We start from the raw sequence: 113,262 nt of genomic DNA, 5'->3' as shown, positions 1-113,262 counted from the left end.
CAGCGCACGGGGCGCCTTCACAATGGGTTCAATCATGAAACATGCATACCTTTCCGCGACGGCCGTGGCCGCGCTCAGCCTTTCCGGGCAATTGTCCGCTCACGCACAGGAATCGGGAGCCGAACAGACTCGCCACCTACAGGTCGTCACCGTCACCACACAAAAGCAGCAGCAATCCTTGATTGATGTGCCAATTAACGTCTCGGTCGCCGACCAGGACTTGATCGACCTGCTGGCCGCAGACGACTTCGAAGATCTCGGAAACTTTGTTCCGGGCTTGCAGGTTCAGGCCCAGAGCCTCAACGCGCCGAGCTATTCCTTGCGCGGCGTCGTCTCAGATGGCGGCACGCCTCGCGTTGCCATGTTCCAGAACGGTGTTGCCATCGGTAATGTGTCGTTCGCCACCAACCTTGCCATTTATGACATGGAACGGGTCGAAATCGTCAAAGGCCCACAAGCGACCCTGTTCGGCCAGGGCGCCCTGGTCGGCGGTGTGAACTTCATCCAGAACCGCGCCTCTCTTGACGGAAATTCCGGCAAGGTCAGCCTCGAAGGTGGCGATTACAGCTCGGTGCGCGCGGAAGGCCACTACAACTACGTGCTCAGCGACACACTGGCGCTGCGCGTAGCTGGACAGGTCAAGAATATGGACGGCTATGTGCCGAACACAGCCAACTCACCCGACCTGATGGGTCAGGACACGCTGGCCTTGCGCTCCGCATTGCACTGGGAGCCGACCGAAAAGCTCCGCGCCGACCTGTTCGTCAACTATCAGGATGACGACTCCACCGGCACGCAGTTCACCTCCGGCTTCTTTGAGGTAAACGGGAAAGTCGACCCGTTCGGCGCCACCGCCATGAACGTCAATGACGATCAGGTCCGCGGCAAGCTCGGCAATGACCGCGAGCTGTTTTATGTCACCGCCAATGTGGAATACGATCTCAATGATGCCTGGTCGCTGACCTCGCTCACTGACTATCGCAACCTGTTCTCGAACGAAGCCTGGGATTCCGACGGCGCAGCCTTCAATCTTCTGCAATTCTACCAGGGGCGCCAAGCGAATACGTTCAGCCAGGAACTGCGCCTGAACTATGATGATGGTGGCAAACTGTCCGCCTTCTTCGGTGGCAATTACTTTACGGTCAGCGGCAAGGACGAATTGATCTTCTCAACCGACGAAGCCTACGCGCAGTCCCTGTTTGCGCCGTCTCTCGCTGCCGCTGTGGCCCCCGGCGCGTCTGTCGAGCAACTGGGTGCGCAACTGGCCTTTCTTGGCCTGCCCGGCGGTGAAAACCTCGGCAGCTTTGATACGCCGCTTCAGTATTCCATGCTCGCCTTCCTGCTGGGGGGCAGCATTGTTCCGCTCTATGACGAACACCTCGAGCAACAGGTCGCGACCTATGGACGTGACACGTATGATCTCTTCGGCGACGTGACCTATCAATTGACCGACCGGCTCGAAGTCACCGGTGGTCTTCGCTACACGCAAGAGGAATTGTCGGCCAGTACGCGCGCAGCGATCCTGAAGTCCAACCCATATCTTGGTGGCCTGAACGGCGTGACGATGGGCCCGAGCATGCTGCTCAGCGCAGCGACGTTGAATAACGAAGCCTTCGGGTCCGCTGATACGGATGGCGCTTTCACCTGGCGCCTGAACGCGGCCTACCGTGTCTCTGAAAACGTGAACGCCTGGGTTGCCTATGGTCGTGGCCGCCGCCCGGAAGTGCTGTCGGCCTCTGGCGCGGACTATAATGTCATAGACGCGGAAACGCTGGACAATATCGAGGCTGGCTTCTTTGGTCGCTTCTGGGACAACCGCTTCCAGATGACCAGCTCGGTCTATTATGGTGAGTACAAGGACTTCCAGACCACACGCTTCGACCCGATCCAGGGTATCTTCATCACCGAGAATTCGGGCAATGCCACCCAGTATGGCCTCGAATTCGATGGTCAGGCCCTGGTCACCGACAATATCCGCCTGCTCGGCACCTATGCCTACACGCATTCGGAATATGACGACGAAGATGACAATGGAAACCCGCTGCAGTTTGCCGGCAACAGCTTCCGCATCAGCCCGGAGCACAGCTTCTCCCTCGCAGCCGACATCACCATCCCGGCTGGCGAGCGCGGCGACTTCTCGATCGTACCGAGCTATGTCTGGAAAGATCATCACTATTTCGAAGATGACAATGGCTACGACTATGCGGCGGACGGCGCGGGCGGCTTTGCTCGTGTGCGTGAATCCTATCCGGACGGAACCTTTGTGGAAGAAGAGCAGGACGCCTATGGCGTCGCCAATCTCCGTCTCGGTTTTGACAGCGCAGATGACGCATGGGGCGTCTATGTTCTCGGCGAGAACATCTTCGATGAGGAATACCTGATCGACGTTGGCAATACCGGCGGTGCGTTCGGCCTGCACACGATCATCCGTGGCAAGCCGCAAATGTTGAAAGCTGGCGCCTACATCAAGTTCTAGGCGATTGACCCACCGGGGCGGACCCGTGTTCGCCCCGGATTTCCCACACAGGAATCATTCCATGAGAAAATACCTGATCCTTGCCAGCCTGTTTCTGGCCGCCTGCAACCAGGCGGCAGATACGATCGCACCTGCCGGATCTCCGGCGGAGACAGACACAAATGGCGCCGCAGAGACTGAAGCGTCCGCTGCTTACAAGACGCTCGACGGTACGCCGCCGATCATTATTGCGCATCGCGGGGCCAGCGGCCTCTATCCCGAACACACGCTGAAAGCCTATCAAACGGCCATTGATCAGGGAGCTGACTTCATAGAGCCGGATCTGGTGATGACAAAGGACGGCGTGCTTGTTGCCAATCATGATGGGTATCTGTCTGACACGACGAATATCTCAGAGCATGCGGAGTTCGCCGACCGCAAGACCGTTCGCAAGACTCCGATGGGGGATCTTGATGACTGGTGGTCGGATGATTTCACACTGGCAGAACTGAAAACGCTGAAAGCCATCCAGCGCGTCGAAGGCCGCTCGCATGAGCATGACGGCCAGTATGACATCGCGACCTTTGACGAAATCATTGATCTGGTTCTCGAAAATGCTGAAGCAGGCCGCCCGGTCGGCCTGCACATCGAAGCCAAATGGCCCGCGAACTTCTCCGCTGCCGGGCTCGACATGGTCGACCCAATCCTCAACACGATCAGGGAACGCGGCCTGGTCGAAGCAGGCATTCCGATCTTCATACAATGCTTCGAGCCGACCTTCCTCGCCCAAGTCGCTGCCAAGAGTGACCTGCCTTTGATCCAGAACCTTGTCGGCCCGCCCTATGCCGCACTGCTGGGCCTCGACATGAAGCTGGAAGATATCCCCACAATGGGCGTCGGCGCTCACAAGGCGATGATTCTCACGCCGGAGGGCGGCACGACCGATTATGTCGCCCGTGCCCATGAACTCGGTAAAATCGTGCACGTCTACACCGTCCGCGACGATGAACCCGCTGAAGGCTTCGACTCTGCGGAACAGGAACTGAAAGTCCTGATCGAGGCGGGTGTCGACGGCATCTGGACTGACTATCCCGAGACAGCAATCAATGTTCGCGACGAGGCTGAGTAGTCGCTGAAGAAACAAGCACGGCAGAAGCCGGGCCTACTCCCTGACGGGGCTGGCGATCCAGAAGGGTCGTCAGCCTCCGCCTACGGATAAGTACGCACTTGCCAGGTTCCGCAAGATTCGGTATCCCGCCCGCATGCACAAGACCGCGACACGCTTCCAACAGCAGATTCAGCTTTCCAAGCTGGCGCATGCTTGTGCCTGGCGAATGCCCTGCTGACGACCTATCGTTACAGGGTGATCGACCGACAAGCCCCGCCACCCGGCGGGGCTTTCGTTTGGGTCCCGCCAGACTTTGAAGGAACTGGACCATGAGTTTTGAAACCGATGCCCATATCAAGGCGCTGACCAAGGCGTTCCGCGCCTGCACGCTGCCCAAGGAAAGATGGACCCACGCCGCCCATTGGGCCGGCGCGCTCTGCCTGCTGTCCGAGGATGAACACGCCGCTTTCCGTGACATGCCGGGAATGATCCGCGCCTTCAACGAATCTGTCGGCGGCCAGAACACCGACTGTGAAGGCTATCACGAGACCATTACCATCGCCTCACTGCGCGTGGCGGCCCATGCCCTGACGAGCGCGCCTGACGGCATGCCTTTGCATGAAATCCTGTCGCGCCTTCTGGCCGGTCCCTATGGAAAGCCTGACTGGCTGCTGGAATACTGGCGAAAGGATACGTTGTTCAACAAAAAGGCCCGGCGCGAATGGATCGAGCCGGACCTCAAGGATTTGCCATTCCCAAAGGCACCCGCATAGCGCGGGTGCCGTCAGGGGCATTTATTTAATGTCTTCTTCCAGCACCGTCATCTGGAACTGGTAAGAGGTCTCGCCCTCGTCCACATCCTTGTAAACAACGGCCAGAAATTCGGCGCCGAGATAGCATTCGACGGAATCATCGGTCTTGTCGCGGGCGACCAGGCGCAGGCCCGGATGCAGTTTTTCCTTGAGATAGGCTTCAAGGCGCAGCGTTTCTTCGCGCTCCATAATCGGGCTCCTTCAGGTCTTTTGGTTCGCGGCGCAACGTAGAGGTTTTCGATACGGTTGCAACCGCCATGCCTGTAAATCAGCTGCGCTCTGCTTCCAGCGCGCAATGGGCCGAAAGGCTTTCCAGCACAGTCTCAAACCGGCTCGGAAGCAAGCGCTGAAGTTCCGGCTTGTCGATCTGGTTGCACTCCATCAGGGACAGCACCATCGCGGTCTCATCCTGGATCATTTCCATATTTTCCAGAGCTTCCCGGCTCGCACCGGCCTGACGCAGGGCGATACCATTCTCGCGCGCAGCAATATGGCGAACCGTCAAATTCCAGGCGAGCGGAAGGATGTCGTCGATCCGCTTGGTATGGTCCAGCGCCGCAGGCCAATCCTCATCCAGAATGTGAATGAAACCGATATTCTCTTCAGTATAGGCAACGCCAACTTGTGTCGCGCCCCGCTCGGCCCGGATACGCGCGGCGATGCGAAGTTCCGACAAGGCTTCCTGCAGGGCTTCTTCATAGAGGCGCCCTTCCGGCAGCTGGCGTTGGGCAGCAAGGGCCACCAGAGTTGTCCCGACGCCGTGATGCGCCATCTGTTCCTGTTCCAGCGTGATGTCTTCAGGATCGGCCAGGATCAAATGCGCCGCCTCGCTGAAGGCCCGATAGGCCAGCAACGCATCCCCCCGCTTGCGCAGGCACTGGCCTTTCCAGAGCAGCAGCATCGGCTCATCCAGATCACGGGCACTCGCCTGGTTCACATAGTCCACAACGGTGGAGCAGCCACCATTCCAGACAAGGGACGCATCATTGGCATCGCGGTATTCCAGCATGGCGAGCCCCGCTGCCCCGATCGCCTGATCGGATAATTGCTCGGCATCCATGAGTTGCTGAAAGGCTGCGCGAACATCGCTCGACTCGACCTCGCCGCCCCAGTCGTTCAATGCCGCTTGCAGCAGCAGGTGCTCTTCATCCTTCAGCAGGCGAACTTCCCCATCATCGGCGCGCAGCACCATGCTGACCACTTGGGACGTCACATCATTCATCGTCTTCCCAAGCACATGGCTGCGCGCGATAGAGATGGCGCGGTCCTTGTAAGCCGCAATCTGGCGGGCAGATCCGGCCTGTTGGAGTTCGCGGGAAAGCTCGCCCTGACGACGGGCAGACTCATTCTCTTCGCGGATAGCCACCAGCTGAGCCTGCGTCGATTCCCGCTGGCGGCTGGCTTCCCCTGCCACAATGCGCAGGTTTATCTCGTTGAGGCGCGCTTGATAGGCATATTCGGATTTCAGCCCCTGTAGCGCCATATAGAAATAGATCACGCTGCCGACCGCGATCACCGCCGCCGTCACCAGCAGAACCGCCAGTGCCCGAATCAGGAAGCGAAAGGCTTTCTGCTCGCCTTGCAACTCACGAAGCAGGTCCAGTGACGTAACCGGAGTCTTGCCGATATCTGATTGCGGGCTCATGCCGGGCTCCTGTGAGCGAGAATGGGCGTGTCGGCTCCGTCCCAGACAGTTGGTCCGAATACGGGCTCCAGCAACAGACGAAGGCCGGTGTCTGCATCATCCTCCCGAATGAACGCCTCGGCGATCAGGAGTTTGATCCGCATCTGCCGTTTGCGCCACATGCGCAGCGCCGCGCCAATGGCGGTCGCCACGAAAAAATTGGACGCGCCGATCATGCGTTCCGGATTCTCCGCAAACAAATCCTCACCGAATGGCAGGGGATAATGCCCGAGCAGAGTGGAGATGAAGACACTGAAAGATACGAGTGCCATGAAGATCGCCCCGAGCAAGAGATAGCGGTTGAGCCGCGCCTCTGCCTTCAATTCAGCCCGGTGGTGGCTGATCAGGGGGCTGATCGTTTTCATCCGCTAGTCCCTGTCCCTCGCCACTCGGAAGCCGATCCCGTCATCGCGCCCAGTGTCCGGAAACCCGTCACGAAACGCTGAGCGCACATAGGAGGGCACCTTCTCCCAACTGCCACCCCGTACCGCTCGGGTGCGGCATCCCGGTTCGTCATAAATGGTCGCCGTGCCGAACCGCCCCAGATACGACCGCACGCTGCAATCGGCGATCCATTCGGCGACATTGCCATGCATCTCGTGCAGGCCGAAAGCATTCGGGGGATAATAGCCCGCAGGCATCGGACGGCGTGGCCATGTGCCTTTGGGGCTGCCATTATAGACCCGTGATGCGTTGAAATTTGCTTGTGAGTCCCTGAGCGTCTCGCCGGTATGGAAAGGCGTGGTTGTGCCCGCCCGCGCCGCATATTCCCACTCGGCCTCGCTCAACAGGCGATAAGGCTCGCCCTCCACGCGAGTGTTCAGCCAGTCGATATAGGCCATCGCCTCAACCCAGGTGATATTGATCACCGGGATTGCTGGTTGCTGCCACTGATCGCTGCGTGTTTCGTCGCTCGCTTCATTGCCAACGCACCCTCCGGCCGCGATGCACGTATTGATCTGCCCCCAGGTGATCTCGGTTGCGGAAGCCGCAAAGGGTTCAATCGTGGCGCGCCATTGCGGGCCTTCATTATCCTTGCGCTCTTTCTCTCCGTCAGGTGAGCCCATCAGGAATTCGCCACCCGGAATGGCCACCATTTCCGGGCAATCGGGGCAGTCCCGGAACTTGCGTTCGGAAATGTCCCCGCCCAGTGTGGCCGCATTGAAAGCCGCTGCGCGAAGCAGGCTGGAAACTTCCGTGAAGGCGGGCGTTGAAGCGCCGCCGCCTGTCTCTGCCGTGGCACCGCCTGCGCTACGCGCGGACGAGTTGCGCGCGCCATGCGGTGGCAGGCGGGGCGAGTTGCTGATCGGCGCCGGCTCGGGCGCTGCGCCGCCATCACATCCAGCAAAGCAGAAATCAGCGCCTGTAAGGCCGGAATTGTAGAAAGGAGTCTGCAGGCCGTTGGTGGACTGGTTCACGCGATCCGCAACGCGTTTGAAAACCTGTTCAGCGATCAGATTCTGCTGACCAATCGTCTCGGCCAGCGCCAGGGCAAAGGTCGAATTTCCGCCCTCGCCATCATAGGCGACAAAGCCGGGCGCCGTGGAATAGGAAATGAGCAGGCCGCGCGCAGGCTTCACCTCGGCCAGTCCGCCGGCAGCGCTGCGCGTTGCGCTGGGCAACGGATTGTCGCGACAGGCATCGAGAATGACAAAATTCACCGCATTGCCGGCGTGTTCGACGTAGCGCAACGCATCGCCGAGACGCGGGGCCTGACGCCATATGTCCTGCTCTGAACGGGCATTGGCGTCCACCGGGACGAGATAGTTCAGCCCCTGCGACTGCACGCCATGCCCGGCATAATAGATCAGGCCGACGGAGGCCGGTCCGCCAGCTTTGAGCCGCGCGCCATGACTGGCAAAGGCCTGCTCCATTTTTTCTTCAGTGCCATCCAGCACCAGATCGACGGAAAAGCCGACCTTGCCGAGCGTGTCCGCCATGAGCCAGGCGTCTCTTGCCGGATTGGCGAGCTGCCACCCGGTCTGCTGGTAGCCTGAATTCCCTATGATCAGGGCGTATCGAGGGGGATCGCCGCTTTCGGCCAAGGCAAATGGGCCCAGTATCAGGCATAGGAAAGCTGTCAGTACGGTCCGAAGCATTGCGGGCGTCCCCTTCCGCTGGTCGCTACATCGTCCCCCGAGCGCGCAGTGTTAACTAACCCCAATTCCCGGTTTGAGAAAAGGGGTCAGCTGGACCGATTTGCCAAAAGCCGGATCAGGCCTTGCCGGGACGTTGGGCAGCTTCCGGCTGTACCGCCAGCAATTTTGCCTGTCCGACCCAGTCATCGCGCTGGATACGGCCCTTGAAATGCTCGAGCTTGTCATCGACCCACTTGATCTCGTCCGGGCCCCATTCGGCAATCTGCCAGAAATAGAACACGCCGATTTCATTGAGCAATTCGGCCAGCATCGGGCCAATCCCGTTGATGCGCTCAAGATCGTCATCCTGACCGAAAGCGGCGCTGACCAGCAAGTTCGCCTTGTCATCCGGCCGACGGGCCGCCGCGATGGGATCGACGCCTCGGCGAACCTCAACTGTGCGGACGGTTTCAGCTGCAGCCGGAGGAGGAGGGGGTGGAGGCGGCGGTGGTGGCGCAGCCGGAGGCGTTTCGGCTTTTGGCGTGAAATGCGCCTGAGACAGCGGCACGCGCTGGCTATAGTCGATTTCGGTGCGGGAATAGGCCGTTTCCTGCAGGGTGCGCACCATATGGTGCATCGCGGCCATGCCATATTCGATGGAGGTCAACCGATCCTCGACGGCGCCCATGTTCAAGCGGGCCTCCATCTTGCGCAGTGAATTGGTGACGCTGGACAGGTCAGGATCCTGCAAGTTGAGGACAGATTCCTGAAGCGCAGCGAGACGACGTTCCAGCGGCGCAACATCGGGAAGCGACTGCATGTCGATGCGGAGCGCTGCCATCGACGATTCGAAGTTGGCGAGACGCGCCTGGATTGGCGTCAGGTCCACGGGCGTACGGTCCATCACCGACACATGGGCTTCGAGCGCCGCCAGTTTCGAATGCAGAGCTGCGGTGCCCCCCTCAAGATCGGCAAGTTTGTTATGGGTGATCCGCACATGGTCAGGTGCGCTCTTCATATCACGCTCGATCTGGCGAAGCGTTTCAGTAACCGGACCCAGATCAATTTCGGTCTGGAACAGCTCACCAATGGCGGTTTCAAGACGGGCCAACCGGTCACGCAGGCTGTCGACATCCGGCACGCGCAGCGACGCGAGCGACGACGACAAGGTCTGCAGACGGATGGTCATGCTTTCATTGTCTGCCTTGCGCTGGGCATCCAGCCCTTCCGCAAATTCGGCGAGGCGCGCCTCCATCTGGCCAAAATCACTGCGGATCGGCTCAATATCCGTCATCGGCACGTCGAGATTTTCGAGTGCCAGTTCAAGCCGGGCAAGACCACTATGGATAGGCCCCAGATCAACTTCCGGCACTTCAGGAAATGCCGGCATTTCCTGTGGCTCTGAATTGACCAGAACGTTCACATTGTCCTCGATCCTCGACAGGCGTGCCTCCAGGCTTTCGAGGTCAGTGTTCTTCAACTGCCCCACGGCCATGTCGAGATCCGCCAGCCGCGAAATGACGGGGTCAAAGCTGGACCCGCTATCGGTGAGCCGGGTCTCAATAGATTCAAGGCGGGAATTGATCGGAGATACGTCAGGGATGGGCAAAGCCGTCAGACGGTCGCCAAGACTGTGAATATTGGCGTGAAACTCATCTCGCGTGACAGGCGCGGGCAAACTTGAAAGGCGCTCCTCTATAGCCGCAAAATGCGCGAGCAGGTCATCGCGGGTCACACCGGACCGCATTTCCGAAAGCGCGCTGGTCTCCATCAGCTCTTCATAGCTCTCGGTGACATCCTCATAGCGATTGCGCATCCACCAATAGGCCAGCATTGCGCCCGCCAATGCGGCGAACAACATGAGCAGCAAGATCTGGATGAGAAGAAACCACATGATGTTTACTTTCGACGTATCAGGAGGAAATCATTCGGAAACACGGATCACCCGTATCTCTATTCGGCGGTTCAGGGCGCGACCCTGAGCGGTCGTGTTCGGCGCGACGGGGCTGGCATCGCCATAGCCGGTCGCGACCAGCCGGTTCTGCGGTACTCCCCGCGCGATCAGCGCGTTGCGGACTGCCTCGGCACGCGCCTGGCTCAACTGGCGGTTGGTTTCAGCCAGACCCGTGCTGTCCGTGTAGCCCGCAATGCGGAGCGAACCGGGACATGCTCGAACGGCTTCCGCCACATCATCCAGCAGACTGGCGCTTCCGGCTCCGATGACTGCGCTGGAGGACTGAAACTCGATCCGCGCATCACCCAACAGGTCGGACAGCGAGGACTCGCAGGAATCCACGGCCTCACGTGAAATGATATCGACCGCCCCGACTTCGCCCATGGGGACGGGCGCCAGCGCAATGTCGCGGACCGTCGCCGCATCCGCGGCAGGCAGTTCACAGCTGAGCGAGAAGCGGTTTGTGTTGAAGCCCGACACGCCGCGATCACAACGCGAAACCGTGTCCACGCCGCGCAGGGCAATTTCGAGGAAGCCGTCGGGTGACGGGTCATTGGTGATAGACAAGCTGTCCTGCACGGACACGATACGCGGCGGATCGATTTCCGTACGGGCCGCCGCGACTACCTGCTCCCGAACCGTATTGTTTGGCATGTCGCCGTCCAGCGTCAGCACTCCATTCGCGACCCGGAACGACCAGTTGATGCTGCTGGCGGAGGCCGTCTCGCCCAAACCAGCCCAGTCGAATCCGTCGCGCACGCGTGTGACGGGCCTTGCCATTCCGAGCAGGGTCGAAGCACGCGCCTCGCGCACAGCGGCGAGGGCTCCTTCGGCGGCCTGCCGACTTGGCGGGCGGCCTTCCAATGTCACCCACTGGCCGGACACACGCGGCCGGGCCCAGGCCGCATCAATATCTGCAAGTGCCTGAGCAGCAGCGCGTTCGGTTGAAAGCTGAATGACACCAAACGCAAATGGCCAGAGTGCAAACGCCATGAGCAAGCCCAACGCGATGATTGGCGCGCCACCATACGGGACAAATGGCAGCCGGTCGCTCTGTGCCCGACGCACCTTGCGCGTGCGCAGAAGCCGGCCTTCGGTGCTGGTGTTCTCACTCAAACTGCCGCCCTCGATTCACATGCAATCAACGCCCCACCCGATACCGGGCATTGCGCTAAACATTATCTGAAACAGAGGCGTGCAACAACATTCCGATCCCGAAATGAAACGCTGGTAGAGACAATAAAGCTGCCAAAACTTGCTACAATTCAGCCGTGACGAGAGTTGTATTCACCGCGAACGCCTGTCAGGCGAAACTTGGGATTACTTGCCCATCTCGTCGGGAATCGTCTGGTCCATGGTCTGGGCCGGATGACAGCAGGATGGACCGCTGACAATCCGGGCCGGAACGCCCGCAACGGTGCACTTGGCGGGCACATCTTTCAGCACGACACTGCCGGCCGCAACCTTGGCTTCGTCACCGATATGGATGTTGCCCAGAACCTTGGCGCCGACCGAAAGCAAGACACCCTTGCCGATCTTCGGATGGCGGTCGCCGACTTCCTTGCCTGTACCGCCCAATGTCACACCGTGCAGGAGCGAACAGTCGTCGCCAACAATCGCTGTTTCACCAATCGTGATGCCGGACGCATGGTCCAGCATGACGCCGGTACCGATGCGGGCGGCGGGGTGAATGTCGACGCCGAACAGTTCCGAAGCGCGGCTCTGGAAATGGAAGGCCAGCGTTTCACGGCCTTCGCGCCAAAGATGATTGGCGACGCGATAGGTCTGAAGCGCGAGGAACCCCTTGAAGTAGAGGAAGGGTTGAAGCATGCCCCGGCAAGCCGGATCACGCTCGAGAACGGCCTGCATGTCGGCTTCCGCCGCAGTCACCAGAGAGCGGTGGGTATCATAGGTATCGCTGAGGATATGGCGCACCTGCTGGGTGCTCATGACCGGGCTCTTGAGCTTTTCAGCCAGATGAAATGACAGCGCCTGACACAAGGTTGAATGCGCCAGGATCGCGGAGTTCAGATAGCTCGACAGGGTCGGCTCATCCGCAGCAGCAGCGCGCGCTTCAAAACGCAGGCGGTTCCAGGCGGGCGCCGGGGCGCCGATATCCGGGTTCTCTGGCATGTCTCTTCCTTCCAGTCCCTGACTAAACGAGATGGGCGATTTTTGCCCGAGTGCAAGTGTTGGCAGCCAATTACTCAGCCGGCATTTCCGAGCGGTTAAACACATGACGCATCGCGGTGCGAACGGGTTTTGCTGTCGTGATGCGGAATATTGCGGGCGTGAAATACAGCGCCAGCAGCGCCGACCCACCAACTCCGCCTGAAATTCCCGCTGCCAGCGGCATCCAGAAAGAGTCCCCAGTCAGCAGGATCGGCACAAAACCACCCATGGTCGTCAGCGTCGTTGCCACGATGTGCCGGGTGGCATCCACGACCACTTCGCGCTGGGCAATCACATCGTCGGCCATCGCTGCGGGATTGGCTCTCAACAGGGACAAGACCACAATCGAGCCGTTGATCGCGATCCCGAACAAGCCAAGCCCGCCAATGATGGCGTTGAAACCAAATGGCAGATTGAACAGCCAGACGCCGAAGAAGGCGAAACCGAGCGACAAGAAACCGGAGGCAAGCACAAGCAGCATCATGCGGAACGAGTTGAACACAAGCATGATCGCGCCCGCCATCACCATGACAAGCGGCACACCTACGGCGGCAAGATTGCCAACCGCATCCCTGGAGTTTTCTGCCTCGCCACCGACGACGACTTCATACCCTGCTGGCACATGAAAGCCGGTTTCCGCGAAACGGGCCTGATAGTCTTCCAGCACCGGTGCCGGCAGTGTGTAGGGGTCCAGATAGGCCAGGATCTGATTCATCCGCTGGCCGTTCCGGCGCGTGATGACCGCTGTCTCCGGAACGAGCGTAACCTCGCCCAATGCGGAGATCGGTGTGCCTGAACCATTGCCAACCGTTGCCGAGCGCAAATCTGACATGCCGGACCGGCGCGACATCGGCGCGATGACTTTCACGGGCAATTCCTCGGTGCCTTCAAGGACCGATCCAGCCCGGACACCTTCGAGTTCTGCGCTAAGGTCTGCCGCAATATCAGTCAGGCGCTCGCCCGCCATTGCAGAGGCGGCTTCATCGGCCTGCAAGCGCATGGTCGGCGCGCCAAGCTCCAGCGAAGCCACGGTGTAGGTAACTCCGGGGGTTTGTCCGAGCACGGCGCGTGTCTGGTCCCCAATCATATTCAGCGTGTCAAAGTCATTCCCCATGATGCGGAACTCAATCGGCGCATCCGCAGGCGGGCCCTGTTCGAATGGCAGCGCCAGGAAACGGGCGCTCGGAAATTCTTCGCGCACCCTGCGCTGGACTTCTCCGACGATTTCATGCGTCCGCTCATTCGAATCCAGCTGGACCCAGCCAGACGCAAAGCCTTCGACGCCTTCGGTATTGTTGATGATATTGTAATAGACGCGCGGAGAGGGCTGGCCGAGCACCCATGTCACATCCTCGACCCCCTCGATGCCACTGATCATCTCGGTCGCGCGATGGACCAAATCAACCGTATCGTGGATGTCGGCCTCGGGCGAGAGTTGCAGCGACACTTGAAACTGGTCACGTTCCGTTTGCGGAAAGAATTGTGATGGCAATTGACCAACGAGCCAGAAGCCGAACACCGCAGGGGCGACACCGGCCAGAATACCAAGCGGCGGATAGCGCAGCACCATCTCAATAGAGGCGCGATAACCATCGGAAATGAAATCATTGGTGAAGCCGTCGCGCCACCATCGACGCGGCCGCTTTGCATGCCCCGTCTCCAAGCCCCGCTTGCGGTCAAACCAACCGGCCATGGCCGGGATGACGGTAATGGATACCACGAAGGAGGCTGTAATCGAGAACACGACTGACAGGCCGATCATGCCGACGAACTCTCCTGCCCCGCCGGGCAGCATGGCGATGGGCGCGAAAGCAAGCGCCGTTGTCAGGGTGGAGGCCGCGAGCGGTGCTGCCAGATGATTCAGGCTCTTGCGGATCGCTTCGAAACGGTTCTGCCCCTTGGCGCGCAACTGGTCGAATTCGTCCACCACAACGATCGCATTGTCGATCAACAGGCCAAGTGAAATGACAAGCCCCGTCACCGACATCTGGTGCAGCGGGTGACCAAAAAGACTGAACAGGATCAGCACGAGGCTAACCGTCAACGGGATGGCCATGCCGACCACGATGGCCGAACGCCACCCCATCGTGACGAACAGGACGAGGACGACGATGAAGGCGGAAAACAACAGGCTCTGCGCAAGACCGTTAAGGCGGTCATTGGTGTAGAGACTCTGGTCGAAGATTGTCTCGACCTTGAGTCCTGGCGGCGCGGATGCCGCAAAATTTTCAGATATCTCACGCGCACCTTCAGCCCATTTATCGACGCGCTGGCCTGGCGAAATATAGACCCCGACCATGACCGTGCGGAGATTGTTCTCATAGGCCTGCTGAGTGGACGGATCGGCAAAGCCCTTCTCAACCCGGGCCACATCGGCCACGCGAACAGCCGATCCGTCGGCACGTTGCAAGAGCGGAACCTGGCGAACACGGGATATGCCATCGAATTCACCCCCGACCTCAAAGCCGATCGTGCCGCCTTCACCGCGCAAGCGGCCCGCTGGTGTCTTGCTGTCAGCCGAGGCGATCAATGCCGCGGCCTGCCGGAAAGACAGGCCGGATGCCGAAAGCGCTTGTGGGTCGACGACAACGCGCACTTCCTCGACGGGCATGCCATAGGTTTCGGTTTCTTCTGTTCCGGGCAGGCGTTGAAACTGGTCTTCGAGATCAAGCGCGAGACGCCGCATGACGGTCAGCGGCGGATCTCCCTCGCCGGTCCATGTCAGGCCCACCACAAGCGTCGCGGCGCCGACATAGAGGCGTTCGACTTCGGGCGTGCCGACGCCTGAGGGGAACTGCGCACGGGCCTCCTCAACCTGCCCTCGGATCAGAGTCCAGGTATCATCGACTTCGGCTTCGGACAGGTCTTCCCGAATTTCGACCCGGACCTGCGAGAAGCCCGACCTGCTGGTCGAGGTTACATCTTCGATTTCGGGCAATTCCATCAGCGCCGCTTCAACCGGTTCTGTTATCAGCGCCTCGATCCGCTCAGCGTCTGCGCCGGGGAATGGCGTCAGCACATAGCCATAGCGTTCAATCAGGGTCGGGTCTTCCTGACGCCCCAAAGTCAGCATCGCGCCCAGTCCGCCAATCAGGACTACGAGAATGGCAAGGATCGCCAGGCGCGGCAATTTGAAGAAGAGTGTCGACATCGGGTCTAGCCACCATTCACGGTGGAGGCGCGGTGAACATCCCGCGGCTCAACCGGCAAGCCAGGCACAATACGCTGCAGGCCATTGGTGATGACGCGCTCGCCATCCGTCACCGCGCCGCGCACGAAAGCGCGGTCACCATCAGTATGCACCATTTCGACCGGGCGCGTTGCAACCTGCCAGCCTGAGCCGACCGGCTCCGCCACATAGATAGTCCAGAGGCCGCGAGAGGCCGTCGACAATGCTTTCACCGGAACCCAGAAGCCCGGCTCGTCTATATTCCGCTCCATGGTCAGACGGACCACAGCGCCGGAAGCGACGATTTCGGCATCATTGATCTCGAACACAGCTGCGACCGTGCGCTGCGCCGGGTCGATCACGCCGGTCACGCTACGCAAGACGGCCTCAACCGCCCCTGTATCGGCCTGCAAAGTATACGCATCTCCAGGTATCAGACGCGCCGCGCTGTTGGCGGGTAGCCCGATGCGCGCTTCAAGATGCGCCGCTTCGACCAAGTCCAGAATCGGCTGGCCCGCGCCGGCAATCGCGCCTTCATCCGACCTGCGCGCCGTGACCACGCCATCGAACGGCGCCGGGATGCGGGACAGGTCAATCTGGACACGGAAAATATCGGCTTGCGCCTTGGCCGCTTCGACTCGGGCCAGCGCAGTATTCGCCTGGGCTTCGGCTTCATCGACCGCCTGCTGGGATACATGGCCTTGCATCTTGAGGGTACGTTGTCGCTCGACCGTGCTCAGGGCGAGAGAGTGCGCAGCGCGCGCCTCTTCGACCACAGCGGTGGCAGACGCGAGCTGGGCGCGCAGGCCGCGCGTGTCGAGGCTTGCCAGAATGCTGCCCCGCTTGACGCGGTCGCCCACATCAACGGCAATGGTCTCGATACGGCCACCAGTGGAAAAGCCCAGCGCAGAATTGCGTCGCGCTTCGGCAAGGCCGGAATAGGTTTCGTTCAGCGTGAAGGCCGTGGTCAACTCGACTGGCGCGACCTGCACCGCCATTGGCTCAGGCGCGACCGTAGCCACTTTGGGCCCCTCCTTGCTGCGCAACTGCGTCGCAGCCAGCACAAGGCCGCCGCAAACGAGCAACAGGATAATGAAGAAGAACAGCCCCTTCAGGGCCGTCGGCCGTTTGTCACGTGCGGTATCTCCGGCGGTGTGATCAATGTCGGTCATGGGTTTTGTCCTGACAGGCGGCCACTTCCAGTCCCGGCAGCAGGCTTTAGCAGCCCACGGATCTGAAGATCGGCATGGAATTCAATGAAGTCTGTTGCGGTCATCGGCTGTTGGTTCGGGACGAGCTGATGGAATTGCGGCATGTGGATGAGCAATTGCGCGAGCCCGTGAGAGGCGGCCCAGATTGATTTGGCCGCCATGACGGGATCAAGCGAGGGATCAAAAACCTCAAGCTCCTGCCCTTCAGTGACCATACTGATCAGCACACCAAAGGCCTGTCCTTTCTGAGACGCCACAAATCCGTCCCAGGATAATGGTGCGGCACAGCCTTCCGGGACGGTGCTCTGGATACTGGAAAAGGCTGCGGCGTAGTGGAAGGGGCGAGTTACTGCCGTCTCCACATAAGTTGCCACGCACGCCTTGGCGCGTTGCAGGAAAGGACGGTCTGCACTGGAGCTGCGATCAACCTTCTGAAGGAGCCGCTCGAAAAACGCCTCCTTCAACTCATCAATCAATTCGTCCTTCGAGCCGAAATACTTGTAGATTGCGGAGGGTGAGTAATCGATCTCATCGGCGAGCCGTCGAATTGACAAGCCGTTTTCGCCTTCCCTGGCGAAAACGCGCTCTGCAGCGGAAATAATTGATTCCCGCACGCGCAAGCGACGACGATCGGCTGGCGTCGCTTCGGAAGCGTTATCTGTCTGCATATGGCACATTACTCGCGCAAACCGTTCAGAAAGTGAACACTGTTCACTCTTGTACGCCTCCCCACGCAAATGCTCAAGCCTGCAATCGTTAAAGACCGCCTTTAAGAACGAGTCTCACCCTCCTATGTTGCCGCAATGACAAAGCGATTCCCTCCCGCCCCAGCCATTGCGACACCCATGCTGGCAACACGTCCAAGCGCCGAGGCGCGGCAGCTGCTCGCCTTGCGGCGCTCTGCCGGAAAACATTTCATTGGTGAGCCGGGGCCGTCTCCTGAGGCGCTGGATGAATTGCTCGAAATTGCCGCGCGGGTACCAGACCACCGCCGGATGACCCCTTGGCGGTTCATCGTATTTGAAGGAAAATCCCGCGAAGATTTCGGACAGGAGCTGGCGCGCATTCGGGGGGAAACGCTTGAAGGCGCTGAATCCCGGGATTTACTGGAAGCCGCCGGTCTTTTTCTGCGCGCGCCCGTGGTTGTCGCAGTGATATCTGCTCCAACGGATGACGGTCGCACGCCCGTCTGGGAACAGGAACTCTCCGCCGGAGCGGTTTGCTACAATCTGCTGCTCGCTGCGAATGCGAGCGGATGGGCCGGGGCCTGGCTAAGCGAATGGCCAGCCTTCGATAAGCAGGTTGCGGGACGTCTTGGCCTGTCCGAGACCGAACGGGTCGCCGGCTTCATCTATCTCGGAACCTCAAAAATATCCCCACCAGAACGCGGACGGGCGGATATGTCCAAACTCGTGACCCGCTGGACGCGCTAACCGCGACCACGATAGGACGCAACGCCTGTATCCGGAACGTGAAGTCCGGCAGGCACCTCGCCGGACTGCCAGAACACGTCGATCGGGATGCCACCGCGCGGGTACCAATATCCCGAAATACGCAACCAGGTCGCTTCCGTGAAATCGAAGATCTTCTTGCCGATGGAGACGGTGCAATCCTCATGGAAAGCGCCATGATTGCGGAAACTGGTAAGGTAGAGCTTCAGGCTCTTGGATTCCACCAGCCATTCGCCGGGCGCATAGTCGATTACAAGATGTGCGAAATCCGGCTGACCTGTCACCGGGCAAAGCGAGGTGAATTCGGGGGCCACGAAGCGTGTCAGATAGAGCGTGCCAGCATGCGGGTTGGGCACGCGCTCCAGCTGGGCGTCTTCCGGGTTTTGCGGTTGGAGGGTCTGCTGGCCGAGTTGGTCCAGGCCCTGATAGATCGGATTGTCAGCCATATTATAGGATCGCCGGTACGGGAATGAGATTGAAGGTCAATCCCATATAGAGCGCATAGCCCAAAAGGAGAACTGCTCCTTCCCAGCGGGCGATCAGCTTGCCCGTGATGGCAAACAGCGCCATCAACGCAACCGACAGGACGAGCGCTGACATGTCGCCGACACTGATCAGGCTGTGGCCCGCGCCAGAGGCCAATGCATCCGTTGTCACATCTCCACTCGGCATACTGCGCACGCTGAACGGGTGGACGAGAGCCGTCAGGCCGAGAATACCCAATATATTGAATATGTTGGAACCAATGATGTTGCCGAGCGCGACATCGGCCTTGCCGCGGAAAGCCGCAATGGCAGACGTGGCCAGCTCTGGCAGACTGGTCCCGACCGCCACGATAGAGAGCCCGATGACCGTCTCGCTGATGCCAAACTCTCGTGCAATGACTACGCCGCCGTCGACAAGCAGCTTCGCGCCGAACACCACGCCCACCAGGCCCGCCAGGGCAATGAATACCCCCTTCACCACGCCGTAATTGGCCTCAACCGTTTCGCCTTCCCCGGCGTGCATTTCAGCCACTTCGTCGCCAGCTGCCTGGTCGGCAAACACGGAGAAGGCAATATAGCCCAGCAAACATGCGACCAGCACAAATCCTGCAAGGCGTGAAAACAGGTCGAACCAGATCAACACGCACAGAAGGGCGGTAACAATGACCATGATCGATGTATCGCGCATCAGGGCGCGTGGATTGGTAATGATGGGATGGATCAGGGCCGCCACACCGAGCACGAGAAGGATATTGGCGATGTTGGAACCAACGACATTGCCAACCGCTATGCCGACGGCGCCTTCATTTATCGCGCGCAGACTGGTCACGAGTTCAGGAACCGACGTACCGAAACCGACCAGAGTGAGGCCTATGACCAGTTCGGAAATGTTGAGCTTACGCGCAACACTGACCGATCCGCGAACCAGCCCCTCCCCTCCAATAAACAGGAGGACGAGGCCGCCCAGAACCATCAGATATGTCATGAAAATCCCCACGGGAAAGATTGAAGTTGTAAATATGGGGGACAGCCAGACATCGCGCAATCAGGCCAGTGAAGACTATTTTTGCGAGCTCGGGACGTATCGCCCATATGCAAAAAAACAGCTATCGGCTTGGAAGTGACAAATTTCAGCAAACTTGTTCACCGTACACTCAGCCAGAAGGCCCACATAACTCAATGAATAGGCAAGGATCGAGCACAGGATGGTAAACCGGGCAGAACGCCCAGCGGAGAGTCGTGCCCTGCCCTTTGGCAGGACTGCTGTCTGCTGTCTTGCGCTCAGCCTGATACCCGCCTGTGCCTATCTTCCTTTTACGGGCAACGACGAAACTCAAGCGTCCGACACGACCACAATTCCCGTCACGATCGAGGGGTTGCCGAGGAATCTGGAATCCGGTGCGCGCGACGCGGTGGAAATTCGTGCCGGAGCGCCGACCAGCCTTCTGGATGTGCGCCGCCGCGCCACGCAGGCCGCTGGCGCCCTTGAGGAATACCTCGCTTCCGAAGGCTATTTCACCGCCATTGTCAGCCCGGATCTCGTGGAAGACATGGACACGCGCCCGCGTCTTGATGTGGATTTGGGCGATCGGTTCACGATCGCATCGGTGGCCCTTTCCGGCGTGGATGACTTGCCCGCAGATGTCAGCAATCAGATCGACGCCGTTACAGATGAGCTGGGCATCGGCACATGGGCGGTCACCGAAGACATAGAGACGCTGGAGAAGCAGCTCGTCAGTCAGCTCCGCAATTTCGGCTACGCGTTTGCAGAAAGCGAGGGCATCGATGCGCTCGCATCCCGCGCCGACAAGACCCTGGAGCTATCCTACAAGCTGGTTCCAGGCCCTCGCGTGAAACTTGGCGAACTCGTTGTTCCAGACTCGCTGAAAACCAAAGACAGCGCCATCAACATCCTCCGCAACTGGCAGTCTGGCGACTATTATGCCCCGGAGAAGATGGAAACCTTGCGAACGCGCGTAAGGGGAACAGATCTCTTCGACGGCATCGGCGTGAACATCCAGAAGACAGCCGACAGCGATGGGCTGCATCCCGTCGAACTCCAGCTTTCTGAAGGCAAGCGTCGCTCCGTTGGCGCCGGTGTCAGCGTCTCGACATCTGATGGTGTTGGCACGACCGCCAGCTGGGAGAGACGCAATCTGACCGGCATTGGCGACACACTCGGTGTCGATGCCCAGATCGCAACGCGCACAAGCGAGCTGACGCTGAGTTATGAGCGGCCGAATATCGGTCGCTATGGGCGTGACTTCTCCGCTGAGACAGGCGTGCGCGCAGAAGAAACCGACGCCTACGATCTACAAGGCGCGAGCGTCTCGGCCAGCCTGTCCCAGCCTTTCAACGAACAATTTACGCTGTCCGCTGGGACGACGCTGGACGCGACCCGCTCCACCGACTACGAGCTGCGGGCGCAGGGCGAGGACGACTATGTCGAGCAGGTTACCCTCTCGTTTCCGCTCGGCGCGACTTACAATACGGTGAAGGCACCGCTGGACCCACAGGCTGGTAACCGCGTTTCTCTTGGTGTTGAGCCGGGTATTTCGTTCGGGGACGGAGAAGCGTCGTATACGCGGATTACCAGTTCCGCCTCGACCTATCGAAAAATCTCCGACCGTCTGGTCGCGGCTGTGCGTGCCGAAGCTGGCACGTTCCTGGGCGACGAAGGCGTGCCGGTCGACCGGAAATTCTTTGCGGGCGGTGGTGGGTCCGTACGAGGTTTCGAGTACCAGTCTCTTTCACCGACAGATTCCGACGGCAACATCATTGGCGGCGACGCCATGTTCGCCGCCTCGCTTGAACTGCGCTGGCGAAAGTCCGAGCGGTGGGGCTACGTCGCCTTTGTCGACTCCGGCTATGCAGCTGACTCCATCGACGAAGCCTTCGGCGAGATGCGGTCATCGTTCGGACTTGGTGTGCGCTTTTACCCTGGCTTCGGACCAGTCCGGTTTGACATTGCCACCCCACTCGACCGCCGCGATGGGGAAGACCCGCTTCAAATCTATGTTTCCATCGGACAATCTTTCTGATGGCGGCGCTCACATCTCTCCTGGGCATGATCCGCAGACGGAAATGGTTGATGGCCATCCTGTCGGCACTCATTGCGCTGGTCGTCTTGCTCATTGCTGCACGCCTCTGGATTGCCTCAGACGGCGGGCGGGCTTTTGTGGAGTCTCAGATCGATGGCCGTGAAGCGGGGCCATTGGGCACAATCCAGATCAATGGCCTCAGCGGCGACCCTTTGGACCGGCTCGGCGCATCACGCGTCACGCTGACCGATTCTGAAGGCGTGTGGCTGACCATGGAAAATGTCGCCATCGCATGGTCACCTGCGCGGCTGATGTCGAAGACCGTGAAACTTGACCTTGTCAGCGCCGAGAAAATCGATGTGCGCCGCCGCCCCGCCCTGGAACGGGATGAGAATGAGAATTCGGAATCTTCCAGCAATTGGGCCGTGTCCCTCGATCAACTCAGTATCGCGGAGCTTTTGTTGCAGGAAGGCGTGGCCGGTCCACGCGCTGCTTTTGATATTGATGGCCAATTCCGTTTGCCGAAATCGCGTACGTTCGATCTATCCCTGACAGCGCTTCCGCTCGAAGGTGTCGGCGACCGGGTGGATGCCACATTGAAGCGCACAGCCTCAGGTGCCTACCGGCTAGACGCAGAAGTCGACGCTCCCGCTGGAGGCACCCTGGCCACACTCTCAAATCTCCCCGACGGCGATAGTGCGTCGCTTAGCGCCCGCGCCAGCGGAACGCTTGATGATGGCGATGGCTTTGCTCAGCTGAAGATCTCAGGAGCGACCGTCGCCGAATTGACGGGCAAGATCACGGCTGGTGGCTTGTTGGCCAGCGCGGACATCAACGCATCGCGCCTGCCGATCTCCGAACAGCTGCGAACACTAATAGGTCCCTCCGCCGCCCTGAAACTTGATGGAGATATTGAGAAGGCGAGCATTCCTTTCGAATTTTCCGGCACACTTGCATCCGGGTCCATATCCGCAAACGGTGTATATCGCAGCCGCCAGCGCGACTTCGACGGTCCGATCAATCTAGATGTGACGTTTTCCGGCCTCAAGGAACTGGCCAACCTCGATGCCGATCTGGTCTTTTCAGGCTCTCTGACTGATCCCCGCGAGGCTCCCGGACTGACTGGCAATGCTGCACTACGCGCCAATGCGGGTGCGGACCTGCCTTTCAAGAAAGTCGAAGGACCAGTGGAGATCGTATCTACCGGACGATATGTTAACTTCAAAGGGTCGCTGACGGGCACCGGCATCATGGCATCGAATGCGACGGGTCGCCGGATCGCAGGCCAATCACCGAGGGTGGATGTCGCAGGCGACTACAACCGGAACACCGGGGTCGTCACCCTTGACCCTTCGACTGCACGTCTTGCCAAAGGACGCATAGCAGCAAGCGGTGCGATCAGTATACGCGAGAAGACACTTGACGTTCAGGCGCGGCTTCAACAGGTGTCTGGCCTCCTGTCATCCGCACCCGACTTATCCACCACCGGAAGCCTCGCGGTGACGGGTCCGTTTGCCGCCCCATCAATCGTCGCAGACGTCAACGCGCATGGCATGAACGAGATGAATGCGACGGCCGCCAAAGCTTTCGGAAATATCGCGCGGCTGCGCGCCACAGTTCAAAAGACAGACTCCTCTTATCGTGTACGGACCGCCAGAATAGATGGCGACAATATGAACCTGTCCCTATCGGGCACTTACGCACCTGGCGGGGCCGCGAACCTGTCGGGCCAGTTTACACAGTCCGATGCCATCCCTATCTCGGGTTCGGCAATCGACCTCAGCTCCGGCATCTTCCAACTCTCCGGCCCAAGAGGCGTGGATGCTATAAGCCTAGCATCCTCAGGCGGCGCGTTTAGCCGTGGCTCCATTGCTATCTCTGATTTGCAAACGTCCGTAGATTTCAGACGGTCGGGCGATGGCTGGGCGGGTCCGGTCGCCTTGCAAGGTATTGCCGGCGACCACCCTGTCGAGATCACCTCCATGGCATTCTGGTCTGACGGTGTATTCGCACTGCGGGACATCCAATCCGACTATGAGACGGCCCAGCTTTCAGGGTCTCTCTTGTATGGCGGCGAGCGCGGGCTCGACCTCAAACTCAATATAGTCGGAGACCGATTTGATCTCGGGTCGCGGCATGTCGGTGCATTTGATGTCGAACTGAGCGTGGACCGGACCCCGGATGAAGACATGTCGATCACCGCCTCTGGCCAGGTTCAGAATGTTTGGCTCTCGCCGTCGCTTCGCTTCGACTCAGTAGACGGACAAATTCGCAATGCCCCGGAAGGCTACAATTTCGCAATACAGGTCGAACGCGAACATACTGCCCGACCCACTTCGCTGAACATATTGGGTGAGGCGGATTTCGGGGCTGAGTATCCTAGCGGCCAGATAGAACTGGATGGCTCCTTGCTTGGTGAGGCTGTCCGCTCCGTTCAGCCCGTCAGTTGGCGGTTGGGCGAAACTCCTTCGGTCGAGGCAAACATCGCCATCTTCGGCGGGAATATCGAAGCGCGCATTGCTGAGCGAACCCGTACGCCCCGCATGACCCTGACGGTCGACAGTGTTGACCTGGCTCCGGTCCTGGCTTCAGCGGGTATAGCGACGCGCCGTGTGATGGTGAATGGCAATGGAGACTTCCTGTTATTCGGAGCAAATCCGGAAGGCCAGTTTGACATGAATGTCGAGGGCCCGTTACCCGGGCTCGAGCGCGCCCTGGCCATTGATCTGGCAGGTCGACTGAGGAACGGCGCGCTGATCGTGGATGGCGCGGGCGATTATGGCGACTTGCGACTTGCGGGGTCGGCGACCCTGCCGGTCGCTGCCGATCCAGACGGTATCGCGCACCTGGACATGGAGCGCCCCGTGCAGGGAACGGCCAATCTTCAGGGCGACTTGTCGGATTTGAGATCGCTCGCCCTGGCATATGGACATGATATTGGCGGCGTCATAGACGCATCGGCCGACCTGACCGGAACACTCACAACACCCGCATTCAGCGCTGAAGCAAAGCTGACGGATGGCATTTATGAGTTCGGGGCAACAAGCCTCAGGCTCGTGAATTTGAATCTGGACACAGATTATGTCGACCAGGCCCTAACCTTGCGCGGAAGGGGCAAAGGGGCTGATGGCGGTACGGTGAGCGTGTCCGGTACACTCTCGGCAGACGACACCAAACTCACGACCGATTTTGCTGACCTGTTGGTCTATAATCGGGATGGCGACTCACTTCGCGTGGATGGCAAGGTCAATCTCGCTGGTGGCGCAGACAAGCGGACCGTTTCCGGAAATGTCGACGTACGATCGGCTCGGTTCAATCTCGACAACCTGCCATCATCCAAAGCACAGGCCATCGACGTGCGCTGGAAAGAGGATGGCGACGCAAGTGACGGCCAAAGCGCACTCAGGCATTCACTCGCGCTGGATATGCAGATCACAGCGGATCGCCGGGTCTTCATTGATGGTCGCGGACTGGAAAGCGAATGGGGAGCAGACCTGAAATTGACCGGGACGGCTGCCGATCCTCGCCTCAACGGCATAGCGACGATGCGCCGGGGAACACTGGACCTGGCCGGGCGCCCCTTCATATTCGACAGCGGTAACGTCTATTTTGACGGTCCTCTGCGGCGGGCCCGCCTGGAGGTAGAGGCAGACCGGACGGTGAACGGGTTTGAAGCGAATGTCGCCCTGACAGGCACACCCACGAGCCCCACGATTGAGCTAACAAGTTCTCCCGACTTGCCAGAGGATGAAATTCTGTCACGCCTGCTATTCGGGCGGTCCTCGGTGGACCTGTCAGCGCTGGAAGCAGCCCAACTGGCCAATTCAATTGCGCGACTCAGCGGTAACAGTTCCGGATTCGACCCCACATCCGGGCTTCAAGCCGCCCTTGGTGTGGACCGGCTATCATTCGGAACCAATGATGAAGGCTCGGCGCAAGTAGGAGTCGGACAATACATCGCAGACGATGTATATCTCGAGTTAAACTCGGCGGGCGCGGCAGGCAGCTCCGTTGAAGTTGAGTGGGAGCCAAGACCACAGGTCTCTGTTACTTCAGAAACTACTACAGATGGCGATGCCACGCTCTCAATAAAGTGGAAAAAAGATTATTAAAAATTGCAGAGGTTTAATCCATCTGAGGTAGGATCGGGGGCGATTTAACCTGGGTTAAGCAATAGCAGATGACGCTGCTTTTTATGGGTTTTTCAGTGTTTCAAACGGGTCCAATATTGGGGCAGCAATCAGGATGAAACGCAAAATTCAGTGTGCATTCCATTTTCTTGGGTAGTGGCATCCTTGCCATAACACCCTTTGCGGGAAAATTGGTTACCTCTGATGGATATATGGAGCGAGCAGGTCATGAAGCAATCTACTTCCAGAGCCCCTACGGCAGTCGATCAGATGGTTGGCGAAAAAATCCGAAAACTTCGTCTGGATCGCAACCTGACCCTCGCTGAACTTGGCTCTGAACTCGGCATCAGCCATCAACAGCTTCAGAAGTATGAGACCGGCACCAATCGATTGAGCGCCGGAATGCTTGCCAATGTCGCGGAAGTCCTGCGCGTCTCAATCGCCAGCCTTTTCGAAGACGAGAACGCTGACGATGACAAGGACGCTGATCCGTCCGCAAAGGTTCGCGCAGAATGCCATTCTTGGATCGACCGTACGCCCTCCAAAGAGCGCCTTTCGATGATGGCAAAAGTCTTGCGGGTCATGTCGAGCGACTGATCCCAAAAGGATCTACGTGCCGGTGACTCTTGGCACCGACACGCTTTCGTGAAATTCGGCTTCAGCTTCGATCCGCTGCTTTGGGTGATAGAACTCGTCCGTGAACCAGGGCGAGACCTGCTTGTCAAATAGCGACTTGATCCATTCGATCATGAGGTTGCCAAGCGGTGACCGCCGCGTCTGCTCCGTATACGCTATCCAGAACTGGATCGGCGCCACTTCCGACATGTCCAATGCGACGAGATCCGGGTAGACATCCTGGTGGTATGTCGGCAGCAGCGCGATCCCTCCACCTCTCCGGCACAACGTGATCATGGCGCTTGCCGAATTCGTGACGAACGCAAAATCGATCATTTTCTTCAGCTCATGCGCCTTGGGGGCCCATCGCTCAACTTGCTGAACATATGATTCGTGCAAAATGCACCTGTACTGATGATACTCGAACATGCTGGAAGGCTGACTCGTTTGCGCGTCGAGGTACTCTCTGGATGCGAAACCAATATAATGAAGTGTGCCCAGTTTGTGCGAGATAATCTCCGGGTCCCGAGGTTCGGTAAACTGGATCGAGATGTCCGCCTCGTCGTTCAGCAGGTCCGGCTCCTCTGCCTTAACGTGCATTCGAACTTGCGCCCTTGGATGCGCTGTCTGGAACTCGGCCAGGCGCGGGGCGATCCAGTACGGTCCGACACCGTCACCCGATCCAATCGTGATCCGGCCTTCGGTGCCATCGGTCTTGCCGATCGCCTTGCTGAGCACTTCATTGGCGGACTCTTCCATCTGCCGCGCATAGCGCAGCACCGTCTTCCCGGTCTCCGTCAGCTCCATGCCGCGAGTTGACCGGGTAAACAGTTTACTGCTCAGAAATTCTTCGAGCTCATCAATCTTCCGACTTACTGTCGGAGGCGACTCCCTCAACCGCGCCGCGGCCGATGTCATGCTGCCCAATTCAGCAACTACCTTGAAGACACGCAGTTTGTCCCAGTCGATCCGTTGGTTGGTCATACAGTTTCCAGAAGCCTCGAAGCTACTTGTTCAATCAATATGTTCGTCAGTCAAACGACTAGCCTGAACACAGATAGCTTCATGAATACTGAGAGAAATACTATCCTCAATACCAAGAAATACAACGGCGTGGCGTGACTTTAACTAGATTATGATCCGAGTTTGCTTATTTGACCGAGCCAGAATGCTATCAGGCAATCTGGAGGCCAAACGGATGCGCACCCTCGTCCACATGGAATTGGGAAATGCAATTCAGGGCCTACCCCCCGTTCGCTTCATTCGGGCCGGGCCGAAGACCTACTTGGCAAGCCCATGCTGCAGCACATGGTTTTTCACGTTTGAGCGACCCCATGCAGGATTGCGGAATCAACGATCAAGCACCTATTTGCATTTCCACGTCACCTGAAATTGATGTGCTACACAACCAGATTCACAGGGCATGTCTCCAGGCCGTAATTGAGCAGACCGCCTCTTTGGCGCACACGTTCACCTGCTGATTCCAGGCGGCTGTAGCGGTTGAGCAGGCTGTTGATCATCTGGGCAGCTTCATTGCGAGCAATCCCTGCCCCCATGCAATGATGGATACCATGCCCGAATGTGGCCTGCTTGATCATGTTCGGTCGCTTCAGAATAAACTCATCCGGCCTTTCAAAGACAGCCGGGTCCCGATTGGCAGAGGCGTGGAAGATCGCCACCCAATCTCCTTCTCTGATCTGCGCTCCCCCAAGTTCGTAGTCCTGCGTGCATACCCGGTGGAGACGCTGAACCGGCCCGTCCCGGCGCAGGCTTTCTTCGATGAAGGCCCGCACGAGTGAACGATCGGTCCGGAGCGTCGCATACATCTCGGGATCATCGGCCAGCACATCAATCAGATTTCCCAGGAGATAGCCCGTGGTCTCTGCGCCAGCCACGACCAGCGTCAGGCAAAATCGCACCACTTCCTCACGCGTCAGGCGGCTTCCGTTCGACTCAGTCTGGATGAAGCCAGACATCAAGTCGTCGGGAACCGGTTTGCCTGTCTCGATATCGGCGTAGCGCTGGTCGACCGCTGACTGATAGTAATTCCAGAGCTCGATATTGCATTGCTGGCGCTCCGCCAGGGTGAAGTCAGAGGTCACCATGAAGGCATTGGCCCAGCGACGCAAAAGGACATAGTCCTCCTCCGGCGTACCGATCAGTTTGGTCATTACGAGCGCGGGCAAATTCGGCGCCAGGTCTTGCATGAAATCTACCGTCCCGCCGCCGACCATGTCGAGCTGCGCTTCAACCGTTGTCTCCATCCATGGCGCCACGTCGCTCATGACCCGTTTGGGCGAAAACGCCATTTGGGCAATCTTGCGAAGCTCCGCGTGGCGAGGATCGTCATGATTGACCAGCATCAGGGTCGGCGCTTCGGATTCTTCCTGCATGATATCGCGCGACGAGAAGACATCTGCGCGCCGGCAGACTTCCTGGACATCGGCATGCTTCAGCACGACCCACGCGGGATACGGCTTGTCCAAGCCGGGTATGGTGCCCGGCGGATAATCTTCAAGGCCAAACTGGATCGGCTCGTCGCGCAGATGCGCGTAATACGGATAGGGATTCGCCATTACGTCCGGGTGATAAAGATCCCGCACGTGAAATTCATCAGGAATGTGAGGCTTGGTGGAGGCATGTGTCATCTGGTGTTCTCCCGGGTGCAGCGGCCCAGCGCGGTGCTGGCAACCGGCATGATTGTTGAGGGTATGGATCGCGCTCGAATTTGCGTGCGCTGGTTTATTGTGTCCTTAGGACCTTTTTGTTACATGGCGCAGTTCCTTCTTGTCGGGCATTCTGGAGACTCGCTATTTGAAGGGAGATTCGACTTCGCTTATCGGCGAGGGCGCAGCAATGAACCGGAGACTGGATGGACCTTTCGAAGCGCAAACAATCGAGCAAGGATTTCCTCGACCTGTTTTTCCCGATCCACTATCTGGTCGGAATGCAGATTGAGGACGCCCTCAAATGCGGCGTGCTGACACGCCAGCAAGCCTGTCTCCTCTGGACCATCCATACGCGCGGCACTGATGGGAAGAAGATGCGTCGCAAGGACATCGCGCATGCGCTGGCGTCTTGGTACGAAGTAACGAGTTCGGCGATCTCGAAATCCCTCCGTGCGCTGTCCAAGCCGCCCCTCAACCTGATCACAATGGTCGAAGACCCCGAAAACGGACGCGAGAAGTTTGTCGTGTTGACGCCCCGCGGCGTTCAGTTTGTCGAAAGCATGATGCGCAACGGCACCGCCTTTGTGGAAACAATGGTCGAACGTCTCAGCGACGATGAAATCAGGTCCGGCATTCACTTTCTGTCCAGAGTAACCGAAATCCATCATGAGCTGGCCTCGGAGGCGACCGCAAAGCGAAAACCGAAAGGGGGCGGCGCGGCAAAGCCCAAAGAGCTGAGCTGATAATCGAGGGCGGGACGCGCGTTCATTCCTAGCGTTCCGGCGTCGTCAGGTCGAACGCGACATGCACAGCCTGAGCGCTATCCTGAAAATCCCGGAAGCGGATGACTTGTCCATCCCGAATGGTAAGGATGTGCGCATAATCAGCCGCGTAAAGGCGCCCCGTCGCCTTCAGCACCATGCGTAGATGCCCGGTCACCGCCACCTTGTCGCGTTCCGCTATGAACTCGTCCTGACGAAACGTCTCGATGTCTACATCATTGCCAACATGGCCGAAAAAGATCTTGCACTTCTCCTTGCCGCGAAAAATTCCTGCGAAGGGGATTACACTCGGACCGTAGAATTCAATCGTACAATCCTCGGCCATGACTCCGAACAATTTGTCGAAGTCACCTTCATGCACGCCGGCATACCAGGTCTGGGCGGTTTCCAATGGGGTCATCATCTTGTGAGGTTTCCTCTGACTGAGCCTCTAGAACTGGGTGGAGAGTTCGATTCCGAACGTACACGGCGCACCGAGGGAACCGACGAATTCGGCGCCATAGGTTGTGCCCGTAAGAATCTGGTTGGTGAAATAGGTCTCGTCTGTCAGGTTTTCCCCAAACAACGCGACCTTGTATTGTCCATGTCCCGGCGCATATGTCGCCCGCGCGCGCAGGACACCATAGCTATCCTGTGACGCCGCATTGATATTGAACACGGTAAAGAAGACCTGATCCTGCCAAGCATAGTCCGCCCGAAGGGTCAGATCGCCGCCAAATGCCGCAAAGTCTGCCTGAGCGCCGATATTCATTTTCCATTCCGGAGCCCGAGGCAGCCTCAAACCATCAAGATTGCGCAGAGTTGATCCCGGCTCATCCGTCAGCGGTGCGGGACGCAAGGGTTCAGTCAGCTCGCCTTCGGTAAAAACCGCGTCGAGATAGGTTACCGACCCATCGAGTTGAAACACATTGCCGAGCAAGGCCGCAAACTCGACTTCAGCCCCTCTGACTTCCGCCTTGCCGACGTTCCGGATGATGGGCTGGTTGGCGATCGAGTCCTGCGCCTGCAGGTTCGTGTAATCATATATGAATGTCGCCGCATTGAGACGCAGTCGCTTGTCGAGCAGTCCAGCTTTGAGGCCGGCTTCATAGGCCCAGATTTCCTCGGGCTCGTATGGGGTTCGCTGGCTGGATCCAATATTGTATCCGCCACTCTTGAAGCCACGCTGGGCGCTCGCATAAAGAAGCAGGTCATCCGTAGCCGTCCATTCAAGGGCGAACTTCGGCGTGGTCGCATCAAAGGTCGCAGGGCCCTCGACTGGTGCAACCACGAACCCAAACGGGTCTGGCTGGACACCATCACGGCTTTCACTTACGGCGTTGGGGAAAAATAGAACTTCCGGTGCAAACCTAACAAGAGACCCGCCCGGTGCTGACGGGAGAAAGGCGAGGTCGAAATTCTGGAAGCCGTCACGCTCTTCCTCGGAATATCGTAGACCGGCCTTCAATGTCAGCCTGTCGGTCAGATCGAAACTCGTATCAATGAAGATATTGAATGCTTCGGTTTCCTGACGCCCGTTCAGGTGCAGCTCGCAACATAGCGTGCTTTCCGGAATGCTGACCGGAAAGGGTGGCAGGACACCCGCAGTCTGCAGATCAAGCAGGCCTTGCGTAAGGATCGGCTCCCAGAAGTCGCCAAAGATGTTGTTCTGGATATCATTCTCTTCAGAAAAGTATCCGCCCCCGGCAATCCAGCTGAAACGTCCTCCGGACGGGGAGGATAGCTGGAAATCGGCGTTCCATTGCTCATGATCTTCGGCGCGATGGATGTAGGTATTGAACGTGTCTCCGAGATCAAACGAGTTCTGGAAGTCAGGATTTGAATTCTTGTAGCCGGTGATGACCTGAACATCATAGTCGCCGAGGGCCCAGTCGAGCCGCCCTGTGAGACCCCACACGCTTGTTTCGTTGAAATAGTCGACTGCCGAAAAGATGTCGCGAGAGGCGGGTGCCGAGATACGGCCACTATTCTTGATGCCGAAATAGGGCAGCGTCTGAGAGCCCTCGCGAGTCCCGAGCCAGCCCGACACTTCATCCTGGTACCCCAGGCTCGCAAAATGGAAGACGTTGGCGCGATCGTCCGCTTTGTAATAGTCCCCCGTCAGGGTGAGCATGGCGGTGGGCGTCAAATCGACCTCCACCGTGGCGCGGGCGGTGATGTCGTGCTTGTCCTCCGCATCGAATGTGCGATCGGGCTGGGATGCGGGGAGTGTCCCACGTGGCAGATGAACCGTCGTGTACCCGTCGCGATCCTCCTTCTGGACCGCCAGACGGGCCCGCACACGGTCATTGAGAGGGCCGCTCAGGGCGGCGAATGCGTGCGTGCGATCATAATTGCCAAGGATCAGTCGCGCTTCGCCGGCGAATTCATCGGTGGGGCGCTTGGTGATGATGTTGACGGCGCCACCGGTGGCGTTGCGCCCGTAGAGGGTTCCCTGTGGACCGCGCAAGACTTCCACGCGCTCTATGTCGAAGAAACCAGGACCAATTGCAGCCGCGCGCGACAAATAGACTCCGTCCAGATAGGTCGCCGTGGAACTGTCGGCACCGGCCACGATGACCGGCGTACCGATGCCACGAATAAAAATGGACGTGTCTCCCTGATAGTTGGAAACGTGAAGTCCCGGAACCATGTCTGCGACATCTTCGACGGACTGGACCGACCGGTCGAGCAATGCCTCGCTGTCGAGCGCCGAAACCGAAGCTCCCGTACTCTGAATATTTTCCTCTCGCCGCGTGGCCGTAACCGTGACCGTACTCAGAGTACGGGACTCCATCTCAGGCTCAGCCTCGCCTGAGACATCCTGCGCGGCGGCCGACTGCATGACCATGGCAAAAGCGCACACCGAAACGGTGGCGCCAAGAGCGCGTTTCAACATTGTTCCCTCCCTTACCCCCGCGGTGCGAGGGTTCTTTTTGTTATACCGCAAGATGTCCCTCGTTGATTGTTTCCGTCAAGACCCTTTTTGAAACCAAGATCACTCACCTTCACAAAATCGCGCACCTGCGGATCACTCCGCCTCAATCACCCCTCAATTTACTACGTTGTTTTAATTTTATTTTTTTTATTACACATGCACCAGAGCGATTCCGGGCACCGAATCATTGTCAAAACTGGCACATTGAATAAAAGGGTCCTTACGACCTCTTTTGCATGTAAAGGACCTGAAATATGCCTGGATATACGATCGGACTGGACGCAGGAATCGCCCACCTCATATTGGAGCGCCCCCAGTCAGGGAATGCGTTGGGCGCCGGATTTTGGAATGGACTAGCACCCGATATCTCCGCGCTCGATCGAAGTGGGGAAGTACGCGCCATGGTTCTGTCATCAGGCGGACGAAATTTCTGCGCAGGAATGGATCTCGACGAATTTGCAGGCGGTATCCCCGAGCCTGACTCACCCGGCGCCCGCGAGAGCTTCTACCATCTCGCTCTTTCCTTGCAGGAGACTTTCTCTTGCCTGGAGCGCGCACGCTTCCCCGTTTTTGCGGCAATACAGGGCGCTTGCCTCGGTGCCGGCCTGGAGCTGGCCGCAGCATGCGATCTCAGATACGCGACCCGCGACTCCTATTTCCGGATTGAGGAAATCAATACAGGTATCATGGCGGATGTCGGGGCATTGCAGCGCCTGCCGAAAATCTTGCCTGAGCCGGTTGTAAAAGAGATGGCATTTTTGGGCGAGACACTGCATGCGGACGAAGCGGCCCAGCATGGCTTTGTGACCCGCCTTGCGGATACGCCGGATGCGGCCATCAAACTGGCCATGGCCGCCGCAGATCAGGTGTGCAGGAAGGCACCTGTCGCCATCGCAGGGACAAAAGCCGCCTTGCGATGGGCACGTGACCATTCTGTTGCGGATTCCCTGGAATGGTCTGCCCGTACGCAGTCGGCATTGTGGAGCACGCATGATATTTCCGCCGCCCTTCATGCCAGAAAAACGCGCACTGATCCGTTATTTGAACCACTCTTGGCCAAGCCGGTTTTGGGTGGATCAACATCCAGTCCAGGGGGCGGCGACCCGCAACTTGACTGAATGCTAATCCTTATCCAGTGTGAGTGCCTCGTACCGGATAATCCTTCTTGCGAATAAAGGTAAGGCCATCCAGCAAGCCCTTCAGCGCAGGACGCGCAAACGGGGCATTCGATACGTCCACGATCTGCAACTTGCCATCATTCCTCACGACGAACGTCGCCGGCTCTGCAAAGGGGCGGTCAGTTTCCTCCGGGCTTCGGGGGTCAGAAACGAATAGGCCTAGCTCGGTCATCTGCGCAGTGCTGAGATCGTAACCGATCGTGCCCATGTAGCCGATATCGCTGGCAGAGGCTTTCGCCTTCTCTTCCGGATCAGCAGAAACCGCGATGACATCAACGTCGATCGCAGCAAAATCATCAAGCATGCCATTCAGCTCTGTCAGATAAGTCTTGCAGATGGGACAATGCTTCCCGCGATAGACTACAATCAGCCTCCAGTTCCCGTGCTCCCGGTTGGGGACGCCGAGCTTGGCGTCACCCCCACCCAGTGTGGCAACCTCGATGTCAGGAAACGATGCGGCGGGTGTCAGAGTATTGGGCATGAATTGTATCCTATGAGTATCTGCGGGCAGTTACACTAGCTCACAACTGAACAGCTTGTTCCGCTTCACGCGCGACGAAACACAGATTTGAGCCGCGCACACATCACGCAAGGTATCTGGAATTGCGCCACGGTCTTTCCAAATTCAACGGAGACAAGCAGGCATTCCGGATATGAAATGACGGTCCGACCACCTTGCTCTGCTCGCCAGAAAAGATGGCCGGTGTGCGAAGTTGATGCCCGTGTCGGATAGTCCAGCCTCACGCAGGCGACCAACGCGATCAATCTCATTTTTACCGGTTGCGGGCCAATTCCACATCGCACTTCCCGCGAAACAGGGGATAGACCCTTGTTTTTGCTGGTGCCGGCTGAGGGACTCGAACCCCCGACCCTCTGATTACAAATCAGATGCTCTACCAGCTGAGCTAAGCCGGCCACGCTGGAATGGGTGTCACTACTTCGATCAGCGCGGCGGCGCAAGCGGGTGTTCCAGTCAAATTGTCATCAGTTCGCTCCGGAGCCGATTTCTTTCAAATTCCCCAACTCTGCCCCATTCGCCCTGATGGCCGCATATTTCCGCCTCAAAGGAAGTCTATCCAGTCCTTCAGGAGACCACACACCAAGATGTGGCGTTGATGGGTGTCAGACGACACGAGAGCCTGAAGGAATACTGGAAATGAAACGCGCACAGATACTGGCCGGCTTCAGCATCGCCGCAATCGCCTTGGCATTCCCTGCCATGTCGGACGCCCCGAAGGCTCCGCCCCTTGAGCCTGTTCATGTTCCTTACGAAAAGACCTGCCAGGATACTCAAATCACCGTCTATTTCTCAAAGCAGGAATCAGTCCTTTCCTCTTATGCGGTTCGCTCGCTCAACACGGCTGGCGACCAGCTTGCCGGATGCGCCGTATCGGACATCGAGGCTAGTGTCGTATCAGCCGATGCTATCGACGACATGGCGGCCACCAGCCTGTCTGAAGCCCGCGCCGCCGTGGTGCTGGAAGCCCTGAACGCCCGTGGAATCCGCGCGCGTGACATTCGCACGGCCTTTGTGTCGGCCGCTGAAGCCAACCCGTCAGATGCCCTCACATTCCCTATGGCGCGCCGCGTCGATCTTACCGTGACGGCCGCCACCGGCTACGGCCTGTAGGCCTACAAATTTTCCTCCCGGAAAGTCCAGGATTCCTCACCGCGTCCTGGAACCCCTCGCCCCGAGCGCCTTGCAGCGTGTTCGGGGCGTTCTTTTTGACGGACTGCCCTGTTATTTAAGGCGTCACAATTCTTTCCTTTCCGGCGCGCATCGCTAAAAGGTGCAGGGCAACCGGGCACACGGCCCGACCTGCCCGCAACGCTATTTGGGAAAGACCGCATCTCCATGACGCAAACCCGGCGCATTCTCGTTACGTCCGCCCTGCCTTATATCAACGGCATCAAGCATCTCGGTAATCTGGCAGGCTCCATGCTGCCGGCGGATGTATATTCCCGCGTGATGCGACTGATGGGCCATGACGTGACCTATATCTGCGCCACAGACGAGCATGGCACGCCAGCTGAACTGGCCGCCCAGGCCGCCGAGATGAGCGTCCAGGCCTATTGCGACGAGCAGTACGAGATACAGCGCGCCGCAGGCGAGGGTTTCAACCTGTCCTATGACTGGTTTGGACGCTCCTCCCGCCCTGCCAACAGCGCACTGACCCAGCATTTCGCGCAAGTTCTGGAACAGAACGGCCTGATCGAAGAGCGCACATCCAAACAGGTCTATTCTGTCGATGATGGCCGCTTCCTGCCCGACCGCTACGTCGAGGGCACCTGCCCGACCTGTGGCTTCGAAAAGGCGCGCGGCGACCAGTGCGACAATTGCGGACGGCTCCTGGACCCGGTCGACCTGATTGACCCGTATTCCTCGGTCTCCGGCAGCAAGAATATCGAAATCCGCGACACCAACCATCTCTACCTGCTGCAAACGCAGATGCAGGACAAGATTCGCGACTGGGTGAACAGCAAGGGCGCCCAATGGCCTGGCCTTGCCGTTTCCATCGCCAACAAATGGCTGGATGAGGGCCTGATCGCCCGCGCCATCACGCGCGATCTGAGCTGGGGCGTGCCGGTGCTGGACGCCGATGGCAATCCGCGTCCGGGCTATGAAGACAAGGTCTTCTATGTCTGGTTCGACGCGCCTATCGAATACATCGCGGCCACGCAGGAATGGGCCGAAGCGACCGGGAATGATTGGGAAGCCCTCTGGCGCACCGACAAGGGCGCCGACGAAACTGAGTACGTCCAGTTCATGGGCAAGGACAATGTCGCCTTCCACACGGTCAGCTTCCCCGTGACGCTGCTCGGCTCCGGAGAACCATGGAAGACGGTCGACAAGCTGAAGGCCTTCAATTGGGTCACTTGGTATGGCGGCAAGTTCTCGACGTCGAACAAGCGCGGCGTCTTCATGGACCAGGCGCTGGAATTGCTGCCAGCCGATTACTGGCGGTGGTATCTGATCGCCAATGTCCCAGAAGGCTCGGATGCTGCCTTTACCTGGGAAGGATTCCAGTCTGCGGTGAATTCCGACCTCGCCAACGTACTCGGTAATTTCGTCAACCGGATCACCAAGTACACGGTGTCAAAGTTCGACGGCAAGGTTCCAAAGACGGGCGAAGCCGGCGACGCCGAAGCGTGGATGACGGCGGAACTGCAGGAGCGCCTGCCACGTCTGATCGAACATTATGAGGCGATGGAGTTCCGCAAGGCCGCCGCCGAGACCCGCGCAATCTGGGCCGCCGGCAATGAGTATCTTACCAAGGCCGAGCCGTGGGTGAAGTACAAGTCAGATGTGGACGCGGCTGCTGTCGGCGTACGCACGGGCCTGAACCTCGCGGCCCTGTTTGGCATTCTCGCGCTGCCGATCATTCCCGACGCGGGCAAGAAAATCCTCGATGCGCTCGGTATTCCCGAAGAGCATCGGAGCTTCCAGTTCCGCGACATTCCGGGTCTGTTGAACAGCCTGCCGCCGGGCATGGAGATATCTCCGCCGGACGTGTTGTTCCAGAAGATCGAAGACAGCCAGGTCGAAGAATGGACCGAACGTTTTGGCGGGAGTGATCAGGCCTGACGCTGGAATATGACGCTCAGATTGTTGGCCGGCATCTCGATGATTTTCGCGACGGACAGACCAACTTCTTCGGCCAGCGGGATGATCTGACGATCCAGGTCGCGGACTCCCCAAGCGGAATCTCGCGATTGCAGGCTCTCGGTGAATGCCGCGTTGGACGGTGCGATCTCGCCGTTCCGCGCAAAGGGTCCGTACAGGAACAGCTTACCGCCGGGCTTCAAAAGTCTGCCAGCGCCCGCAATGAGGCCGAACGCAGCCTCGAAAGGCGCAATATGAATCATGTTGATTGAGACTATGGCGTCCCAATAGCCGGGCCGTTCCACGTCTCCCCACTGACCTTTGGAAGCGTCTACGACGACAGGCCCCGCCAGTCGATCATGCGAACTGGCGTCTCTCCATGCCTTCTGGCTGGCGCGGCTCTCCGCATCAATGTCTGAATAAGTCCAGTAGAGGTCGCCAAGCGCCTGGGTCAGGTAAGTCCCATGCTCGCCAGTGCCGGAAGCGACCTCGAGAACGTGCCCGCCTTTACAGACATGGTTACGAAACACGCTGAGGATCGGGTCGCGATTGCGCGCAACAGATGGCGAGTACCGCCGACCGTCTCCCTCGGTGCCACGGGCCTCCAGAGCGACTGGTTTGCCGCTTTCGGACTTTGGGTAGTCCCCATCAGTCCCATTTGTCATCGGGTTTGCTCGAAGGGGTACATTTCCGTAGTTACGACCGCCTGCCCCAAACGGTTATAGCGTGGACCAACGGCTTTCTCCGGCAAGAAGAATGCATCCAGCCGCGCAACCATATCTTCCGACAATTGGACGCTGCCTGCCTGCCAGTTCTCTTCAAGATGAGCGAGGTTGGTCGTACCCGGGATCGGGAGAATGTTATCTCCCTTGGCGAGCGTCCAGGCGAGCGCCAATTGCGCTACTGAACAGTCCACTTCTTTTGCGCAGGCCCGTGCCTCGTCCAACAGGGGCAGGTTCCGGGCATAGTTTTCTGGCGTGAAGCGCGGGAAGATGGATCCCCGCAAATCCGACTCATGGAATTTCGCCGGATCAACCGGCGGATCGGCAAGGAAGCCGCGCCCCACGGGCGAGAAGGCCACGAGCGCCACGCCCAGTTCTTCACACGCCGCCTTGATGGCGATTTCCGGGTTGCGAACCCAGAGGGAGTACTCGCTCTGCATAGCGGCTATCGGATGCACGGCGTGCGCGCGGCGCAAATCGGCTTCGCCCATTTCCGACAATCCGATCATGCGGATTTTGCCTTCTTGTACCAGGTCAGACAATGCGCCAACCGAGTCCTCGATCGGCACATTCGGATCCGGTCGGTGCATGTAGTAGAGATCAATCACGTCTGTCTGCAGGCGCTTCAGGCTGGCCTCGCAGGCGGCCTTTATGCTTTCCGGCCGCGCGTCCAGCGTCCGCTGGCCACCGTCAAACCCCAACACACATTTGCTGGCGAGAAAGTAACTGTCCCTTCTATCCTTCAGGGCCTGCCCGATCAGCTCCTCGCTGCGCCCGAAGCCGTAGAGCGTTGCCGTGTCGAGAAAGTCGTAGCCGAGGTCCAGCGCGCGCACGAGCAAGCCCTTGGCATCCGCTTCATCCATCGGCGGGCCATACGCATGCGTGATGTTCATGCAACCAAGGCCAACCGGGTAAACCTCCCGGTCTCCAATACGTCGTTTCGCAGTCATGCTTTGGGTCCTTATGAGACGAACTGTTCCCGGAGGACGGGCTTGAGGATCTTGCCGTTCGCGTTGCGTGGCAGGGGCTCGGTCATGAAGAGGACCTTCACGGGTACCTTGAACGCAGCCAGGTGACTGGCGGCATGCGCTCTCAACTCATCTTCGGTAACATGCATGCCGGGTTTCAGTTGCACGACAGCGCCGACTTCCTCCCCAAGAATCTTGTGTGGGATGCCGACGACCGCCGCGTCCATCACAGCCGGGTGCTCATAAAGGGCATTCTCGACTTCGATACAGTAGACGTTCTCACCACCGCGGATCAGCATGTCCTTGGCCCGGTCAACGAGATAGAGGAAGCCCTCTTCATCCAGACGCGCAAGGTCTCCTGTCACGACCCAGCCATCGCGGAAAGTCTCGGCAGTCGCTTCCGGTCGGTTCCAATAGGCCTTGCAGTTCATCGCGCCCTTGCACCAGAGTTCACCAACTTCGCCCTGTGGCACAGGATTGCCATCAGGATCGCAGATTTTCAGCTCAACGGCTTTGGGCGGCGCGCCGGCACTACCCGGACGGTTCACATAGTCTTCGCCGATATTCAGCGTTGCCGTGGCACACGTTTCCGTCATGCCCCAGCCATTGCCAGGGGCCGCATCCGGGAAGCGCTTCTTGATGGTCGAGACAAGCTCCGGCGCCGACGGTGCGCCACCATAGGAAATAGCGGCGATAGAGGACAAATCATATTTGTCCCTGTCCGGATGTTCAAGCAATTGCCAGGCAATGGCAGGGACACCCCCGACAGCCGTAACCTTTTCTTCCTCGATGATCGGCAGGGCCTTACCCGCATCCCACTTGTACATGGAGACAATCTTGTCGCCGCGCAGCAGGGATGGGATCAGGATCGCGAAAGCCCCTGTGGCATGGAAAAACGGAATCGCCAGCAAGGTCGCGCGCTGTTCGTTTGGATCAGGCTCAGGTACAGGTTCGCCCTTGCGCAGGAACATACGGGCCTGGCAGGTCATGGAATTGAACATGTTGGAAACAACCGCGCGATGGGTGGCCAATGCGCCCTTTGGTTTCCCGGTCGTTCCCGACGTGTACATGATCGTTGCGTTGTCTTCCGGCTCCAGATCAATAGCTGGCCACGACACTGCTGGCAGATTGGCCCATTCATTGGCCCCGCCAACATATGTTTCCATCCGTGACACGCGCGGGTCGCCATACTCACCTTCCGGGTCGCGCGCGATGATGACGTTTTTCAGGTCCGGCAACTTTTCCCATTCCGTCCTGACACGCTCATAGATTTGTGGGTCAACGAAGGCGAGTTTCACGCCGGCGAAAGACAGACCGTATTCGAGCTCCTCACTCGTCCACCAGGAGTTCATTGGGGTGGCAATGGCGCCAAGCATGGAGGCAGCGAAGAAGGCGACGGGCCATTGCGGATAGTTACGCATGACGATGGCGACGCGGTCACCCTTCTCGATACCATACGTGTCGCGCATGACGGCAGCGAGTTTGATGACGGCTCGGGCGAGGGCATCAAATGTCACGCGCTCATCTTCATACACAATGAAGTCACGGTCGGCGTATTGCATGCTGGCGAGTTGAAGCACCAGTGGAATGGTCGGCGGCGCATTCTTGTAGATCTTCATTTCGACGCCATTGATGACAGCGTCCATGAGTTCTAGCGGGGAACCTTCGGCCGCGAGCATCTCATTCGCCTGAGCGATGGACATGGCGGGCCAGTTTGGCAAAGTGTCTGCAGGCATGGGTTTCCTCTGGATGTGTGTTTTGTCCACACAATCACGCCGCCCCAAAGTATTGAAGGAAAAATTGACCGTTCATCCGACAATTTTTCGAGAGCGGGGGCAAAATCATGTCCCAAAGCGCAGTACGCCGCCGACACGCCCGTTCCGAAATAGAAACAGTCGTATCGACGGCGAAAAATTCTGGATCGATTAAGAGCGGTTACTTGCCGAAATCGCAAAAACGCAGCGCGTGGTTGGTGCCATCCGGCTCGACAGCATCGTAGCTGCGTCCGGTCAGCTCATCGCCCTCACAGAGATAGCCGATCTGGTACATGGCGATCAGTGTCTCATTGTCAGGCGTCAGGTCGCTGGCAATCATGAGATCGATAGCATCCTCATGGCGGCCCAGTTGCATCAGTATATCGAACTTTTGCTGGCGAGTGGTTTCGGGCTGGTTCAACACCGTCATCAGCGAATCTGCCTTGCCACGCGCCGTCGCGAGCGCAGGCACTGCCTTGGCATACACCGCTGTATCGTCGAGCGTGTTCACGATTTCTTCGAAATCCTCGATCGCGCCCATGACATCATAGCCTGAATGGCTGGCACGCAGCTCGCCGCGGCGCAGGAGTGTCTCGGCAAGTTGCTCTCGCGACAGTTCTGGATCGCCTGAAAGCTGGGTCAGGCGGTCGATGGCGGTCTGAGTGTTGCCAGCCTCCTCCAGACCCTCAACCGTGGTCATCGCCAGCGCGTAGCTGGACATGGTTTCAGTCATTGGTGCGACTGTGGCACCCGTTGCCTCGGTCGAGCCGGACGTGGAAGAACAAGCTGCAAGTGCCAGAGCGGAAGCAGCAGCGATTAGGCCGGAACGAATCATGGGACATCTCCAACAGGGAACAGAAGAAATTCAGTGCCTAGTCGTAGTCGCTCAAGGCGTGCGCTGACAGGGCGGTAATGTGGATTTTATGTGACCTTTCAACTGGTCAGGTCTGCACACCATTCCAGCCCGATGAGATCATCCCGGTCTTCACCGAACTCGTGCAAGCGGACATCCGACTCGCCTGCCTCACAGATATAGCCTGCGGCGACCAGTGTTTCGACCTGCTCAGGGGTCGGCGGCAAGCCTGACGATCGATAGCGCGCAACGGCCTCTTCATGGCCACCCAAAGTCCAAGTTCCGTCAAACCATTGAGCGAGCGTAAGGAACCGGTTCATCGACACCTTGATTTGCTCTACATCGGTGCGGACATAATCGAGTTCCGTTCGCGCATTCGCCGCAAGGGCGTGATCCGGCGCGATCTCCAACAGGGCTTCGAAATCTTCAATCGCGCCCAGCCGATTATCTGCCGCCTGTCGGCGCAAGCTGCCCCGATGATACAAAGCCTGGACGCGTTGCTCGGCCGTCAGCGAGTTGCGAGCGAGCAATTCGCTTAACATCGCTTCGGCGTCGTACGGGTTAGAATCCGCCAATGCCTGCGCAATGACCGTTTCCGGTGGCGGCCCTGTATCGGCTGCTTCCGGCGCAGTGGCGCAGGCAGCCAGCAATAGCGCGGCGCTGATCGAAGTATAGAATGGAAAGCGTCTCATGCGCGGCACATAAGACCGGTTCGCCGTGCGCCGCAAATTGCTTTTCAGATAGATATCAGGCCCGGGCCAACCGGTTGATCTCGGCAATGTCACCGCGGCCCAGAGCTTCAATCGCCTTGGCGGCAATGTGACGGGCATTAAGGCCAGCCGTTTCATACATCTGGTATGGGCTATCCTGATCTTGGAAGACATCTGGCAGCGTCATTGGGCGGATTTTCAGGCCATTGTCGAGCGCGCCTACGCGGGCCAGGTGTTCCAGCACAAAGCTGCCGAAGCCGCCCGTCGCACCTTCTTCGATAGTGACCAGAACCTCATGCTCGCGCGCCAATCGTTCGACCAGTTCGGCGTCCAGCGGCTTGGCAAAGCGCGCATCCGCAACCGTGGCAGACAAGCCCTGCGCAGCCAGCATTTCAGCAGCCTTTTCAGCTTCGCCCAAGCGCGTGCCGTAAGACAGTATCGCAATCGTCGTGCCTTCGCGAACGATCCGTCCCTTGCCGATTTCGAGCGGCTCGGGGTTCTCCGGAACAGCCGCGCCGGTGCCTTCACCACGCGGATAGCGAAAGGCGGATGGGCCATCATCGATCTGCGCCGAGGTCACAACCATGCGAGCGAGTTCTGCTTCGTCTGCAGCTGCCATACATATCATGCCCGGCAATGCACCGAGATATCCGATATCAAAGCTGCCCGCATGCGTTGCGCCATCAGCGCCAACAAGGCCTGCGCGGTCGATCGCAAACCGGACCGGCAATTTCTGGATCGCCACATCATGCACGACCTGATCGTAGCCGCGCTGCAGGAAGGTAGAATAGATCGCCGCGAACGGTTTCATGCCGTCTGCCGCAAGGCCGGCGGCGAACGTCACAGCATGCTGTTCGGCAATGCCCACATCGAAATGGCGGTCCGGGAATTTCTTGGCGAAAATGTCGGTCGATGTGCCGGACGGCATGGCAGCCGTGATCGCGCAAATCTTGTCGTCAGTTTCTCCGAGTTTCGCCAAGGTCTGGCCAAACACTTTCTGGTAATTTGGCGCCTTGGGTTTTGGCTTCGATTGCTCACCGGTGATTACGGAGAACTTCGAGACCCCGTGATATTTGTCCGCCGAATTTTCGGCCGGCGCATAGCCTTTGCCCTTTTGGGTAACGACGTGGATCAGGATCGGGCCGTCCTTCATCGCTTTAACATTCTCCAGAACCGGGAGAAGCGTATCGAGATCGTGACCATCGATTGGCCCGACATAATAGAAGCCGAGTTCCTCGAACAGCGTGCCGCCCATGGCAAAGCCGCGCAAATACTCCTCCGCGCGCCTGGCCGGACTTTCCAGCCCGATGGGCGTGACCACTTTTTTGGCGATCCGACGCAAACCGCGATAGGGCCGCGAAGATACGAGTTTAGACAAGTAATTGCTCATCGCGCCGACCGGAGGCGCAATCGACATGTCATTATCGTTCAGGATTACGATCAGGCGGGATTTGTCCGCGCCGGCATTGTTCATGGCCTCATAGGCCATGCCAGCAGACATGGATCCGTCACCAATCACGCAGACAACATGCGTGTCGCCGCCTTGCAGGTCGCGCGCCTTCGCAAAGCCATGTCCCGCAGAAATGGAGGTGGATGCGTGCGCAGCGCCAAACGGGTCGTATTCGCTCTCGGCACGTTTCGTGAAGCCTGACAGGCCGCCAGGCTGTCGCAGTGTGCGCATCTGGTCGCGACGCTCTGTCAGGATCTTGTGCGGATAGCATTGGTGGCCGACATCGAAGATCAGCTTGTCTGCCGGTGTATCGAAAACGGAATGGATCGCGAGCGTCAACTCCACGACACCCAGCCCCGACCCCAGGTGGCCACCCGTAACCGAAACCACATCGATGACTTCGTCGCGCACTTCATCTGCGAGTTGTTTCAATTCCGCCCGCGAGCGGCCTTTAAGGTCGGCAGGAGAATTGATTGCATCCAGCAAACGATTGGGGCGGGCGTCGGTCATTCCAGTTTAAGCTCGATCTTTGAATTGTTATTCTGACCAGACCTTAATGCGTTCTATCGAGCACAAAATCGACTGATTGCAGCAGTATATGGGCCTTTTCGCGGAAAATTGCGAGGTGTTCCTTCGCCTGTGCGGCGAGAATGCGCACCCGCTGGCGTGCGCCCTCAATGCCAAGAATGGTCACAAAATTCGCTTTTCCTGCCGCCTCGTCAGTGCGTAGGGGCTTTCCAGCGCTGTCCTCGCTGCCGGTCGCATCGAGCAAATCATCAGCAATCTGGTAGGCCAAGCCAAGATCATTGGAGAAGCCCGCCAGTGCGTTGCGTTCAGCTTCCCGGGCGCGACCGACAATCGCCGCCGCTTCTGTCGCGTAGGAAATCAGCGCGCCCGTTTTGAGGCGTTGCATGCGTGTGATTGTGTTCAAATCCCGCGGGCTGTCAGATTCCAACATGTCGATCATCTGGCCGCCGACCATGCCGCGCGCGCCGGATGCATCGGCAAGCCGCTCGATCAGCATGGCCCTTACGGATGCATCATCATGGGTCTCGGTTGATGCCAGGATCTTGAAGGCCAATGTCAGCAGCGCGTCTCCGGCCAACACCGCAGTCGCTTCATCAAAAGCCTTGTGAACAGTCGGCTGGCCACGCCGGAAATCATCATCATCCATGCAGGGAAGGTCATCATGGACGAGTGAATAGCAATGTACGCATTCAAGCGCCGCGGCAGCGCGCAGCAAGGTCTTCTCGGGCGCATCGAACATGGCGCCCGTTTCCAGCAGGAAGAAAGGCCGCATACGCTTGCCATTGGCCAGAGCGGCATGGCGCATCGCGCGCATCAAATTGGCTTCCGGGCCGCCTGCAGGCGGGATCAGTTGGTCAAGCGCAACGGTAACCCGGTCGGCCACCTCTTTCAGGCGCTGTTCGAACTCTTGGGCCTCGCCCATATCGAGGCCCCTTTAGTCGAAATTGGCGGACTCTGTGGTCGGCCCATTGGCCCCTTGGACAATCTGCTCAACCTTCAGCTCGGCGGATTTCAGACGGGATTCGCAGTGCGCTTTAAGCGCCGCGCCGCGTTCATAAATCGCGATGGATTTCTCCAACTCGACTTCGCCTGCTTCCAGTTGGCGGACGATGATTTCGAGTTCGGCCAATGCCTCCTCGAAGGTAAGCTTGTCGACTGGTTTCTCTTTCGCATCAGCCATTCTTCGGCCTCATCTTCCTTGAAATTTCCGTGACACTAGAGCGGCGACCTGAGGTCCACAACCACTTCCCGACCAGATTTACCGGTATTCGTAGATGCGGTAGCTCCAATATGCGTCGCCGCCGTCATACGAACACTTCCAGCCCAGCTTCTTCATTTCCGGACGTAGCATTCGATTGAACCAGCCATGGGCCGCCAGATAGACCTTGCCCTCACTGGACGCCTCGTCGAGCTTAGACGCGGCGGCAGCGGCGCGCTGACGTGCCTGCTTCACGCTTTCGCCATCCAGCGCATGTCCGTTCAACCAAGCAGCACGGGCGAGAATATTCCACGTTTTCGGCAGATAACGCACACCCGGCAGGAGGGGAGGAGGCAATGGCGCCTCATTGAATACCGGGTCAAACAGTGCCTGCATGTGCGGCGCCGCACGTGCAGCGGTCTGCTGGGCACGCAGGCGCGCAGAAGCAAATACAATGTCAGCATCGGCCACCGATTTGACCAGGCCGTCCGGCGGCGTCTGGTCATCGGCCAGAGGGCCAATCTCGTAACGTTCCCACCAGTCGCGATACTGTTTCCAGTTCAGTCGCGGGCCCGCCGTGCGGTCGAGGGCCGGGCGACCGTGACGCGAAATGATGATGGGACCGCGCTTCCGGTCTGTCGATGTCGTGTCTGGCATCGCCATACAAATCATACTCGTTGTTGCTGGCCCCGTGACCATTGTTCCAAAATTGCCCTAACGGGGTTGCCCCCGCCCGGCAAGGCGCGTTTGTACACCCATTCACTTGTCAGGTTGTGAAATTCGAAGGGCTCAGAGCCCCTTCCAGACACGCTTGCGGCAGGGTTCTTCGTCCTGCAGCTTGCATTTGTGGAAGGTGACGAGGACCGTTTCTGCGCGACCAATCATGTGATCCATCGGCACGAAACCAATTGATGCCACATCCGCCGGCACGCGTGGCTGACAGCCTGCCCGGTCAATTACGCCTTCAATGGCCGGGCAATGCCCACTTGGAAAGCGACTGTCGAGCGAATTGTCCCGATTATCACCCATCATGAAGACATGCCCTTCCGGCACGATGAACAGGTCGGTATTGTCGCCCCGACCACCTTTTTCCTGCCGGTGAGTGATCCACGTCTTGTCGCCAATCGTTTCCTGCCATTCATGCGCGATATCGATCGCCACGGCATTGTGCGGAACGTAACGGATGGTGCGCAGGTATTCGCTCTCAACCGCTTCGCCATTCAGATAGAGCTGCTCGCCAATCAGCTGGATCTGATCGCCTGGCAGACCAATCAGACGCTTGATCATGACGCGGCCCGTATGCGGATGCTCGAACACAACCACATCGCCGCGCTTGGGTGTGCTGGCAAAAATCCGGCCCTCGGGCAACGGAATGAAGCGCCCCATCGAAAACGGCAGAGAATAGCGGTCATAGCCATAGGCGAATTTTGCCACAGCGACCCGGTCGGTCACCTGTAGCGTCGGGACCATGCTTTCAGAGGGAATCACGCGCTGCTCGTAGGCGAGCCCCGAGAACAGCAGAAACACGGGTACAAAGACGGCGAGCGTAGCGCCCCATTCACGAAGCTCTTGTTTGAGCTTGGCGCCAAGGCCTGGCGCCTCGGCGACTTCATCGTTCGCCGCAGTGTTACCATCTGATGCCATGGGGACCTCATCCATCGTCTTCGTGACGTTTGATCTGTTTAGACGAAAGAAGTCCTGATTGCGAAGACGAAAACGCCTCCGCTGCTGCAAAAGCCGGGAATGCCCGCCTTAGCTCAGGCTGTACAGGTCTATTCCGGTTTCATTCCGTGTCACAGACACATCACCCCGATAAATGAGATAGTTGAGATGCGCCAATGCCTCACCCGTGGCCATGCTGACCTCGTCGTCGGAAATCGCTCGGCCGAACAGCGTGGTGAACGTATCCACTGCCTTCATGGGCCCACGCTCCAACCTTTGAAGCAATCTTGCGAGCCCCACATGATGACCGTCAATCAAGTGCTGCAGCCGTTTGTGGGCTCCGGTAAAGGGCTCATTATGAGCTGGCAGGACAAGCACGTCTTCCGGCAGCCGCTGTTTCAACTTTTCACAGCTTTCGAGCCAGTCGAGCAATGGATTCGCCGCAGGCTCAGTCGGGTGGACGGATATGTTGGAAGAGATCCGCGGAAGAATCTGGTCACCTGAGATCAGAATATTGAGATCGCGACTATAAAGACATGCATGCTCGGGCGAATGCCCACTGCCGGTGATGACTTCCCATTCCTGACAGCCCATTTCGAAAGTATCGCCGTCAACAAGGCGGCGGTAGGAATCCGGCAACGGCATGACACCTTTTCCAAACCCGCCGAACTTTTCCTTGTACTGGTCGAGTTGGGTCTTGTTCCAGCCGGCACGCAAATAGAAGTCCAAACCAGCCTTTGGCGCACTGCGCCCGGTGTCAGATACCAGCATCCGGCACGTTGTATATTCCAGACGAGTCATCCACAGCTCAGCGCCCCATTTGTGACAGAGCCATCCAGCCGTTCCGATATGATCGGGGTGCATGTGGGTGACGATAACCCGCTTGAGAGGCTTCTGCTCACTGACCCGATCAGCCAACAATTTTCGCCAGACGTCACGCGTCTCGTCATACGGAATCCCGGTGTCAACAATAGTCCAGCTATCGCCATCGTCGATCAGCCAGACATTGATGAATTTGAGAGAGAAATGCAGAGGCATAGCCAGCCAGAACAGGCCGGGCGCTATCTCCCTGATTTCGCCGGGAGCGGGCGCCGATTGTCCATGCGGATAATCAAGGCGCGGCCGTGTCGGCTTGCTGATTTCTGTACCATCCATGTCAGGAGGATACGCAGCTTCTTGCGTCCGTCGAGCCGTACCGCAAGGTCATGCCACAGCAAGACGCGTGCAAATATCCTCAACCAGAGCGATTGGAGCTGCCATACCGTCGACCCGGATAACGTCTTCCGGCGGGACCAGCGCGGCCAGCTGGCTGTCGAGCAGGGAGACCGGCATGAAATGGTCGGCGCGCGAGGAAATCCGCTGCGCAAGCTCATCTTTGGGCACGTCCAGCAGGACGAACAGGCACGTCCGGCCGCTCTGCTCGCGCAGACCTGTCTGGACAAAGGGCGTAAGCGCCGAACAGGCCAGGACCACCCGGTCCTCCGGCATGTCGGTCAGGGTTTTGCACAGGCTGCGCACCCAGTCGGCGCGATCTGCATCGGTCAGGGGTGTGCCGGAGGCCATCTTCTCCTTGTTGGCGGCGGAGTGGTAGTCATCCGCTTCCACAAACGGCCAACCCTCGGCCTTGGAGAGGGCTTCGGCAATGGACGTTTTTCCACTGCCCGCCACGCCCATGATGATGACCAGGTCCCTCACTTGATGGGTGTTCGCTTGCGAGGCTTGAGCTTGGTGCGCTTGAACTTCTCGCCTTTCAGCGGGGAGACTGTTTTCTCTCCAGAGGCCGGTCCCGGCTTCCCGCCTGAGCGGGGGGCGGTCCTGTCAGGGCCCCGGTCTGGCTTGCCTGACCGTTCGGGACGTTCAGCCCGCGCGGGACGATCCGGACGCCCACTCCGTTCTGCCCGATCTGAGCGCTCCGGCCGCTCCGGTCGCGGCTTGCGGGGGCGGGGCATGTCACCTCTCAGCAAGGCTTCGCGTTCACGGCCACTGATCGGACGCCACTTGCCTTCCGGCAAACCTGCAAGCTCCAGCGGCCCGACACGCACACGCATCAGGTCCACAACATGCAGCTCTACCAGTTGGCACATACGCCGGATCTGGCGGTTGCGGCCTTCGTTCAGGATAAACTTCAACTCCTGCTGTTTCACTTGTTCGACGATGGCAGGTTTCAGCTGGCGACCATCCAGCTCGAGACCATGACGCAACTTGCCCAGCTTGTCGGGCGTAACATCGCCCTTCACCTTGACCAGATATTCCTTGTCGAGCTGACTCTCCGGCCCAATCACGGCCTTTGCCAACACGCCGTCTTCAGACATGATCAACAAACCGCGGGAATCCTTGTCCAGACGCCCGAGGGGCGCGAGCTTGTTGTAGCGCCCCGGAATGGCATGACTTTTTCCCGAAAGGCTATCGCCTGAGATGAGCCGCACAGCGGGAATTTCATCGCCCTCCGGCGTGCCCGAAACAATACCGATCGGTTTGTGGAACAGGATGGAAAGCTGATTATCGAGCCGACGTGCAGCCTTCTGCGCCAGATCCAACGTCTGACCGGTCTCGATCTTCTGGCCCGAAATCGCTTTCTCGCCGTCGACTTTCACCAGACCCTGCTCAATCAGGGAGTCCGCCTCGCGGCGTGAGCACACGCCTTCCAGCGCCAGCCATTTGTTGATCCGCAAGGGCTCGTCGCCGGAATAGGTTTTGGTCCAAGCCATGGCGTGTCGCGCCTCCTGATATAGTGCGGCCCGTCATATCGGCGCTGGCCGTTCCTCGCAACATTCAGTCGACATTGTGGGGCATTTCCGGCATAGGCGGGCGCCCCGCACGGAGATGATTGAATAATGACGGACCGCCGCACCGCAGCGCCCCTGCTCGCCTTTGGCCTGTTAGTCCTCGGGACCATTCTCGGCCTTGCCGGGACGGATTTGGTCCTACCTGCCGTTCCGTCCTTGCCGGAAACCTTGGGGGGCTCGCAGGCAATGGCGCAGCTGGTGCTGGCCGCCTTCGTGGCAGGTGGTTGTATCGGTCTGCTGGCCTTCGGTGAACTCGGCGCACGGATCGACCAGCGCAATTTGTTGGTCATCTCGCTTGCGGCCTATGCGCTGGTCTCGTTCGCCTGCATGGCCGCGCCGTCCCTGTCCGTTCTGGTTGGACTGCGGTTCTTGCAAGGTCTGACCGGATCTGCCGCAGCTGTGTTTGCTCCAGGCATGATCCGCGCCATGTTTTCCGAGGAGAAAGCCGTTGGCGCACTTGGCTTCATGGCGAGCATAGAATCCTTGATCCCTGCCCTCGCCCCCGTGCTCGGCGTCTGGCTGCTGCTGGCATTCGGCTGGAAAAGCTCTTTTCTCGCCCTGGGCATCTTGAGTCTAGGCGTTGCGGCGCTCGTCGCCATGCTGCGTCATCGCCTGCCCGCGCCGCCGTCGACGCGGGCGCCGGGTAGCTATCTGCGCCACGTGATCAATCCGGTCTTCCTGCGCTATGCCCTGAGTCAGGCCTTCACACTCGCCGGACTGCTTATCTTTGTGTTCGGCGCACCGGCCATGATCACCAAGGGCCTTGGCGGCGACCTGGGCGACTTCATCATCATGCAGGTTACAGGGATTGCGTTCTTCATTGCAGGATCGAACTTTGCCGGCAAGCTGTCCGCACGGTTCGAACCTGAACCGATGATCCTGTTCGGATCGACTATGTCCGCCGCAGGCCTGGCTGGTATTCTGATTTACGCACTGTTGGGTGGGACAGCACCACTGATGCTCGCCGCCCTGTTTGTGCCGGTCAATCTCGGCCTCGGCTTTCGGGGACCTCCCGGTTTCTATCGCGCGGTTGTCGCTGCGCGCGGAGATGATGCGCGCGGGTCGGCACTCGTCCTCGTGGCCATCCTTTCCACGACGGCTGCCGGCACCGCCATCGCCGCGCCGTTCGTCACATTTGGCATGGTACCACTTGCGGCGATTGGGACAGCAGTCTCCTGCGCCTCGGTCCTGTGCCTGATCGCCTTGCCGAAGCTCAGAGCCTGAGCCGAACTCACGCGATACCGAACAGAGCTTCGCTATTGTCGAGGAAAGGGGAACCGCCTTCGGTGATGCCGGAGACACGGCCCGGCGCGGTGGCCAGAACAGTCTCGGAAAAGAAGCCCGCAAGTGCCAGTTGGCGTGCCCGGAAGCTGCCTTCCTCACCGCGTGCAGCAACAGCTGCCCGCGTCAGGAAGTGCCCGCCAATCACGTCTCCCGCCAGCGCGAGATAGGCCGTCGCGCCCGCAAGCGCCTTGTCCTGATCGCGATCCTTCATCGCTTCCAGCATCCAGTCGCTGGCTTCGCGCAGGGCTTCGGCGCCAGCGCGCAACCGGTCTGCAATCTGCACAAGCTGTGGGTCATTGGTCGCGCGGGCATCTGCCGCCGTCGCCTCGACCTCACCCAGCATCACTCGCATGGACTCACCATTCGTGCCGGTCAGTTTACGCCCGACAAGGTCGATGGCCTGAATGCCATTCGTGCCTTCATAGATCGGGGCAATCCGGGAGTCGCGATAAAGTTGGCCTGCGAGTGTCTCACCCATAAAGCCCATGCCGCCATGTATTTGCACACCAAGGCTCGCCACATCGACGCCCATATCCGTGCACCATGCCTTGGCAATTGGCGTCAGCAGGTCTTCCCGCATCTTTGCAGCAGCGCGTGTGGTTTGATCCGGGGACGCCTCGGCGAGGTCTGCGGCGACCCCACAGGCATAACAGATCGAACGCGCTGCAGCGACGCGAGCGCGCATGGTCGTCAGGGTACGGCGCACGTCCGCATGGTGCAGGATTGGAGCGGGGCCCTCAATGCCTGGTGCCTTGCCTTGCTTGCGCTCCTGCGCATATTCGAGTGCCGTCTGGTAGGCCGCCTCGCCCACAGCAACTCCCTCAAGGCCGACATTCAGGCGTGCGGAATTCATCATGGTGAACATGCAGGCCAAGCCCTTGTTCTCCTGACCGATCAGCCATCCGGTCGCGCCATCATATTCCATCACACAGGTCGGCGAGGCGTGGATGCCCATCTTCTTTTCAAGACCGATACATTTGACGGCATTGCGTGCGCCAAGGCTACCATCCGCTTCAACCATAAACTTCGGCACGATGAAAAGAGAGATGCCGCGCGAACCTGCGGGCGCATCCGGCAAGCGCGCCAGGACCAGGTGTATGATGTTCTCGGCGACATCATGATCGCCCCATGTGATGAATATCTTCTGCCCACTGATGGCGTAGCTGCCATCTTCCTTCGGCACGGCTCTTGTCTTGAGCGCGCCAACATCCGAACCGGCCTGCGGCTCCGTCAAATTCATGGTGCCGGTCCAATTGCCGGCCACGAGGTTGGGAAGATATGCCTGCTTCTGGTCATCTGTGCCGTGCGCCAGCAGGGCCTCAACTGCGCCGAAGCTGAGCATAGGGCAGAGCCCGAACGACATGTTGGCCGCGTGGAACATTTCCATGACCGCCAAGGCGAGCGCCTTCGGCAGGCCCTGCCCGCCCCATTCCTCTGGCGCCGACAGGCCCATCCATCCACCCTCCCGGAATTGGGCGTAGGCATCAGCAAATCCCGGCGCGGCCCTCACCCCATCCTCGGTCAGTACGGCACCGTGCGCGTCGCCAGATGCATTGAGCGGCGCCAATACATCACGTGCCAGCTTGTTGGCTTCTTCCAGGATCGGCGTGATCAACTCGGGGTCATAATTGCCGAATGCCTCCAGCCCTTCCAATCGGGACAGGCCCGCAACGGACTGGAGCGCGAACGCCATATCGTTGAGCGGAGCGTCATAGGCCATGTATTTCTCCCAGAATCCGAATAGGTTATATCCCGAAGAGCATTTAGCGCGGGGATGGTGCCACGCCAACTGCGCCCTATAATCACCTGAACCGAACCCATAGATGTCCAGGAGACACGAATATGCGCAAAATCCTACTTTCCGCTTCCGTCCTCGCGCTCGCCGCCTGCGGTGCCGCCGAGACCACCGCCCCAGCAGCCGAGGCCCAGACGCCCGCCACTGAGACAAGTGAAACAGCTGCTCCGGCTGCAGAAGAGACCGCACCGGCTCCGGAAATGGCTCCGGCAGGCACGTATGTGCTCGATCCGACGCATGCGTCGCTTGTCTGGACGGTGAATCATTTCGGCCTGTCCAACTATACCGCCCGCTTCACCAAGATGGATGCCACACTGGAGTTCAATCCTGATGACGCGTCCGCCACATCGCTGACCGTCACGGTCGACCCGACATCGGTCGAAACAGACTATCCGGGCGACTTCAAAGCGACGCACGCCGATTCGCCGTACGACACGTTCGATGAAGAAATCGCGCAGGATCCAACCTATTTCAACGCAGGCGAATATCCCGAGATCACCTTCACCTCGACAGAAATCACAACAACCGGCCCGACCACCGGCACTGTCACAGGCGATCTGACCTTCCTCGGCGTGACCAAGCCAGTGACGCTGGATGTTACTTACAACGGCACCGCGACCTTCCCTTGGGCCCCGGAACAGCCAAAAATCGGCTTCTCCGCCACCGGCTCACTCAATCGTTCCGAATTCGGCCTGTCGAAAATGGTGCCAAACCTGGGTGACACGATCCACCTGACCATCGAGGCGGAATTCGCCAAAGCTGCCGAATAAGACAGGAACATCCTCGACATGAAGACTGAAACGTCTCGTTACACGATCGTCGCCATCACCCTTCACTGGGTGATGGCAGCCCTTCTTCTGTTCATGATCTGGCTCGGCTGGAACATGGACGACAACGAAGTACGCTTTCAGCTTCACAAATCGATCGGGATCCTGCTTCTGTTCCTCACCTTGGTCCGGGTGATCTGGCGAGTCATGAACCCGCCACCGCCACTTCCGGAAGAGATGCCAGCCCATGAAAAGCTGGCGTCTCATCTTGTCCACATGGCATTCTATGGACTGATGATCATTCTGCCCCTGGCAGGATGGCTGCTTGTCTCCACTTCCAAATTCAAGGTGCCGTCCGTCCTGTTTGAGACGGTCAGCTGGCCCCACTTGCCTGCGCCGGATTTTCTGCGCGGAGATATTGCGCACGTCATCATCGAGAACATCCATTCCAAAGGCGCTTGGGTTCTGATCATCCTGCTAGGCCTGCATGTGGCCGGCGCGGTGAAGCATGAATTCGCTGCTGAAGACGGAGTATTGAAGAAGATGTTGCCTGGCTTGTTCGGAAAGCCTGCGACACCTCCCACCGCACGAGGATATGTCCGCGCCTTCGGAACGGCGATCATTGCCTTTGCCCTCATCGCGATCATACCGATTGCGGGCTCAGGTCAATCCAGCAGCGCCACACCGCAAACTGACGAGGCCGTCGCCCCCGCAGACGAAACCATCGAAGCAAATTGGGATGTCGATTACGACACTTCTGAAATTCGGTTCACGGGTATGTATGATGGAGCCGAATTCACCGGCACCTTTGACGATTGGTCAGCAGATGTGGAATTCCATCCAGAAGCGCTCGATGAGTCTCGTGTGCTCGTAACGGTCCGGACAGCTACTGCCGATGCTGGCAAGAAGCTCTACAATGACAGCCTGAAGGGCCCGGAATGGTTCGACACGACCACCTATCCTGACGCCCAGATCAGCCTGAGAAATTTCAGCGAAACAGACACCGGCTATAGCGCAGATGCTGCAATATCGCTGAAGTCCGAGCTGGTCACGGTGCCGCTCGACTTCTCGCTTGAAATCGATGGCGACACCGCGATGCTGGCTGGAAAAGCAGTCATGAGTCGCAAAGCCTTCAATCTCGGCCAGGACTCTGATCCCTCCGGAAGCTGGGTTGGCGATGAAATCACAATCTCCGTAACGGGAACCGCCACGCGCAAATAATGCGCTGATGGCTTCCGGGGCCGCGACGCGAATGCTAAGCCCGCGCGCATGACTGCCATCGCTCCTATCGAATCCAGCACACTCCAACTGGCTGCCAGCTTCCTGCGGAAGGGCGGGCTCGTCGCCATGCCGACCGAGACCGTCTATGGGCTCGCCTGCGATGCATCAAACCCTGACGCGGTGGCACGACTATACGCAGCCAAGGGGCGTCCCAGCTTCAACCCCCTGATCGCGCATGTTGCTTCACTGGAAATGGCGCAAGCCGAAGCCGTATTTTGTGACGCAGCGTTCAAACTCGCACATGCGTTCTGGCCTGGTCCGCTTACCTTGGTCTTGCCTGTGGCGTCGACCGGGACGGTTTGCGACCTGGCCCGGTCCGGCCTCAACACGATTGCACTACGCATGCCTGCCCACCCCGGCGCGCGTAGCCTGATCGCGGGTTTCGGTCGTCCGGTCGTCGCCCCGTCGGCCAACCGGTCCGGACATATCAGCCCGACACTGGCCGAACACGTCAAAGCCGATCTCGACGGCAAGGTCGACCTGATCCTCGACGGTGGGCCGTGCACGCAGGGCATCGAATCCACCATTGTCTCATTTATCGGTGACCAGCCAACACTCCTGCGAGCCGGCACGGTCGAAACCTCCGCCCTCGAAGCAGTCCTTGGCACGTCACTCGCTCGTGCAGATGAGGGCGATGGCATCTCTGCCCCTGGGCAACTGAAAAGCCACTATGCACCCAATGCCCGGTTGCGTCTCAATGCGAGCGCCCCCGAAGCAGGGGAAGCCTGGCTGGGTTTCGGCCCGGATGAGGCAAATGGGCTCAACCTCTCGCCATCTGGCAACCTGACCGAGGCTGCTGCAAACCTGTTCGCCATGCTGAGGCAACTGGATGCAGAGGCCGACCGCATCGCCGTCGCGCACATTCCGAATGAGGGGTTTGGCGAAGCCATCAATGATCGTCTCGCTCGGGCCGCGCACCGAGATGACTGATGGAAGCAACAAACTCGAAATCGCGCAGGAAATGAGTAGGTTTACCCAATGACAGAGCTTAGCCCGGACTTCCTGACCGCCGCCCAAAACCTGCTCGGCCCGAGGGGGTGGAGCATGGCGGCGGAAGAACTCGCCAAAGTGTCGTCGCCCTGGCGCGGCACCTACAAGGGCGAGACGCCTTTCCTCGCAAAGCCCGCCACAACGGAAGAGACCGCTGCACTGGTGCGACTTTGCAATGAATATGGCGTCGCGATCACACCTCAGGGCGGCAATACCGGCCTGGTTGATGCGGGCACGCCGCATGGCGAAATCTGTGTGTCGATGCAACGGATGAATGCGGTACGTGCACTCGATGCGTTCAACAATTCGCTCGTGATCGAGGCTGGCGCCCCCCTTGTCGTGGCGCAGCAAGCGGCCGACGACGCCCAGCGCTTGTTCCCGCTTTCACTCGGCTCGGAAGGCACCGCCACGATTGGCGGCCTGATTTCGACCAATGCTGGCGGGGTCGCGGTGCTGCGCTATGGCATGATGCGCGACCTGATCCTTGGCCTCGAAGTCGTGCTGCCGAATGGAGATATCTGGAACGGCCTGTCGGGCCTGCGCAAGAACAATACGGGCTACGATCTGAAACACTTGTTTGCTGGCGCAGAAGGTACGCTCGGTATCATCACGGCTGCGACCCTGAAACTGTTTCCCAAGGTTCAGCGCGCGAGCGCCTGGGTCACCTGCACAACAGCAAGCGACGTCGTGAAACTGCTCGCAATGGTTCGCGACCATGCCGGCGATACGGTTACGAGCTTCGAGATCATCCCCGCCAATGCCGTCGCCATGGTACAGGCAGACGTGCCGGACACGCGCGACCCACTTCCATCTGATTTGCCTTGGCGCGTGCTGATCGAAGTTTCCATGTCGCGCGCCGAACATGCCCGCGACGTTCTCGAAGGCGCACTCGCCTCAGCATATGAGAGCGAACTTGTGCAGGATGCCGTCATTGCCGAAAGCGTCGCGCAAGCCGAAAGCTTCTGGCACATCCGCGAGACAATCCCCCTGTCGAAACGAGCATATGGCACCGCGCTGAACCAGGACATCTCCGTACCGGTCAGCCGCATTCCCGAATTTATCGATGCTTGCAACGCGGCTGTTCTGGAAAAGGTGCCTTCAGCGGAGTTTGTGATCTTCGGTCATGTCGGCGATGGCAATCTCCATTATTCTGTTTGCGAGCCAGCCAGCGCAGAGCGCCCAGTTCTACGTGGTCAGGATGAAGCAATCTTTCGTATCATCTATGATCAGGTCATGAGCTTCGACGGATCCATTAGCGCCGAACACGGTGTTGGGCGGCTGAAACGTGATGAACTGGAACGCATTCGTCCGAAGGCAGCCACCGAAATGATGCGTGCCATCAAACATGCGCTAGACCCAAACAAGATCATGAACCCCGGTCGCGTCATCAATTCCTGATCGGGTTCCCAGTTGCCTTCCCGCCGGATCGCTGTAGCGTCCACAGACCAATGCGGGAGACATAAATGCGTACACACCTTGCCGCCATCGCGCTCATCGCGCCGCTGATCGCCTGTGAGCCTACGCCTCCAATCGTAGGCGGACCGTGCAGCTATGAAACCACAATCATCTCGGCAACGGTGACCGAAGTCGATGAAGACGGCGCTTTGTTCGATGGGCCCGAGGGAGAATTGTGGGTCCCGGCCTCCTACTTGGGCACGCTGCCGGAAGTCGGAGAGACACTGACGCTGAAACGCGATCAGATCACCGAGGGCACATGCACGCCGGAAATGTACGAAGTGGTCGCAGCCGATGTCAGCGACGAGGACTAACGTCCCGAGCGGCGACTGGAAACGACCATGAGAAGGCCGTCCAGCGTCGATGCACTTGCGGAGTTTGGACGTGCGCGCTTGTCACGCTCTTTCTTCATGCGCGACTTCCTGTATTCGGATATCGCCGCGCTTCACGGCTTCTCGAACGTTCCCGATGATCCGGACCTTGCCATTACCGCCGGCACGAAGCTCTGCACGGAATTGCTGGAACCCTTGCAGGACGTTTTCGGGCGCATCGCCATCCGGTCCGCCTATCGCTCTGCTGAAGTGAATGGATTTGGCAACCAGATGCAGCGGGACAAGAAGAAGGGCTACAATTGCGCCTCGAACGAAAGCAATTACGGCCATCATATCTGGGACCGGCGGGATGCCGAAGGAAACATGGGTGCAACCGCCTGCGTCGTTATTCCAGCCTTCTCCGATGCTTTCCACGCAGAAGGGGACTGGCAGAAACTGGCCTGGTGGATCCACGACCATTTGCCTTATTCAACGCTATACTTCTTCCCGAAACTCTGGGCCGTGAACATTCAGTGGCGCGAAAATCCGGTTCGCCAGATCGACAGCTATACCCCGCCGCGTGGTCGGCTGACAGATGAGAGTAAGCCGAATTTTCACGGCTCACACGAAGCGGAGTGGGCATCCCTGCGTGACGTTTTCCCGAAAGCCTGAAAGGGTCAGCTGGCAAGCGCTGCAGATATCTCCGCATGCGACGCAAACACATCCTGCGCGCCCGCCGCCCTGAGCCGGTCGCCAAGCCCCGCATCGGCATGACCACCGCCCGTAAAGCCCCACGCTGTCATCCCGGCGGCTCGCGCGGCTGTCACACCATTCACGCTGTCTTCGAGTACGACACATTTGTCGGGCCGGGCACTGATCTGTTCGGCTGCGTGCAGAAACAGGTCAGGCGCAGGCTTTCCATTGGTCACGAGGTCTGAGGAATATATGTGCGGCGCAAAAGTATCGTACAGGCCAGTGAGACGAAGTTTACGGACGAGCTTTGGTGCCTCGGAAGACGATGCCACTGCCTGCGCCCCAGAGAACGCGGCGGAAATGTCCAACACACCTTCAATCGCGCGCAGATCCGTTTCGAAGCGTTGCCAGATGCGCGCCTGCAACTGGTCGGCAAAATCCGGAGGCAAGGGGCGTCCACGCTCAATGGCATCCGCCGCGAGAGCCGCATGGAAGTCCCGATTGTGCAGGCCGACAAAACGCGAAACGAAAATCTCGAACGGATAGTCGAGCCCCCAGCCAGAGAGCATTTCCCGTTCAGTGGCGATGGAGATTGTTTCGGAGTCGACCAACACCCCATCGCAATCAAAGATCAAGGCGTCCACAGAGCCTATCCCCGCCGCCCGAACAGGCGTTCGATGTCGGCGAGCTTCAGCTCCACATAGGTCGGCCGCCCATGATTGCACTGGCCGGAATGTGGCGTCGCTTCCATCTGGCGGAGCAGCGCATTCATCTCCTCGCCATTCAGTCGTCGTCCGGCTCGCACTGAACCGCGGCACGCCATGTTCCCCATGACTTCCTCGAACCGCTCCTTGAGCGCGAGGCCCGCATCATATTCGGCGAAGTCATCGGCGAGATCACGGATCAAGCCCATTGCGTCCATTTCCCCGAACAGGGCGGGGGTGGCCCGTACACAGATCGCGCCGGCCCCAAAAGGTTCGATTTCCAGACCCAGCTCAGCCAACTCGTCGGCGCGCTCGAGCACGCGGGTCGCCTCGTCCTCAGTAAGCTCCACCACATCCGGGATCAGCAGCGCCTGACGCCTTACCCCGCCCGCAGCCATTTGGCGTTTCATGTCTTCGTAGACCAGCCGCTCATGAGCGGCATGCTGATCCACGATAACGATGCCATCCGCTGTCTGCGCAACGACATAGGTTTCGTGCAACTGAGCGCGGGCGACGCCGAGTGGAAAGTCAGAAGACATACCTTGCGCGGGCGCGACTTCCGGCTCCACCCGTGCGGACGGAGCGGCATCATGTCGATAGGCAGGCGGTGGTGCTTCTTGCAGCCCCGCCATCACATCGCCAGAGGGCGAAAGAGGCTGGTCGAAATCAATGCCCGATGGCTGGCGATAATAGGAAGAGGGGGAAGCCTGTCGCTCTGGCGCAGATGGCAACGACCAGAGATTGGCTGACGTGGCCTCTTCGATCCGAACCTTGCCGAGCGCAGAATTCGCGACCGTGGTCGACGCTCTGTGTCCCGCCGCGGCCAGCGCATGACGCAGTGCGCCAATCATCAAACCTCTTACATTCCCCGCATCGCGGAAGCGCACCTCGGTCTTGGCGGGGTGCACGTTCACATCGACATATTCCGGGTCAAGATCAACAAACAGCGCCGCCAACGGGTGCCGGTCGCGCGCCAGGAAATCCTGATAGGCGGCGCGGATTACGCCATTCAGCATACGGTCCTTCACGGGCCGGCCATTGACGAACAGGAATTGCATCTGGGCGTTGCCGCGATTGAGCGTCGGCAGGCCGGCAAAGCCAGCAAGGCGAACACCTTCGCGCTCGGCATCAATCTCCAGCGCGTTCTCACGGAAATCACGTCCCATGATTGCGCCGAGCCGGGCCAGTTGGCCGGAGGCGCCTTCGGCTTCAGCGGCATAGCGCATCGAGTTCCGGCCATTATTTTCCAGCGAGAAATCAACATGCGGATTGGCCATGGCGAGACGCTTGATCGTGTCAGTCACAGCCATGCTTTCGGCGCGCTCGCCTTTCATGAACTTCAACCGGGCGGGAGTCGCATAGAACAGGTCGCGCACTTCGATGCGGGTGCCAGTCTCGCCGCGCCCGGTAAACGCCGCCGGGCGAGGGCCTTCCATCCGTCCCGCCTCAACAAAGACTTCGGCTGCGTCTTCGCCGGTCGCGCGGGATGAAATGCTGCAGCGGCTGACCGAGGCAATCGACGGCAACGCTTCACCCCGGAAGCCCATCGTGTGGATGTTCAGCAAATCCACCCGCCCGCCGGCATCCGGCACGAGTTTGGAGGTTGCATGGCGTTCCAGCGCGACGAGCAGATCGTCGGCAGACATGCCACAGCCATCATCTTCGATGATGATCCGTTTCAGGCCCCCCGCTTCGATGGAGACAGAAATACGGCGAGCGCCAGCGTCCAGAGCATTCTCGACCAATTCCTTGACGGCAGCCGCCGGGCGCTCGACCACTTCGCCCGCCGCGATCCGGTTCACGACATCAGGTGGCAGCTTGCGAATCTCGGGGCGAGGGCGGACGGAATCAGGCATCTGGTTACAATACCCCGGCTGACGCGCTTTGTCCCCGCCTGCCCGCACGGTTTCAACAGGGACCAGCCAAGGCGGGTATGTCCGGCCCGCGCCCGGCGTCCAGTTGACGCAGGCCGGTTGCCTTCCGTGCGGTTACCCCACAAAGTGCGCCGGAACATTCCGGAGCCTGAAATTCCATGAAGTTGACTTCTTCCCTCGCCGTCGCCGCAATAGTGTTGCTCACCGCTTGTGGCGGCTCAGATGCGCCTGCAAATGACACCCCGGCCGAGGAAGCACCTCCGGCGAAGGCCCCGGCAGAAGCGGCGCCCGCCGCTGCCCCCGCTGAAGCGGCGGTTGATGCGGTATCACCGTTCGCGGCCCTGCCCGCCCCGTACAATACCGCCGATTATGCGCGAGGTCGCCGCACCTGGAAGCTCTGCCAATCCTGCCACATTACGGCGGAAGGCGGCGGCAACCTCGTTGGCCCGAACCTGCATGGGCTGTTCGGTCGCGAGGCCGGCACACTGGAGGGCTTTGCCTATTCCCCTGCCCTACAAGAAGCCGACTTCATCTGGACGCCCGACAAGGTCGATCACTGGCTGGAGAACCCGCGCACTTTCCTGCCTGGCAACCGCATGACGTTTGCGGGTGTACGCAAACCGGACGACCGCCTGGCGGTTGTCGCCTATCTGATGAGTGAGACCGGCTTCACCGCCGAAGCTACCCCGGAAGACGTCCCTGCGGAATAGACTGGTGTGATTAATGCCGGAGGATAAGGGCGAGCAGCACAGCATGCTCGTCAAACTCTCCGGCAAATTCCTCTCGATACCCGACCGCCACATCGGCCCATCCGAAATGATAGCCAAGCTTGGTCTCATACTTGTTTGAATCCGCCGTTTCGTTCCCGCGCTCGACCCAAAGCTGCTGGCTTACAAAGAAGTCCTGCCAGATATCGACGCCATAGCCGAACTCGGCGCGCTGGCGGACACAGCCATCTTCATGACGGATCACAGCGGCATCCGCGAAGACATAGAAGTTGCGACCGCCCCGCAGGCCAGACAGGCCGCCGCTGAGGCGGGCTTCGGCGCCCCACTCGTCGCATCCGAATACGCCGGCCAGGGAGCTGCCATGAACCAGGCCGCCTTCAACGCCGACGGCCCACCCCTTGTGGGTGACCAGTTGCCGACGCAGCGTGGCGCGCCAGAACTCCTTGTTGAACTGGCTGCCGACCTCATAGGCCACCGCCTCTGATTTTGCGGTAACCGTCCAATTCGGTGCGAAGCCATACTCGCCGTAGAGCGAAACGCGGTTTCCACGGACGCCTTCCAGCTCCTCTTCAGTGCCGACGGCCTCGGCATACCAACCTTCATGCGGTTGGGACCAAGGCCCTGCCGAAGCGGGTGCGGCCCATGCCAGCCCGAGAAAAAGAACCCCAAATCCCCTCATCGCAGAGAAACCTAGTGAAGAAATCTGGGGTTGAAAACCATTTTCTGTCTCGCGTGGAATCCATGAAAATGAAAAAGCCCCCGCCAAATTCGCGAGGGCTTTTTTAGTCGTCCATGTAATCCGCGCGCTTAGAGGCGGAACCGGATCTGGTCGGACCAGAAGCGCTCAAGGCGCGAGATGGTCTTGTTCAGTTGCGACAGGTCATCCGGACGCACGCTGGCCGTTGGCTCAAGCGCGCCGGCCTGCTTCTCGAACAGGGCCTCGACCCGTTTGCGAACCTTTAGACCGCGCTCGGTCAGGCTGAGCGTGACGGTGCGCTTGTCATCTTCGGAGCGGGTCTGGATCAGATAGCCGCCTTCCTGGAGTTTCTTGACGTTGTAGGAGAGGCTGGTGCCAGCAAAGGCGCCACGAGCCCGAAGAACAGATGCGGGGGCTTCGCCTTCGCCAATTTCATAAAGCAACAATGCCTGAACGCCGGTCAGCGACCGCTCGCCGCCGCGCTCCAGATCGTCCTTCACAACATCATGAAGACGACGGTGCGCCTGCTCAAGCAAAGACAAAGACTTCAGGAAAGACTCGCCCAACGAATTGTTCGCAGTATCCTGCGCTTCTGCAATCATCATTTTCATCACCACTCAACTATTCACTCAACTTTTGTTGTAGTTTGAGTAGAAATACACGAGCAATCCTAATGAATTGATAAGCATGCCCTTTTCTCAAGAGTAGAAGGTTAATATCCACGCGAATACATTAACCGTTACTATTACGTAACGATTTGGGCCTGTCAGGTTTGGATATCATGAAAGTATTCGCTCAAGCGAACGTGTCGACCGTGCCGCGAATGCCGTATTTCGGACTAGGCCCATGCACGTTCGGCTCTGCACGACTGTCGATCAGCATGAATACGAAAACGATCAGGCCGCCGACATAGGGAATCAAGTTCAGCAGGTACATCCAGCCGGACAGATCCTGATCATGGAAGCGCCGTACGGTGACAGCTATACCCGGAATGATGGTATAAAGTATCCAAAGCGCGGTGAAGAGAGGGAGAAAGTATCCCTCGGAGTCGTCGACGCCAAATATTGATAGGGTAAGGATCGTGTCGACAACAAACGCCAAGATGAGCGCAAGTATCGAAAACAATATGTATCCCCAATACTCTTGGCGGCGTGCGCGGCCATTGAACTTGAAATAGCTGGATGACAGACATCTGAGAAAGTACGTCCAGATACCGTCACTCTTGACTGCCATGGGCTGCGCATAGGGTGCAGCCCCCGCATACCCCTGACTAACGGGCTGCGGCGGAACTGGCTGCGTAGAGGGTTGTCCGGTAGCCTGGAGCAAATAGATATCGCGCGCCTCGTCACCCATACCGACGAAATCGACAACATGTCCCTGGACGAGCCGATTGTTGTCCCGCACCTGTGCCTGAGAGAAATTGTAGCGCACACCATCGTCTCCGAGGATGAGGCCTAGCCCCTCCACAGAGTCAGCCTTCAATACTTGTCCGCGCATACATGCTCCTGAATCGCCCCAACTTTGAGTGTGGCCACTATTTCAAGGCCTTGGCTCGCGCTCAATCCCCAAAGGTCAACTCATCGTCGCCCAATGGTTCGAAATATCTCGCCACGTCCGCATCGCTGACCTCTTCCAGCGTGGCCGGCTTCCATTTCGGAGCATTGTCCTTGTCGATAATGACCGTGCGAACGCCTTCAAGGAAGTCATGACTTTGCACTTTGCGCCAGCCAATGCGGTACTCCATCCGCATGTTCTCTTCAAAGTTATCAAGTTTGGCGCCATCTCGAACCTGACGAAGAGCAACCTTCACAGTCTCTGGGGACTTCGTTCGAATGGTCGCCGCCTGCTCGGATGCCCACTCATTGTCAGCCGCGTCCAACGCAGCAACAATCTCCTCGGCGGTGTCCTTTGCAAAGCAATCATCAATCAAATCGCTATGCGCCGCAAAGCTGCCCGCTGGCACAGGATGGGTCATGCCGCGCAGGATCTCGTTCAGCATTTCGGCGGCACCGACGGAGAAATCCGCGCCTTCGATCTGCTTTTTCAGGTTCGGCACCAATTCCGATGGCAGGAAATGCGTCGCCACCCGGGCCGCAACGACATCTGCGCCCTTCAAACGCGCCCCCGTCAGTGCCAACCATGTACCAAGATAGCCCGACAGGCGCGGCAGGAACCAGCCACCCCCCACGTCCGGGAACAGGCCGATCCCGGTCTCCGGCATGGCGAACAGCGTGCGCTCGGTCGCAACCCGGTGAGAGCCATGCACAGACAGGCCGACCCCTCCGCCCATGGTCACACCATCCATGATCGCCAGCACCGGCTTGGGAAAGGTCTTCAGCGCGGCATTCATCCGATATTCGACATTGAAGAAAGCGCGCGCCTCGCTCGCATCCCCCGCGCCGCTATCGGCCAGCATGCGAATGTCACCGCCAGCGCAGAACCCGCGCGTTTCTTCTTCATGGTCGATCATGACCAAATGAACGGTCGGGTCTGCCGCCCAGCGTTCCAAGGCGGCCAAGATAGTGTCGCACATAGGTGCATTCAGCGCATGCAACGCCTTTGGCCGCGTCAGCGTAACTCGTCCCACACCGCGATGGGTCTCCACCGATACGTCATTCGACATGCTTTATCCCTTTGTCTCAGGCGCTTTACGCCGATCATTATCTGTTTCGCCTACCCCTACATTCGACGCCTCGCGGATCAAGCCCGACTCGTGCGTCAGGACGTTAACAGTCCGCAAATCCCGATTGGAAATTCCTGGCAATAGCAAACCGCAATGTTTACTCGTTGAGACTATTCTTCGCCTATGAGACAGACCGACCTTCCCGGCGCAGAGCTGCGTGGACGCCGCACTCCGGTGATCGCCAAAGGTATTCTGAAACTGGGTTTCTTGCGCTCGGTGCCGTGCGATATTCGCAACATTTCATCCGGCGGAGTCCGCTTTGCGACCCGCAAGGAAATCAATCTGCCGGAAACCTTCTCGATCCGTCTGCCCAACAGTAAACAACCGCGCCTGTGTCAGCGGCGTTGGCAACTCGGTCGCGAGACCGGTGTCGAGTTTATCTGATCCATTCCCTTTGTAGCGGCAGGGTGAGGAGGCAGGAACTTCTCAAATGAACCCTCCGCCTAGCGTGGTAACAGCGCCGTATCGCAATGCCAGCAAGCTTCGGCGCTGCCTGCGCCAATGGGGCTGCCGGGCGGGATATCGACTTCAGGTGTGGACGGCATGACGGGTAGAGATGGCCTGTCGAGATGGGCGGTAATACGACGGGAGAGCTCGTCCCGCACTGCCACATCCGCTGGATCAGCTCGCCGCGAACGGGACACAATCCGGCGCGCCAGAGCGCTGAGATATGCATTGGTCTGGATCACCGTTTCAGGCGTCGCATTTGTGTTTGCGGCAAGGTCTATCAGTACGGAAACGTACCGCACTTGCTCGCGCCGCAGGATACTCGCCTGACGTGGCGTGTCAGCATCTTTGAACAGCGCCTCCTCCACTTCGCGCAAGACATCACCATAGCTCAGCGCGTTCGCGTCGCGGCGTTCAGTTTCGATCAGGCGTGCAACGCGCTGCGGATGCAGCAAGGCGCCCAAGGTTTGTGAGGCCGATGTGTCAGCGGCTGTCAGAAGATCAAACATCGCCCCGGTTTCGCCTGGGAAATATTCCGCCCCCGCGCCCGCCCCACGGAACGACACCAGCGGCGGCGTCAACAGGTCGAGCGTCCGGTCTGGCAGATCAAGCACGGCCGGATCCAGCGTTGCCACCAGCGCACTGAGCGCGCCGCGTTGCTGATCTGCTGGCACAGGCGCTCCGCCAATATTGGCCTGCCCCGTTTCGGCATAGTGGAAATCATAACCGCCGATCATCTTCGCCGCTGCGTTCACCTGATAACGATGATAAAGATAGACCGGCACGATCACCGCCCGCAGGCGCGAGGTGGGCTCGCCTGGCTGCAGCGCGCCGAGGCCGAACCGTTCAAGCGCTACTTTCCGTACCCGCATCACCTCCGTCAGGGAGGCGACAGGGTCTGTGCCATTGTCCCAGACGCTCGCATAGGGATGCGCGGTACCCACGCCACGCCCCTGCGGATCATCGATGTATCGCAGTCCGCTTCCCCAGGCCGATTCCAACAGTTCGTCTCCTGCAGCATTCTCGTCCGTGCCATCAGGAAATTGCCGGTAGAGCCACATTGCAGACACTATGTCCCACTCACCGATTCCGACATCATAGGCAGCTGAGAAATCCAGCTCCCCATTCTGGCCAACCCAAACAAGCGGTGCCGGATAATCCATCACCGACGCGCGCTCATTCGAGGACGCCGCAAAATTGTGGGCGAAGCCAAGCGTGTGGCCAACTTCATGCGCAGCCAATTGGCGAATACGGGACAGAGCGATCTGGACAGGATCATCCGCCGCGCCAGTGCCGGTCTTTGATGCGCCCGCCAGTCCTTCAAAAATCATCCTGTCCTGGCGCACACGCTGACTACCCAGAATAACGTTGGCTTTCAGCATTTCACCCGTACGCGTATCGGTCAGTCCACCACCATAGGACCAGCCGCGGGTCTGGCGGTGCACCCACTGGATCACATTATAGCGGACATCAAGTGGATGGGCGCCTTCGGGCAGGACTTGCACGCGATAGGAGTCCGGAAAACCAGCTGCCTCGAACGCTTCGGCCCACCAGGATGCCCCTTCAATCAGGGCGGCACGGATTTCCTCTGGCGCACCGGAATCGACATAGAAGACAATCGGCTCTTTTGCGGGGCTGCTCGCGGCAGTGGGGTCCTGCTTTTCCAGCCGAAAGCGGCGTGCGAAGGACTGCCCAACCTGTCCGCTCAGGGGCGCGGAAAAATCATAGTAGCCGACGTCAATCGCACCGCTGCGTGGATCGAACATGCGGGGCGTGTAGCCGTCATCCGGCAAGCGCACGAGCGATGTGTGCTGCACCAGCGTCACAGAGCGCGCATCAGCCGCCGTGGCCCAGACTTCCGCTTTCGGTTCGTCACTGCTCAGCGTCAGAAAGGCATCAAACTCGACATTGTCCGGAAAGGCCAGCGCCGCCGAAACGTCCGGCATGGACAAGTCCTTCGAGATCTGGAACGCGCCGCCCTTGGGATGCTGTTTCAGCCGCGCGCGCACATCCATCGTGTCGCGCGTCAGATAGGACGACAGGTCCACCAACAATTCGCCCTCCGGTCCGGTGCCGAGAATTTCACCCGACCAGACAAAGCTGCGCGCAAAGGAATCCCGCACGGCTTTGCGCTCCAGCGGATTGTCGGCGCTGGCGCGATAGGTCCAGTTCTCGATCTCCGCGATGACCTTGTCGCCTACCTTGCGGAAGGCCACGATCTCACCGGCATTGGCGCGGCCCCGGTCCAGCCCGATCGGATTGGACCCGAGTCCCGCCGTCAGCCCTGTCGCCTGGATCGCGCGCAGGGCAACGCCCTCCGCGTCCAGCGCAGGCAGCGCGACCAGAACGCGCCCGCCATCCGCATCCAGGTAGAGGTCAACAAATCCCTCCTTGTGAACAAGCGATCCGGTTTCCTCGGCCCAATTCCCAGACTGCGCCCACGCTAATGGAAGGACGAGCGTCGCCACCATCGCCAAAACCAGACTCTTCAATCCCCGCACAAGCGCACCTCTTCCGATCAGCTGAACCACAGCCGCACGGTGCCGCATATCGGATTGAGGTTCAATCGCTTTCCGGGCTGACAGCCCGTCAGGGCTCAGTGTGCCACCTTACCCGTCACAAGTCTGGGTATCGCGCATGATGCCGACCTTGGTGACCTTGCCGCTCTTGTTGTCGACGCCGAAATAGATGTCGCTATAGTCGTACAGCGTCTCATCGCCCTTGGTGACCACGCATTTCGGCTTGCCATAGGCTCCACGCGCCAGGATCTGCTCCGCGCCGGTCCCCACACCTATATCCGTGCGATACCGCGGGTCACGCGCGATGATCCAATAGACATTTTCATCCGCTGCGATGATGAGTCCATCATAGGTGTAAGTCGTTGCCCGCGTGCCTTCGATCGGCGTTGTGTGGCGCGGCGTACCCATCACGGCGAACAGTTCGATCAGGCTCATACCCAACTCGACCTCGCCGACGCGCTCACCCCGGACGATTTGATTGTCATTCAGATTGGGCGGCGCACTGGCGCACGCGCCCAGCACAGCGAATCCGGCCACAATCGACAGCTTACGGACCATACGCATCGCCAGCCCTCCTTCTCTTGCACTCTACCAGAATGAAAGAACAGCGCAGCCACCGCCGCTTGTCCAGATACGGACGGCATGAAAACCTTCCCCGCACCCGCGAAACGCTATAAATATCGGTAATGTTTGAGAAATTGCCCGAAAGGCCTAATCCTTGAGCATGTCCCGCGAGATGATGACGCGCATGATCTCGTTCGTACCCTCCAGAATCTGGTGCACGCGCAAATCGCGCACGATCCGTTCAACACCATAATCGGCGAGGTAGCCGTATCCGCCGTGTATCTGCAGGGCGTCGTTCGCAACCTTGAACGCCGTATCCGTGACAAAGCGCTTGGCCATCGCGCACCAACGCGTCGCGTCCGGCGACTTGCCGTCCAGTCGTCCGGCCGCCTCGTACAGCATGACCCGCGCTGCCTGCAGCTCGGTTTCCATATCCGCCAGCTTGAACGCCGTGTTCTGGAAGGTCGCAATCGCCTTGCCGAACTGTTCGCGCTCTTTCGCGTAGGCCACCGCCTTGTCGAGCGCGAGTTGCGCACCGCCGAGGGCACACGCCGCAATATTCAGCCGCCCGCCATCCAGCCCTGCCATCGCAAATCGGAAGCCGTGACCTTCCTCGCCAATTCGGTTTGCCGCTGGCACGCGAACGCCGTCCAGCATCACCTGCCGCGTGGGCTGGCTCTTCCAGCCCATCTTGCGCTCATTCGCCCCAAAGCTCAGCCCCGGCGTGTCCTTCTCGATAATGAAGGCCGACACGCCCTTGGCGCCGTCGTCGGAAGTGCGCGCCATCAAGACGTAAACGTCAGACGTGCCCGCGCCGGAGATGAATTGTTTCGTGCCGGAGATGACATAATCATCGCCATCCTTCACTGCGCGCGTCTTCAGGCTGGCAGCATCCGATCCCGCACCGGGTTCGGTCAGGCAATATGATGCGATCAACTCCATACGCGTCAGCCGCGGCACCCACGCCTGGCGCTGCGCGTCCGATCCGAACGTGTCGATCATCCAACTGGCCATATTGTGAATGGAAATGAATGCCGCCGTAGAGACATCACCATAGGACAACTGCTCGAATATCATGGCCGCATCGGTGCGCGTCAGGGCGCTGCCACCGACTTCTTCAGACACATAAATCCCCGCAAAGCCAAGCTCGGCCGCCTGCTTGATAACATCGACCGGGAAGTGGCTGTCTCGGTCCCATGCTTCCGAATGCGGCAGCAATTGCGCCTCGGCAAATTTGCGGGCCATGTCCCGGATCATCAATTGTTCGTCGGAAAACAAAGCACTCATTGTTAATTCCCCGTTTTTTGGCGTAAGAGGTTTCCACGGGAATTGAATGGGCAGCGCGCAATGTCAATGCAACACGCCAGCACACGCTATGGAATCGATGATGCGGACGCGTCCGAAGTCGGCGTGTTGGCCGAAGTGGACCGCGCCGCCAGCGCCCTGTTTGCTCCAACCGGCCTATTGTCCGCAGAAGCCCTGAAAGACCATGTACCCATCGACATCCTTGCCAGCGCTGCAGAGAATGGCGACCTGTTCACCGCGCGGCTGGACACCGGCGCGCCGGTAGGATTCGCGCTGGTCTCCCTGCGCGGCGGCATGCTCTATCTTGACCAGATCAGCGTCCATCCGGATCAGGGCCAGCGCGGCATTGGCGCGGCTCTGCTGACCCGTGTGATCGACGAAGCGAAGCGTCGCAAGCTGCGCCGCATTGCGCTGTCCACTTTCCGCGACCTGCCCTGGAACGCGCCGTTCTACGCCAAGCATGGCTTCCGCGAGATCAGACGCAGCGACATGGCCGAGTGGATGCTGGAACTGGAACGCATCCAGGCCGAAGAACTCGACGTTTCCAAACGCTGTTTCATGGTGCGTAAAATTGGCTGGTTGTAGCCATCCGGATTTTGGACCAATGAGGCTCACATGACCCAATTCCCCCAAGCCTTCCCCGCCACCCGCATGCGCCGCTTGCGCCAGGCCCCATGGATCCGTTCGCTCGCTGGCGAAAACGTGCTGACGCCCGCTGATTTGATCTGGGCCGTCTTCGTCCATGATGGCGAAGATCGCATGCCCGTCGGCTCCTTGCCCGGCATTGATCGGCTGAGCGTCAAGGACGCCGCCAAGGCCGCCATTCGCGCGCGAGAGCTTGACATTCCGGCCATCGCGCTGTTTCCCTATATTGGCGCAGACGGCAAGGACGAGACCGGCTCCGGCGCGCTGGACCCGGACGGGCTCGTGCCGCGCGCCCTGAAGGCGATGAAGGATGCTGCGCCCGAAGTCGGCCTGATCACGGATGTGGCGCTCGACGCCTATACCAGCCACGGGCATGACGGCCTGCTGGACGAAGACGGCACCATCCCGAATGATGCGACTACGGATAAACTGGTCCAGCAGGCGCTGGTCCATGTCGGCGCGGGCGCCGATATCGTCGCCCCGTCGGACATGATGGATGGCCGCATCGGCGCGATTCGTTCGGCATTCGAGGAAGAAGGCTTCACCAACCAGATGATCCTCGCCTATGCCGCCAAATATGCCAGCGGATTCTACGGCCCCTATCGCGACGCCATCGGCTCGGCCGCCGCGCTGAAGGGCGACAAGAAAACCTATCAGCAAGACCCGGCCAATTCCGATGAAGCCCTGCGCGAGGTCGCGCTCGATCTTGCCGAAGGCGCCGACATGGTCATGGTCAAGCCCGGCCTTCCGTATCTGGACATTGTGCAACGCGTCAGCTCCACCTTCGGTGTGCCGACCATCTCCTACCAGGTCTCCGGCGAATACGCCCAGATAAAGGCCGCCGCCCAGAATGGCTGGATCGACGGAGATCGCGTCATGATGGAGTCGCTCATGTGCTTCAAACGCGCGGGCGCGAGCGGCGTGATCACCTATTTTGCTGAAGAGGCGGCGGTAAAGCTCGGATGATCAAGCCCGTACCTACCGCTGTCCGGCAGCACCTGCTCAGAGCAGTCACGGTACGCAACGAATTTTCAATGCAAGTTTCCGCGTCAGATTTCTTCACGCAGGAACTGCATGAAGGCCTCCACTTTGTGAGGTACATAGCGCCTTGACGGATGAACCATCCAGGCTACCGTTCCGAATTGATTTGCGGCGCACTCGAAATCGGGAAACAGGTCTACCAGATCACCAGCTTCCAGCTCCGGCTTGCAGAGCCAATCTGGTAGCAATGTTGGCCCCAACCCGGCCAGAGCGCACTGGGTCATCGTCAGACCATGCGAGACGAGTAGCCGTCCATTGACCGGAACTTCAAAAGCTTCGCCTGCGGCGTCACGAAACAGCCAGTGCGTGCGATATCCGGGGAGCGGAAACAGGACACACTCACGCTCTGACAAATCTCTTGGGTGAAGCAGCCCGCCATTGCGCTGGATATAAGACGGGCTCGCACAGATTTGAAATTTTCGCGGAACCAGTTTGGTGGCGCACATCTCGCCGTCCGGTTCGGGACCGAACCGAATCCCGAGATCGATCTGATCGGCGACGAGATCGACTTGTGAATCAGTCAGTACCAGTTCGAGTGACAGCGCCGGATAACGGTCCATGAACTTCTTGAGAAGTGGCGCGATTACGCGCTGCCCCAGCGACGTACAGGCCGTGATCCGCAGCAGGCCCTGTGGCTCTGTCGCCAGATCCTGCGCTTTCTGCCGCGCGTGATCGAGATCTTCAATAAGGTTTCTTATTTGCTCAAAATAGCTCTGACCAGCTTCCGTCGGTGCCAGCTTTCGCCGACTTCGCTGAAATAGTCGAAATCCCAACTCTTCTTCCAGTCCGGCAATCGCGCGGGACACTGATGATGGGTCGACATCTCGGTAGCGGGCCGCATTGGCGAAACTGCCAAGCTTCATCACATCGACAAAGGTTTGAAGCGCCGTGATCTGCATGATGCAATTCCTGCATGAATATGATGCAACTGGCTAGGTTTATCTCGATAACTGCACGATCCATACTTTGCGCCTCAATGCTAGGAGCGCTTCGTATGTCAGTGAAATTTCACCATCAGTTCTTTTCGTCGCTTTCCGAGGTCATGGAAGACGTGCAACGAAATGGAACCTGGCCCACAACCTTCGTGTCTCCACCATCGGCTGGGTTGGACCCACATTGGCATTCCGAAGAAGTGCACGCCTACATCATGGAGGGGGAAACAGACTTCCTGGACGCGGGGACAGGTGTCCGCACAACCGTCGTGGCAGGCGACAAAGTCATCGTACCGGCCCGAACCCTGCACGCAGAAGGCGCGGTGAAAGATAAGGTCGTTTACATACTGGCCCTACCCGAAGCGCTGGATTCGGAGAGCTTCCTGAAAATGCGAGAACCGAACGACCTGCAATCGTAGTCCACCTTGTTGTCTGCCCGCCCGCGCTCGTCCTTCGACTTCGCTCAGCATGAGTGCTCACCTCTTTACCCCGCCAGCTTTTCGAAATATCCCATCAGCATTTGCAGTGTCAGCTCCCGTGCGCGTTCGGGGGGCTTGTCGATCAGTGTGCCGAGGGACGGGCCGAACAGGCCGGTGCCGAGAGCGAGGGTCACGCTCATCAGGATCATGTCCTCGGCAAGCTCTGAGGGGATGCCGCCCTGCGAGATCTTTTTCTGCGCCACTTCCTGAACCGCCTCGCGCACCACGGTCAGGCGGCTGGTCTCATCCGTCAGTTCCAGCCAGGCAGCCAGCCGCGCCGCGCCGCGCGACTCCAGCGCATCAAACAAGGTCTTCAGGCCTATGGCGCGCGCCTCTGCCGGGGCATCGGCGGGGATTTCGATTGCCATGATCGCGTCCACGAGATCGGCAATCATCCGCTCCATGAGGGCCTGCTGAACGGCGTCGATGGATCCGAAATGATGCAGCACGGTGGCATTCGCCACGCCCGCCGCCTTTGCCACATCGGCCAGGCGCAGCGTCTGCGGCCCCTGTTCGACCAGCAGCGTCTCCGCCGCAGCAAGGATATTGGCGCGCGATTCCTCCGGCGTTCGACGGATTCTGGGCGAGGGTTCTTTTTTCTTTATTGACATTTTTGTCAGTAGTGTTACCTGCTGCGACAAGACGATTGCCAGTTCTGTACCAGAAAGCAGTAAACACAATGACGCGCAAACGCACCCCCGAAGACATCACCATCCAGCCGCGCGACCTGCGCTTTGACATGTCCGCCGCCGATGATGGCCGCCCCTGGCTGGACGGCAACCCCGTCGCCACCGCCGTTTACAATGCCATGTCGCTGACCTTCCCGGACGGCGAACGCATGTTCATGGATGCGGTGAAAGCCTATCGCGGCGAGGTTTCGGGCAAGCTGGCCGAGGATGTGAAAGATTTCATCACGCAGGAAGCCATCCATTCGCGCGAGCATCACCTGCTGAACAACAAGATCGACCGCGAAAAATATCCCGTTGCAGAGATTGAGGCGGAGATCCTGGAGCGGGTCAATTTCGGCCGCGCCGGCGGACCGATGCGTATGCTGATGGCCACGATCTGCCTCGAGCACTTCACCTCCATGATGGCCGATCTGATGTTCGATGCCGAGATCGATGGTGTGGCGATGTTCAGCAAGACAGACCCGGCGCTGGAGCGCCTCTGGCGCTGGCATGCGATGGAAGAGACTGAGCACAAGGCCGTTGCCTACGATGTCTTTCTGGAGGTCACCAAGGGCTGGTCACCGCTGAAACGCTATTTCCGGCGCAGCCTGTCCATGCTGCTGATCACGAAACACTTCACTGCCAATATCGCCAATTTCTCCGCCAAGCTGCTGGAAGCCGACGGCTATACACGCGAAGAGGCCGACCGCGCCGTGAAGCAATTCCTCTGGAAGAAACCGGCCCTGTTCGGACGCGGCTGGAAGGTCTGGCTGTCCTGGTTCAAGCCCGGCTTCCATCCCTGGGACCACGACAATCGTCACGCCATGGATGACTGGAAAGAGGCGCTCACGCCCGTCCCGGCAGAATGATCCGCCAGCCGATCGAACGGCTCTACCAAATCCTCGACAAACCCGGCCAATTCTTCGCCGGACAGACCTCGTTGTAACTCGACCTGCAATGATGTCAGTGCCGCCTGGTATCGTCGCGCCAGACGCGCGGTGTCTGCCGTGTCCGGAAACTCGCCGGCAGCCTGCGCATCGGAGAACCCCGCTTCGAACTCGCTCTTCATCCGGTCCAGATAGTCTCGCGCAGGATCGGCAATCTCGAAATCCGTCGTTGTCGCCTCCAGCAATGTCTTGAGTAGCAGGCAGGCATGCACCCGCACGCTGGATCCATCCTCTGCATAGGCGCACAGAAAGCTGGTCAGGCCATGCAGAGGCGAAGCTGCCTCTGCCATGTGCGCGCGAAACCCGGCTTGCATCTTCTCGAAATATCGCTCCATCGCCGCAAGGAACAGGGCCTGCTTGCTCTTGAACGCGGCATAGATGCTACCCGGCCGCATGTTCAGGGCGTTTTCGAGATCCTTGAGCGAGGTCGCATGATAGCCCTTCGCCCAGAACAGGCGAATGGCGGCTTCCAGCGCGGCATCACGATCATAGGCAGGCATACGTGTCATGTTCTCAAGATAGGGCCGCAAACCGGTCTTGTCTCGCCTTTCCGCTCACATTTGAGTGATCGCTCAAAAAAGATCTTGGTTTCACAGCGCGGCCTCCCAGATGAGGTGGGCCCCGACGAACGGGCACACAATCATCCAATGCAAGGAGCCCCCCCAGATGACCGAATTTACCCGCCACACCGAAGACACCGCCCCCGCAGAAAGCCGCGAGATCCTCGCTGGCGCCAAGAAAAGCATGGGCATCGTCCCGAACCTCTACGCCGTCATGGCCGAGGCACCGGGCCTGCTGAAAGCCTACAAGGAACTGGGTGATTTGTTCCAGGCATCCAGCTTCGACAAGGATGAGCTGACCGTTGTCTGGCAGGCCATCAATGTCGAGCATAACTGCCACTATTGTGTCCCGGCCCACACCGCCATCGCGGGCAGCATGGGTGTCAGCCAAGACATTACTGATGCCCTGCGCAACGAAACGCCCCTGCCAAGCGACAAGCTCGAAGCGCTCCGCACCTTCACGCTCAGCGTCGTGCGCAATCGCGGCAATGTCGATGACGCCGCCGTGCAGGCTTTCCTTGATGCGGGCTACACCCAGCGCCAGATCCTCGAAGTCGTGCTGGGCGTCTCCCAGAAGACCATCTCGAACTACACCAATCATCTGGCGCAGACGCCGGTGGATGCGCCATTCGCAAAATTTGAATGGCACAAGGCCGGTTAACCCGCCGCCTTGACCTGGCCGGTGCGGTCCCCCTCCCGCACCGGCCCCTTTGTTCCTGGCCTCATGCCCCTTGCCCCACAGCGCAACGCTTGGAATGTAGGGGCATGACCAAGCTTCTCATCATCTATCATTCCCGCACCGGCGGCACGCGCCAGATGGCCGAGGCCGCCGCAGGCGCTGCACGCGACGAAACCGACACATTGCTGAAGCGGGCGGAAGACACCGGCCCAGAAGACCTGCTGACCGCTGAGGGTTATCTCTTCGCAGCGCCGGAAAACCTCGCGGCCTTGTCGGGCGAAATGAAGGAATTCTTCGACCGCTGCTACTATCCCGTCCTCGGCGAGATCGAAGGCCGGCCCTATGGCCTGATGATCTGCGCCGGTTCGGATGGCGAGAACGCAGCGCGTCAGGCGGCCCGCATTGCCACCGGATGGCGGCTGAAACAGGTCCAACCACCCCTGATCATCTGCACGCACGCCCAGACGGAAGCGGAAATCCTCGCGGAAAAGACGATGCCCGAAGAAGACCTCGCCAAATGCCGCGAGCTTGGGGCTGCCCTCGGCGCAGGGATCGAGATGGGGGTTTTCTGACTGCCGCTGTGCCCGTCCAAGGCTCCTGCTATCCCCCAAACCAGCCGCACAAACCCTTGAAATTGCTGGCGATCAAAAAACTTTATCCCACCCCTCCGTGCTCGGCCTATAATGCACGTCATGACAGACCCGCGTCACGCCCGCTATTATGCCTTTGTCTGGCCACTCTTCTGGCCCTGGCTCTGGCTGAATCTGCGCCGGCTTGAAGCCTGGCAGGAGGAGACCGGGCGCACTGTGCTGCTGCGCATTGACCGCTTCGGCAACATCTACATAACGGCGATGGCGGATGCGCCCAACCCACAGCGCTATCAATACACCGCGCCGGTGATGCCGGCATGGGAGCGCCCGTTACGCTGGAGCGATCTGCCCGAAAATCTCGTCACGGGCCTGGTCCCGCTCGCAAAATGCTGTGTGGCAGCGGTGACACAGGCGAAAGCCGTCACCATCTCAGGAACCTCACCTGTTGCTCCCGACACATCCTGATACGGATGACCTGACCAAATTCAAATCGACCCAACCGGAAGGCCACCGCCTCGCCTGCCATTCCTGCTGCCTGAAACGAAAAACGGCGGACACCCACTCTGGGTACCCGCCGCTTTGAATTCGAGAACTCGGAAGAAATTAGGCAGCTTCGCCGATCTTTACCAGTTCGATGTTGAAGGTCAGGTCTTCGCCGGCCAATGGATGGTTGGCGTCCAGCGTTACAGATTCCTCTTCAACGGCAGCCACTGTCACAGGGATCACTTGCCCATCCTGGGTCTGCATCTGAAGGCGTGAGCCAACTTCCAGCGGAATCTCCGCCGGAATATCTGCGCGAGGCACATCCTGGCGCATGGCCGGGTTCATCTGACCATAGGCGTCATCACACGCAACATTAACGGTCTTCTTGTCGCCAACGGTCATGCCCGGAATGGCAGAGTCGAGGCCAGGTATGATTTGGCCGGATCCGACTTCGAATGTCAGCGGCTCGCGCCCTTCTGAACTGTCGAATGTGGTGCCGTCATTGAGGGTGCCGGTGTAATGGATGTGTACGGTATCGCCCGTTTTCACTTGCGTCATGGTCTCGCTCCAATCGTGGTGGGTGGAATTTCAGAGGCCGCGTCGCGCGCACGGGTGCTCCGTTGAACTGAGGCCATACCTAGGGCTTCTGAGACATATGTAAACCCGCCAAGCAGCAAATGGCCCGGCGGCGTGCCGGGCCAGTACATTGATCAGTATACGAAAACTGCTTTGACGTTGACGAATTCCTTCATGCCAAAGCCGCCATGTTCCCGGCCAAATCCGGAATCCTTCACGCCCCCAAACGGCATGTTTGGAGCGGCAATGCCAAACCCGTTGATCCTCACCATGCCGGTGTCGAAATGATTACAGGCCAGCTCAATCGCGCGGTCTTCATTGCGCGAGAAAATGCCGCCGCCAAGGCCATACCGGCTGTCATTGGCAATCCGCATCGCATCGTCATCATCCTTGGCGCGGATCACCGAAGCCACGGGACCGAACAATTCGTCGTCATAGGCGGGCTGGCCCGGCGCCACATCAGTCAACACGGTCGAGGGATAATAGGCGCCCTGCATGTCAGGGATTTCACCGCCACAGCGAATGGTCGCGCCTTTTTCAACACTGTCCTTGACCTGGCCATGCAGCGTTTCACGCAGGTCAGCGCGGGCCATTGGCCCCAGATCACTGTCTTCGGCAAACGGGTCGCCGAGCTTGATGTCCGCCATTGCCTTCACGAATTTCTCGGTGAACTCATCATAGACTTCCTCAGTCACAATGAAGCGCTTGGCGTTCACGCAAGTTTCGCCATTGTTGAACAGGCGCCCTTTCACGCATGTCTCGACGGCGAGGTCCACATCGGCATCTTCCAGCACCAGATAAGCGTCGTTCGAGCCAAGCTCCAGCACAGTCTTCTTCAGTGCCTTGCCGGCTTTCTCACCCACCACGCGGCCGGCGCCGTCGCTGCCGGTCAGGGTCACACCGCGTACAAGGTTATTCTCGATCACGGCATCGGACTGGTCGTGCGAGATCAACAGAACGGTGAAGAGATGTTTCGGCAGGCCTGCGGCTTCATAAATATCGCGCAGCATCAATCCACTGCCCGTGCAGGTCTCGGCATGTTTCAGCAGAACGCCATTGCCCGCCATGAGGTTGGAGATGGAATAGCGGATCGCCTGATAGAGTGGGAAGTTCCAAGGCTGGATGCCATAGACGATGCCAATCGGGGAATAGGTCACGATGCCTTTGCGACCCGACATGATATCGCGTTCTTCACTGGCCAGTTCTTTCGGGCCCTGCTCAGCAGTATAGTCGCAAATCCCGGCGCACAGTTTCACTTCTTCCTGCCCATCGCGATAGAGCTTTCCCATCTCCTTGGTCATAAGCTCGGCATAGTCATCGACATGCTTGCGCAACTCATCGCCGATGGCCTTGATGACTTTCGCGCGGTCTTCGAGACTGCGCTGGCGCCAGTCTTGGTAGGCAGCTTGGCACTGCTCGATAGCGAGCGCCATCTCGTCATCACTCATGCGGGCATAGGTCTTCAGCGTCTCGCCGGTGGCCGGGTTGATCGTCTTGAGAAGGTCGGTCATGCAGGGGGATCTCCAATCTTGCTTTCACAAGTTAAACGACCCGCCCCGCTGGCAGTTCCGATCACATTCCCGTTAGATACAGCCAGATTATTCCGGCCACGTATCGTAATTCTCTTTCATGTAAGAGAATCCATCCTCGACGATCTCGCGCAGGACGTCCATGTCGATGTCGGCGAGCTTGTTGATGTAAAGACAGCTCTTGCCGACCTTGTGCTTGCCCAGCCGGGCGAGCTTGTCGCTCATGTCGCGATATCCCGGCATGATATACAGGACGAGATTGGCTTTGCGCGGCGAGAATCCGGTGATCAGCATGTCGCCTTCGCGACCGCTGTCATACTTGTAATGATAGCGGCCATACCCCACCAGGCTCGGTCCCCACATCCGGGGTGTATAGCCCGTGACTTCCTCGAACCAGCCCAGCAATTTTTCGCCATCAGCGCGGCGCGTGGGATGCTCGACCGCCGCGACGAATTCCGCTGGCGAAACTGGGGTCGGCTTGGTCTTGTTGTCCGATTTGGCCATGTGCCCCTCCCTGACCGGACGAGCCTAGCCGACCGACACCTCAGCGCCAAGGTCCAGCCAAAGGATCAATGCGGTGGCAGCGGCCAGCAGCAGGATCGAAAGTCCCGCATTGATCCACACGGCCCGGTCGGCATTCTTCTGGTCTATCCAGGCACGCGGCCGGATCTTCCGCAGCCGGAACACGATCAAGGCCGCCAGAACCAGGGCCACCACATTCAGAGACAGGAGCAAGCCTGCCCGCAATGCCAATGTCCAGTGACCTGCTCCCACAAAAAGACCCAGTGCCGCACCCGGCGGCAGCAAGGCAGCGGCGACCATCACGCCGACCAAAGCCGAGGCCTGCCCGCGCGTCAGGGACAGGGCCGCCGCACCACCAGCCGCCATGGCAAGAGCCAGCCCGTCCAGACGCACTTCAGCGCGTGACATCAGCTCCCGGCTTTGCAGGTCAATCTGGAGTACAAACGACAATAGCCATGCACAGACAAGCGCGATCGCGATTCCGGACCCCAGCGTGATCGAGGCCCGCTTCAGCAGTTTGAAATCGCCCAGCGCAGCGCCCATCGAAAAGCCAAGTACCGGCCCCAACAGAGGCGCGATCACCATGGCGCCGATCACAGCGGCGATGCCGTCAGAGTTCAGGCCAATCGCCGCCACAATGGTCGACAGCACGACCATGATGATGAAATCCCGGTCCAGCCGCGCGCCCGTGGAGACATCGGAATAGATCTCTTCCCGCGTCGCCTGAACCCGTTTGTCGGCCTTCTGGTCCGTCGCCTCTTCAATGTTTGGCGCAGTCGCCTCCACCGGAAGCACGGTGATCCGGAAATCATCGCACGTATCCAGCGCGGTCTGGATATTGTCGATCAGTGACTGGCCACTGCCTTCCCGCATGAAGACAGAGATCAGCTTGCGATCCTTGCGCTCAGTATCCTGAACATAATAATCGATCGGGTCGGCCGCTTTCACCGCCCGGATTACGGTATCGTAGCGTTCGTCATTCGGCAGGTGAACTTCCAACAGGCGCATGATTATCTACCCGCGCTTCAAGCGTGCGATCAGGCTGGACGTGTCCCAGCGCTGGCCACCCATGGCCTGAACATCTGCGTAATACTGGTCGACCGTCGCCGTCAGCGGCAGGCTCGCTCCGTTCTCCCTCGCGGCTTCCAAAGTGATACGCAAATCCTTGCGCATCCAATCGACCGCGAAGCCGTGTTCGAAGTGGCCTTCGACCATCGTTTTCCAGCGGTTCTCCATTTGCCAGCTCTGGGCGGCCCCGCCGCTGATCGCTGCGATCACTTTCTCCGCGTCGAGCCCGGCCTTCTCGGCAAAGTGCAGGCCCTCCGACAAGCCCTGAACGATGCCCGCAATACATATCTGGTTGACCGACTTGGCCAGCTGGCCCGCGCCACTCTCACCGATCAGCGTCATATTCTTGCCGTAGGCCGCCATCACCGGTTCGGCAGAATTGAATGCCTTCTCTTCGCCGCCACACATGATGGTCAGCTTGCCATTGACCGCGCCGGCCTCGCCGCCACTGATTGGCGCATCCACAAAGCGCGTGCCTTTCACACGGCAGCGCTCATCCAGTTCGCGCGCAAGATCCGCTGACGCCGTTGTATGGTCTACCACGATCATGCCCGCGCCGAGGCTGGGCTCCAACTGGTCGAAGACGGCACGAACATCCGGATCATCGCCCAGGCACAGGAAAACATATTCAGCGCCGAAAGCTGCGGCCGCCGGGTCCTTTGCGACCTCGCCCTTGTGCTGGGCGGTCCAATCCAGGCTCTTGGTCTCTGTCCGGTTCCAGACAGTCACTTGATGGCCCTTGGCCGCCAGATGCCCCGCCATATGGAAGCCCATCACCCCCAAGCCAAGAAACGCCGTTTTCGCCATGCCAGATCTCCGTGTGTCCTGCGGACCCAATTAGATTGAATTTCAGGGAAATCACACCCTTTGTTCTCAACGCCCATAAACCAAGCCCTGCTACAAACCGGGTTCCTGTCAGAATGAAGGAACACGAAGCGCATGGCGATTGCCACCACTCATACGCAACGCTTTCCGGGCAGAAGGCCCGCTGCGCCCCGTCGCAAGATGGGGACATGGAAGATGGCTTATGCCGACTTCCTGACCGCGCTGATGGCCTTTTTCCTTATGCTCTGGCTGATCAGTGGCGTCTCCCCGGATTCGCGGAGCATGTTCGCCGACTACTTCACAGGCAAAGACACGGCCGCCGCAAACGGTCCGCTGGTGGAAATTCGCCAGTCCGAGACGTTTCGCCTTTACGAGACGCTGCGAACAGACGAGTCGCTCGCTGCCGCCGGAAACAATCTGCAACTGATTCAGGCACCAGACGGCATTCGTCTCAACCTGGTTGATACCGATGCCCGCCCCTTGTTTGCCAGCGAAAGCGGCGCCCTGACCGAAGCTGGCGAAGCGCTGACCCTTCAGCTTGGCCAGGCCATTTCTGGCCTTGCAGGGCCAATCACCATTGAGGGCCACACGGACGCATTTCCCTCGCTGGACGCGAATCGCACCAATTGGGACATCTCTTCGGAGCGCGCGAATGCTGCGCGGCGCATCCTCGCCTCGGCAGGCGTTTCCACTGATCGTGTACGCGCCGTAACAGGTTTGGCCGACACCAGACCTCTCAATCCGGGTGAACCGCACTTGTCAGCCAATCGCCGGATAAGCATATTGCTACATTCTGACGGCTAGTCGTTCTGGCGACGTGTCGGGGCGTGCTGATGAACCGGAGCCGTAATGCTATCTGAATTCGTCCAAACTTGGCCGATGTGGGCGAGCCTCGCCATCGTCTGCGCCGCGATCACGTTCTACATGCTCGACCGGTGGTCGATGGAGTTCGTGTCGGTTTGCGTGATGGCAGCCCTGCTGCTGGTTTTCATCATTCCCGGTGCACGCGGGGTCGACGGCGAAGCCATCAGCGCAGCAGACCTGTTGTCAGGCTTTGGCAACCCGGCCCTCATCACCATCATGGCATTGCTCGTGGTCGGCCAGGGACTGTTCCAGACCGGAGCGCTGGAAGGGCCGACCAAGGCCTTGCTCGCGGGATATGACAAGCGGCCCGTCTCAACTCTGATTCTGGCCTTCCTTGCGGTCTTCGTGACCAGCGCATTCGTCAACAACACGCCCATCGTCATCATGTTCCTGCCCGTGATGACCGCCATCGCCATGCGTATGAACGCGCCGCAGTCGCGCCTGATGATGCCGCTTAGCTTTGCGTCGATCTTCGCCGGCATGACCACGCTGATCGGTACATCGACAAACCTGCTGGCGGCCGAATCCTATGACCGGATCACCGGCCAGCAACTCGGTTTCTTCGACCAGACCCCTATGGGCCTGATTCTTGCGGCCGCCGGCCTGCTTTACATCCTGATCTTTTCCAAATTCCTTTTGCCGAACCGGCGCGGTCTTTCCGATGACATCGTCCAGCCCTCCGGCAAACAATTCGTCGCTCAGATCGAAGTGACACATGGCCATTTCCTGCTTGGCAAGAAGCCAGTCGCAGGCATGTTCGCTGACCTGCCCGACATGACCGTCCGCATGATCCAGCGTGGTGAACGGGCGATCCTGCCACCCTATGAGGATATCAGCCTGCAAGTTGGAGATCTGGTCATCATTGCCGCGACACGCGCCGCGCTCCAGAACGTGCTGGCGCGCCAACCGGATTTCCTGCAGCAGGTCTGGCAGGCGTCAGGCGCTGACCTTGAGGATTTCTCGCGCCCCGGCTCGCTGGCCCTCACCGAGGCCGTCATCGCCCCCGGCTCGCGCATGGTGGGCCGGACGGTCGAAATGCTCGGCTTTCGCCGCCTGACCCGCGCCGTGACGCTTGGTATCCAGCGCCGCAGCCGAATGATTCGGACGAAGCTTGGCGAAATCCGGCTGGAATCCGGTGATACGCTGCTTTTGTGTGGCCCGGTCGAAGCGTTTCGTGAGCTGCGCTCAAGCCGCGATCTGATCCTTCTGGAATGGTCCCAAACCGAAATCCCGCTCACAACCAAAGCGCTGGCAGCGCGGGTGATTGCCATCTCCATGGTGATCCTCGCGGCGACGGGCTTTGTGTCGATCCTGCACGCATCCGTTCTGGCCGCCGTCGCCATGCTGATCGCGGGCTGCCTGAACACACGCCAAGCCAGCCGGGCACTCGATCTGCGCATTTTTCTCGTGATTGGTGCGGCGCTGGCCATGGGCATGGCCCTGGAAAAGACCGGCGCGGCTGACCTGATCGCCCATTCGGTCGTCAATCTGGCTTCGCCCTATGGCACGCTGGCCGTCCTGTCGGCGATCTTTCTCGCGGTCGCCTTGCTGACCAATCTCCTGTCCAATGCGGCGACAGCCATCCTGTTTTCCCCAATCGCCTTGTCAGCCGCCGCGGAGTTGAAGGTCGAAGACCCGTTACCCTTCCTGCTGGCCGTTATTTATGGCGCCAATTGCTGCTTCGCGACGCCGATTGCGTACCAGACCAACATGCTGGTCATGGGTCCCGGGCACTACAAGTTCGGGGACTTCATGAAGTTTGGCGGGCCGTTGGTGATCATACTTTGGGTCGTCTTTACCATATTCGCCCCTTGGCGGTTCGATTTGTAAGTGTATCGTCGCACTTATGAAGTTCACTGACTCCCAGATCCTGCCCCCGGGGCTCGAGCGCTCGCTTCGGTTCTACGTGACCAATCCGAGCCCTTGCCCCTATCTGCCGGGCAAGAAAGAGCGGAAAGCGTTCACCAATCTGGCCATCGGGGAAGCAGATCTCGTCCACAACTCCTTGAGCCAGGCCGGGTTTCGGCGCAGTCAGACGATCGCATATCGCCCGGCTTGCCCGCGCTGCAATGCCTGTCGCAGCGTGCGCGTGCCGACGCGGGATTTCGAACTGTCGCGCAATGACCGGCGCACCCTGAACCGCAATGCCTCTCTGATCCGCCGCCCGGTCGAGGCCCAGCCGAGCCGCGAGCAATACCGGCTGCTGAAATCCTATGTGAAAACCCGTCATGATGGCGCCGGCATGTCCGACATGTCTTATCGGGATTACAGCGCCATGGTTGGCGGCAGCCCGGTGCAAAGCCTGATCTTCGAGTATCGCGATGGCGTGGAAGAGGACGCGCCTCTGGTCGCCGCCTCGATCACAGATGTGCTCCGGGATGGCTTTTCGATGGTCTACACGTTCTTTGATCCGGAGCTGACCTCGAGGGGACTCGGCCATTACCTCATCCTCGATCACATTTTGCACGCGCAGGATCTGGGCCTGCCGCACGTGTATCTTGGCTACTGGGTGAAGGGCAGCCAGAAGATGGACTACAAGCGGCGCTACAAGCCGCTCGAAGTGCTTGATGGCGACGTGTGGCGTCCGCTGGGCGACGATGAATGACACGGTTTAGCCTTTAGCCCGGCCAAGACCGGGGAGGCATGGGGAGATAGATGATCCATAGACGCAACCTGCTGGGTGCAGGCGCACTCGGCCTTGCCGGCGCTGCTGCTGCTTTTGCCAATCCCGAAAAGGCGGCCGATCTTGCTGCGCCTGCAATTGCGCGCAATCGACGCCGATTCAACATGGTCACCACCTGGCCCAAGGGCCTGCCGGGGCTTGGCGAAGCGGCCGAGCGCGTAGCCCAGCGCATCCAGCAAATGTCCGAAGGCCTGATGGAAGTGAAGGTCTATGCGGCCGGCGAACTCGTCCCGCCTTTTGAGTGCTTCGATGCCGTCTCGAATGGCTCGGCCGATATGTATCATGGCGCCGAATACTACTGGACGGCCAAGTCCAGCGCCTATCCATTTTTCACCGCTGTTCCCTTCGGTATGACCGCACAGGAACTTATGGGCTGGATTGATTTCGGCGGCGGCCAGAAATTATGGGATGAATTGTCAGCCCAGTTCGGAATCAAATCCATCCAGGCCGCAAATACCGGCCATCAGATGGGCGGCTGGTTCCGCAAGGAAATCAACACGCTGGATGATCTTGTCGGACTCAAGATGCGCATTCCGGGTCAGGGCGGCGACGTCCTGCGTGCACTGGGCGGCTCCTCGGTCGCACTGCCGGGCGGGGAAATCTATCAATCCCTGCAAACCGGAGCGATCGACGCGACGGAATGGGTTGGCCCCTGGAACGACTATTATCTCGGCTTTCACCGCGAGGCGCCATACTACTACGGACCCGGTTTCCACGAACCGGGCGCAAGTCTCGCAGTTGGCATGAACCTCCGCGTCTGGGACGGTCTCACGCTTGGCGAACAACAGATCATCAAGGCCGCCTGCGAGAGCGTGAATCACACATCGCTTGGCGAGTTCACCTACCAGAATGCGGTCCATCTGGACCTGCTTAAACGCAAACATGGCGTCCAGATGCGCAGCTTTCCAGACGAAGTCGTCAGCCGTATGGCCGAAGCCGCCTGGGATGTCCGCGCGGCCTCCGGAAGGGATGGGATCGAGAAGCGTATCTATGAGAGTTTCGAGGCAGGCTTGAAGTTGATGCGTGGCTGGGCCGACGTGTCCGAAGGGCCGTATTACGCCGCCCGCAATTCGAACAAATAGGCCGGGGGGCGGGCTGGGTATGTCTCCGGAGATCTTCCTCACGCTTGGCGGGGCATTGAAATGGCTGGGGCTTGCCCTGTCGCCGTTGCTCTTGCTGCCACTGATCGTCACGATCTGGCCAGACCCAGTCGAGCGGATCGCCAAATGGTTGAGCGCGCGCATTGATGCGGTCTCTGGCTGGGCGCTTGGCGGCGCGATCGCCGGCGCGATCATTCTTGTGGGCGCGCAATTGCTGGTTGTGCTGCTGCGCTATGCCTTTGGCCTCTCATTCACCTGGTTGAACGAGATCGTGATCTATGCCTTCGCCGCCATGTTCATGCTCGGCTCGGCCTCAGCTCTTCGAGACGATGCGCATGTGCGGGTCGATATTCTCAGGCCCCGCTTTGGCGCGCGCAGGCGCAACTGGATCGAACTGGCGGGCATATATCTGTTCCTCTTCCCCATCTGCATCCGCCTGCTGGCGATGACCGAACAAGGCCTTGCCCGCAGTTGGGCACTGTTCGAAGGCTCGCGGGAATCCGATGGCTTGCCCCTGCTCTTCCTGTTCAAGACGCTGTTGCCAGCCTTTGCCGTGCTGATGCTGGTTCAGGGCTTGTCAGAAGCGCTGAAAGCCGCTCTGCGCCTGACCGGAAAGCTGGATGATGTAGCCGAGGAAGAGCCCCATGGAGGCGTCCATGGAACTTGAAGTCATCCTGGCCCTCTCCATGTTCGTCTGCGCCATTCTCGCACTATTGGCAGGGTATCAGGTCGCGCTGACGCTTGGCGGCATAGCGTTGCTGTTCGCGCTGGTCGGAATTGGTCTTGGCGTGTTCGACGAGGCATTCTTGCGCAATCTGCCAAGCCGCATAATGGGCGGCTCGATCATGCAGAACCAGACCCTGATTGCGGTTCCACTTTTTGTGTTGATGGGCGTTATCCTTGAGCGCTCGCGTGTCGCGGAAGACCTGCTCCATATTGCCAGCCGCCTGTTGGGGAAAGTGCGCGGCGGGCTCGGCTATGCCGTGGTGCTGGTGGGCGCCTTGCTGGCGGCATCCACAGGCATTGTCGGCGCGACGGTCATCACCATGACGCTGATTGCCCTGCCCACCATGATCCGGCAGGGCTACGACCCGCGTCTCGCCACCGGCACGATTGCCGCCTCAGGCACGCTGGGCCAGATCATCCCGCCTTCCATTGTGCTCATCTTGCTGGCCGATGCGATTTCGAACGCCGCCAGCCAAGCGAGCCAGGCCACTGGCTCTGCCGGTTCTTTTGTCGTGTCGGTCGGAGACCTGTTCGCCGGCGCGCTGATTCCGGGCTTCCTGCTGGTGGGCCTCTATCTCGGCTGGATCGCACTGACCGCCATTCGCCACCCGGAGCGCTGCCCGCCGGTACAGGATGATGACAGTCCGCCGCTAACCACGAAGGAAGTTGCTTTTGGGCTCGGCGCGCCGCTCCTGTTGATCGTGGCCGTGCTCGGCGCCATCCTTGGCGGGGTGGCTCCACCCACCGAAGCCGCCGCCATTGGCGTGGCTGGTGCCGTCCTGCTCGCAGGCCTGCGCCTTGCCGATGACGATCATGAGCGCCGCATCACATGGCTGCTCATGGCGGGCCTCGGCAGTGTCATCGCGATCATCCTGCTCCGGAACCTGTTTGATCTGCGCACCGGCGTGGCCACGATTGGCCGCACGAACGAGATCGGCATCCTCCTGACAATCCTTGCCTCAATCGTTTTCTTTGCCGGGGTCGCCACCGGTCTCGTCGTCTTGCGCCGGATGCGCCAGCTCCTACCCGCCCTCAAAAGCGCGACGCAGATCACCAGCATGGTGTTCCTGATCCTGATCGGCGCGTCGCTGTTCAGTCTCGTTTTCCGCGGCTATGGCGGCGATGACATCGTGGCCGACATCCTACACTCAATGCCGGGCGGTAAATGGGGCGCGCTGGTCATGACCATGATCGTCATGTTCGTCCTGGGGTTCTTCCTCGACTTCATCGAGATCGTCTTCGTGGTCGTGCCGCTGGTCGCGCCACCGCTGATTATCCTCGGCTTTGATCCTGTCTGGTTGGCCATCCTGATGGCGCTGAACCTGCAAACCAGCTTCCTGACGCCGCCTTTTGGCTTTGCCCTGTTCTATCTGCGCGGCGCGGCCCCGGCGAGCATCAAGACCCTGCAGATATGGCAGGGCGCGGTACCCTTCATCATGCTACAGCTTTTGTTGATCGGGCTGGTTGCCGCAATTCCCGCCTTGGCAACCTGGTTGCCGGCGGCTATCGCCCGATAGTATGGGACAAGACATTGATCCGTTTCGCGCGATTTCGGTCAGCAAGCGCGCACATGATTTGAAGACCGAGGGCCGCCGCATCCTGCATATGGAGTTCGGCCAACCCTCAACACCTGCGCCCAGAGGCGCGATTGCGCGAGCCCATGAAGTTCTCGACACAGACCCTATGGGGTATTGGGAAAGCCGTCCGCTCAAGGAACGCATTTGCCAGCACTACAAGGATGAGTATGGTGTCAACCTGACGCCGGGGCGGGTGACGCTGACCTGCGGCGCCTCGCCCGCGCTCGTACTGGCGCTGTCAACGGCATTCAATCCAGGTGACCGGATCGCCCTCGCACGCCCCGGCTATGTGGCCTATCGCAACACATTGCGCGCGCTCAATCTCGACCCCGTGGAGATCGCTTGCGGCGCGGACGTGCGCTACCAGCTGACGGCCGACGCGCTGGACGCCCTCAACCCGGTCCCAGCAGGCGTCATCATCGCAAGCCCCGCCAATCCAACCGGCACAATCATTCCCGAGGATGACGTTGCGGCTATCGCCGCCGTCGCCAACGCGAAAAACATCCGCATCATCTCAGACGAAATCTATCATGGCCTCAGCTACGGGCCGGACATCCGCTCCATGCTGGAATTTGATCCGGATGCGTACATCGTAAACTCGTTTTCCAAATACTTCTCCATGCCAGCTTGGCGACTGGGCTGGCTGGTCTCGCCCAGGGATGGGGCCGCGCGGACCAGCGCCTATGTCGGAAACCTGTTTCTGACGCCGCCATCCCTGTCCCAGCATGCTGGCCTCGTGGCGATGGACAGCGCGGAGGAACTGGACGGCCATGTCGAGGTCTACCGCCGCAATCGCGAATTGATGCTTGAAGCCCTGCCGCGCCTCGGGCTTGAAAAGATCGCGCCGCCGGATGGAGCGTTCTACATCTATGCCGACATATCGAAGTATACCGATGACAGCCTGGCCTTCTGCCTGAAACTGCTCGAAGATACCGGCATTGCCACAGCCCCCGGTGTCGATTTCGATCCGGTTGAAGGCCATCGCTTCATGCGGTTTTCATTTGCGCTGTCGACAGCACAGATCGAAGAAGCGCTCAGCCTGCTGGAGCCATGGTTCGCGGCTCAGCCGCAATCATAGTCGGCCACGGCGCCGCCATCTGCGCTGCGCTCCAGAGACACGAAATTGCAGCCCTCCGGCGCTGCAGCCCTGGCGGCCTCGACCAGCGCATCTTCGGTCGGCGCTTCGGCCACGCCGAATGTGCCATCAGTCTTGACCGAGAATTTGAGTTTGAAGCCCTGACCCTCGGCCGGTGAGGCAAAGAAGCTGTAGCCGCCCCCCGCCACGGTGCGATCCGGCAGGCCGCTCCAGGTGGATGCACTCCACCCGGCAGAATTTGCGGCGCAAGACCCAAGGACAAGCGCCGCACTGATCGTAAGATATTTCATGGTCCCACCTCCTGATCCGGAGGCAGCAGTATAGCCTAGAACTTGACTTCTGGCACCGTGGACAAGGCTTCTCGTCCTTCGACACCAACATCGAAGAATTCGCGACCTTCGAAATTGAACATGCCCGCCACGATGGATCCGGGGAATTGTTCGCGGGAGGTGTTGTAGTCCTGAACAGCCGAATTGTAGAAGCGGCGCGCGGCGGCGAGCTTGTCTTCGATAGAGGACAGTTCCGACTGAAGTTCAAGGAAGTTCGTGTTCGCCTTGAGGTCCGGATAGGCTTCGGCGAGCGCAAACAGCTTGCCGAGCGATGCGGTCAGCATGCCTTCGGCCGCGGACATTTCCCCCGGTGTGCTCGCGCTTTGTGCGGCATTCCGCGCCGAAATGACGGCATCCAGAGTTTCCTTCTCATGGCTCGCATAGCCCTTCACGGTCTCCACGAGATTCGGGATCAGGTTTTGACGCTGTTTCAGCTGGACATCCACGTCCGCGAAGGCCTGATTGACCCTCTGACGCTTCATCACAAGGCCGTTGTAGATCAGAATGACAAAGCCAGCGATCGCGACGATTGCGGCCAGAACTACTAGAATGGGGCTCATCGGGCGTCCCTCCATAAGAACCAGATTTAAAAGGGGTATCCGGGCCCGGCGCAGAGTGCAAGGGACGCTGCGATGCTCACGCGACCGTTTCAGTTTCCAGATCAGTTTTCAGGCGGTCCAGCAGGGCGACCGCATCAGAAGCATAGCCCCCGATCCAGCGCTCATGAATATGTTTGATCGGCAAGGCATTGAGATAATTCCAGCGCTGGCGACCAACCCGACGCACGAGCACAAGGTCAGCTTCTTCCAGCACTCCCAGATGCTGCATCACCGTGCACCGGTTGAGCTGGCTGAACTGCGCGCAGAGGTCACCGGTCGTCTGAGGTGCATCTTTCAGCGCATCCATCATGCTTCGCCGGACCGGCGCGGCCAGCGCCCTGAAAATCAGGTCAGTTTTATCATCGCTTGACATGTTGTCTTTTTATAACATTAACTTGGATCTGGCAAGCGATAGCGGGAGGCTACGATGAACCTGAAATTCGAAGTAAGCGGGCGTATCAATCGCCCTGTCGAGGACGTGTTCGAGGCCGTCGCAGACCCCAAACAGCTATCTGGCTATTTCACTACTGGCGGTGCAAAAGGCCGACTGGAGGCTGGCGCGACGGTCATATGGGATTTCCACGACTTTCCCGGTGCCTTCCCCGTCAATGTGGTAGACGTGGAGGAAAACAAACGCATCGTCCTGGAATGGGATGGAGATGGAACAGATGGCGTCAAAACAACCGTCACCATTCGGTTCGAACCGACCGAGGATGGCCGCACCATCGTCTCCATTTCAGAAGAGGGGTGGCCGTCAACGGATCAGGGCCTGTCGAATTCCTACGGCAATTGCATGGGCTGGTCACAAATGATTTGCGCCATGAAAGCCTGGCTCGAGCATGGCATCAACCTGCGCGACGGCATGTATACATAGCGCCTCCGATCTGATCTGCGTCAAGCCGGAGGCTTGACCCCCATGCCGATTTGTCGCCTGATTTCCCGGAACCAGGAGATGATCATGGCCTCACCCTTTCCGCTCGGCGAGCATCATTACAGCCACCGCATCGGCTGGCTGCGCGCCACGGTGCTTGGCGCGAATGACGGAATACTGTCGACCGCCAGCCTGATGATCGGCGTTGCGTCCGCTGCAGCCTCCACCGGCGCGATCCTGACCGCAGGCCTTGCAGGCTTGGTGGCGGGTGCGATGTCGATGGCAGCAGGGGAGTATGTTTCTGTCTCGTCGCAGGCTGACACTGAACAAGCCGACCTCGAGATCGAGCGCGCAGCGCTGCGGGACCATCCCGAAGCCGAACTGGTTGAACTTGCGCACATCTACATGAATCGCGGTGTCGAAAAGGACACCGCTTATGAGGTCGCGCGGCAGTTGACCGAAAAGGATGCGCTGGAAGCCCATGCGAGAGACGAGCTTGGCATCAACGAAATTGTAGCAGCGCGGCCCATTCAGGCAGCTGTCAGTTCTGCGCTCAGCTTTTCCGTAGGCGCGGTCCTGCCTCTGTTGGCAGCCGTGTTCTCACCGGCGGATCTGGTCACACCTGTTGTGGCGGGCGTGTCCCTGCTGGCGCTGGTCCTGCTTGGTATGGCTTCGGCCAAGGCGGGCGGCGCGGGCAAGTTCAAAGCCATTGTGAGAATCGTATTCTGGGGGGCTGCTGCCATGCTTGTCACCGGCTTGATCGGTGCAGCCTTCGGTACGGTCGTTTAGAAATTCGCGTGCTTCTTCCCAACGGCCCGTCTTTACAAATTCTTTCAAATCTTTAGCTGCTAGTGAGGGGAGGCGCAGACAGTAATGCATAGAAGATGCTCATGACGGATTCAGGCCAACTCGCACGCATGATTTCAGACGCCCGCCGGGTGATGGTATTCACCGGAGCTGGCATCTCCACCGAGAGCGGCATTCCGGATTTCCGAAGTCCTGGCGGCGTTTGGAGCAAAATGTCCCCGATCTATTTCCAGGATTTCGTCGCCTCACGCGATGCGCGCCGGGAATCCTGGCGGCGCGTATTCAGTCGCGCCGAAGGTTGGACCGGTGCCAAACCGAATGTGGGCCACTATGCCATCGCCGATCTGGTGAAGCGCGGGAAGGTTAGCTCCGTAGTCACACAGAATGTGGACAACCTGCATCAGGATTCCGGCGTGCCAGACGATCAGGTCATCGAAATACATGGCAATGCGAGCTATGCCAAATGCCTGCAATGCGGAAAGCGCTACGAATTCGAGACGCTGAAGCCTCGCTGGGAACAAGACGAGGATCTGACCTGTATCTTCTGCACGGGCCTGCTTAAGAATGCGACCATCTCGTTCGGCCAATCGATGCCCGAAGACAAGATGCTGCGGGCCAGCGAGGAAGCGTTACTCTGCGACCTTGTGATCGTGCTCGGTTCGTCACTTGTGGTTTACCCGGCCTCGGCCATTCCGATGGAAGCCAAACGCAACGGCGCGCGCATGGTGATCGTCAATCGTGAACCGACCGATCAGGACCCGTTCGCCGATCTCGTCCTTCATACCGAGATCGGCTCGCTGATGACGGACACAATGGCCTTGCTCGACCGGTAAGACATCTGCCCACGGTGTTTCCTTTCGGCCAAAATGGAATTTCAGCCACCCCGTCAACTCAATCGAAACTCTAGATTGCTATAGATCCAGAGGAAACCTTCATGGTGGGAGGCCTGGAATGCGCAATACTGTGCTGGCAACAACCCTTCTTTTCGCATCCGCATGCGGCAATGCGGGCGGCACATCCATTGAGGCCGCCACACCGCTCGTCATCGCGGAGGGGCAGGCCCCGGTCACCTATGGACAGGTCACAACAGGCACGCCCTCGCTGAGCCCATCAATCCTTCCCGCCCAGCCGGAGGCCGTGCGCACGAATGCATCCTGCCGGACTCCTAAGGCCGGCAACAATGCGCGTGCGGCCTATGTCTACACCTATGGTGGCGGGGTCCGGACGCCGCTGCACCATATCAACCGAAAGGACACGCCAGAAGCGATTGCCGAGCGCAAAGCCATGATCCGGGAGAGGACAAAAAACGCCAAGACGGCCGTGCAGCGCGAAGCGCTCGGTATGGCTATCGGAAATGCGGTAAACAACGCCCGCCAGATCGACGTCCTTGTGACGGAGACCGATACCCCGGTTTTCCTGTACCTCACATCCTATGACTCCGTTCTCTGGAACATTCAGCGCGCCCCCGGTGTGGAAATCGACGGTGTGGTCATCAACTCCTATGAAGCGGGTGCCATTGCCAATGGAGTGGATGCTTCGCGAACGGGGATCATCTCCTTCGACAATTCTCCAACCAGGAAATGTTACGTCTCAGTTCCGGGCCGCGTTATCCCGGTTGAGGATCGGGTCGCGTCAGCCCGGAAACTCAATCCGAACGTGGACCTCAGCCGGTACAAGAAACAATGGCAACAGGAGTACCGCGACGCGAAACGGTTTTACGGTCAGGATATCAAGAAGCTGACCGGCAAGCGACCGGAGTGGATTCTGGACAATGCGAGGGATGGCGAGTTCAACGCTGTACTGGTTGGCCCGAAACCTGCGACGCCGTTCGAGGCCCAACCGGTGACAAAGCTTCAGGTTCCCTCCCACATCACCCCATTTTGGGGTAGTCAAAAGGATGCCTACAAGGCTTTCGGGCTGGACCCGTCAGCCTAACCGCTGAACGTGCCGCCGCGTGGGAAGCCCTTCGGTACGGCCTTGCCAGCCTGTGAGCGTTTGCCGATCCATTCTTCCCATTCGGGGAAGGCGCGGTGGCGACCGCCCGTCATGACAATCAGTCCGTCACGCTTGTCGAAGGTCATCAGGTCACGCAGCTTGAACTTGCCACTATAGGACTGCAGCTTGTTGCCCTTGCCGCGCGCCATCTCCGGCAACTCATCCAGAGGGAAAATCAACAGTTTCCGGTTCGATCCGACCACGGCCAGCATATCACCCTCAACCGGCACGCAGATGTTCAACTCGCCCTTACCGGTATTCACGGCCTGCTTGCCAGCCTTGCGGTTGGATTCCAGCTCTTTCTCTTCGACGACGAAACCATAGCCCTCGCTGGAAGCGACGACGCGTTTGCGGTCCGGCTCAAAGCGGAACATCGTGACAATGTCGACACTGTCTTCCAGATCAATGGACAGGCGGATCGGCTCGCCGTGTCCGCGTCCACCCGGCAGCTTGTCCGCCGGCAGCGTAAAGGCCCGTCCGTCGGATGCCATGAGGATAATCTTGTCCGTACTCATCACTTCTTCGGAAAGGTAGAGTTCGTCACCGTCCTTGAACTTGGCTGATTCCGGATCGAGCCCGTGCCCCTTCATGCCGCGAATCCAGCCCTGTTGGGACAGCACAATAGTCAGCGGCTCCTTCGGCAGTGTGGCTTCCAGAGCGGCTGCGAGATCCACTTCCGCCATTTCGCCAAACGTCGCGCGGCGGCGACCGAGTTCAGAGTCAGGGTCGAAGGCCTCGCGGGCTTCTTTCAGCTCCTTGGAAACCTTGCTCCATTGGCGGCGTGTTGAGCCGATCAGCTTGATCAGGTCTTCGCGCTCTGCGCTGAGCCGGTCATGCTCGCCGCGAATTTCCATCTCTTCCAGTTTGCGCAATGCCCGCAAACGAAGATTGAGGATGGCTTCAGCCTGAATGTCCGTCAGACCGAAGGTCGACATCAACACAGCCTTGGGCTCGTCCTCATACCGGATTATGCGGATCACCTCATCAATGTTGAGATAGGCGATCAAATAGCCATCAAGCAGGTGCAATCGCTTCTCGATCTTGTCGAGACGGAACTCGGCCCGGCGCACAACGACTTCGCGGCGATGATCGAGATAGGCCTGCAGCACATCCTTCAGGCCCATGACTTGGGGAGCGCCCTTGTGCAGCACGTTCATGTTCAGGCTGAAGCGAGTTTCAAGGTCACAGACCTTGTAGAGGCTCTCCATCAAGACTTCTGGCTCGACGGTTTTCGAGCGCGGGACCAAGACGAGCCGCACATCTTCGGCGCTCTCGTCGCGCACGTCGTCGAGCAGGGGCAGTTTCTTCGCTTCGATCAGCTCGCCCAGCTTTTCGAGCAGGCGCGACTTCTGAACCTGGTAGGGAATCTCGGTGACGATGATCTGATAAGTGCCACGACCAGTGTCTTCGACTTCCCAGCGCGCGCGCATACGGAAGCTGCCGCGACCGGTCTCATAGGCCTGAAGCATGGCTTCCTTGGTTTCGACGATGATGCCACCGGTCGGGAAGTCTGGTCCCTGGACGAAATCCATCAGTTCCGCCGTCGTCGCCTTGGGCTTTTCGATCAGCAGACGCGCCGCATCGATCAGCTCGGCAGCGTTGTGGGGCGGGATGGAGGTGGCCATGCCAACCGCGATGCCGGTCGCACCATTGGCGAGCAAGTTCGGGAATCCGGCTGGCAAGACAACCGGCTCTTCATCATTCTCGGCATAGTTGGCGCGAAAATCGACTGCGTTCTCGTTGAGGCCATCCAGCAACAGCTCGGCGGCAACCGTCATGCGCGCTTCGGTGTAACGATAGGCAGCGGCGCTATCGCCATCAATATTGCCGAAATTGCCCTGGCCATCGACCAGCGGATAGCGAACGGTGAAGTCCTGCGCGAGACGCACCAGCGTATCGTAGATCGAGCTGTCGCCATGCGGGTGGAAGTTACCCATCACGTCGCCAACGATCTTGGCGCATTTGCGATAGCCGCCCTCGGGGTCAAGCTTCAGGACGCGCATACCGTACAGGATACGGCGCTGGACGGGTTTCAGGCCGTCGCGCACATCAGGCAGCGCGCGGGACGTAATCGTCGACAGCGCGTAAGCGAGATAGCGCTTGGAAAGCGCCTCGCTCATCGGCTCGTTGATGATCCGGTCTTCCGGCGTCCCGTCAATCAAATCGGACATTCTGGCCTCTTTGCAGTTCGTGCCACATTCTGGTGCAGGCCCTTGATTAAAGTCAGCGACTCAAGGGCCGGAGCACGTTAACACAAACGTCGCTTTGGTTAAGGAAAGGAAAAGGGCGCAGCTGCTGATGAGTGCAATCCGGGCATGGATCCTGTTGATAAGCCTGCCGGCGCTGGTGTTGCTGGCCTTCTTCTGGCTGGCGCCTCCGCGCCACAATCCCTTTGCGCCGGTCGATTTGACCGAAACGCCCGGCATCGGGACATGGCACAAGCTGACCCGCACCAAGCGAAACCGCGAAGTGTGTTTTGCCGCGCTGGACGATGCGGGCGTGCTGTACACACCGCTGGAAGACCAGAAGCTGGACGGCGGTTGCGGGCTGACAAACGCCCTGACGCTGGACCAGACGCTGACGCCATATTCGGCGACGTTGCGCATGACGTGTGGTCAGGCGGCCGCGCTGTATTCCTGGGAACGCCATATTGCCCGCCCCGCAGCAATCGAGGTCCTTGGCTCTCCGATTGCGCGGATCGAGACCTATGGAAGCTTTTCCTGTCGCAACATCGCTGGCACACGACGAATGTCCCAGCACGGGCTGGGCAATGCGATTGATGTATCGGGTTTCCGCCTTGAGGATGGCCGTCTCATCAGCGTGAAAACGCATTGGGATGCAGGAGGGGCGGAGCAGAAATTCCTGCGGCGTCTTCACAAGGGTGCGTGCGATTTGTTCTCGGTGACGCTGGGGCCTGAATACAATGCCGCCCATGCCGATCATTTTCATCTCGACATGGGCGGGGGGAAAGTATGCCGGTGACTAGCGCCGCAATGGGCTAGTCAATGCATTTGAAGCCGTCTTCATTGACTTCCTTCACACGGCCTTCGCCGCCGCAGACGCGGAGCGCAGTTTCGGTATTTTCATACATGGCGTCGCGGCCGTGTTCGTCGGCATCGACGTGAATGCAGCCCGCAAGAGTAAGCGTGGCAATGGCGGTTACGGCAAAAACAGTTTTCTTCATGGCATCAGCCTTTTCGTTTGCACGGAACGCCCCAGTCCTCACCGGCCACCTAACACATCAGAAAATGAACGGCTTCTGAATATGACAGCCCTTGCGCGCGTTATCTCGCCGCGCAACAGTCAGCGCCACAAGAGGGAAGGAAACAGAATGAAATTGTATAATTCCGTAGGCCCGAACCCGCACGTGGTGCGCATGTTCATGGCGGAACGCGGCATCGACCTGCCCAAGGAAGACATCGACCTGATGGCCGGAGAAAACCGGCAGGCGCCCTATACGACCAAGAACCCGGCTGGCCAGCTGCCCGCTCTTGAGCTTGATGATGGCAGCATCCTGACCGAGATCACTGCCATTTGCGAGTATCTGGACGAAACCCAGCCCGGCGACCGCCTGATGGGGGATACACCCGAAGCGCGCGCCCAGAACCGCCGCTGGACACGGTGGGTGGACCTCAAGATCGTTGAGCCGCTGACCACAGCTTTCCGCGCCGCTGAGGGCCTGCCCATGTTCCAGGACCGGATGCGCTGCCTGCCGGAAGCTGCTGATGGCCTGAAAGCCTGCGCACAGGATGGGCTCGTCTTCCTGGACGAACAGATGGCTGACGGCCGTGAGTTTGTGGCAGGCAAGGCATTCGGCCTGGCTGACATACTGCTGTTCTGTTTCCTGGCTTTTGGCAGTCAGGTGGGCCAGCCCCTCAACCCCGATCTGAAACACATCGGAAACTGGTATGCGCGGGTCAGCCAACGCCCAAGTGTGAGCGTCTAGGGCCGCTTCAACATGCGGCCCACCAGTCGCAGGCGCTCTGCTGGAACGCCCCGATTGAGCCCCCCAAACAGACGCTCTTCCAGAAAATAGCCGGTGAGCTTCAAGCCATCGGCTATATCGGACGGCGCAACATGGGCCGTGGATTCGACAAGGAAGAGCGGCAGGCGAAGGAGGCGGTCGACATATTCCTCGGCCTCCGACCCTCTCACGGCCCGGCCGGTCTTTGGAGATACATGGGTCAGGCCATCATTCGCGCCGGACAACGCGCATGCGTCCAGATCAAGCCCGAAACCCAGCGCGGAGAGCAGGCCCAGTTCCCAGCGCACATAGAGCGCCGGCCAGATTTCCTGCGCCTCAATCTGGTCTAGCAGAAGCTCGGTGGCCTCAAACAGTGCCGAACCGGCTGCATCGCCTTCGTCCAGTCCGCCCCGCAGGATCGCGGTAATAGCCGAAATGGCGGCGAGGGCAGCTGGATCGTCCAATACACGCGCCGCTCGCTCCCGACTGGCCTCGGCCACATCAAACCGGCCCAGAGCCTCTTCAAGGCGACCGGTCCAACTGAGGGAAACAGAATTTCCGGCTTCATATTGCGCGCGGCGCTTGCGCGAGGAACCGCCATAGACAAGACCGGACCGACGCCCGCGCGTGCGGGTGAGAACGTCGAGGATGAGGCCACCTTCTCCAAAGCGGCGTGCGCCCAGGATTATGCCGTCATCCGACCAGTTCAAACATCGAACTCCAGGCCAAGCCCCTGATAACTCTCTCGGCGTTCCTGCCAGCGTTCATCCACCTTCACGAACAGGAAGAGGTGCACTTTGCGACCGAGCATTTCAGAGAGTTCTTCGCGGGCCTTGCGACCAACATCCTTGATCGCTGCGCCGCCCTTGCCGAGCACCATGGATTTGTGATTGTCGCGGCCGACGACCACGACCTGTTGCACACGGACGGAGCCATCCTTTTTCTCTTCCCAGCTCTCTGTTTCGACCATCAGCTGGTAAGGCAGTTCCTGGTGCAGGCGCAGCATTAGCTTTTCCCGAGTCACTTCGGCGGCAAGCAGGCGCATCGGCAGGTCGGCAATCTGGTCCGGCGGGTAGAGCGCCGGGCTTTCGGGCATCCGTTTCGCGAGCGCCTTTTCCAGCGCTTCGACGCCTTCGCCATTTTCGGCGGAGATCATGAAGACCTCTTCATAGACGCCCGTCTCGTTCAGTTCCGCAATGATGGGCAGGACCTGATCATGGGGAAACAGATCAATCTTGTTCAAGGCGAGGAAAGCTTGGCGGCCAATCTGCTGAAGTTGCTCGATGACCCGGCGGTCATCTTCCAGAGATTTCTTCTGCGCACCATCTACCTTGCCTTCGCGCTCCGCGACCCAGGCCGAAGCGTCGATCAGGTGCACAATGGCGTCCGCATCGTCAGCGCCGCTCCAGGCCGCCTTGACCATGGCGCGGTCGAGCCGGCGCTTGGCCGCAAAGATACCCGGAGTGTCCACAAGCACGATCTGCGTGCCGTCCACCTGCGCGACGCCGCGCACCGGGAAGCGCGTCGTCTGCACCTTGTGCGTGACGATTGCCACCTTAGTGCCGACCAGACGATTGGTCAGCGTGGACTTGCCCGCATTCGGCGCGCCGATAATGGCGGCAAATCCAGCATGGGTGATGGGGGTGTCTGTCATGGGGTTCCGGTCAGGCTTTCTAGGAGAAGGGCGGCAGCATTACGCTCAGCATCGCGCTTTGACGACCCCGCGGCAACAGCCGCACCCCGGTCGGCCACTTTAACTTCAACCTCATAAGTGGGTTCATGGTCCGGTCCCGACCGGCTCAGCACGTCATAATCCGGCAGTGGCAGGCCCTGTCCCTGGGCCCATTCCTGCAGCAGCGTCTTGGGATCCTTGGTCTGGGCCGGAGCCGCCTCGAATTGCGGCGCCCAACCTTTCTCAATGAATTTCCGGGCGGTGGAGAGCCCGGCATCCTGGTAGATTGCGCCTATAATGGCTTCGCAGGCATCGCCAAGGGTCGATTCCCGTTCGCGCCCACCGGCAGCTATCTCGCCATCCGACATGATAACGAATTCCGAAACGCCAAGATGGCGCATGGCATCCGCGCAGGCCCCCTTGCGAACAAGACTGTTGAGACGCGGAGCCAGATCGCCCTCACTCTCCATCCGGCGTCGGTCAATCAAGCGTTCGGCGATCACGAGGTTCAGGACCCGGTCACCCAGAAATTCGAGGCGCTGGTTGGACAGGCGGACTGATTCCGCAGAAGTTACAGCGCTTGGATGTGTCAGCGCACGGATTAGCGTCTCCGGGTTTTTGAATTTGTGGCCAAGAATGGACTCCAGTGTCCGGATATCCGCTTCGGCCAGTGAGGGCTGGCTCGCTTTTCCCTTCGACCGGAGGCGCGTGCGTTTGGGTCTTGCCGGTGTCATGCTGGCGTCACCGGAAGAGCTTCGATGATGACCTGGGCTTCAGCCCAGGGGTAATCATCCGTGATGGTCAGGTGAATAATCGCTTCATGGCCGGCGGGCATCATCGTGGCGAGGCGCTCCGCCGCGCCGCCAGTCAGCGCAAGAGTTGGCTTGCCCGTTGGCAAATTCACAACGCCGAGATGCTTCCAATGAACGCCGCGACGCGGCACACCCGTACCGAGCGCCTTTGCACACGCCTCTTTGGCCGCAAATCGTTTGGCATACGTCTCAGCAGTCAGGCGACGGCGGCGCGCCAGCGCGATTTCGACATCGGTAAACACGCGTTTCTCAAACCGCTCACCAAATCGGGCAAGTGTCTTTTCCACACGCTCGATATTGCAGAGATCATTCCCGATACCAATGATCATGCGCGGGCCTCATCCATCAGTCGACGCATTTCCCGGATTGCAGCATCAAGACCGATAAAGATGGCCTCACCAACAAGAAAGTGACCAATGTTCAGTTCTGCGATCTCGTGGATTGCCGCCACGGGAGCAACGTTTTCAAATGTCAGGCCATGTCCGGCATGCGGTTCGACACCGCGCTTGCGCGCTTCTATCGCCGCGATCTTCAGCCGTTCGAGTTCTGGCGCCGCGGCCTCTGCACCGCCTTCGATCCATAGCTCAGCGTATTTGCCCGTATGGAGTTCGACCACAGGTGCCTGAAGCACTTCCGCAACTGCAATCTGAACAGGGTCGGGTTCGATGAAGAGTGACACCCGCGCACCCGATTCATTGAGGCGGCGAACAACGGGCGCAATTTGGTTATGCAGGCCCGCGACATCGAGCCCGCCTTCGGTCGTACGCTCTTCGCGCTTTTCGGGAACAATACAAGCTGCATGCGGACGGAACTTGCAGGCAATCTCCGTCATCTCGTCTGTCGCAGCCATTTCGAGATTGATCGGAAGGCTGGAAGCCGCACGTATGGCTTCGAGATCTCCATCGCGGATGTGGCGCCGATCCTCGCGCAAATGGATCGTGATGCCGTCTGCGCCTGCCTGAGCCGCAATCTGCGCCGCGCGCATCGGATCGGGATGATCCCCCCCGCGCGCATTGCGAATGGTTGCAACGTGATCAATGTTCACACCAAGGCGCAACGGGCTTGCCATCAGGCGAGGCCCCTGGAGCCAGGCTTGACGGCCTCCATCGCGGCAAGATCTGGTGGCAAATCATTGGCGTCATAGTCTGGGAAATCGACCGCCGCGAGCGAAATTAGCTTGCAGCCAACATCAGCGCGGCCGTTCGACCGGTCGATGATACAGGCACCACCCACGACCTCGCCGGGCAGCGCATCCAGCGCTTCAACGGTTTCACGAAAAGACAGCCCCGTCGTGACGATATCTTCCGCGATCAGCACACGTTCGCCTTCGGCAATGGAGAAGCCCCGGCGGAACTGAAGCTGGCCATCGACCCGCTCGGCAAAGATCGACCGTGCGCCAAGCTGGCGCGCCAATTCATAGCCCGGAATGATGCCGCCGACAGCTGGCCCGGCAACAACATCGATCTTGCCGAACTCGGCGGTAAGCTTTTCCGCAAGGGCCTTGCACAATTTTTCGGAGAGCGTGGGCTGGGAAAAAACGAGGGCCTTCTGCAGGAAAACAGGACTGCGACGACCAGACGACAAAATGAAATGCCCCTCCAGCAAAGCCCCGGCCTCGCGGAATACATTCAGCACATCATCATTCGTCATCTTCGCCCTCCTGGTCGCGCACAGCTCTGTCGACCACAGCGATCGACCGGAGCGCGGCCAGTATCTGCGTCAGACGCTTGAGGTCTTCAACCTCAATTTCCATCAAGATTTCCGTGAAGTCCTCGTGGCGGTCTACCGTATGTATGGCTGTGATGTTGCCGCTGGCCTGTGCCACAGCAGCGCAGAGCTTGGCCAGTACGCCGCGCTCATTGGAGGCATTGATACGAATTCGCCCAATTGCCACCGCGCCCGTGCGCGCCAGTTCGGTCCAGCGCAGGTCCACCCAGAGCTCGGGTTTATCGTCATATTCGGCGAGCTTTGGACAACTCGCGACATGGACCACAATGCCCTTGCCCGGTTCATGAACCCCCATGATACGGTCCCCAGGCAACGGGCAGCAGCAATTTCCGAGATGAAGCGTCACGCCCGGTGACAGCTCCGTGCCGGATACCATGAGCGGCGTATGCTCACTGTCCATGCGGACCTTCGTGGGATCGTCCTCGCGTTCCGGCCGGTAACCCGGAAAGGCCGCCTGGATCACATCGTTTGACGAAATTCGACCGCGCCCCAGCGCTTCGGACATGTCTTCCATATCCTCAAAACCGGCGAGGCGGGCCGTATGGTTCATCTTTACATCAACCGGATCAATACCTGCCCGTCGCAGCGCCATATTGATCAGCCCCTGACCGAGGCGCCGGAACTCTGTTGTTTCCTTGTCGCGCACCAGCTTGCGCATCGCAGAGCGCGCGCGCCCGGTGATCGCCAGCGCTTCCCAGCCATGAATGGCGTGAGGCGCTTTGCCCCGGATGATCTCGACAACGTCTCCATTTTTCAGCGGGCGGCGTAAAGGCTTCACCTCGCCATTGATCTTGGCGCCAACACATGTGTCACCCACCGCCGAGTGCACCGCATAGGCAAAGTCCAACGGCATGGCGCCGGCTGGCAGGATGATCAACTTGCCCTTCGGAGAGAAAGCAAAGACGTGCTCGCGATACATTTCGAGCTTGGCGTGCTCCATGAACTCGCTCGGATCGCCGCCATCCTGAAGCAATTCTGCGAAGGCTTCGAGATTGGCGGCAGGGTCAAGACCGGCAGCACGCGCCGAATCGATGTCAAAGCCGTAGGCGCGGTTCTTGTAGCCCCAATGCGCAGCCACGCCGAACTCGGCGGTGCGGTCCATCTCTTCAGTGCGTATCTGGAGTTCGACACGCCGGTTGCCGGAAGCGCGTACGGTTGTGTGCAGGCTGGCATAACCGTTCGGCTTGGGCACGGAGATATAGTCACGGAAACGGTCAGGGATGCAGGCCCAGAGTCTGTGGATTTCTCCCAGAACCCGGTAGCAATCCTCAACACTCTCCACGATCACGCGAAAAGCGAACAAGTCAGCGACATCCCGAAAGGAAATCGATTTCTTCTCAAGCTTGCGCCATAGCGAATAAGGTTGTTTCCGACGCCCCTTGATGCGGCAAGGAATTCCGGAAACCTCCATCAATTGCTCAAGGTCACCCCGGATACGCTCAAGATCATCGGCATTTTCGAGCGCAAGTTCGTCCTGACGATACAGAATGGCACGACGCGCTTCTGGATTGAGCTCCTGGAAGGCCAGGTCCTCCATCTCGGCAGCAATCTGGTAAAGACCGACGCGGCGGGCGAGCGGGCCGTAAATGTCCATGGTTTCCCGCGCGGTGCGTTCGCGACTGGATGCCTTCTTCCGAAAGTGCAGCGTGCGCATATTGTGAAGCCGGTCGGCCAGCTTCACCAACAGGACTCTAATGTCGCTGGTGGTTGCGAGGATGAACTTCTGGAAGTTCTCGGCCTGAGCCAATTCCTTGGAGCTGTATTCAAGCTTGTCGAGCTTCGTAACCCCATCGACCAGTTCGGCCACATCCGCACCAAAGCGCACTTCGACATCGCCGATATCGATCTCGGTGTCTTCGACCACATCGTGAAGGAGGCCCGCGACGATGGTGATCTCGTCGAGCTTGACGTCAGCCAGAAGGCTCGCGACTTCAACAGGATGCGAATAATACGCATCGCCCGAATCGCGCATCTGTTCGCCATGATGCGTTTTGGCAAAATCGTAAGCGGCACCGAGAAGTTCGGACTTCACCCGAGGGTGATAGGCGCGAACCTTATCGATCAGCTGCTGCCGGGTCAGGACATCTTTAGGTTTTTCCGCAGCCGGTCGCTCTGTGCCAGCCATGTCGCCAGCCCCTTCATCCTTTGCGGATAGGGTGCTGCCGTCCATCTGGCCTCCTACAGCCGGTCGTCCCGTCCGGACTCCAGCTCGGCCTGATAGGCCCGCATGACGTCTTCTTCGGTTGCAGCAGGTGCAGATTCCAGAGCCAAACGGTCGGCTTCGCGCTCGTTCTCTTCGCCTGGACGAATGTCCTGCAGATTCGAGATCAGCGCTTCCTTGACCACTTTCAGATCAATCGACTCGTCAGCAATCTCGCGCAGCGACACAACTGGGTCCTTGTCATTATCGCGGTCCACAGTAATCGGCGAACCTTCGCGGATCATGCGGGCACGATGTGCAGCAAGCAGGACAAGCTCGAAACGGTTTGGAACCTTTTCGACGCAGTCTTCAACGGTAACGCGGGCCATGAGCAGATAATCTCCTTTGGACCGCCCCTTATATGCAGCGCAGCACGCCGACGCAACCCGGCGATTGCCGTAGAATGCAGGACATTTTCGCCCCCTTGGCAGCGCTGAAAACGCCGCTACGGTGTCTTCTTACCTTAGCCGGAGGTCGAAACCCATGTTCCGTAATGTTGCCATCTCTTCTCTCGCGCTTGCACTCGTTGCTTGCGGAAACGGAAATGACGCCGCTGAAACGCCGCAACCGGTCGCCTCCGACACGGGCGCAACGACCGAGGCCGAAGCATCGAATACGGTCGCCCCGGCCTCATCCGCGGCCACTCCTTCAGCAGAAACCAACTTGCCAAAGGCTGATGCAGAACTGATCGAAATCTACAAACAACTTCACGCCAATCCGGAACTTTCGTTCAAGGAAGCCAAATCGGCCGCTCTGATGGCCTCTGAACTTGAAAATCTCGGCTTCGACGTTTCCACCGGCATTGGTCAGGACTGGGTGGTCGCCAAGGCAATGAAAGATGTAGGTGAGGTCAAGGATGGCGTCGGCGGACACGGCGTCGTTGGCGTATTGCGCAATGGGGATGGCCCGACCGTCATGATCCGCGCCGATATGGATGCCCTGCCCGTTCCTGACCAAACGGGTTTCCCGTTTGCCTCAGAGGTCCAGTCGACCACATGGACTGGCGTCGAGAGCCCGGTCATGCATGCCTGCGGCCACGACATCCACATGACCAGTTGGATCGGCACCGCCCGCGCACTGGCTGCCCGCAAGGATCAGTGGAGCGGCACGCTTGTAATGATCGCCCAGCCAGCCGAAGAGATCGGCCTTGGCGCCCAGGCCATGCTGGCCGATGGCCTCTACAGCCGCTTCCCTCAGCCGGACTACAATTTGGCGCTGCACGTTTCCGCAGCCGCGCCCGCTGGCACGGTTGTCTATACGAAGGGCTACGCCATGGCGAATGTCGACAGTGTCGACATCACCGTGAAAGGCGTCGGCGGGCATGGCGCCTACCCGCACACAACACGCGACCCGATCCTGATCGGATCTCACATCGTCGTAGCTCTGCAGAGCCTCGTCTCGCGTAATACGAACCCGCAAGACTCTGCCGTTGTTACAGTCGGCTCGTTCAAGGCCGGCGCAAAGCACAACATCATTTCCGACGAAGCAACGCTGCTCCTGACGGTGCGCTCCTATGACGACGCGACCCGTCAAATGTTGCTGAGCGGCATTGAGCGCATTGCCAAGGCGCAAGCCGAGGCCTTCGGGGCGCCTGAGCCAGAGATCACGATCGAGCAGGACTATACACCATCGCTCTTCAACAACGCCGACCTGGCCGAAACAGCCATGGCGGCCATTGCGGACGCAATCGGCGAAGACAATGTCAAGGAAGTAGCCCCGGTCATGGGCGGCGAGGATTTCAGCCAGTTCGGACGGACGGACGAAAACATTCCAGGCCTCCTATTCTGGGTCGGCGCAGTGGAGCCTGCGCGCTATGAGGCCGCCAAAGACAGTTCCCTGCCCCTGCCTTCACTGCATTCGCCATTCTTCGCTCCGGATTACGACCCGACCATTGCCACAGGCGTCGAGGCTATGACTGCGGCCGCGTTGGAACTGTTCGAGGGGTGAGCCTGCGCCCCTAGCCGGACACGCAGGTGCGGCACGGCAGGTGCTCCTCGATTTCGCACAGCTAAACCTGAGTCCTCCTACACCTCGTCCAACTTGGCATACACTAGGCAAGGGAGCGCTGTCGCGAGCGGCGCGGGAAGATCGCCCGCGATTACTTCGATCAGTGCGCGGCACGCCTGCTGAAGGCTAAAGGTGAGGAAGTCTGTGTCCGCGCAAATGTGGAAGAGTATGAGGGCACAGATTCTCAGACGAATTCGCAAGGTACTTTCCCATGCGGCACAGGAAAGACGATATGGAGTGACCTAACGTCGAGGGTAGAAGGCACGCCCACCTTATCTTTATATGTCTTCCACAAGCTCCGAAATCTCAGATATCCGGCGCGCCAGGAGGGAGAATGCAACACAGAATGGGCGTAGGCCCTCTACTTGATGCGCGGGGGCGATTGGTCGAACGAGGATATGCGACCAGCGAGGTCAGGACTTATGATCGCTCTGCCATCAAAGCGGGCGCCCTGCGCATAAAGGAGTGGGACTATTACTGCATCCTGACACCCCGTTTCGGGCTGGCTCTGACTGTCGCTGACAATGGCTATCTTGGGTTCCTAGGCACATCCTGGCTCGACCTGGAACAGAAAACAGGCACCAATCATGGCGCTATCATCCCGTGGTCGATGGGCAAGATGAAGTTGCCAGCCAGCGCCGATAGTGGCGACATTTCCCAGCGCAAGGGCGATCTGGAATTGAGCTTTCGGCATGAGGCAGGAGGACGGCGCCTGACGGTGAATGATCCGGCTTTCGCCAACGGAAAAGGACTGCACGGGGAAGTATGGCTCGATCAGCCCGATATGGACCGGATGGTCATTGCGACACCGTTTCCAAAAGCCCCGAAGGCTTTTTACTACAATCAGAAAATCAACTGCATGCCCGCGCGCGGGAAGATCACCCTGGGCGAGGAGACGTATCAGTTCTCCCCTGAGAGTGCCTTTGCTGTACTGGATTGGGGCCGCGGCGTCTGGACGTATAACAACACATGGTATTGGGGCTCTGCTTCCGGCCTGGTCAAGGGGCGACCGTTTGGGTTTAACATCGGCTATGGGTTCGGCGACACATCCGCCGCCAGCGAAAACATGCTGTTCGTGGATGGTAAAGCCCACAAGCTCGACCATGTCACATTCCATATGCCTGAAGGTGCGCCTGATTCTGCGCTATGGAAATTTACCAGCAATGACAATCGATTTGAGATGGATTTCGCTCCCATCATCAATCGTCACCAGACGACCGACCTTGGCATATTGAAAACTGCGCAGGACCAGGTCTTTGGCTTGTTCTCAGGACATGTCATTCTTGACGATGGCAGCCAGATGACCGTGAAGGACTTGCCCGGATTTGCCGAAGAAGTGCGAAATCGTTGGTGAGCGGAGAGCAGGCAAGGTGGCGTTGAGAGCTGTCACTGGGCGGATCATGACGCGACCATCGCAATGGTTGTGGCGGCCATGACAACCGCCGCGCTGGCACTGTTTGACGAAACCTGACGCGGGGTTCACGCGTGTTTGAACTTGCCGGACGAGGCTGAAAGCGCTACTCCCCTTTTGCTCAGACTGCGCAAAAGCTTCAAGCTGCTGTCACAAGAGCCACCTGTCTGCGGACGTTTGAAGGCCGACCCCCTTGAAACGCGAGGCTTCAGGCCCATATTATACTCAGATCGAGCATAAGTCGGTCTGCTACGAAGGAGGACGACATGGCACGTCTTATTGATTCCGGCCCCGGCTGCCCCACGCCAACTCCGCTGCGCGGCGCTTCTGCCGCTGAAGCGCGCGGCCTCGTCTATGATGACGCGGTGAAAATGGAGACCGATGACCTGTACCCGCTGGTACAGGATTTCATCACTCCGATGGAATGGCCAGCCATTGCGCCCCTCGTGGCGGCAGTCAATCGGCTCAAGAAAGAGAAGAACGCCGTCATCCTGGCGCACAATTACATGACGCCGGACATCTTCCAGCTTGTCGGCGATTTCCGTGGTGACAGCCTCCAGCTGGCCCGTGAAGCTGCCAATGTGGATGCCGATATCATCGTGCAGGCCGGTGTGCACTTCATGGCCGAGACCTCAAAGATCCTCGCGCCTGAAAAGACCGTCCTTATTCCGGATACCCGCGCGGGCTGTTCGCTCGCCGCCTCGATCACGGGCGCCGATGTGCGCCTGATCAAGGAGAAATTCCCGAATTACCCGGTCGTGACCTACGTAAACTGTACCGCTGAGGTAAAGGCCGAGTGCCACATCACCTGCACCAGTTCGAATGCGGCGCAGGTCGTCGAAGCCATCGCTGCTGAATGGAATACTGACACGGTTATCCTCGTGCCGGACCAATACCTTGCCAAGAACGTGGCTGCCCAGACCGGCATCCGCGTCATGACCTGGCCGGGCGCGTGTGAAGTGCACGAGATGTTCAGCGCCGACGATGTCGAGCAATTGCGCGAAGCCCACCCAGGCGTCGTCATCCTGGCTCACCCGGAATGTCCGCCGGATGTACTGGAAGCCGCCGACTTTGCCGGCTCGACGTCCGCGCTGGCCAATTACGTTGCCGAGGAAAGCCCGAACAAGGTCGTCCTGCTGACGGAATGCTCGATGAGTGACAATGTGGCGTCAGCCAATCCGAACGTGAACTTCATCCGTCCATGCAATCTCTGCCCGCACATGAAGCGTATCACGCTGGAAAACATCTATGATTGCCTGGTCACGGGCGAGTACGAGGTGCTCATCCCTGAGGATGTCCGCGTGCGCGCCAAGGAAGCCCTCGACGCCATGATGGCCCTGCCGAAAATGGTCAAGCCGCTCGCGTTCAAGACCGGTTTGAAACCACTTGAGCTTGAAATGGTCGTCTAGCAGCCAGACAGGTTGTGCAATCGCGGGGGAGCGGCGTAATGTGTCTCAGGGCGCAAGGAGAGGTAGAATGGTCCGAGGCATATACGGTCTCGCGGCAATGGCGATCGCAGGCCTTTTGGTCTGCAGTCCCGCTCATGCCGACAGCAAACGCGAGGGAGATTCATCGGATGTCCTTGGCACCTGGAGCTTCCAGACAAAACCCTATCGCAATGGAGAGTGCATGATGTCTGGCACCATGTATCTTTCTCCGCACCCGGATGAAGGCCAATATAGCTGTGAGCTCACAGCGGTTGAAGTCTGCTCAATGTGGGGCCGGTCGGTTGTACGCCAATCCTGCAAGGCTCGCCGCTTCGGAGACCAAATTTCGATTCGGTCCCAGATCGAGGAAATGCTGGAAGCCAAGGTCGAGGGCCTGATCTATGTACCAGACAATTTCACGCTCACCATCCAATCCGCTGACCGGATGTTTGGCGCGCTGGTGTCTGCCGTGACCGCACCGGCGGAATTCCGCCGCGCGAATGACGGCATCTCCTGATCCGTGAGCGCCTCCATTCCGCAAACCCTGACGGCCAATGGGCCAGTCGATGATGACGTTCTGATCGTAGGCGCCGGCCTTGCTGGCCTGTTCCTGGCGCTGCAACTGGCGCCGCGCCCCTGCACCGTCATCTCCCCGGCTCCGCTTGGCCAAGCCGCATCCTCCGCATGGGCGCAAGGCGGCCTGGCCGCTGCCATGCACCCCCTGGACAGCCCCAAACAACATGCCGCAGACACCGTTGCGGCCGGCGCGGGACTCGTCGACCCAATTATCGCCCGCCTCATTGCAGAGGAAGGCCCGGCCCGGGTTCGCGATCTTGTCGCGCTGGGCGTTCCGTTTGACCGCACGCCGGATGGCGCATTGGCCTTGTCGCTTGAAGCCGCTCATTCTCACCCGCGCGTGGCACGCGTTGCCGGAGACCTTGCGGGCAAGGCCATCATGGATGCGCTGGTCGCGGCCGTTGCCGCCGCGCCACATATCACCATCATCGAAGGCGTCCGCGCCACCGGCCTGATGCAGGATGCCAATCTTCAGGTGGCAGGCGTCATATTGCGGGACAATGCCGGAACGCTCTCCACACGGACCGCGCGGGAAACGGTGCTGTGCACCGGCGGTTCCGGCGGCCTGTTCCAGGTTACCACCAACCCACCCGAAGCGCGCGGCGACGCTGTTGCGATGGCCTGGGAAGCGGGCGCACTGATTGCAGATCTAGAATTCGTCCAATTCCATCCTACGGCCATCGACATTGGCCGCGATCCTGCCCCCCTCGCGACCGAGGCCCTCCGCGGTGAAGGCGCCACGCTCCATAATCGAGACGGCACGGCCTTTATGGCAAGCTACCATGAATTGGCCGAACTCGCGCCGCGCGATGAAGTGGCGCGCGCCGTGCACACAGAGCGCTTGTCTGGCCGAGGCGCATTCCTCGATTGCCGCACGGCTGTGGGTGAACACTTCCCGGACCATTTCCCAACAGTATTTGGCACTTGCAAATCTGCCGGCATCGACCCACGCACCGAATTGATCCCGGTTGCTCCAGCGGCGCACTATCATATGGGTGGCATCGTCCCAGACTTTTGGGGGCGCAGCAGCCTCGATGGACTGTCCGTCTGCGGCGAATGTACATCTACCGGCGTACACGGCGCAAATCGCCTTGCATCCAACTCTTTGTTAGAAGCTGTCGTATTTGCCCACCGCATTGCCGAGCGCCTGCGCGAAGCTGAGTTCGCCACCCCTAACGCATCAACAGGTCATGTTCCAGGGGCGTTACCCGTTCCAGCCCTGCAGGAATTGCGCGGCGCCATGTCCGAAAAATGTGGAGTTGTGCGAAATGCCACCGGCATGACCAGCGTGCTTGAACTGATCGAGCGCTTGAACACCATACATGGGCCGGCTCGCGCGCTGACCACTGCGAGACTGATCGTTCAGGCCGCAATCAATCGCAAGGAAAGCCGGGGCGGACATTTCCGGTCTGACTATCCAGACATGATCGAGCCGGAACGCCAGTTCCTGCTGAGAGATTTTGAGGAGACCGTCCGCGTATGAAACTGCTCCCCCCGCCGCTGCCCGCGATCATCCTCGATCCCATCGTTCGGCTTGCCCTGTCAGAAGACCTTGGCCGCGCAGGTGATCTGACCACGGACGCGACCATTGCGCCGGAAACCCAACTCAGCGTCGTTATTGCAGCGCGCCAGCCCGGCGTGATCGCAGGTCTCGACGCTGCGGCCCACGCGCTTACCCTGATCGATCCAAGCGTGGAACTGGATGTTCGGATGGATGATGGCACGGCAGTAAAACCCGGCGATGTTGTCGCGCGCCTTGACGGCAGCGCGCGCTCTATCCTGACGGCTGAGCGCACGATGCTGAATTTTATTGGACGACTGTCAGCGGTCGCCACGATGACGCGCAACTATGTCGCAAAGATTTCTCACACGTCCGCAACAATTGTCTGCACCCGGAAAACGACCCCAGGTCACCGGGCGCTGGAGAAGCGCGCCGTTCGGTGCGGCGGAGGTACAGCACATCGCTACGGCCTGGATGATGCCATCCTGATCAAGGACAATCACATCGCCGCTTGCGGTGGCTCCGTGGCGCTCGCACTGGAACGCGCCAAGGCCTATGCGGGCCACCTGCGCATGATCGAAATTGAAGTCGATACACTCGACCAATTCGCGGAAGCGCTGAAACATGGGCCGCATGCCGTCCTGCTCGACAATATGGATACCGACACCTTGCGCCGCGCCGTTGAAATGAATCAGGGCCGCGTCACGCTCGAAGCATCTGGCGGAGTCAATCTGGGTACCGTTGCGGCAATCGCTGAGGCCGGTGTGGACTTTATTTCCGTGGGGGCGCTAACGCATTCTGCTCCCAATCTTGACGTGGGTATGGATGTGGTCTGACACTGCTGCAAAGGGCGATCAGTCCCTGATATCAGCAGGAGGAAAAGCCCATGACGCGAGCGAGCGGGCGAAAGAGTATCTTTATTACGGGCGCAGCATCCGGCATCGGAGCAGAGACCGCGCGCTATTTTGCAAAACGCGGCTGGTTTTGCGGCCTTTATGACGTGAACACTGCTGGCCTCGATGCCGTCGAAGCCGAGATCGGATCCGAGAACTGCCTGAAAGCCAGGCTTGATGTTCGCAACCGCGAGGACTGGGCCGCTGCCATCAAGGATTTCAGCGAAGCCACTGAAGGGGCAATGAACGTACTCTTCAACAATGCGGGCATTGGACGTCATGGCTGGTTCGAAGACATCACAGGCGAGGATAATGACGCGATCATCGACATCAATGTGAAAGGTGTAGTGAACGGCGTGCAGGCTTCACTCTCCCTTCTGAAGGCGACATCAGGCGCACGCATTGTGAACACGGCCTCTACCGCGGGAGTTGTCGGCTCACCACAACTGGCTGTTTATTCTGCAACCAAGTTCGCTGTGCGTGGTCTGACCGAAGCGCTCGACGCCGAATTTCGCGATCTCGACATTCGCGTCACCAGTCTGATGCCGTGGTTCATTGAAACGCCGATCCTCGAAATGGGGGATCGCGACGGCTCGAACCACAAGATGTCTGACCAGCTCAAGGAAAACGGCATGAA

108 protein-coding genes and 1 tRNA gene (1 of these 109 only partly in view) are annotated in these 113,262 nt (G+C 59.3%); 47 read left to right on the top strand and 62 right to left on the bottom strand.

What is annotated here, in order from left to right:
• Positions 1 to 34 precede the first annotated feature (34 nt).
• The 3 genes from CFA77_RS06240 to CFA77_RS06230 all read left to right on the top strand — a co-directional run bounded on the left by CFA77_RS06240 (position 35) and on the right by CFA77_RS06230 (position 4,336).
• Positions 35 to 2,476 (top strand): TonB-dependent receptor, encoded by a 2,442-nt coding sequence (locus CFA77_RS06240; RefSeq protein ID WP_206992715.1) that lies wholly within the window; start codon positions 35 to 37, stop codon positions 2,474 to 2,476.
• 61 nt (positions 2,477 to 2,537) lie between these two features.
• Positions 2,538 to 3,584 (top strand): glycerophosphodiester phosphodiesterase family protein, encoded by a 1,047-nt coding sequence (locus tag CFA77_RS06235; protein WP_206992714.1) that lies wholly within the window; start codon positions 2,538 to 2,540, stop codon positions 3,582 to 3,584.
• Positions 3,585 to 3,892: 308 nt separating this feature from the next.
• Positions 3,893 to 4,336 (top strand): hypothetical protein, encoded by a 444-nt coding sequence (locus CFA77_RS06230; RefSeq protein ID WP_206992713.1) that lies wholly within the window; start codon positions 3,893 to 3,895, stop codon positions 4,334 to 4,336.
• A 21-nt stretch (positions 4,337 to 4,357) separates the two neighbouring features.
• On the opposite strand, the gene CFA77_RS06225 is transcribed toward CFA77_RS06230, so the two are convergent.
• The 10 genes from CFA77_RS06225 to CFA77_RS06180 form a co-directional block, all read right to left on the bottom strand.
• On the bottom strand, positions 4,358 to 4,564 hold the full coding sequence (locus CFA77_RS06225) for a DUF3126 family protein (protein WP_206992712.1): 207 nt from the start codon (positions 4,562 to 4,564) through the stop codon (positions 4,358 to 4,360).
• A gap of 79 nt (positions 4,565 to 4,643) precedes the next feature.
• Positions 4,644 to 6,020 (bottom strand): hypothetical protein, encoded by a 1,377-nt coding sequence (locus tag CFA77_RS06220; protein WP_206992711.1) that lies wholly within the window; start codon positions 6,018 to 6,020, stop codon positions 4,644 to 4,646.
• Positions 6,017 to 6,424: a hypothetical protein gene (locus tag CFA77_RS06215; protein WP_206992710.1), complete on the bottom strand. Its 408-nt coding sequence runs from the start codon at positions 6,422 to 6,424 to the stop codon at positions 6,017 to 6,019. The genes CFA77_RS06220 and CFA77_RS06215 overlap by 4 nt, the downstream gene beginning before the upstream one ends.
• A 3-nt stretch (positions 6,425 to 6,427) precedes the next feature.
• A complete protein-coding gene (locus tag CFA77_RS06210; protein ID WP_206992709.1) occupies positions 6,428 to 8,158 on the bottom strand; it encodes an SUMF1/EgtB/PvdO family nonheme iron enzyme in 1,731 nt (576 codons plus the stop codon).
• 115 nt (positions 8,159 to 8,273) lie between these two features.
• On the bottom strand, positions 8,274 to 10,031 hold the full coding sequence (locus CFA77_RS06205) for a hypothetical protein (protein WP_206992708.1): 1,758 nt from the start codon (positions 10,029 to 10,031) through the stop codon (positions 8,274 to 8,276).
• A gap of 30 nt (positions 10,032 to 10,061) precedes the next feature.
• Entirely contained in the window at positions 10,062 to 11,207 is a 1,146-nt protein-coding gene (locus CFA77_RS06200; protein ID WP_206992707.1) for an OmpA family protein, read from the bottom strand.
• Between the two features lie 204 nt (positions 11,208 to 11,411).
• A complete protein-coding gene (gene cysE / locus CFA77_RS06195) occupies positions 11,412 to 12,224 on the bottom strand; it encodes a serine O-acetyltransferase (RefSeq protein WP_206992706.1) in 813 nt (270 codons plus the stop codon).
• A gap of 70 nt (positions 12,225 to 12,294) precedes the next feature.
• Positions 12,295 to 15,414 carry an efflux RND transporter permease subunit gene (locus tag CFA77_RS06190; protein ID WP_206992705.1) on the bottom strand — a complete coding sequence of 1,040 codons (3,120 nt, stop codon included), beginning with the start codon at positions 15,412 to 15,414 and terminating at the stop codon, positions 12,295 to 12,297.
• 5 nt (positions 15,415 to 15,419) lie between these two features.
• Complete coding sequence (locus CFA77_RS06185) at positions 15,420 to 16,604, bottom strand: efflux RND transporter periplasmic adaptor subunit (protein WP_206992704.1); 1,185 nt, start codon at positions 16,602 to 16,604, stop codon at positions 15,420 to 15,422.
• Positions 16,601 to 17,311 (bottom strand): TetR/AcrR family transcriptional regulator, encoded by a 711-nt coding sequence (locus tag CFA77_RS06180; protein WP_206992703.1) that lies wholly within the window; start codon positions 17,309 to 17,311, stop codon positions 16,601 to 16,603. Before CFA77_RS06180 ends, CFA77_RS06185 begins: the two co-directional genes overlap by 4 nt.
• A gap of 177 nt (positions 17,312 to 17,488) precedes the next feature.
• On the opposite strand from CFA77_RS06180, the gene CFA77_RS06175 reads away from it, so the two are divergent.
• Complete coding sequence (locus CFA77_RS06175; RefSeq protein WP_242517504.1) at positions 17,489 to 18,076, top strand: nitroreductase; 588 nt, start codon at positions 17,489 to 17,491, stop codon at positions 18,074 to 18,076.
• Here the strand turns inward: CFA77_RS06175 and queF are convergent.
• Both queF and CFA77_RS06165 read right to left on the bottom strand, forming a co-directional pair.
• A complete protein-coding gene (queF, locus tag CFA77_RS06170; RefSeq protein ID WP_206992701.1) occupies positions 18,073 to 18,540 on the bottom strand; it encodes a preQ(1) synthase in 468 nt (155 codons plus the stop codon). The two genes, CFA77_RS06175 and queF, sit on opposite strands and share 4 nt — an antisense overlap.
• A gap of 1 nt (position 18,541) precedes the next feature.
• On the bottom strand, positions 18,542 to 19,564 hold the full coding sequence (locus CFA77_RS06165; RefSeq protein ID WP_206992700.1) for a calcium/sodium antiporter: 1,023 nt from the start codon (positions 19,562 to 19,564) through the stop codon (positions 18,542 to 18,544).
• 220 nt (positions 19,565 to 19,784) lie between these two features.
• Between CFA77_RS06165 and CFA77_RS06160 the strand changes: the two genes are divergently transcribed.
• From CFA77_RS06160 to CFA77_RS06150, 3 genes are all read left to right on the top strand, one after another.
• Positions 19,785 to 21,620, top strand: a complete 1,836-nt coding sequence (locus CFA77_RS06160; RefSeq protein ID WP_206992699.1) for an autotransporter assembly complex family protein — start codon at positions 19,785 to 19,787, stop codon at positions 21,618 to 21,620.
• A gap of 26 nt (positions 21,621 to 21,646) precedes the next feature.
• The gene (locus CFA77_RS06155) at positions 21,647 to 25,732 is read left to right on the top strand and encodes a translocation/assembly module TamB domain-containing protein (protein WP_206992698.1); all 4,086 of its coding nucleotides are present in this window, start codon (positions 21,647 to 21,649) and stop codon (positions 25,730 to 25,732) included.
• Between the two features lie 246 nt (positions 25,733 to 25,978).
• On the top strand, positions 25,979 to 26,347 hold the full coding sequence (locus tag CFA77_RS06150; protein ID WP_206992697.1) for a helix-turn-helix domain-containing protein: 369 nt from the start codon (positions 25,979 to 25,981) through the stop codon (positions 26,345 to 26,347).
• Positions 26,348 to 26,359: 12 nt separating this feature from the next.
• Here the strand turns inward: CFA77_RS06150 and CFA77_RS06145 are convergent, their stop codons facing one another.
• Positions 26,360 to 27,349: a LysR family transcriptional regulator gene (locus tag CFA77_RS06145; protein WP_206992696.1), complete on the bottom strand. Its 990-nt coding sequence runs from the start codon at positions 27,347 to 27,349 to the stop codon at positions 26,360 to 26,362.
• A gap of 416 nt (positions 27,350 to 27,765) precedes the next feature.
• Positions 27,766 to 29,013: a cytochrome P450 gene (locus CFA77_RS06140; protein WP_206992695.1), complete on the bottom strand. Its 1,248-nt coding sequence runs from the start codon at positions 29,011 to 29,013 to the stop codon at positions 27,766 to 27,768.
• A gap of 224 nt (positions 29,014 to 29,237) precedes the next feature.
• Between CFA77_RS06140 and CFA77_RS06135 the strand changes: the two genes are divergently transcribed.
• Positions 29,238 to 29,777 (top strand): MarR family winged helix-turn-helix transcriptional regulator, encoded by a 540-nt coding sequence (locus CFA77_RS06135; protein WP_206992694.1) that lies wholly within the window; start codon positions 29,238 to 29,240, stop codon positions 29,775 to 29,777.
• Between the two features lie 28 nt (positions 29,778 to 29,805).
• On the opposite strand, the gene CFA77_RS06130 is transcribed toward CFA77_RS06135, so the two are convergent.
• A complete protein-coding gene (locus CFA77_RS06130) occupies positions 29,806 to 30,219 on the bottom strand; it encodes a nuclear transport factor 2 family protein (RefSeq protein ID WP_051607714.1) in 414 nt (137 codons plus the stop codon).
• A 27-nt stretch (positions 30,220 to 30,246) separates the two neighbouring features.
• Positions 30,247 to 32,694, bottom strand: a complete 2,448-nt coding sequence (locus CFA77_RS06125; RefSeq protein ID WP_206992693.1) for a TonB-dependent receptor — start codon at positions 32,692 to 32,694, stop codon at positions 30,247 to 30,249.
• A gap of 293 nt (positions 32,695 to 32,987) precedes the next feature.
• Between CFA77_RS06125 and CFA77_RS06120 the strand changes: the two genes are divergently transcribed.
• Entirely contained in the window at positions 32,988 to 33,851 is an 864-nt protein-coding gene (locus tag CFA77_RS06120; RefSeq protein ID WP_206992692.1) for an enoyl-CoA hydratase-related protein, read from the top strand.
• 10 nt (positions 33,852 to 33,861) lie between these two features.
• On the opposite strand, the gene CFA77_RS06115 is transcribed toward CFA77_RS06120, so the two are convergent.
• Both CFA77_RS06115 and CFA77_RS06110 read right to left on the bottom strand, forming a co-directional pair.
• Positions 33,862 to 34,392, bottom strand: a complete 531-nt coding sequence (locus CFA77_RS06115) for a redoxin domain-containing protein (RefSeq protein ID WP_206992691.1) — start codon at positions 34,390 to 34,392, stop codon at positions 33,862 to 33,864.
• A 358-nt stretch (positions 34,393 to 34,750) separates the two neighbouring features.
• A tRNA-Thr gene (locus CFA77_RS06110) sits at positions 34,751 to 34,826 on the bottom strand.
• Positions 34,827 to 35,067: 241 nt separating this feature from the next.
• Here CFA77_RS06110 and CFA77_RS06105 point away from each other — a divergent pair.
• A complete protein-coding gene (locus CFA77_RS06105) occupies positions 35,068 to 35,541 on the top strand; it encodes a hypothetical protein (RefSeq protein ID WP_206992690.1) in 474 nt (157 codons plus the stop codon).
• Positions 35,542 to 35,766: 225 nt separating this feature from the next.
• On the top strand, positions 35,767 to 37,497 hold the full coding sequence (gene metG / locus CFA77_RS06100) for a methionine--tRNA ligase (protein ID WP_206992689.1): 1,731 nt from the start codon (positions 35,767 to 35,769) through the stop codon (positions 37,495 to 37,497).
• On the opposite strand, the gene CFA77_RS06095 is transcribed toward metG, so the two are convergent.
• The 13 genes from CFA77_RS06095 to CFA77_RS06035 all read right to left on the bottom strand — a co-directional run bounded on the left by CFA77_RS06095 (position 37,488) and on the right by CFA77_RS06035 (position 50,068).
• Complete coding sequence (locus tag CFA77_RS06095) at positions 37,488 to 38,180, bottom strand: DUF938 domain-containing protein (protein ID WP_206992688.1); 693 nt, start codon at positions 38,178 to 38,180, stop codon at positions 37,488 to 37,490. The genes metG and CFA77_RS06095 overlap by 10 nt on opposite strands.
• Positions 38,177 to 39,187 carry an aldo/keto reductase gene (locus CFA77_RS06090; protein WP_206992687.1) on the bottom strand — a complete coding sequence of 337 codons (1,011 nt, stop codon included), beginning with the start codon at positions 39,185 to 39,187 and terminating at the stop codon, positions 38,177 to 38,179. The genes CFA77_RS06095 and CFA77_RS06090 overlap by 4 nt, the downstream gene beginning before the upstream one ends.
• A gap of 11 nt (positions 39,188 to 39,198) precedes the next feature.
• Complete coding sequence (locus CFA77_RS06085; RefSeq protein ID WP_206992686.1) at positions 39,199 to 40,941, bottom strand: class I adenylate-forming enzyme family protein; 1,743 nt, start codon at positions 40,939 to 40,941, stop codon at positions 39,199 to 39,201.
• A gap of 199 nt (positions 40,942 to 41,140) precedes the next feature.
• On the bottom strand, positions 41,141 to 41,794 hold the full coding sequence (locus CFA77_RS06080) for a hypothetical protein (RefSeq protein WP_206992685.1): 654 nt from the start codon (positions 41,792 to 41,794) through the stop codon (positions 41,141 to 41,143).
• A gap of 98 nt (positions 41,795 to 41,892) precedes the next feature.
• Entirely contained in the window at positions 41,893 to 42,504 is a 612-nt protein-coding gene (locus tag CFA77_RS06075; RefSeq protein ID WP_206992684.1) for a hypothetical protein, read from the bottom strand.
• A 55-nt stretch (positions 42,505 to 42,559) separates the two neighbouring features.
• The gene (gene dxs / locus CFA77_RS06070) at positions 42,560 to 44,482 is read right to left on the bottom strand and encodes a 1-deoxy-D-xylulose-5-phosphate synthase (protein WP_206992683.1); all 1,923 of its coding nucleotides are present in this window, start codon (positions 44,480 to 44,482) and stop codon (positions 42,560 to 42,562) included.
• 43 nt (positions 44,483 to 44,525) lie between these two features.
• Entirely contained in the window at positions 44,526 to 45,422 is an 897-nt protein-coding gene (locus CFA77_RS06065) for a polyprenyl synthetase family protein (RefSeq protein WP_206992682.1), read from the bottom strand.
• 12 nt (positions 45,423 to 45,434) lie between these two features.
• Positions 45,435 to 45,680, bottom strand: coding sequence for an exodeoxyribonuclease VII small subunit (locus CFA77_RS06060; protein ID WP_034813920.1), 246 nt, complete (start codon positions 45,678 to 45,680; stop codon positions 45,435 to 45,437).
• A 78-nt stretch (positions 45,681 to 45,758) separates the two neighbouring features.
• Positions 45,759 to 46,355, bottom strand: a complete 597-nt coding sequence (locus CFA77_RS06055) for a histidine phosphatase family protein (RefSeq protein ID WP_034814332.1) — start codon at positions 46,353 to 46,355, stop codon at positions 45,759 to 45,761.
• Positions 46,356 to 46,487: 132 nt separating this feature from the next.
• Complete coding sequence (lepB, locus tag CFA77_RS06050) at positions 46,488 to 47,342, bottom strand: signal peptidase I (RefSeq protein ID WP_206992681.1); 855 nt, start codon at positions 47,340 to 47,342, stop codon at positions 46,488 to 46,490.
• A 108-nt stretch (positions 47,343 to 47,450) separates the two neighbouring features.
• Complete coding sequence (locus tag CFA77_RS06045) at positions 47,451 to 48,515, bottom strand: MBL fold metallo-hydrolase (RefSeq protein ID WP_206992680.1); 1,065 nt, start codon at positions 48,513 to 48,515, stop codon at positions 47,451 to 47,453.
• A gap of 48 nt (positions 48,516 to 48,563) precedes the next feature.
• Positions 48,564 to 49,055, bottom strand: a complete 492-nt coding sequence (locus tag CFA77_RS06040; protein WP_206992679.1) for a gluconokinase — start codon at positions 49,053 to 49,055, stop codon at positions 48,564 to 48,566.
• Entirely contained in the window at positions 49,052 to 50,068 is a 1,017-nt protein-coding gene (locus tag CFA77_RS06035; RefSeq protein WP_206992678.1) for a pseudouridine synthase, read from the bottom strand. The genes CFA77_RS06040 and CFA77_RS06035 overlap by 4 nt, the downstream gene beginning before the upstream one ends.
• Before the next feature lie 126 nt (positions 50,069 to 50,194).
• Here CFA77_RS06035 and CFA77_RS06030 point away from each other — a divergent pair, with 126 nt between their 5' ends.
• Positions 50,195 to 51,370: an MFS transporter gene (locus CFA77_RS06030; protein ID WP_206992677.1), complete on the top strand. Its 1,176-nt coding sequence runs from the start codon at positions 50,195 to 50,197 to the stop codon at positions 51,368 to 51,370.
• Between the two features lie 7 nt (positions 51,371 to 51,377).
• On the opposite strand, the gene CFA77_RS06025 is transcribed toward CFA77_RS06030, so the two are convergent.
• The gene (locus CFA77_RS06025; protein WP_206992676.1) at positions 51,378 to 53,150 is read right to left on the bottom strand and encodes an acyl-CoA dehydrogenase; all 1,773 of its coding nucleotides are present in this window, start codon (positions 53,148 to 53,150) and stop codon (positions 51,378 to 51,380) included.
• A gap of 122 nt (positions 53,151 to 53,272) precedes the next feature.
• Between CFA77_RS06025 and CFA77_RS06020 the strand changes: the two genes are divergently transcribed.
• The 6 genes from CFA77_RS06020 (at position 53,273) to CFA77_RS05995 (ending at position 58,701) form a co-directional block, all read left to right on the top strand.
• On the top strand, positions 53,273 to 53,995 hold the full coding sequence (locus CFA77_RS06020) for a YceI family protein (protein WP_206992675.1): 723 nt from the start codon (positions 53,273 to 53,275) through the stop codon (positions 53,993 to 53,995).
• 18 nt (positions 53,996 to 54,013) lie between these two features.
• Positions 54,014 to 55,213 (top strand): cytochrome b/b6 domain-containing protein, encoded by a 1,200-nt coding sequence (locus CFA77_RS06015; RefSeq protein ID WP_206992674.1) that lies wholly within the window; start codon positions 54,014 to 54,016, stop codon positions 55,211 to 55,213.
• Positions 55,214 to 55,261: 48 nt separating this feature from the next.
• Positions 55,262 to 56,203: an L-threonylcarbamoyladenylate synthase gene (locus CFA77_RS06010; RefSeq protein ID WP_206992673.1), complete on the top strand. Its 942-nt coding sequence runs from the start codon at positions 55,262 to 55,264 to the stop codon at positions 56,201 to 56,203.
• Positions 56,204 to 56,251: 48 nt separating this feature from the next.
• Positions 56,252 to 57,661 (top strand): FAD-binding oxidoreductase, encoded by a 1,410-nt coding sequence (locus CFA77_RS06005; protein ID WP_206992672.1) that lies wholly within the window; start codon positions 56,252 to 56,254, stop codon positions 57,659 to 57,661.
• Positions 57,662 to 57,726: 65 nt separating this feature from the next.
• Positions 57,727 to 58,032, top strand: a complete 306-nt coding sequence (locus tag CFA77_RS06000; protein ID WP_206992671.1) for a hypothetical protein — start codon at positions 57,727 to 57,729, stop codon at positions 58,030 to 58,032.
• A gap of 27 nt (positions 58,033 to 58,059) precedes the next feature.
• On the top strand, positions 58,060 to 58,701 hold the full coding sequence (locus CFA77_RS05995) for a hypothetical protein (protein ID WP_206992670.1): 642 nt from the start codon (positions 58,060 to 58,062) through the stop codon (positions 58,699 to 58,701).
• 5 nt (positions 58,702 to 58,706) lie between these two features.
• On the opposite strand, the gene CFA77_RS05990 is transcribed toward CFA77_RS05995, so the two are convergent.
• Complete coding sequence (locus CFA77_RS05990) at positions 58,707 to 59,366, bottom strand: HAD family phosphatase (RefSeq protein ID WP_242517503.1); 660 nt, start codon at positions 59,364 to 59,366, stop codon at positions 58,707 to 58,709.
• Between the two features lie 5 nt (positions 59,367 to 59,371).
• Complete coding sequence (gene mutL, locus CFA77_RS05985; protein WP_206992669.1) at positions 59,372 to 61,282, bottom strand: DNA mismatch repair endonuclease MutL; 1,911 nt, start codon at positions 61,280 to 61,282, stop codon at positions 59,372 to 59,374.
• A 176-nt stretch (positions 61,283 to 61,458) separates the two neighbouring features.
• Between mutL and CFA77_RS05980 the strand changes: the two genes are divergently transcribed.
• Positions 61,459 to 62,010 (top strand): cytochrome c family protein, encoded by a 552-nt coding sequence (locus CFA77_RS05980; RefSeq protein ID WP_206992668.1) that lies wholly within the window; start codon positions 61,459 to 61,461, stop codon positions 62,008 to 62,010.
• Positions 62,011 to 62,020: 10 nt separating this feature from the next.
• Here the strand turns inward: CFA77_RS05980 and CFA77_RS05975 are convergent, their stop codons facing one another.
• From CFA77_RS05975 to CFA77_RS05960, 4 genes are all read right to left on the bottom strand, one after another.
• Positions 62,021 to 62,707, bottom strand: coding sequence for a hypothetical protein (locus CFA77_RS05975; protein ID WP_206992667.1), 687 nt, complete (start codon positions 62,705 to 62,707; stop codon positions 62,021 to 62,023).
• A gap of 128 nt (positions 62,708 to 62,835) precedes the next feature.
• A complete protein-coding gene (locus CFA77_RS05970) occupies positions 62,836 to 63,336 on the bottom strand; it encodes a MarR family winged helix-turn-helix transcriptional regulator (RefSeq protein ID WP_034813952.1) in 501 nt (166 codons plus the stop codon).
• A 184-nt stretch (positions 63,337 to 63,520) separates the two neighbouring features.
• Positions 63,521 to 64,222 (bottom strand): DUF805 domain-containing protein, encoded by a 702-nt coding sequence (locus CFA77_RS05965; protein ID WP_206992666.1) that lies wholly within the window; start codon positions 64,220 to 64,222, stop codon positions 63,521 to 63,523.
• 61 nt (positions 64,223 to 64,283) lie between these two features.
• Positions 64,284 to 65,348 (bottom strand): enoyl-CoA hydratase/isomerase family protein, encoded by a 1,065-nt coding sequence (locus tag CFA77_RS05960; protein ID WP_206992665.1) that lies wholly within the window; start codon positions 65,346 to 65,348, stop codon positions 64,284 to 64,286.
• A 183-nt stretch (positions 65,349 to 65,531) separates the two neighbouring features.
• Here CFA77_RS05960 and CFA77_RS05955 point away from each other — a divergent pair, with 183 nt between their 5' ends.
• Positions 65,532 to 65,792, top strand: coding sequence for a hypothetical protein (locus CFA77_RS05955; protein ID WP_206992664.1), 261 nt, complete (start codon positions 65,532 to 65,534; stop codon positions 65,790 to 65,792).
• Between the two features lie 59 nt (positions 65,793 to 65,851).
• Here the strand turns inward: CFA77_RS05955 and CFA77_RS05950 are convergent, their stop codons facing one another.
• The 3 genes from CFA77_RS05950 to CFA77_RS05940 form a co-directional block, all read right to left on the bottom strand.
• Positions 65,852 to 68,356, bottom strand: a complete 2,505-nt coding sequence (locus CFA77_RS05950) for a zinc-dependent metalloprotease (protein WP_206992663.1) — start codon at positions 68,354 to 68,356, stop codon at positions 65,852 to 65,854.
• Between the two features lie 108 nt (positions 68,357 to 68,464).
• Entirely contained in the window at positions 68,465 to 68,938 is a 474-nt protein-coding gene (locus CFA77_RS05945; protein WP_206992662.1) for a hypothetical protein, read from the bottom strand.
• A 147-nt stretch (positions 68,939 to 69,085) separates the two neighbouring features.
• The gene (locus tag CFA77_RS05940) at positions 69,086 to 70,225 is read right to left on the bottom strand and encodes an acyl-CoA dehydrogenase family protein (protein ID WP_034813961.1); all 1,140 of its coding nucleotides are present in this window, start codon (positions 70,223 to 70,225) and stop codon (positions 69,086 to 69,088) included.
• Positions 70,226 to 70,291: 66 nt separating this feature from the next.
• On the opposite strand from CFA77_RS05940, the gene CFA77_RS05935 reads away from it, so the two are divergent.
• Together CFA77_RS05935 and hemB are read left to right on the top strand one after the other, a co-directional pair.
• Complete coding sequence (locus CFA77_RS05935) at positions 70,292 to 70,828, top strand: GNAT family N-acetyltransferase (RefSeq protein ID WP_206992661.1); 537 nt, start codon at positions 70,292 to 70,294, stop codon at positions 70,826 to 70,828.
• Positions 70,829 to 70,858: 30 nt separating this feature from the next.
• Positions 70,859 to 71,854 (top strand): porphobilinogen synthase, encoded by a 996-nt coding sequence (gene hemB, locus CFA77_RS05930; protein WP_206992660.1) that lies wholly within the window; start codon positions 70,859 to 70,861, stop codon positions 71,852 to 71,854.
• Between the two features lie 83 nt (positions 71,855 to 71,937).
• Here hemB and CFA77_RS05925 read toward each other — a convergent pair whose 3' ends face one another.
• A complete protein-coding gene (locus CFA77_RS05925) occupies positions 71,938 to 72,828 on the bottom strand; it encodes a LysR family transcriptional regulator (RefSeq protein ID WP_206992659.1) in 891 nt (296 codons plus the stop codon).
• A gap of 95 nt (positions 72,829 to 72,923) precedes the next feature.
• On the opposite strand from CFA77_RS05925, the gene CFA77_RS05920 reads away from it, so the two are divergent.
• Positions 72,924 to 73,280 (top strand): cupin domain-containing protein, encoded by a 357-nt coding sequence (locus CFA77_RS05920; protein WP_206992658.1) that lies wholly within the window; start codon positions 72,924 to 72,926, stop codon positions 73,278 to 73,280.
• A 65-nt stretch (positions 73,281 to 73,345) separates the two neighbouring features.
• On the opposite strand, the gene CFA77_RS05915 is transcribed toward CFA77_RS05920, so the two are convergent.
• The gene (locus tag CFA77_RS05915; RefSeq protein WP_206992657.1) at positions 73,346 to 73,951 is read right to left on the bottom strand and encodes a TetR/AcrR family transcriptional regulator; all 606 of its coding nucleotides are present in this window, start codon (positions 73,949 to 73,951) and stop codon (positions 73,346 to 73,348) included.
• A gap of 68 nt (positions 73,952 to 74,019) precedes the next feature.
• Between CFA77_RS05915 and CFA77_RS05910 the strand changes: the two genes are divergently transcribed.
• Positions 74,020 to 74,877, top strand: a complete 858-nt coding sequence (locus tag CFA77_RS05910) for a metal-dependent hydrolase (RefSeq protein WP_206992656.1) — start codon at positions 74,020 to 74,022, stop codon at positions 74,875 to 74,877.
• Here the strand turns inward: CFA77_RS05910 and CFA77_RS05905 are convergent.
• Positions 74,826 to 75,464: a TetR/AcrR family transcriptional regulator gene (locus CFA77_RS05905; protein WP_206992655.1), complete on the bottom strand. Its 639-nt coding sequence runs from the start codon at positions 75,462 to 75,464 to the stop codon at positions 74,826 to 74,828. The genes CFA77_RS05910 and CFA77_RS05905 overlap by 52 nt on opposite strands.
• A gap of 157 nt (positions 75,465 to 75,621) precedes the next feature.
• Between CFA77_RS05905 and CFA77_RS05900 the strand changes: the two genes are divergently transcribed.
• From CFA77_RS05900 to CFA77_RS05890, 3 genes are all read left to right on the top strand, one after another.
• Complete coding sequence (locus tag CFA77_RS05900; protein WP_206992654.1) at positions 75,622 to 76,176, top strand: carboxymuconolactone decarboxylase family protein; 555 nt, start codon at positions 75,622 to 75,624, stop codon at positions 76,174 to 76,176.
• 104 nt (positions 76,177 to 76,280) lie between these two features.
• Positions 76,281 to 76,766 carry a flavodoxin family protein gene (locus CFA77_RS05895; protein ID WP_206992653.1) on the top strand — a complete coding sequence of 162 codons (486 nt, stop codon included), beginning with the start codon at positions 76,281 to 76,283 and terminating at the stop codon, positions 76,764 to 76,766.
• 120 nt (positions 76,767 to 76,886) lie between these two features.
• Positions 76,887 to 77,249 carry a hypothetical protein gene (locus tag CFA77_RS05890; protein ID WP_206992652.1) on the top strand — a complete coding sequence of 121 codons (363 nt, stop codon included), beginning with the start codon at positions 76,887 to 76,889 and terminating at the stop codon, positions 77,247 to 77,249.
• A 138-nt stretch (positions 77,250 to 77,387) separates the two neighbouring features.
• Here the strand turns inward: CFA77_RS05890 and CFA77_RS05885 are convergent, their stop codons facing one another.
• From CFA77_RS05885 to CFA77_RS05865, 5 genes are all read right to left on the bottom strand, one after another.
• Complete coding sequence (locus tag CFA77_RS05885) at positions 77,388 to 77,825, bottom strand: peptidylprolyl isomerase (RefSeq protein ID WP_034813971.1); 438 nt, start codon at positions 77,823 to 77,825, stop codon at positions 77,388 to 77,390.
• 152 nt (positions 77,826 to 77,977) lie between these two features.
• Positions 77,978 to 79,354, bottom strand: a complete 1,377-nt coding sequence (locus tag CFA77_RS05880; RefSeq protein ID WP_206992651.1) for an NAD-dependent succinate-semialdehyde dehydrogenase — start codon at positions 79,352 to 79,354, stop codon at positions 77,978 to 77,980.
• Positions 79,355 to 79,441: 87 nt separating this feature from the next.
• Positions 79,442 to 79,876, bottom strand: coding sequence for a DUF1801 domain-containing protein (locus CFA77_RS05875; RefSeq protein WP_206992650.1), 435 nt, complete (start codon positions 79,874 to 79,876; stop codon positions 79,442 to 79,444).
• 24 nt (positions 79,877 to 79,900) lie between these two features.
• Positions 79,901 to 80,902, bottom strand: a complete 1,002-nt coding sequence (locus CFA77_RS05870) for a TIGR00341 family protein (RefSeq protein WP_206992649.1) — start codon at positions 80,900 to 80,902, stop codon at positions 79,901 to 79,903.
• Between the two features lie 6 nt (positions 80,903 to 80,908).
• Entirely contained in the window at positions 80,909 to 81,769 is an 861-nt protein-coding gene (locus CFA77_RS05865) for an NAD(P)-dependent oxidoreductase (protein WP_206992648.1), read from the bottom strand.
• A 132-nt stretch (positions 81,770 to 81,901) separates the two neighbouring features.
• Here CFA77_RS05865 and CFA77_RS05860 point away from each other — a divergent pair, with 132 nt between their 5' ends.
• The 7 genes from CFA77_RS05860 to CFA77_RS05830 are packed head-to-tail and all read left to right on the top strand — an operon-like array spanning position 81,902 to position 89,815.
• Positions 81,902 to 82,591, top strand: a complete 690-nt coding sequence (locus CFA77_RS05860) for a flagellar motor protein MotB (protein WP_206992647.1) — start codon at positions 81,902 to 81,904, stop codon at positions 82,589 to 82,591.
• A 45-nt stretch (positions 82,592 to 82,636) separates the two neighbouring features.
• Complete coding sequence (locus CFA77_RS05855) at positions 82,637 to 84,481, top strand: SLC13 family permease (protein WP_034813979.1); 1,845 nt, start codon at positions 82,637 to 82,639, stop codon at positions 84,479 to 84,481.
• A 16-nt stretch (positions 84,482 to 84,497) separates the two neighbouring features.
• On the top strand, positions 84,498 to 85,256 hold the full coding sequence (locus tag CFA77_RS05850; protein WP_206992646.1) for an arginyltransferase: 759 nt from the start codon (positions 84,498 to 84,500) through the stop codon (positions 85,254 to 85,256).
• 50 nt (positions 85,257 to 85,306) lie between these two features.
• A complete protein-coding gene (locus tag CFA77_RS05845; protein WP_206992645.1) occupies positions 85,307 to 86,416 on the top strand; it encodes a TRAP transporter substrate-binding protein in 1,110 nt (369 codons plus the stop codon).
• A 19-nt stretch (positions 86,417 to 86,435) separates the two neighbouring features.
• On the top strand, positions 86,436 to 87,101 hold the full coding sequence (locus CFA77_RS05840; RefSeq protein WP_206992644.1) for a TRAP transporter small permease subunit: 666 nt from the start codon (positions 86,436 to 86,438) through the stop codon (positions 87,099 to 87,101).
• Entirely contained in the window at positions 87,091 to 88,677 is a 1,587-nt protein-coding gene (locus tag CFA77_RS05835; protein ID WP_034814361.1) for a TRAP transporter large permease subunit, read from the top strand. Before CFA77_RS05840 ends, CFA77_RS05835 begins: the two co-directional genes overlap by 11 nt.
• Before the next feature lies 1 nt (position 88,678).
• The gene (locus tag CFA77_RS05830; RefSeq protein WP_206992643.1) at positions 88,679 to 89,815 is read left to right on the top strand and encodes a pyridoxal phosphate-dependent aminotransferase; all 1,137 of its coding nucleotides are present in this window, start codon (positions 88,679 to 88,681) and stop codon (positions 89,813 to 89,815) included.
• On the opposite strand, the gene CFA77_RS05825 is transcribed toward CFA77_RS05830, so the two are convergent.
• The 3 genes from CFA77_RS05825 to CFA77_RS05815 all read right to left on the bottom strand — a co-directional run bounded on the left by CFA77_RS05825 (position 89,800) and on the right by CFA77_RS05815 (position 91,134).
• A complete protein-coding gene (locus CFA77_RS05825) occupies positions 89,800 to 90,123 on the bottom strand; it encodes a hypothetical protein (protein ID WP_206992642.1) in 324 nt (107 codons plus the stop codon). The genes CFA77_RS05830 and CFA77_RS05825 overlap by 16 nt on opposite strands.
• Positions 90,124 to 90,158: 35 nt before the next feature.
• Positions 90,159 to 90,722: a LemA family protein gene (locus tag CFA77_RS05820; protein WP_206992641.1), complete on the bottom strand. Its 564-nt coding sequence runs from the start codon at positions 90,720 to 90,722 to the stop codon at positions 90,159 to 90,161.
• A 76-nt stretch (positions 90,723 to 90,798) separates the two neighbouring features.
• A complete protein-coding gene (locus tag CFA77_RS05815) occupies positions 90,799 to 91,134 on the bottom strand; it encodes a helix-turn-helix transcriptional regulator (RefSeq protein ID WP_206992640.1) in 336 nt (111 codons plus the stop codon).
• Positions 91,135 to 91,188: 54 nt separating this feature from the next.
• Here CFA77_RS05815 and CFA77_RS05810 point away from each other — a divergent pair, with 54 nt between their 5' ends.
• The 4 genes from CFA77_RS05810 (at position 91,189) to CFA77_RS05795 (ending at position 94,374) form a co-directional block, all read left to right on the top strand.
• The gene (locus tag CFA77_RS05810; RefSeq protein ID WP_206992639.1) at positions 91,189 to 91,635 is read left to right on the top strand and encodes an SRPBCC family protein; all 447 of its coding nucleotides are present in this window, start codon (positions 91,189 to 91,191) and stop codon (positions 91,633 to 91,635) included.
• 78 nt (positions 91,636 to 91,713) lie between these two features.
• Entirely contained in the window at positions 91,714 to 92,421 is a 708-nt protein-coding gene (locus tag CFA77_RS05805; protein ID WP_371822986.1) for a VIT family protein, read from the top strand.
• A gap of 95 nt (positions 92,422 to 92,516) precedes the next feature.
• Positions 92,517 to 93,272 carry a Sir2 family NAD-dependent protein deacetylase gene (locus CFA77_RS05800; RefSeq protein WP_349677877.1) on the top strand — a complete coding sequence of 252 codons (756 nt, stop codon included), beginning with the start codon at positions 92,517 to 92,519 and terminating at the stop codon, positions 93,270 to 93,272.
• Positions 93,273 to 93,390: 118 nt separating this feature from the next.
• Positions 93,391 to 94,374, top strand: a complete 984-nt coding sequence (locus CFA77_RS05795) for a hypothetical protein (protein WP_206992637.1) — start codon at positions 93,391 to 93,393, stop codon at positions 94,372 to 94,374.
• Here CFA77_RS05795 and parC read toward each other — a convergent pair.
• Positions 94,371 to 96,605: a DNA topoisomerase IV subunit A gene (gene parC / locus CFA77_RS05790; protein WP_034813994.1), complete on the bottom strand. Its 2,235-nt coding sequence runs from the start codon at positions 96,603 to 96,605 to the stop codon at positions 94,371 to 94,373. The genes CFA77_RS05795 and parC overlap by 4 nt on opposite strands.
• A 127-nt stretch (positions 96,606 to 96,732) precedes the next feature.
• On the opposite strand from parC, the gene CFA77_RS05785 reads away from it, so the two are divergent.
• On the top strand, positions 96,733 to 97,416 hold the full coding sequence (locus CFA77_RS05785) for an extensin family protein (RefSeq protein WP_206992636.1): 684 nt from the start codon (positions 96,733 to 96,735) through the stop codon (positions 97,414 to 97,416).
• A 16-nt stretch (positions 97,417 to 97,432) separates the two neighbouring features.
• On the opposite strand, the gene CFA77_RS05780 is transcribed toward CFA77_RS05785, so the two are convergent.
• Positions 97,433 to 97,618, bottom strand: a complete 186-nt coding sequence (locus tag CFA77_RS05780; RefSeq protein WP_206992635.1) for a hypothetical protein — start codon at positions 97,616 to 97,618, stop codon at positions 97,433 to 97,435.
• A 147-nt stretch (positions 97,619 to 97,765) separates the two neighbouring features.
• Between CFA77_RS05780 and CFA77_RS05775 the strand changes: the two genes are divergently transcribed.
• Positions 97,766 to 98,380, top strand: coding sequence for a glutathione S-transferase family protein (locus tag CFA77_RS05775; protein WP_206992634.1), 615 nt, complete (start codon positions 97,766 to 97,768; stop codon positions 98,378 to 98,380).
• Here the strand turns inward: CFA77_RS05775 and recO are convergent.
• The 8 genes from recO to rpoZ are packed head-to-tail and all read right to left on the bottom strand — an operon-like array spanning position 98,377 to position 105,139.
• Entirely contained in the window at positions 98,377 to 99,108 is a 732-nt protein-coding gene (gene recO, locus CFA77_RS05770) for a DNA repair protein RecO (protein ID WP_206992633.1), read from the bottom strand. The genes CFA77_RS05775 and recO overlap by 4 nt on opposite strands.
• Entirely contained in the window at positions 99,105 to 100,052 is a 948-nt protein-coding gene (era, locus tag CFA77_RS05765; RefSeq protein WP_206992632.1) for a GTPase Era, read from the bottom strand. Before era ends, recO begins: the two co-directional genes overlap by 4 nt.
• On the bottom strand, positions 100,049 to 100,804 hold the full coding sequence (gene rnc, locus CFA77_RS05760) for a ribonuclease III (RefSeq protein ID WP_206992631.1): 756 nt from the start codon (positions 100,802 to 100,804) through the stop codon (positions 100,049 to 100,051). Before rnc ends, era begins: the two co-directional genes overlap by 4 nt.
• Complete coding sequence (gene acpS / locus CFA77_RS05755) at positions 100,801 to 101,211, bottom strand: holo-ACP synthase (protein WP_206992630.1); 411 nt, start codon at positions 101,209 to 101,211, stop codon at positions 100,801 to 100,803. Before acpS ends, rnc begins: the two co-directional genes overlap by 4 nt.
• Positions 101,208 to 101,951 carry a pyridoxine 5'-phosphate synthase gene (locus CFA77_RS05750; RefSeq protein WP_206992629.1) on the bottom strand — a complete coding sequence of 248 codons (744 nt, stop codon included), beginning with the start codon at positions 101,949 to 101,951 and terminating at the stop codon, positions 101,208 to 101,210. The genes acpS and CFA77_RS05750 overlap by 4 nt, the downstream gene beginning before the upstream one ends.
• Positions 101,951 to 102,532 (bottom strand): orotate phosphoribosyltransferase, encoded by a 582-nt coding sequence (gene pyrE, locus CFA77_RS05745; RefSeq protein ID WP_206992628.1) that lies wholly within the window; start codon positions 102,530 to 102,532, stop codon positions 101,951 to 101,953. The genes CFA77_RS05750 and pyrE overlap by 1 nt, the downstream gene beginning before the upstream one ends.
• Positions 102,522 to 104,780: a bifunctional (p)ppGpp synthetase/guanosine-3',5'-bis(diphosphate) 3'-pyrophosphohydrolase gene (locus CFA77_RS05740; RefSeq protein ID WP_206992627.1), complete on the bottom strand. Its 2,259-nt coding sequence runs from the start codon at positions 104,778 to 104,780 to the stop codon at positions 102,522 to 102,524. Before CFA77_RS05740 ends, pyrE begins: the two co-directional genes overlap by 11 nt.
• An 8-nt stretch (positions 104,781 to 104,788) precedes the next feature.
• The gene (gene rpoZ / locus CFA77_RS05735) at positions 104,789 to 105,139 is read right to left on the bottom strand and encodes a DNA-directed RNA polymerase subunit omega (RefSeq protein WP_034814002.1); all 351 of its coding nucleotides are present in this window, start codon (positions 105,137 to 105,139) and stop codon (positions 104,789 to 104,791) included.
• A gap of 154 nt (positions 105,140 to 105,293) precedes the next feature.
• On the opposite strand from rpoZ, the gene CFA77_RS05730 reads away from it, so the two are divergent.
• The 7 genes from CFA77_RS05730 to CFA77_RS05700 all read left to right on the top strand — a co-directional run.
• Positions 105,294 to 106,757 carry a M20 family metallopeptidase gene (locus tag CFA77_RS05730; RefSeq protein WP_206992626.1) on the top strand — a complete coding sequence of 488 codons (1,464 nt, stop codon included), beginning with the start codon at positions 105,294 to 105,296 and terminating at the stop codon, positions 106,755 to 106,757.
• 394 nt (positions 106,758 to 107,151) lie between these two features.
• A complete protein-coding gene (locus tag CFA77_RS05725) occupies positions 107,152 to 108,171 on the top strand; it encodes a DUF2804 domain-containing protein (protein ID WP_206992625.1) in 1,020 nt (339 codons plus the stop codon).
• A 323-nt stretch (positions 108,172 to 108,494) separates the two neighbouring features.
• The gene (gene nadA, locus CFA77_RS05720; protein ID WP_206992624.1) at positions 108,495 to 109,637 is read left to right on the top strand and encodes a quinolinate synthase NadA; all 1,143 of its coding nucleotides are present in this window, start codon (positions 108,495 to 108,497) and stop codon (positions 109,635 to 109,637) included.
• A gap of 67 nt (positions 109,638 to 109,704) precedes the next feature.
• Positions 109,705 to 110,172 carry a hypothetical protein gene (locus CFA77_RS05715; protein ID WP_206992623.1) on the top strand — a complete coding sequence of 156 codons (468 nt, stop codon included), beginning with the start codon at positions 109,705 to 109,707 and terminating at the stop codon, positions 110,170 to 110,172.
• Positions 110,173 to 110,175: 3 nt separating this feature from the next.
• On the top strand, positions 110,176 to 111,714 hold the full coding sequence (locus CFA77_RS05710) for an L-aspartate oxidase (protein ID WP_242517501.1): 1,539 nt from the start codon (positions 110,176 to 110,178) through the stop codon (positions 111,712 to 111,714).
• Positions 111,711 to 112,568 (top strand): carboxylating nicotinate-nucleotide diphosphorylase, encoded by an 858-nt coding sequence (gene nadC, locus CFA77_RS05705; protein ID WP_206992622.1) that lies wholly within the window; start codon positions 111,711 to 111,713, stop codon positions 112,566 to 112,568. Before CFA77_RS05710 ends, nadC begins: the two co-directional genes overlap by 4 nt.
• 50 nt (positions 112,569 to 112,618) lie before the next feature.
• Positions 112,619 to 113,262, top strand: partial view of an SDR family oxidoreductase gene (locus CFA77_RS05700; RefSeq protein WP_206992621.1) — the 5' portion only. Its footprint extends 166 nt past the window's final position; the window shows 644 of its 810 coding nt (coding positions 1-644); it begins with the start codon at positions 112,619 to 112,621; its stop codon lies beyond the right edge, outside the window.

Origin of the sequence: Hyphomonas sp. KY3, assembly GCF_017309975.1 — a bacterium.
Taxonomy (GTDB): Bacteria; Pseudomonadota; Alphaproteobacteria; order Caulobacterales; family Hyphomonadaceae; genus Hyphomonas.
The sequence above is the reverse complement of the archived record's forward strand: the minus strand, read 5'-3'. Positions and strand labels throughout refer to the sequence as shown.

What these genes read in the sequence shown, in the direction of transcription:
- CFA77_RS06240 (WP_206992715.1), top strand. Translation starts at nt 35, where the DNA reads ATGAAACATGCATACCTTTCCGCGACGGCCGTGGCCGCGCTCAGCCTT.
- CFA77_RS06235 (WP_206992714.1), top strand. Translation starts at nt 2,538, where the DNA reads ATGAGAAAATACCTGATCCTTGCCAGCCTGTTTCTGGCCGCCTGCAAC.
- CFA77_RS06230 (WP_206992713.1), top strand. Translation starts at nt 3,893, where the DNA reads ATGAGTTTTGAAACCGATGCCCATATCAAGGCGCTGACCAAGGCGTTC.
- CFA77_RS06225 (WP_206992712.1), bottom strand. Translation starts at nt 4,564, where the DNA reads ATGGAGCGCGAAGAAACGCTGCGCCTTGAAGCCTATCTCAAGGAAAAA.
- CFA77_RS06220 (WP_206992711.1), bottom strand. Translation starts at nt 6,020, where the DNA reads ATGAGCCCGCAATCAGATATCGGCAAGACTCCGGTTACGTCACTGGAC.
- CFA77_RS06215 (WP_206992710.1), bottom strand. Translation starts at nt 6,424, where the DNA reads ATGAAAACGATCAGCCCCCTGATCAGCCACCACCGGGCTGAATTGAAG.
- CFA77_RS06210 (WP_206992709.1), bottom strand. Translation starts at nt 8,158, where the DNA reads ATGCTTCGGACCGTACTGACAGCTTTCCTATGCCTGATACTGGGCCCA.
- CFA77_RS06205 (WP_206992708.1), bottom strand. Translation starts at nt 10,031, where the DNA reads ATGTGGTTTCTTCTCATCCAGATCTTGCTGCTCATGTTGTTCGCCGCA.
- cysE (WP_206992706.1), bottom strand. Translation starts at nt 12,224, where the DNA reads ATGCCAGAGAACCCGGATATCGGCGCCCCGGCGCCCGCCTGGAACCGC.
- CFA77_RS06190 (WP_206992705.1), bottom strand. Translation starts at nt 15,414, where the DNA reads ATGTCGACACTCTTCTTCAAATTGCCGCGCCTGGCGATCCTTGCCATT.
- CFA77_RS06185 (WP_206992704.1), bottom strand. Translation starts at nt 16,604, where the DNA reads ATGACCGACATTGATCACACCGCCGGAGATACCGCACGTGACAAACGG.
- CFA77_RS06180 (WP_206992703.1), bottom strand. Translation starts at nt 17,311, where the DNA reads ATGCAGACAGATAACGCTTCCGAAGCGACGCCAGCCGATCGTCGTCGC.
- CFA77_RS06175 (WP_242517504.1), top strand. Translation starts at nt 17,489, where the DNA reads ATGCTGGCAACACGTCCAAGCGCCGAGGCGCGGCAGCTGCTCGCCTTG.
- queF (WP_206992701.1), bottom strand. Translation starts at nt 18,540, where the DNA reads ATGGCTGACAATCCGATCTATCAGGGCCTGGACCAACTCGGCCAGCAG.
- CFA77_RS06165 (WP_206992700.1), bottom strand. Translation starts at nt 19,564, where the DNA reads ATGACATATCTGATGGTTCTGGGCGGCCTCGTCCTCCTGTTTATTGGA.
- CFA77_RS06160 (WP_206992699.1), top strand. Translation starts at nt 19,785, where the DNA reads ATGGTAAACCGGGCAGAACGCCCAGCGGAGAGTCGTGCCCTGCCCTTT.
- CFA77_RS06155 (WP_206992698.1), top strand. Translation starts at nt 21,647, where the DNA reads ATGATCCGCAGACGGAAATGGTTGATGGCCATCCTGTCGGCACTCATT.
- CFA77_RS06150 (WP_206992697.1), top strand. Translation starts at nt 25,979, where the DNA reads ATGAAGCAATCTACTTCCAGAGCCCCTACGGCAGTCGATCAGATGGTT.
- CFA77_RS06145 (WP_206992696.1), bottom strand. Translation starts at nt 27,349, where the DNA reads ATGACCAACCAACGGATCGACTGGGACAAACTGCGTGTCTTCAAGGTA.
- CFA77_RS06140 (WP_206992695.1), bottom strand. Translation starts at nt 29,013, where the DNA reads ATGACACATGCCTCCACCAAGCCTCACATTCCTGATGAATTTCACGTG.
- CFA77_RS06135 (WP_206992694.1), top strand. Translation starts at nt 29,238, where the DNA reads ATGGACCTTTCGAAGCGCAAACAATCGAGCAAGGATTTCCTCGACCTG.
- CFA77_RS06130 (WP_051607714.1), bottom strand. Translation starts at nt 30,219, where the DNA reads ATGATGACCCCATTGGAAACCGCCCAGACCTGGTATGCCGGCGTGCAT.
- CFA77_RS06125 (WP_206992693.1), bottom strand. Translation starts at nt 32,694, where the DNA reads ATGTTGAAACGCGCTCTTGGCGCCACCGTTTCGGTGTGCGCTTTTGCC.
- CFA77_RS06120 (WP_206992692.1), top strand. Translation starts at nt 32,988, where the DNA reads ATGCCTGGATATACGATCGGACTGGACGCAGGAATCGCCCACCTCATA.
- CFA77_RS06115 (WP_206992691.1), bottom strand. Translation starts at nt 34,392, where the DNA reads ATGCCCAATACTCTGACACCCGCCGCATCGTTTCCTGACATCGAGGTT.
- CFA77_RS06105 (WP_206992690.1), top strand. Translation starts at nt 35,068, where the DNA reads ATGAAACGCGCACAGATACTGGCCGGCTTCAGCATCGCCGCAATCGCC.
- metG (WP_206992689.1), top strand. Translation starts at nt 35,767, where the DNA reads ATGACGCAAACCCGGCGCATTCTCGTTACGTCCGCCCTGCCTTATATC.
- CFA77_RS06095 (WP_206992688.1), bottom strand. Translation starts at nt 38,180, where the DNA reads ATGACAAATGGGACTGATGGGGACTACCCAAAGTCCGAAAGCGGCAAA.
- CFA77_RS06090 (WP_206992687.1), bottom strand. Translation starts at nt 39,187, where the DNA reads ATGACTGCGAAACGACGTATTGGAGACCGGGAGGTTTACCCGGTTGGC.
- CFA77_RS06085 (WP_206992686.1), bottom strand. Translation starts at nt 40,941, where the DNA reads ATGCCTGCAGACACTTTGCCAAACTGGCCCGCCATGTCCATCGCTCAG.
- CFA77_RS06080 (WP_206992685.1), bottom strand. Translation starts at nt 41,794, where the DNA reads ATGATTCGTTCCGGCCTAATCGCTGCTGCTTCCGCTCTGGCACTTGCA.
- CFA77_RS06075 (WP_206992684.1), bottom strand. Translation starts at nt 42,504, where the DNA reads ATGAGACGCTTTCCATTCTATACTTCGATCAGCGCCGCGCTATTGCTG.
- dxs (WP_206992683.1), bottom strand. Translation starts at nt 44,482, where the DNA reads ATGACCGACGCCCGCCCCAATCGTTTGCTGGATGCAATCAATTCTCCT.
- CFA77_RS06065 (WP_206992682.1), bottom strand. Translation starts at nt 45,422, where the DNA reads ATGGGCGAGGCCCAAGAGTTCGAACAGCGCCTGAAAGAGGTGGCCGAC.
- CFA77_RS06060 (WP_034813920.1), bottom strand. Translation starts at nt 45,680, where the DNA reads ATGGCTGATGCGAAAGAGAAACCAGTCGACAAGCTTACCTTCGAGGAG.
- CFA77_RS06055 (WP_034814332.1), bottom strand. Translation starts at nt 46,355, where the DNA reads ATGCCAGACACGACATCGACAGACCGGAAGCGCGGTCCCATCATCATT.
- lepB (WP_206992681.1), bottom strand. Translation starts at nt 47,342, where the DNA reads ATGGCATCAGATGGTAACACTGCGGCGAACGATGAAGTCGCCGAGGCG.
- CFA77_RS06045 (WP_206992680.1), bottom strand. Translation starts at nt 48,515, where the DNA reads ATGGATGGTACAGAAATCAGCAAGCCGACACGGCCGCGCCTTGATTAT.
- CFA77_RS06035 (WP_206992678.1), bottom strand. Translation starts at nt 50,068, where the DNA reads ATGGCTTGGACCAAAACCTATTCCGGCGACGAGCCCTTGCGGATCAAC.
- CFA77_RS06030 (WP_206992677.1), top strand. Translation starts at nt 50,195, where the DNA reads ATGACGGACCGCCGCACCGCAGCGCCCCTGCTCGCCTTTGGCCTGTTA.
- CFA77_RS06025 (WP_206992676.1), bottom strand. Translation starts at nt 53,150, where the DNA reads ATGGCCTATGACGCTCCGCTCAACGATATGGCGTTCGCGCTCCAGTCC.
- CFA77_RS06020 (WP_206992675.1), top strand. Translation starts at nt 53,273, where the DNA reads ATGCGCAAAATCCTACTTTCCGCTTCCGTCCTCGCGCTCGCCGCCTGC.
- CFA77_RS06015 (WP_206992674.1), top strand. Translation starts at nt 54,014, where the DNA reads ATGAAGACTGAAACGTCTCGTTACACGATCGTCGCCATCACCCTTCAC.
- CFA77_RS06010 (WP_206992673.1), top strand. Translation starts at nt 55,262, where the DNA reads ATGACTGCCATCGCTCCTATCGAATCCAGCACACTCCAACTGGCTGCC.
- CFA77_RS06005 (WP_206992672.1), top strand. Translation starts at nt 56,252, where the DNA reads ATGACAGAGCTTAGCCCGGACTTCCTGACCGCCGCCCAAAACCTGCTC.
- CFA77_RS06000 (WP_206992671.1), top strand. Translation starts at nt 57,727, where the DNA reads ATGCGTACACACCTTGCCGCCATCGCGCTCATCGCGCCGCTGATCGCC.
- CFA77_RS05995 (WP_206992670.1), top strand. Translation starts at nt 58,060, where the DNA reads ATGAGAAGGCCGTCCAGCGTCGATGCACTTGCGGAGTTTGGACGTGCG.
- mutL (WP_206992669.1), bottom strand. Translation starts at nt 61,282, where the DNA reads ATGCCTGATTCCGTCCGCCCTCGCCCCGAGATTCGCAAGCTGCCACCT.
- CFA77_RS05980 (WP_206992668.1), top strand. Translation starts at nt 61,459, where the DNA reads ATGAAGTTGACTTCTTCCCTCGCCGTCGCCGCAATAGTGTTGCTCACC.
- CFA77_RS05975 (WP_206992667.1), bottom strand. Translation starts at nt 62,707, where the DNA reads ATGAGGGGATTTGGGGTTCTTTTTCTCGGGCTGGCATGGGCCGCACCC.
- CFA77_RS05970 (WP_034813952.1), bottom strand. Translation starts at nt 63,336, where the DNA reads ATGAAAATGATGATTGCAGAAGCGCAGGATACTGCGAACAATTCGTTG.
- CFA77_RS05965 (WP_206992666.1), bottom strand. Translation starts at nt 64,222, where the DNA reads ATGCGCGGACAAGTATTGAAGGCTGACTCTGTGGAGGGGCTAGGCCTC.
- CFA77_RS05960 (WP_206992665.1), bottom strand. Translation starts at nt 65,348, where the DNA reads ATGTCGAATGACGTATCGGTGGAGACCCATCGCGGTGTGGGACGAGTT.
- CFA77_RS05955 (WP_206992664.1), top strand. Translation starts at nt 65,532, where the DNA reads ATGAGACAGACCGACCTTCCCGGCGCAGAGCTGCGTGGACGCCGCACT.
- CFA77_RS05945 (WP_206992662.1), bottom strand. Translation starts at nt 68,938, where the DNA reads ATGCGTATGGTCCGTAAGCTGTCGATTGTGGCCGGATTCGCTGTGCTG.
- CFA77_RS05940 (WP_034813961.1), bottom strand. Translation starts at nt 70,225, where the DNA reads ATGAGTGCTTTGTTTTCCGACGAACAATTGATGATCCGGGACATGGCC.
- CFA77_RS05935 (WP_206992661.1), top strand. Translation starts at nt 70,292, where the DNA reads ATGCAACACGCCAGCACACGCTATGGAATCGATGATGCGGACGCGTCC.
- hemB (WP_206992660.1), top strand. Translation starts at nt 70,859, where the DNA reads ATGACCCAATTCCCCCAAGCCTTCCCCGCCACCCGCATGCGCCGCTTG.
- CFA77_RS05925 (WP_206992659.1), bottom strand. Translation starts at nt 72,828, where the DNA reads ATGCAGATCACGGCGCTTCAAACCTTTGTCGATGTGATGAAGCTTGGC.
- CFA77_RS05920 (WP_206992658.1), top strand. Translation starts at nt 72,924, where the DNA reads ATGTCAGTGAAATTTCACCATCAGTTCTTTTCGTCGCTTTCCGAGGTC.
- CFA77_RS05915 (WP_206992657.1), bottom strand. Translation starts at nt 73,951, where the DNA reads ATGTCAATAAAGAAAAAAGAACCCTCGCCCAGAATCCGTCGAACGCCG.
- CFA77_RS05910 (WP_206992656.1), top strand. Translation starts at nt 74,020, where the DNA reads ATGACGCGCAAACGCACCCCCGAAGACATCACCATCCAGCCGCGCGAC.
- CFA77_RS05905 (WP_206992655.1), bottom strand. Translation starts at nt 75,464, where the DNA reads ATGACACGTATGCCTGCCTATGATCGTGATGCCGCGCTGGAAGCCGCC.
- CFA77_RS05900 (WP_206992654.1), top strand. Translation starts at nt 75,622, where the DNA reads ATGACCGAATTTACCCGCCACACCGAAGACACCGCCCCCGCAGAAAGC.
- CFA77_RS05895 (WP_206992653.1), top strand. Translation starts at nt 76,281, where the DNA reads ATGACCAAGCTTCTCATCATCTATCATTCCCGCACCGGCGGCACGCGC.
- CFA77_RS05890 (WP_206992652.1), top strand. Translation starts at nt 76,887, where the DNA reads ATGACAGACCCGCGTCACGCCCGCTATTATGCCTTTGTCTGGCCACTC.
- CFA77_RS05885 (WP_034813971.1), bottom strand. Translation starts at nt 77,825, where the DNA reads ATGACGCAAGTGAAAACGGGCGATACCGTACACATCCATTACACCGGC.
- CFA77_RS05880 (WP_206992651.1), bottom strand. Translation starts at nt 79,354, where the DNA reads ATGACCGACCTTCTCAAGACGATCAACCCGGCCACCGGCGAGACGCTG.
- CFA77_RS05875 (WP_206992650.1), bottom strand. Translation starts at nt 79,876, where the DNA reads ATGGCCAAATCGGACAACAAGACCAAGCCGACCCCAGTTTCGCCAGCG.
- CFA77_RS05870 (WP_206992649.1), bottom strand. Translation starts at nt 80,902, where the DNA reads ATGCGCCTGTTGGAAGTTCACCTGCCGAATGACGAACGCTACGATACC.
- CFA77_RS05865 (WP_206992648.1), bottom strand. Translation starts at nt 81,769, where the DNA reads ATGGCGAAAACGGCGTTTCTTGGCTTGGGGGTGATGGGCTTCCATATG.
- CFA77_RS05860 (WP_206992647.1), top strand. Translation starts at nt 81,902, where the DNA reads ATGGCGATTGCCACCACTCATACGCAACGCTTTCCGGGCAGAAGGCCC.
- CFA77_RS05855 (WP_034813979.1), top strand. Translation starts at nt 82,637, where the DNA reads ATGCTATCTGAATTCGTCCAAACTTGGCCGATGTGGGCGAGCCTCGCC.
- CFA77_RS05850 (WP_206992646.1), top strand. Translation starts at nt 84,498, where the DNA reads ATGAAGTTCACTGACTCCCAGATCCTGCCCCCGGGGCTCGAGCGCTCG.
- CFA77_RS05845 (WP_206992645.1), top strand. Translation starts at nt 85,307, where the DNA reads ATGATCCATAGACGCAACCTGCTGGGTGCAGGCGCACTCGGCCTTGCC.
- CFA77_RS05840 (WP_206992644.1), top strand. Translation starts at nt 86,436, where the DNA reads ATGTCTCCGGAGATCTTCCTCACGCTTGGCGGGGCATTGAAATGGCTG.
- CFA77_RS05835 (WP_034814361.1), top strand. Translation starts at nt 87,091, where the DNA reads ATGGAACTTGAAGTCATCCTGGCCCTCTCCATGTTCGTCTGCGCCATT.
- CFA77_RS05830 (WP_206992643.1), top strand. Translation starts at nt 88,679, where the DNA reads ATGGGACAAGACATTGATCCGTTTCGCGCGATTTCGGTCAGCAAGCGC.
- CFA77_RS05825 (WP_206992642.1), bottom strand. Translation starts at nt 90,123, where the DNA reads ATGAAATATCTTACGATCAGTGCGGCGCTTGTCCTTGGGTCTTGCGCC.
- CFA77_RS05820 (WP_206992641.1), bottom strand. Translation starts at nt 90,722, where the DNA reads ATGAGCCCCATTCTAGTAGTTCTGGCCGCAATCGTCGCGATCGCTGGC.
- CFA77_RS05815 (WP_206992640.1), bottom strand. Translation starts at nt 91,134, where the DNA reads ATGTCAAGCGATGATAAAACTGACCTGATTTTCAGGGCGCTGGCCGCG.
- CFA77_RS05810 (WP_206992639.1), top strand. Translation starts at nt 91,189, where the DNA reads ATGAACCTGAAATTCGAAGTAAGCGGGCGTATCAATCGCCCTGTCGAG.
- CFA77_RS05805 (WP_371822986.1), top strand. Translation starts at nt 91,714, where the DNA reads ATGATCATGGCCTCACCCTTTCCGCTCGGCGAGCATCATTACAGCCAC.
- CFA77_RS05800 (WP_349677877.1), top strand. Translation starts at nt 92,517, where the DNA reads ATGCTCATGACGGATTCAGGCCAACTCGCACGCATGATTTCAGACGCC.
- CFA77_RS05795 (WP_206992637.1), top strand. Translation starts at nt 93,391, where the DNA reads ATGCGCAATACTGTGCTGGCAACAACCCTTCTTTTCGCATCCGCATGC.
- parC (WP_034813994.1), bottom strand. Translation starts at nt 96,605, where the DNA reads ATGTCCGATTTGATTGACGGGACGCCGGAAGACCGGATCATCAACGAG.
- CFA77_RS05785 (WP_206992636.1), top strand. Translation starts at nt 96,733, where the DNA reads ATGAGTGCAATCCGGGCATGGATCCTGTTGATAAGCCTGCCGGCGCTG.
- CFA77_RS05780 (WP_206992635.1), bottom strand. Translation starts at nt 97,618, where the DNA reads ATGAAGAAAACTGTTTTTGCCGTAACCGCCATTGCCACGCTTACTCTT.
- CFA77_RS05775 (WP_206992634.1), top strand. Translation starts at nt 97,766, where the DNA reads ATGAAATTGTATAATTCCGTAGGCCCGAACCCGCACGTGGTGCGCATG.
- era (WP_206992632.1), bottom strand. Translation starts at nt 100,052, where the DNA reads ATGACAGACACCCCCATCACCCATGCTGGATTTGCCGCCATTATCGGC.
- rnc (WP_206992631.1), bottom strand. Translation starts at nt 100,804, where the DNA reads ATGACACCGGCAAGACCCAAACGCACGCGCCTCCGGTCGAAGGGAAAA.
- acpS (WP_206992630.1), bottom strand. Translation starts at nt 101,211, where the DNA reads ATGATCATTGGTATCGGGAATGATCTCTGCAATATCGAGCGTGTGGAA.
- CFA77_RS05750 (WP_206992629.1), bottom strand. Translation starts at nt 101,951, where the DNA reads ATGGCAAGCCCGTTGCGCCTTGGTGTGAACATTGATCACGTTGCAACC.
- pyrE (WP_206992628.1), bottom strand. Translation starts at nt 102,532, where the DNA reads ATGACGAATGATGATGTGCTGAATGTATTCCGCGAGGCCGGGGCTTTG.
- CFA77_RS05740 (WP_206992627.1), bottom strand. Translation starts at nt 104,780, where the DNA reads ATGGACGGCAGCACCCTATCCGCAAAGGATGAAGGGGCTGGCGACATG.
- rpoZ (WP_034814002.1), bottom strand. Translation starts at nt 105,139, where the DNA reads ATGGCCCGCGTTACCGTTGAAGACTGCGTCGAAAAGGTTCCAAACCGT.
- CFA77_RS05730 (WP_206992626.1), top strand. Translation starts at nt 105,294, where the DNA reads ATGTTCCGTAATGTTGCCATCTCTTCTCTCGCGCTTGCACTCGTTGCT.
- CFA77_RS05725 (WP_206992625.1), top strand. Translation starts at nt 107,152, where the DNA reads ATGCAACACAGAATGGGCGTAGGCCCTCTACTTGATGCGCGGGGGCGA.
- nadA (WP_206992624.1), top strand. Translation starts at nt 108,495, where the DNA reads ATGGCACGTCTTATTGATTCCGGCCCCGGCTGCCCCACGCCAACTCCG.
- CFA77_RS05715 (WP_206992623.1), top strand. Translation starts at nt 109,705, where the DNA reads ATGGTCCGAGGCATATACGGTCTCGCGGCAATGGCGATCGCAGGCCTT.
- nadC (WP_206992622.1), top strand. Translation starts at nt 111,711, where the DNA reads ATGAAACTGCTCCCCCCGCCGCTGCCCGCGATCATCCTCGATCCCATC.